The organism is Hymenobacter qilianensis (genome assembly GCF_014638675.1).
GTDB classification, from domain to species: Bacteria; Bacteroidota; Bacteroidia; order Cytophagales; family Hymenobacteraceae; genus Hymenobacter; species Hymenobacter qilianensis.
Genome location: NZ_BMFN01000003.1, coordinates 461,373 through 576,715, shown reverse-complemented (window position 1 = coordinate 576,715; position 115,343 = coordinate 461,373). Strand labels below are relative to the sequence as shown.

At 55.6% G+C, this 115,343-nt stretch carries 84 protein-coding genes and 1 pseudogene (2 of these 85 cut by a window edge); 42 read left to right on the top strand and 43 right to left on the bottom strand.

The window, feature by feature from the left end:
- The 3 genes from IEW06_RS16840 to IEW06_RS16830 form a co-directional block, all read left to right on the top strand.
- Positions 1–524, top strand: the 3' portion of a protein-coding gene (locus tag IEW06_RS16840) for a diacylglycerol/lipid kinase family protein (RefSeq protein WP_187734295.1). Its footprint begins 355 nt before the window's first position; the window shows 524 of its 879 coding nt (coding positions 356–879); its start codon lies beyond the left edge, outside the window; it ends in the stop codon at positions 522–524.
- A 114-nt stretch (positions 525–638) separates the two neighbouring features.
- Positions 639–986, top strand: coding sequence for a translation initiation factor (locus tag IEW06_RS16835; protein ID WP_187309189.1), 348 nt, complete (start codon positions 639–641; stop codon positions 984–986).
- A gap of 36 nt (positions 987–1,022) precedes the next feature.
- Positions 1,023–1,427: a DUF1622 domain-containing protein gene (locus IEW06_RS16830; protein ID WP_187731666.1), complete on the top strand. Its 405-nt coding sequence runs from the start codon at positions 1,023–1,025 to the stop codon at positions 1,425–1,427.
- Between the two features lie 27 nt (positions 1,428–1,454).
- On the opposite strand, the gene kdsB is transcribed toward IEW06_RS16830, so the two are convergent.
- A complete protein-coding gene (gene kdsB, locus IEW06_RS16825) occupies positions 1,455–2,207 on the bottom strand; it encodes a 3-deoxy-manno-octulosonate cytidylyltransferase (protein ID WP_373285383.1) in 753 nt (250 codons plus the stop codon).
- A 285-nt stretch (positions 2,208–2,492) separates the two neighbouring features.
- Between kdsB and IEW06_RS16820 the strand changes: the two genes are divergently transcribed.
- Both IEW06_RS16820 and IEW06_RS16815 read left to right on the top strand, forming a co-directional pair.
- Positions 2,493–3,509 (top strand): LysM peptidoglycan-binding domain-containing protein, encoded by a 1,017-nt coding sequence (locus IEW06_RS16820; RefSeq protein WP_187731667.1) that lies wholly within the window; start codon positions 2,493–2,495, stop codon positions 3,507–3,509.
- 110 nt (positions 3,510–3,619) lie between these two features.
- Positions 3,620–4,378 (top strand): TIGR02757 family protein, encoded by a 759-nt coding sequence (locus tag IEW06_RS16815; RefSeq protein WP_187731668.1) that lies wholly within the window; start codon positions 3,620–3,622, stop codon positions 4,376–4,378.
- Positions 4,379–4,400: 22 nt separating this feature from the next.
- Here IEW06_RS16815 and IEW06_RS16810 read toward each other — a convergent pair whose 3' ends face one another.
- From IEW06_RS16810 to IEW06_RS16770, 9 genes are all read right to left on the bottom strand, one after another.
- Positions 4,401–5,594, bottom strand: coding sequence for a metal-dependent hydrolase family protein (locus IEW06_RS16810; protein WP_223284484.1), 1,194 nt, complete (start codon positions 5,592–5,594; stop codon positions 4,401–4,403).
- 391 nt (positions 5,595–5,985) lie between these two features.
- Positions 5,986–8,238 carry a S46 family peptidase gene (locus tag IEW06_RS16805; protein WP_188548622.1) on the bottom strand — a complete coding sequence of 751 codons (2,253 nt, stop codon included), beginning with the start codon at positions 8,236–8,238 and terminating at the stop codon, positions 5,986–5,988.
- 171 nt (positions 8,239–8,409) lie between these two features.
- Positions 8,410–8,919 (bottom strand): YkvA family protein, encoded by a 510-nt coding sequence (locus IEW06_RS21020; RefSeq protein ID WP_187731670.1) that lies wholly within the window; start codon positions 8,917–8,919, stop codon positions 8,410–8,412.
- 299 nt (positions 8,920–9,218) lie between these two features.
- On the bottom strand, positions 9,219–12,296 hold the full coding sequence (locus IEW06_RS16795; RefSeq protein WP_187731671.1) for a T9SS type A sorting domain-containing protein: 3,078 nt from the start codon (positions 12,294–12,296) through the stop codon (positions 9,219–9,221).
- Between the two features lie 203 nt (positions 12,297–12,499).
- Entirely contained in the window at positions 12,500–13,687 is a 1,188-nt protein-coding gene (locus tag IEW06_RS16790) for a hypothetical protein (RefSeq protein ID WP_187731672.1), read from the bottom strand.
- 123 nt (positions 13,688–13,810) lie between these two features.
- Complete coding sequence (locus IEW06_RS16785; RefSeq protein ID WP_187731673.1) at positions 13,811–14,644, bottom strand: type 1 glutamine amidotransferase; 834 nt, start codon at positions 14,642–14,644, stop codon at positions 13,811–13,813.
- A gap of 149 nt (positions 14,645–14,793) precedes the next feature.
- On the bottom strand, positions 14,794–15,897 hold the full coding sequence (locus tag IEW06_RS16780; protein ID WP_187731674.1) for a carboxylate-amine ligase: 1,104 nt from the start codon (positions 15,895–15,897) through the stop codon (positions 14,794–14,796).
- Between the two features lie 91 nt (positions 15,898–15,988).
- Complete coding sequence (locus IEW06_RS16775; RefSeq protein ID WP_187731675.1) at positions 15,989–17,086, bottom strand: ATP-grasp domain-containing protein; 1,098 nt, start codon at positions 17,084–17,086, stop codon at positions 15,989–15,991.
- Positions 17,087–17,174: 88 nt separating this feature from the next.
- On the bottom strand, positions 17,175–17,879 hold the full coding sequence (locus tag IEW06_RS16770; protein ID WP_223284485.1) for an esterase family protein: 705 nt from the start codon (positions 17,877–17,879) through the stop codon (positions 17,175–17,177).
- 138 nt (positions 17,880–18,017) lie between these two features.
- Between IEW06_RS16770 and IEW06_RS20945 the strand changes: the two genes are divergently transcribed.
- Positions 18,018–19,520: an alpha/beta hydrolase-fold protein gene (locus tag IEW06_RS20945; RefSeq protein ID WP_308422034.1), complete on the top strand. Its 1,503-nt coding sequence runs from the start codon at positions 18,018–18,020 to the stop codon at positions 19,518–19,520.
- A 371-nt stretch (positions 19,521–19,891) separates the two neighbouring features.
- Here the strand turns inward: IEW06_RS20945 and IEW06_RS16760 are convergent, their stop codons facing one another.
- From IEW06_RS16760 to IEW06_RS16750, 3 genes are all read right to left on the bottom strand, one after another.
- Positions 19,892–20,512 (bottom strand): AlbA family DNA-binding domain-containing protein, encoded by a 621-nt coding sequence (locus IEW06_RS16760; protein WP_187731676.1) that lies wholly within the window; start codon positions 20,510–20,512, stop codon positions 19,892–19,894.
- Positions 20,513–20,598: 86 nt separating this feature from the next.
- Positions 20,599–21,483 carry an SDR family NAD(P)-dependent oxidoreductase gene (locus IEW06_RS16755; protein ID WP_188548621.1) on the bottom strand — a complete coding sequence of 295 codons (885 nt, stop codon included), beginning with the start codon at positions 21,481–21,483 and terminating at the stop codon, positions 20,599–20,601.
- Between the two features lie 369 nt (positions 21,484–21,852).
- A complete protein-coding gene (locus IEW06_RS16750; protein WP_133272501.1) occupies positions 21,853–22,284 on the bottom strand; it encodes a DUF3127 domain-containing protein in 432 nt (143 codons plus the stop codon).
- A gap of 199 nt (positions 22,285–22,483) precedes the next feature.
- Between IEW06_RS16750 and IEW06_RS16745 the strand changes: the two genes are divergently transcribed.
- Positions 22,484–23,434, top strand: a complete 951-nt coding sequence (locus IEW06_RS16745) for an isoaspartyl peptidase/L-asparaginase family protein (RefSeq protein WP_187731678.1) — start codon at positions 22,484–22,486, stop codon at positions 23,432–23,434.
- A gap of 125 nt (positions 23,435–23,559) precedes the next feature.
- Here the strand turns inward: IEW06_RS16745 and IEW06_RS16740 are convergent, their stop codons facing one another.
- Together IEW06_RS16740 and IEW06_RS16735 are read right to left on the bottom strand one after the other, a co-directional pair.
- The gene (locus IEW06_RS16740) at positions 23,560–24,480 is read right to left on the bottom strand and encodes a cyanophycinase (protein ID WP_187731679.1); all 921 of its coding nucleotides are present in this window, start codon (positions 24,478–24,480) and stop codon (positions 23,560–23,562) included.
- Positions 24,481–24,646: 166 nt separating this feature from the next.
- Positions 24,647–26,461, bottom strand: coding sequence for a M1 family metallopeptidase (locus tag IEW06_RS16735; RefSeq protein WP_187731680.1), 1,815 nt, complete (start codon positions 26,459–26,461; stop codon positions 24,647–24,649).
- Positions 26,462–26,742: 281 nt separating this feature from the next.
- Between IEW06_RS16735 and IEW06_RS16730 the strand changes: the two genes are divergently transcribed.
- From IEW06_RS16730 to IEW06_RS16720, 3 genes are all read left to right on the top strand, one after another.
- On the top strand, positions 26,743–28,500 hold the full coding sequence (locus tag IEW06_RS16730) for a L,D-transpeptidase family protein (protein WP_188548620.1): 1,758 nt from the start codon (positions 26,743–26,745) through the stop codon (positions 28,498–28,500).
- A gap of 367 nt (positions 28,501–28,867) precedes the next feature.
- Entirely contained in the window at positions 28,868–29,524 is a 657-nt protein-coding gene (locus tag IEW06_RS16725) for a helix-turn-helix domain-containing protein (protein ID WP_187731683.1), read from the top strand.
- An 832-nt stretch (positions 29,525–30,356) separates the two neighbouring features.
- Positions 30,357–30,536: a hypothetical protein gene (locus IEW06_RS16720; RefSeq protein WP_188548619.1), complete on the top strand. Its 180-nt coding sequence runs from the start codon at positions 30,357–30,359 to the stop codon at positions 30,534–30,536.
- A 138-nt stretch (positions 30,537–30,674) separates the two neighbouring features.
- Here the strand turns inward: IEW06_RS16720 and IEW06_RS16715 are convergent, their stop codons facing one another.
- Entirely contained in the window at positions 30,675–31,178 is a 504-nt protein-coding gene (locus IEW06_RS16715) for a hypothetical protein (RefSeq protein ID WP_187731685.1), read from the bottom strand.
- Positions 31,179–31,310: 132 nt separating this feature from the next.
- Positions 31,311–32,723: a DEAD/DEAH box helicase gene (locus IEW06_RS16710; protein ID WP_188548618.1), complete on the bottom strand. Its 1,413-nt coding sequence runs from the start codon at positions 32,721–32,723 to the stop codon at positions 31,311–31,313.
- A gap of 216 nt (positions 32,724–32,939) precedes the next feature.
- Here IEW06_RS16710 and IEW06_RS16705 point away from each other — a divergent pair, with 216 nt between their 5' ends.
- On the top strand, positions 32,940–33,464 hold the full coding sequence (locus IEW06_RS16705; protein WP_187731687.1) for an NUDIX domain-containing protein: 525 nt from the start codon (positions 32,940–32,942) through the stop codon (positions 33,462–33,464).
- Positions 33,465–33,578: 114 nt separating this feature from the next.
- Here IEW06_RS16705 and IEW06_RS16700 read toward each other — a convergent pair whose 3' ends face one another.
- A complete protein-coding gene (locus IEW06_RS16700) occupies positions 33,579–34,163 on the bottom strand; it encodes a hypothetical protein (protein ID WP_187731688.1) in 585 nt (194 codons plus the stop codon).
- A gap of 359 nt (positions 34,164–34,522) precedes the next feature.
- Here IEW06_RS16700 and IEW06_RS16695 point away from each other — a divergent pair, with 359 nt between their 5' ends.
- Together IEW06_RS16695 and IEW06_RS16690 are read left to right on the top strand one after the other, a co-directional pair.
- The gene (locus IEW06_RS16695; RefSeq protein WP_187731689.1) at positions 34,523–35,521 is read left to right on the top strand and encodes a glycosyltransferase family protein; all 999 of its coding nucleotides are present in this window, start codon (positions 34,523–34,525) and stop codon (positions 35,519–35,521) included.
- Positions 35,522–35,757: 236 nt separating this feature from the next.
- A complete protein-coding gene (locus tag IEW06_RS16690) occupies positions 35,758–38,577 on the top strand; it encodes a PAS domain-containing protein (RefSeq protein ID WP_188548617.1) in 2,820 nt (939 codons plus the stop codon).
- A 21-nt stretch (positions 38,578–38,598) separates the two neighbouring features.
- Here the strand turns inward: IEW06_RS16690 and IEW06_RS16685 are convergent, their stop codons facing one another.
- Positions 38,599–39,198 (bottom strand): hypothetical protein, encoded by a 600-nt coding sequence (locus tag IEW06_RS16685; RefSeq protein ID WP_187731691.1) that lies wholly within the window; start codon positions 39,196–39,198, stop codon positions 38,599–38,601.
- A gap of 408 nt (positions 39,199–39,606) precedes the next feature.
- On the opposite strand from IEW06_RS16685, the gene IEW06_RS16680 reads away from it, so the two are divergent.
- Together IEW06_RS16680 and IEW06_RS20775 are read left to right on the top strand one after the other, a co-directional pair.
- Positions 39,607–41,013 (top strand): GH1 family beta-glucosidase, encoded by a 1,407-nt coding sequence (locus tag IEW06_RS16680; protein WP_188548616.1) that lies wholly within the window; start codon positions 39,607–39,609, stop codon positions 41,011–41,013.
- 303 nt (positions 41,014–41,316) lie between these two features.
- Positions 41,317–42,864, top strand: coding sequence for a 3' terminal RNA ribose 2'-O-methyltransferase Hen1 (locus IEW06_RS20775; RefSeq protein WP_223284486.1), 1,548 nt, complete (start codon positions 41,317–41,319; stop codon positions 42,862–42,864).
- Between the two features lie 18 nt (positions 42,865–42,882).
- On the opposite strand, the gene IEW06_RS16670 is transcribed toward IEW06_RS20775, so the two are convergent.
- The 3 genes from IEW06_RS16670 to IEW06_RS16660 all read right to left on the bottom strand — a co-directional run bounded on the left by IEW06_RS16670 (position 42,883) and on the right by IEW06_RS16660 (position 46,974).
- Positions 42,883–43,452 (bottom strand): hypothetical protein, encoded by a 570-nt coding sequence (locus IEW06_RS16670; protein WP_187731692.1) that lies wholly within the window; start codon positions 43,450–43,452, stop codon positions 42,883–42,885.
- Positions 43,453–43,496: 44 nt separating this feature from the next.
- Positions 43,497–45,434, bottom strand: coding sequence for a glycoside hydrolase family 97 protein (locus tag IEW06_RS16665; protein WP_187731693.1), 1,938 nt, complete (start codon positions 45,432–45,434; stop codon positions 43,497–43,499).
- A gap of 103 nt (positions 45,435–45,537) precedes the next feature.
- Positions 45,538–46,974, bottom strand: coding sequence for a putative sensor domain DACNV-containing protein (locus tag IEW06_RS16660; protein WP_229743153.1), 1,437 nt, complete (start codon positions 46,972–46,974; stop codon positions 45,538–45,540).
- Positions 46,975–47,011: 37 nt separating this feature from the next.
- Here IEW06_RS16660 and IEW06_RS16655 point away from each other — a divergent pair, with 37 nt between their 5' ends.
- Entirely contained in the window at positions 47,012–49,771 is a 2,760-nt protein-coding gene (locus IEW06_RS16655; RefSeq protein WP_187731695.1) for a polynucleotide kinase-phosphatase, read from the top strand.
- 666 nt (positions 49,772–50,437) lie between these two features.
- On the opposite strand, the gene IEW06_RS16650 is transcribed toward IEW06_RS16655, so the two are convergent.
- The gene (locus tag IEW06_RS16650; protein ID WP_187731696.1) at positions 50,438–52,144 is read right to left on the bottom strand and encodes a M28 family metallopeptidase; all 1,707 of its coding nucleotides are present in this window, start codon (positions 52,142–52,144) and stop codon (positions 50,438–50,440) included.
- Between the two features lie 393 nt (positions 52,145–52,537).
- Positions 52,538–53,779, bottom strand: a complete 1,242-nt coding sequence (locus IEW06_RS16645; RefSeq protein ID WP_188548614.1) for a BamA/TamA family outer membrane protein — start codon at positions 53,777–53,779, stop codon at positions 52,538–52,540.
- Between the two features lie 577 nt (positions 53,780–54,356).
- Between IEW06_RS16645 and IEW06_RS16640 the strand changes: the two genes are divergently transcribed.
- Positions 54,357–60,353: a carboxypeptidase-like regulatory domain-containing protein gene (locus IEW06_RS16640; protein ID WP_188548613.1), complete on the top strand. Its 5,997-nt coding sequence runs from the start codon at positions 54,357–54,359 to the stop codon at positions 60,351–60,353.
- A 135-nt stretch (positions 60,354–60,488) separates the two neighbouring features.
- Here the strand turns inward: IEW06_RS16640 and IEW06_RS16635 are convergent, their stop codons facing one another.
- From IEW06_RS16635 to IEW06_RS16610, 6 genes are all read right to left on the bottom strand, one after another.
- Positions 60,489–61,151, bottom strand: a complete 663-nt coding sequence (locus IEW06_RS16635; protein WP_187731701.1) for an alpha/beta hydrolase — start codon at positions 61,149–61,151, stop codon at positions 60,489–60,491.
- Between the two features lie 2 nt (positions 61,152–61,153).
- Positions 61,154–62,089 (bottom strand): ring-cleaving dioxygenase, encoded by a 936-nt coding sequence (locus tag IEW06_RS16630; RefSeq protein WP_187731702.1) that lies wholly within the window; start codon positions 62,087–62,089, stop codon positions 61,154–61,156.
- Between the two features lie 307 nt (positions 62,090–62,396).
- Positions 62,397–64,157 (bottom strand): RICIN domain-containing protein, encoded by a 1,761-nt coding sequence (locus IEW06_RS20870; protein WP_187731703.1) that lies wholly within the window; start codon positions 64,155–64,157, stop codon positions 62,397–62,399.
- A gap of 1,142 nt (positions 64,158–65,299) precedes the next feature.
- Positions 65,300–67,669, bottom strand: coding sequence for a glycoside hydrolase family 127 protein (locus IEW06_RS16620; RefSeq protein ID WP_188548612.1), 2,370 nt, complete (start codon positions 67,667–67,669; stop codon positions 65,300–65,302).
- Positions 67,670–67,839: 170 nt separating this feature from the next.
- A complete protein-coding gene (locus tag IEW06_RS16615; RefSeq protein ID WP_187731704.1) occupies positions 67,840–70,284 on the bottom strand; it encodes a TonB-dependent receptor in 2,445 nt (814 codons plus the stop codon).
- A gap of 112 nt (positions 70,285–70,396) precedes the next feature.
- Positions 70,397–71,728: an NAD(P)/FAD-dependent oxidoreductase gene (locus IEW06_RS16610; protein ID WP_188548611.1), complete on the bottom strand. Its 1,332-nt coding sequence runs from the start codon at positions 71,726–71,728 to the stop codon at positions 70,397–70,399.
- Between the two features lie 261 nt (positions 71,729–71,989).
- Here IEW06_RS16610 and IEW06_RS16605 point away from each other — a divergent pair, with 261 nt between their 5' ends.
- The 10 genes from IEW06_RS16605 (at position 71,990) to IEW06_RS16560 (ending at position 86,044) form a co-directional block, all read left to right on the top strand.
- Entirely contained in the window at positions 71,990–73,462 is a 1,473-nt protein-coding gene (locus IEW06_RS16605; RefSeq protein WP_229743152.1) for a CoA-acylating methylmalonate-semialdehyde dehydrogenase, read from the top strand.
- 204 nt (positions 73,463–73,666) lie between these two features.
- Positions 73,667–75,019 (top strand): aminotransferase class III-fold pyridoxal phosphate-dependent enzyme, encoded by a 1,353-nt coding sequence (locus tag IEW06_RS16600; protein WP_188548610.1) that lies wholly within the window; start codon positions 73,667–73,669, stop codon positions 75,017–75,019.
- Positions 75,020–75,216: 197 nt separating this feature from the next.
- Positions 75,217–76,593: a dihydropyrimidinase gene (hydA, locus tag IEW06_RS16595; RefSeq protein WP_188548609.1), complete on the top strand. Its 1,377-nt coding sequence runs from the start codon at positions 75,217–75,219 to the stop codon at positions 76,591–76,593.
- A gap of 273 nt (positions 76,594–76,866) precedes the next feature.
- A complete protein-coding gene (locus tag IEW06_RS16590; protein ID WP_223284489.1) occupies positions 76,867–77,724 on the top strand; it encodes a nitrilase-related carbon-nitrogen hydrolase in 858 nt (285 codons plus the stop codon).
- Between the two features lie 236 nt (positions 77,725–77,960).
- Positions 77,961–79,289 (top strand): FAD-dependent oxidoreductase, encoded by a 1,329-nt coding sequence (locus IEW06_RS16585; RefSeq protein WP_187731706.1) that lies wholly within the window; start codon positions 77,961–77,963, stop codon positions 79,287–79,289.
- A 93-nt stretch (positions 79,290–79,382) separates the two neighbouring features.
- Positions 79,383–80,783 (top strand): NAD-dependent dihydropyrimidine dehydrogenase subunit PreA, encoded by a 1,401-nt coding sequence (gene preA, locus IEW06_RS16580; protein WP_187731707.1) that lies wholly within the window; start codon positions 79,383–79,385, stop codon positions 80,781–80,783.
- Between the two features lie 74 nt (positions 80,784–80,857).
- Positions 80,858–82,381: an NCS1 family nucleobase:cation symporter-1 gene (locus tag IEW06_RS16575; protein ID WP_188548608.1), complete on the top strand. Its 1,524-nt coding sequence runs from the start codon at positions 80,858–80,860 to the stop codon at positions 82,379–82,381.
- A gap of 144 nt (positions 82,382–82,525) precedes the next feature.
- Positions 82,526–83,341, top strand: coding sequence for an alpha/beta fold hydrolase (locus tag IEW06_RS16570; RefSeq protein WP_187731708.1), 816 nt, complete (start codon positions 82,526–82,528; stop codon positions 83,339–83,341).
- On the top strand, positions 83,338–84,504 hold the full coding sequence (locus tag IEW06_RS16565; protein ID WP_187731709.1) for a PAS domain-containing sensor histidine kinase: 1,167 nt from the start codon (positions 83,338–83,340) through the stop codon (positions 84,502–84,504). The genes IEW06_RS16570 and IEW06_RS16565 overlap by 4 nt, the downstream gene beginning before the upstream one ends.
- A gap of 103 nt (positions 84,505–84,607) precedes the next feature.
- The gene (locus IEW06_RS16560; RefSeq protein WP_188548607.1) at positions 84,608–86,044 is read left to right on the top strand and encodes an amidohydrolase family protein; all 1,437 of its coding nucleotides are present in this window, start codon (positions 84,608–84,610) and stop codon (positions 86,042–86,044) included.
- 71 nt (positions 86,045–86,115) lie between these two features.
- Here the strand turns inward: IEW06_RS16560 and IEW06_RS16555 are convergent, their stop codons facing one another.
- The 3 genes from IEW06_RS16555 to IEW06_RS16545 all read right to left on the bottom strand — a co-directional run bounded on the left by IEW06_RS16555 (position 86,116) and on the right by IEW06_RS16545 (position 88,626).
- A complete protein-coding gene (locus tag IEW06_RS16555) occupies positions 86,116–86,832 on the bottom strand; it encodes a GAF domain-containing protein (protein ID WP_187731712.1) in 717 nt (238 codons plus the stop codon).
- Positions 86,833–86,906: 74 nt separating this feature from the next.
- Entirely contained in the window at positions 86,907–87,752 is an 846-nt protein-coding gene (locus IEW06_RS16550; protein ID WP_188548606.1) for a class I SAM-dependent methyltransferase, read from the bottom strand.
- 580 nt (positions 87,753–88,332) lie between these two features.
- Positions 88,333–88,626 (bottom strand): hypothetical protein, encoded by a 294-nt coding sequence (locus IEW06_RS16545; RefSeq protein WP_187731713.1) that lies wholly within the window; start codon positions 88,624–88,626, stop codon positions 88,333–88,335.
- A gap of 412 nt (positions 88,627–89,038) precedes the next feature.
- Here IEW06_RS16545 and IEW06_RS16540 point away from each other — a divergent pair, with 412 nt between their 5' ends.
- The 3 genes from IEW06_RS16540 to IEW06_RS16530 all read left to right on the top strand — a co-directional run bounded on the left by IEW06_RS16540 (position 89,039) and on the right by IEW06_RS16530 (position 91,439).
- A complete protein-coding gene (locus IEW06_RS16540; RefSeq protein ID WP_187731714.1) occupies positions 89,039–89,305 on the top strand; it encodes an ArsR/SmtB family transcription factor in 267 nt (88 codons plus the stop codon).
- Between the two features lie 227 nt (positions 89,306–89,532).
- Positions 89,533–90,327, top strand: coding sequence for an NADPH-dependent F420 reductase (locus IEW06_RS16535; protein WP_187731715.1), 795 nt, complete (start codon positions 89,533–89,535; stop codon positions 90,325–90,327).
- A gap of 65 nt (positions 90,328–90,392) precedes the next feature.
- Positions 90,393–91,439 (top strand): LLM class flavin-dependent oxidoreductase, encoded by a 1,047-nt coding sequence (locus tag IEW06_RS16530; RefSeq protein ID WP_187731716.1) that lies wholly within the window; start codon positions 90,393–90,395, stop codon positions 91,437–91,439.
- A 283-nt stretch (positions 91,440–91,722) separates the two neighbouring features.
- Here the strand turns inward: IEW06_RS16530 and IEW06_RS16525 are convergent, their stop codons facing one another.
- The gene (locus IEW06_RS16525) at positions 91,723–92,433 is read right to left on the bottom strand and encodes a pirin family protein (protein ID WP_187731717.1); all 711 of its coding nucleotides are present in this window, start codon (positions 92,431–92,433) and stop codon (positions 91,723–91,725) included.
- Positions 92,430–93,014 carry a nitroreductase family protein gene (locus tag IEW06_RS16520; RefSeq protein WP_229743151.1) on the bottom strand — a complete coding sequence of 195 codons (585 nt, stop codon included), beginning with the start codon at positions 93,012–93,014 and terminating at the stop codon, positions 92,430–92,432. The genes IEW06_RS16525 and IEW06_RS16520 overlap by 4 nt, the downstream gene beginning before the upstream one ends.
- A 460-nt stretch (positions 93,015–93,474) precedes the next feature.
- On the opposite strand from IEW06_RS16520, the gene IEW06_RS16515 reads away from it, so the two are divergent.
- The 6 genes from IEW06_RS16515 (at position 93,475) to IEW06_RS16490 (ending at position 98,583) form a co-directional block, all read left to right on the top strand.
- Positions 93,475–94,491, top strand: coding sequence for a 2-hydroxyacid dehydrogenase (locus tag IEW06_RS16515; RefSeq protein WP_188548605.1), 1,017 nt, complete (start codon positions 93,475–93,477; stop codon positions 94,489–94,491).
- A gap of 139 nt (positions 94,492–94,630) precedes the next feature.
- Positions 94,631–95,503 carry a universal stress protein gene (locus tag IEW06_RS16510; protein WP_188548604.1) on the top strand — a complete coding sequence of 291 codons (873 nt, stop codon included), beginning with the start codon at positions 94,631–94,633 and terminating at the stop codon, positions 95,501–95,503.
- A gap of 81 nt (positions 95,504–95,584) precedes the next feature.
- On the top strand, positions 95,585–96,340 hold the full coding sequence (locus IEW06_RS16505) for an MlaE family ABC transporter permease (protein WP_187731719.1): 756 nt from the start codon (positions 95,585–95,587) through the stop codon (positions 96,338–96,340).
- A gap of 48 nt (positions 96,341–96,388) precedes the next feature.
- On the top strand, positions 96,389–96,727 hold the full coding sequence (locus IEW06_RS16500; RefSeq protein WP_187731720.1) for a hypothetical protein: 339 nt from the start codon (positions 96,389–96,391) through the stop codon (positions 96,725–96,727).
- 28 nt (positions 96,728–96,755) lie between these two features.
- Positions 96,756–97,532, top strand: a complete 777-nt coding sequence (locus IEW06_RS16495; RefSeq protein ID WP_187731721.1) for an ABC transporter ATP-binding protein — start codon at positions 96,756–96,758, stop codon at positions 97,530–97,532.
- Between the two features lie 79 nt (positions 97,533–97,611).
- A complete protein-coding gene (locus IEW06_RS16490) occupies positions 97,612–98,583 on the top strand; it encodes an MlaD family protein (RefSeq protein WP_187731722.1) in 972 nt (323 codons plus the stop codon).
- A gap of 56 nt (positions 98,584–98,639) precedes the next feature.
- Here IEW06_RS16490 and IEW06_RS16485 read toward each other — a convergent pair whose 3' ends face one another.
- The gene (locus tag IEW06_RS16485) at positions 98,640–100,148 is read right to left on the bottom strand and encodes a L,D-transpeptidase scaffold domain-containing protein (protein ID WP_187731723.1); all 1,509 of its coding nucleotides are present in this window, start codon (positions 100,146–100,148) and stop codon (positions 98,640–98,642) included.
- A gap of 59 nt (positions 100,149–100,207) precedes the next feature.
- The gene (locus tag IEW06_RS16480; protein ID WP_187731724.1) at positions 100,208–101,032 is read right to left on the bottom strand and encodes a universal stress protein; all 825 of its coding nucleotides are present in this window, start codon (positions 101,030–101,032) and stop codon (positions 100,208–100,210) included.
- Positions 101,033–101,504: 472 nt separating this feature from the next.
- Here IEW06_RS16480 and IEW06_RS16475 point away from each other — a divergent pair, with 472 nt between their 5' ends.
- Together IEW06_RS16475 and IEW06_RS16470 are read left to right on the top strand one after the other, a co-directional pair.
- Positions 101,505–102,323, top strand: coding sequence for a universal stress protein (locus tag IEW06_RS16475; RefSeq protein ID WP_187731725.1), 819 nt, complete (start codon positions 101,505–101,507; stop codon positions 102,321–102,323).
- Between the two features lie 54 nt (positions 102,324–102,377).
- The gene (locus tag IEW06_RS16470; RefSeq protein WP_188548603.1) at positions 102,378–103,292 is read left to right on the top strand and encodes a bestrophin family protein; all 915 of its coding nucleotides are present in this window, start codon (positions 102,378–102,380) and stop codon (positions 103,290–103,292) included.
- 368 nt (positions 103,293–103,660) lie between these two features.
- Here the strand turns inward: IEW06_RS16470 and IEW06_RS16465 are convergent, their stop codons facing one another.
- The 4 genes and pseudogenes from IEW06_RS16465 to IEW06_RS16455 all read right to left on the bottom strand — a co-directional run bounded on the left by IEW06_RS16465 (position 103,661) and on the right by IEW06_RS16455 (position 106,530).
- On the bottom strand, positions 103,661–104,305 hold the full coding sequence (locus tag IEW06_RS16465; protein ID WP_187731727.1) for a hypothetical protein: 645 nt from the start codon (positions 104,303–104,305) through the stop codon (positions 103,661–103,663).
- Positions 104,306–104,521: 216 nt separating this feature from the next.
- Positions 104,522–105,688 (bottom strand): phage integrase SAM-like domain-containing protein, encoded by a 1,167-nt coding sequence (locus IEW06_RS16460; RefSeq protein WP_187731728.1) that lies wholly within the window; start codon positions 105,686–105,688, stop codon positions 104,522–104,524.
- 30 nt (positions 105,689–105,718) lie between these two features.
- Positions 105,719–105,946 (bottom strand): annotated as a pseudogene (locus IEW06_RS21015) (Arm DNA-binding domain-containing protein); the annotation flags it as partial.
- Between the two features lie 86 nt (positions 105,947–106,032).
- Positions 106,033–106,530, bottom strand: a complete 498-nt coding sequence (locus tag IEW06_RS16455) for a hypothetical protein (protein ID WP_187731729.1) — start codon at positions 106,528–106,530, stop codon at positions 106,033–106,035.
- A gap of 472 nt (positions 106,531–107,002) precedes the next feature.
- Between IEW06_RS16455 and IEW06_RS16450 the strand changes: the two genes are divergently transcribed.
- The 4 genes from IEW06_RS16450 to IEW06_RS16435 all read left to right on the top strand — a co-directional run bounded on the left by IEW06_RS16450 (position 107,003) and on the right by IEW06_RS16435 (position 111,084).
- Entirely contained in the window at positions 107,003–107,419 is a 417-nt protein-coding gene (locus IEW06_RS16450; RefSeq protein WP_187731730.1) for a helix-turn-helix domain-containing protein, read from the top strand.
- A 502-nt stretch (positions 107,420–107,921) separates the two neighbouring features.
- The gene (locus IEW06_RS16445) at positions 107,922–109,073 is read left to right on the top strand and encodes a hypothetical protein (protein ID WP_187731731.1); all 1,152 of its coding nucleotides are present in this window, start codon (positions 107,922–107,924) and stop codon (positions 109,071–109,073) included.
- A gap of 425 nt (positions 109,074–109,498) precedes the next feature.
- Entirely contained in the window at positions 109,499–110,206 is a 708-nt protein-coding gene (locus tag IEW06_RS16440) for a hypothetical protein (RefSeq protein WP_187731732.1), read from the top strand.
- Between the two features lie 281 nt (positions 110,207–110,487).
- On the top strand, positions 110,488–111,084 hold the full coding sequence (locus IEW06_RS16435; RefSeq protein ID WP_187731733.1) for a recombinase family protein: 597 nt from the start codon (positions 110,488–110,490) through the stop codon (positions 111,082–111,084).
- A 143-nt stretch (positions 111,085–111,227) separates the two neighbouring features.
- Here the strand turns inward: IEW06_RS16435 and IEW06_RS16430 are convergent, their stop codons facing one another.
- Both IEW06_RS16430 and IEW06_RS16425 read right to left on the bottom strand, forming a co-directional pair.
- Entirely contained in the window at positions 111,228–113,510 is a 2,283-nt protein-coding gene (locus tag IEW06_RS16430; RefSeq protein WP_188548602.1) for a GmrSD restriction endonuclease domain-containing protein, read from the bottom strand.
- A protein-coding gene (locus IEW06_RS16425; RefSeq protein ID WP_187731736.1) for a DUF262 domain-containing protein crosses the window boundary here: on the bottom strand, positions 113,507–115,343 show its 3' portion. The gene runs 131 nt beyond the window's last position; 1,837 of the gene's 1,968 nt are visible here — the last part of the coding sequence; the start codon falls outside the window, past its right edge — the gene reads right to left on this strand; its stop codon occupies positions 113,507–113,509. The genes IEW06_RS16430 and IEW06_RS16425 overlap by 4 nt, the downstream gene beginning before the upstream one ends.

The window sequence follows — 115,343 nt, the reverse complement described above, 5'->3', positions numbered from 1 at the left end:
AGTTTCAGCGTATGGATGTGGGGCGCATCAATGGGCGTCCGTTCTTCTGCACGGCAGGGCTGGGGTTTGATGCCCACGTGAGCAAGTGCTTCGCCACGGCTGGTACTCGCGGCCTAGGTACTTATGTGCGCGTGGCGCTTCGTGAATACCGGACTTTTCAGCCCAAGCCTATAACGGTCACGCTCAACAACCGCACGCTGACCACCGATTGCTACGTGCTGGCTTTTGCCAATGCCGGGCAGTACGGCAACAACGCCTACATTGCCCCCCGCGCCGATATTCGCGACGGCCTGCTTGACGTGTGCCTGATTGATGCGCTACCGCTACGCCGAGCCGTGCGCGTGGCTCTTGGCCTGGCCCTAGGCGATTTGCCCCAGTCGGGAGCGGCAGTATATCATACCTCGCGGCACGTACTGGTAGAGGCCGTCGCGCCTATAGGCTTTCACGTAGATGGCGACTATGCGGGCGAAGCCACTAGCTTTGAAATAGAATTGCTGCCTCTAGCTTTGGAGGTAGCCGTATAGTTTAGATGGCTGAATGGGTGAGAGTTAAATAGCTTATTGCTCTGGCAACTCGTTGAACGATCAGCCATTTAACCCTCACCCATTCAGCCATTTAGCATTCAACCATTTAAAAGCATGAAAGCCGACAAAAACCGCCGCAGCCGCGAAGGCGTGGTGTACTCCACCAACTCCGACTTTTCCTACCAGCACGCCGACGAAGAATCGGTGGTAACCCTGCCGCCCCAGCAACAAAACCTGCGCGTGCACCTCGACCGCAAAAGCGGAGGCAAGCAAGTGACGCTCATCACCGGCTTCGTGGGCCAGGATGCGGACCTGCAAACCTTGGCTAAGCTGCTCAAAACCAAATGCGGAGTGGGCGGCAACGCCAAAGAAGGCGACATCCTTATCCAGGGCGATTTCCGCGATAAAGTGATGGGCGTACTGCTAGATCAGGGCTATAAAGCGAAGAAGTCTGGTGGTTAGAATAGTAGCAATAGCGAAGTCACTTTATTCACCTCAATGGAATCTGTTAACCCACGTGAATTAGCCGAAAGCGGCATTATAAACGCCGTACAGTGGCTTAAGCTGGGTGTCGAAACTATTGGGGCGTTCATTATTGCCCTTGGCATACTGGTGGCGGCCTGGTTGCTGATAAAAGCCTTGATACAGCGTCGTACGGCCAACTTTACGGCCATTCGCCTGACGCTGGCCCGCTACCTGGCCCTGGCGCTGGAGTTTCAATTGGGCGCTGATATACTATCCACGGCTATTGCCCCGAGTTGGGAGCAAATTGGGCAGCTAGGCGCCATTGCCGTCATCCGAACGGGCCTCAACTATTTCTTGACCAAGGAAATGCAGGCGGAAGAACGTCAGAGCGCCGAACAAGCCGTGACGGAGCGAGCCCACCAGCCTCCCGGCACCTAGCAAGCGCGAAAAAGGGCTGGGGGGCTTTTATGCGGTCATTTTCAATAACTTCCTGGCCCGCTCCACATCCTCAGGCGTATCGATGCCGATGGTTTCCAGCTCCGTTTCCGCGGTCAGAATGCGAAAGCCGTTCTCCAGCCACCGCAGCTGCTCCAGACTTTCGGCCTGCTCCAGCGAGGAGGGCGGCAGTTTGGTAATAGCGGCCAGCACATCGGGCCGGTAGGCATACAGGCCGATGTGGCGTAGGTAGCGATGGTGTGCAAGCCATTGAACTGATTCATATTGGCGTTGATAGGGCAGGGGATGACGACTGAAATACATTGCGTAGCCCTGGGAATCAAGCACCACTTTGGGCAGATGCGGACTGAATAACTCGTCCTCGCTGAGCACTGGCTTGACTAATGTGGCAAGCTGGGGGGCTTTTTCACCCTCAAAAAGCGCTACGAGAGCATTGATTTGCGCGGGGTGAATAAAGGGCTCGTCGCCTTGAATATTGATGATACAATCGGCAGTTACGCCGAGCTGCTGGTAGGCATCGAACACGCGGTCAGTGCCGCTGGGGTGGTCGGGGTCAGTGAGCACTGCCTCGCCCCCGAAACCGTGCACGTGCTCTAGAATGCGCTCATCATCCGTGGCTACCACCACCCGGCTCAGACTAGACAGCCGCGCCTGCTCCACGACTCGTTGAATCATGGATTTGCCCCCCAGATCAACCAACGGCTTGCCGGGCAAGCGAGTGGAGGCGTAGCGGGCGGGAATAATACCAATGGCGTGGATCATAAAAAGGAGTTTGCGAAAGCTGGATACAAGCTGGGGGGCTTTTTGCAAAGAACAGCGAAAGCCCTGAGTTGCCCGTTGCTTATATGCGGAATGTGGCGTGGTAGGCCAATAAATGAAGCCCGACCACGTTAGGTATAAGTGGCTTATCGGGCATCGTTGAATCATTCAGAAATGGCCTTTTTGGGACTCAGCTGGGATTATTTTTTATCTTTCGGCGCTTTTAGATTTCCCCCTAAGCTGCCCCACCCTGAATTTGGGGCCACTCGTTTTTCGCGAACTGCTCGTATGACCCGTTTTCTGTTGCTGCTGCCTGCGTTTGTTCTCGCTGGTTTTGCCGCCACCGCCGCGCCCCGGCCCATTCTCCCGCCCGATTCCATTGGGGTTGAATACCGTAATAATAAAATGCTCATCAAGCACCGTGTGGTGGCTGGTGAAACCCTTTATGGCCTCTCGCGGCGCTATTCGGTGCCCGTCGAGCAAATTGTGGAAACCAATTCTTCGCTCAAAGGTGCCCTCGTAACGGGACAGATAGTGTTGGTGCCACGCACACGGGTAGTGCTCACAACGCCCGCGCCAACAAGCCCCGCCGCCCGACCATCAGCGCCCGCTAATACCGTTGCCGCCGCCCGCTCTCTGCCCACCGACGACAACGGAAACCGCGTGTACACGGTGCAAAAAGGCCAGACGCTCTACGCCGTGGCACGCCTGTTTCAGCTTGCTCCCGCTGACCTTGCACGCTTTAACGGCCTGCCTGCCACTACGGGCGTAAAGGTCGGACAGCGCCTGATTATCGTGCCGGCAGGCGCGAAGGCGGCCGCAACGGCAACAGCGTCGGCTACTCCTTCCCCTGCACCCGTAGAAACGCCCGCTGCTTCCGCGCCCACCTCCACACCAGCACCTGCCCCGCCAAAGCCAGTTGTGACGGCCCCGGTGCCCGCCCGAACGGCTCCTGTCGCTGCTAATACAAAAGATTCTGTGCGTACGCCGGCCCAGGAAGCGGAGGAGCGCGCCCCCGAGCGGGCTAGTGAAATCGTGCGTAGAGTAACCGAAAGCGGGCTAGCTACCAGAATTGAAGGCACGGGCACCGATAAGTATCTGGCCTTGCACAAAACAGCCGCTGTGGGTACCATTATGCAGGTGCGCAATATCATGAATGGGCAGTCGGTATACGTCCGCGTCATTGGGCAATTGCCTGATACCGGCGAAAACAGCAACATTCTGGTGCGCCTATCACCCCGCGCCGTGCAGCGTCTGTCCACGCCCGACAACCGCTTCCGCGTCGAAACTTCTTACGTGCCGTAGGGGAAGAGCTAGGAGGTATAAGCTGGAGATTGGTCGCCAGTATTCTTTCTGGCTCCTGACTCCTACCACCTAGCTCCCAGCTTCTACCTCCTAGCTCCTAACTCCTTCATTTGAATCACGCTCAGCTCCGGGAGTTTCTCGACGACCACCACGACCGCTACAACCGGCCGGCCTTCATAGCCAACGACCCGATTAGTATTCCGCACCGGTTTTCGCAGCGACAGGACGTGGAAATAAGCGGACTTTTTGCGGCTCTGTTAGCCTGGGGGCGTCGCCCGACCATCATCAGCAAGTGCCACGAGCTCATGCGACGCATGGACGATGCGCCCTACCAGTTCATTACCCAGCACTCCGATGAAGATTTGAAGAAGCTGTTGGGATTCTGCCACCGCACCTTCTGCGACACCGATCTGCTGTATTTCGTGCATTGGCTGCGCTGGTATTATGCCAGCCACGATACGTTGGAAGACGCTTTTTTGCAGGGTAACACTCAGCGCCAGCGTCTCGAAAACTTTCACACACTGTTCTTTAGCTTGCCCGATGCTCCCCAGCGGACCCGCAAGCATGTGGCAACGCCGGCTCGCGGCTCGGCCTGCAAACGGGTGAATATGTACCTGCGCTGGCTGGTGCGCCGCGACGACCGCGGCGTAGACTTCGGCCTTTGGACGCGCCTGCCCATGACCGATCTGGTCTGCCCGTGCGATGTGCACGTGGAGCGCGTTGCCCGCCGCCTGGGCCTGCTTACGCGCCGCTTAGTCGATTGGTCAGCAGCCGAAGAGCTGACCGCGCATCTGCGCGATTTTGCCCCCCACGACCCCGTAAGGTACGATTTTGCCTTGTTTGGGCTAGGCGTGGAGGAAAAGCTGTAAGCATCGGCCTCGCTCACATCTTTTATGGCTGGGCGTACAGCACGCCGCCTTTCATCACCAACTTTACCTGTCGCAGGGCCGCCACATCGCGGGTGGGGTCTCCGGCTACCGCTACCAGGTCGGCAAGCAAGCCGGGGCGGACGCTGCCGCGGTCGGCGAGATGAAAAATGCGGGCGTTGCCGCTGGTAGCCGCGCGCAATACCTCCAGCGGCTGCAGGCCATGATCCTGCACCAGCTGTTCCATTTCGCGCACATTGTCGCCGTGCGTGAATACGCCCACATCACCGCCTATCACTAACTCGACCCCGGCCTTGCGGGCTGCCTGCATGCTGGTACGCTTTTGCTGCACGCGTTCGGGTAGGGGCGAAGTGCCTCTGCGCCAGCCCTGATATTGGGAAATGGCGTCGCCGGCGGCGACCGTTGGGCAGAGAGCTACACCGCGCTGCTTCATCAGTTTAAATATTTCCGGCGTGCCATTATCGCCGTGCTCAATGGTTTCAACGCCGGCTAGTGTGGCCCGCCGCATACCTTCGGGCGTGCTGGCGTGGGCCACTACCGGGCGGCCCGCAGCTCGCGCTGTTTGCACAATCAGGTTCAGCTCGTCCTGCGAAAATGTAGGTCGGGAAGGCTCGCCCTGTCCCCAGCGATAATCGGCGTACACTTTGATGATGTCGGCGCCTTTCCCGATTTGCTCGCGTACGGCCCGCACAATACCGTCTACGCCATCGGCTTCCTGCGCACCCTGGGGGGCATTTACATCCACGGAAAGCTTGGGACCGTAGCTACCGGTGGCTACCAGCGCCAGCGTGGCCACAAGTAGGCGTGGGCCGGGTATAATGCCTTGGTTAATAGCTTGTTTTAAGCCCACATCGGCGTAGCCGGCACCCTCGCTGCCTAGGTCGCGGGCGGTGGTGAAGCCGGACAGCAGCGTTTGCCGGGCGTGGGCAGTAGCGCGGGCCACCCGCAGCGCCTGCGACTCCAGTAGCACTTGGTCATTCCAACTCGTCTCATTATAAGGGTGAAGCAGCATGTGCGAATGCCCCTCAATCAGGCCCGGCAGCAGCGTAAGTCCCGGCAGCTCCAGCGTGCGTGCCCCAGCCGGCGCTGCGACCTGGGCGGCCGGACCAGCGGCCGTAATCTTGTCGCCGCTTACCACTACCACCCAGCCCGAATGCAGGTTCTCCCCATCGAAAACCGCCGCCGGACGCAGCAGCATAGTAACAGCCGACGCAGCTGATGAAGCTTGAGCCAAAACCGCAACAGACCGGCTTACCAAAAATGCAAACAGCAAAAAAACTATACAGCTAAGTGAAGCACTATTCATAGAGAAGAGAGAAAAACGACACAAAGCCAATGGCTGGAACCAGCTTAAAAAGTAAGCTGTGGCTATCAATCGAAAGTAAGGCCAATTAGCTTAGAAAAGGCGCCTGACTAGAAAAGCTACACTCTTCATTGGTTATCTCCTTTAATTCAATCCACTAGCTCGTCTTACAGAGCGGAGCATCTAGCGTGCTGATGGATGGTCGATTAGTAATCCCACTACTGCGAGCGAGATGCTTCGCTGTGCTCTGCATGACACTGATTTTCAACAGGCGAATCAGGAACCATTACTTGGTCTTCTTCAATCGTTTAGTTTTCTTCTTGGCCTTCATCTCAGATGGTGCGGCAACAGGCCCGCTTACAAGCGTCATCTCATTTACTAAGTGCTTAGCCCCGGCATATTTATCGACCACGAACAACATGTAGCGCACATCGAGGGTGATATTGCGGACGCGGTCGGGGTCAAACATGATGTCGCTCATGGTCCCTTCCCAGTTACGGTCGAAGTTGACCCCAATCAGCTCGCCCCGGCCATTGATAACCGGTGAGCCAGAATTGCCCCCCGTCGTGTGATTTGTGGCAATAAAGGCCACCGGCACCGTGCCATTTACGGCATAAGGGCCATAGTCTTTCTTCCGGTACAAATCGGTAAGGCGGGCCGGGACTTCGAAATCCGGATTGGCAGAGTCAGCTTTGGCCATGAGGCCATCCAGGGTAGTATAATAGGCATAGCGCACGCCGTCAGCGGGCTCATAGCCAGCTACTTGGCCGTAAGCCACCCGCAAGGTAGAGTTGGCATCGGGGTAAAACTTGCGGTCCGTCTGCATTTGCCGTAACCCCGCCAGATACGTGCGGGAAAGCACGGCTACGTTGTCGGTGGCAATAGTATAGGGCGGCAAAATATTCGCGCGGTAGTTTGTAACGATAGCATTAACAAGCTGATAGGCTGGGTCATTCAATAACGCGCGGGCGTTTCCCTGAGCTACTTCATCGAGCACTGCGTAGGCATCCGCCTGGGTAGTAAGGCGTGATTTTGCATACAGCGTGGAGGCATAGTTGGCCCAGCCCGTGGGGCCGGGATATTGTTTGCGTAGTGCCTTCACGTAGTCGGGAAGCAGAGCGGTGGGAGTGCCGTCCGCGTAGAGGGCAAGTAAGGCCGCCGCCACTTTTTGATCAGTTGGTTTATTGTAATTTCTGAAGAAGCCCACGGCTCCTTTCTTAAGCTTTTCTACTGCGGCAGTAATGTCGGCGGCGGGCGTTTTGGCTGCGGCCATGTCGCCTAAAGCGCTGAGGCTATTAGCGTAAAGCAGTAGTTCCACGCCCATGGCAGCTTCGGTTACGTAGTCGCGGGCCACGGTTAGGTCGCGGAGGCTATTATAGTTTTTCTCGAATTCGGGAAGCAGCGCACCGTAAGTGGCCTTGCGGGCAGCGTCGCTGGTGTTGGCCCACTGCGTAAAACGAGCTTCCTGCTCGCGCTTGCGGGCCACGGCATCCAGCTTTTTAAGGCCCCGATTTTCGCCTATCCACTTTTTCCAGTAGTTGGCTAAGCTGGCATATTTGGCCGCGTACTGAATGCGCACTTTATCCGAAGCCTTCATATCCTGATCCAGAATGTGAAGCTTGGCATCGCGCACCTTGATTTTGGCGGGGTTGGAAAGCGAATACAACTCATCGACGCCCCAGGAAGTCAGGTATTCATTGGTCCGGCCCGGAAAACCGAAAACCAGGGTGAAGTCGCCGGGCTTGACGCCGTTTAGGGAAATAGCCAGGTGATGGCGCGGCTTAAATGGTTTGTTGTCAGGTGAATAGGTGGCTGGCTTGTTGTCAGGCCCGGCATAGATACGGAACAGCGAGAAGTCGCCGGTGTGGCGGGGCCACATCCAGTTATCGGTGTCGCCGCCAAACTTGCCGATGGCCGAAGGCGGTGCACCCACCAGGCGCACATCCTGGAAAACCTCCGTGACGAACATATAATACTCGTTGCCATTGAAGAAGGGTCGCACAAATGCCTGATAATGCGTGCCTTGTACGGCGGCCTGCGCCACGCGCTGCCCGTTCTGCTGCACCAGCCGCTCGCGCTCAGCCTCCCCAAGACCAGTGGCCGGCACGCCGGCTAATACCTGGCTGGTTACATCCTCCATGCGCACGATAAACGTAGCTGTCAGGCCCGGATTGGGCAATTCCTGGTCGCGGCTCATGGCCCAGTAGCCCTTGGTGAGGTAGTCTTTCTCAACGGAGGAGTGGCTTTGAATCTGGCTGTAGCCGCAGTGATGGTTGGTGAGCAAAAGGCCCTGGTCGGAGATAATCTCGCCCGTGCAGCCACCACCAAACTGCACTACGGCGTCCTTCAAGCTGCCTTGATTGACGCTGTAAATTTGCTCTACTGTAAGCTGAAGGCCTTTTTTCTGCATATCCGCCTCGTTTAGCTGCTTGAGCAGCATTGGCAGCCACATGCCCTCATCGGCACGGGCGGGGGGCAAAAAGGAGAGTAGCGTGAGGCTCAGCAGAACCAGACGGGCAGCAAATCGGCGTGTAGACATCGGCAAGGAATGGCGAAAGAGTATTGTAGGCGTGTTTGGAGCGCTTTTTCAGCTAAGTAAGTTTGAAAACCAGCCTATTAATTCGTTTGGGGGCAATTCGCACGCAAGAGTCAGCCCTCCGCTGGCCGCCACTCAGGACGACCAGCGGAGGGCTGCAACAAGTGTAAGATACTAAGAGTGACCTAGTTCAGCTACGGCAGGCTGCGACTTATCGGCAACAGCAGGCGCGGAAGGAAGACCGATAACACCATTGTTGGGCGCCGCCGATTTGCTTTCCCAAGCCTGAAAGCGAGCAATCTCACCCTGAAACTTGCCGATAAACCAGCTAATCAGACTCAGATCATCCAGAAAACCGACTACAGGGATAAAATCGGGCACCAGGTCGATGGGCGACAGCACATACAGGAGCACGGCGAGGCCGGAGATGATAGTCGTCGTTTCGATTTGCCGATACGAGCCGCTGACAAAGGCACCTATTAAGCGAATCAGCGTGCGTGCCATATCAATGACCTGTTGTATGGGCCCCTTTTTACTGTCTTTTGCGTCGAGCTTGGAAGCTACTTCGCGCAGGATGAGTGCAACGCGGAACGGCCGTCCCAGCAGTTTGCTGGCCCGGCCCAGGAATACGTTGAAAAGTGCGTTTTTTGAAATGGCGAGGCCTTTTTCGTACAGTGAGGACATGAGCAATATGTTAAGTAAGGGGTTGGTAAAATGGGTACGGTTGAGAACGGGCTGGCGTTGTAGAAGTCTTGCTCGATAGATAATTTTTGAGCGCAAGTTGATGCCTGCAATAGGTTGTCACGATCAAAATGAAGCGCTATAACAGTCTGGGGGGCTTTTTTAGGGTAGCAGATCTCAAACCGGGGCTTCCGCTTTCTTCACCTTAAGAAAAAAGCCCCCCAGACAACCCCTAGAACAAAGAAGGTCCCACTTACCAAGTAGGACCTTCTTTATTGGGTTGAAACCTGTCAGACGTTCGTCTATTGTTTCACAAACCGCTTTACATAGGTCTGGCCCGGACTTGTAATGCGTAGAATATACACGCCCTCACTGAGGCTAGATAGTTGCTGATTAAGCCGTTGGTTGACTTGCTCCAAAGAGCCCGCCGCCTGTGCCACGGCCCGGCCATCGGCGCTCATTACCTGCATACGCACCTGCTGTCCGGCGGCAGCTGGCAGGCGCAGCTGCACCTTACTGGTAGCCGGATTCGGATAAATATCCAGCTGAGCATTAGCCTTTTGTGCACTGCTGCTGGCCGTTACGTAGCCAAAAGCAAAGCGCGTCAATACAGGATAATGGTCAGAAGTGGTGTTGGCGTAGTTGGGAATTAGGGCCGCCAGATCGGTGCGGAGCTGAGCCGTAGAAGGCAGGTAAAAAGTATTCAGCTCGCTGGACACCACAACGTGGTCGATAACGTCGCCAAAATCGACGGTGGAGCGCTGGCCTGTCTGGCTCAAAGGCAAGGTGAGCGCTGTGTAGTTGGCCACGTCGGTGGTGAAGGCGCTGAACGATGTAGCGGTGGTGTTCACGCCGGAGGCCACGGTCTGGTCGAGGTCATCATTGAAGTCGCCCAGAATAATAACGTTGCCGCTGCCGAAGCGCGTGTCCAGCTCTGCTTTCAGCGCATCGGCTCCCACCTTACGACGGTCGTAGGCCTCCTGAGCATCCGCAACGGAGGTGTTTTCGTTGGCTTTGGCGTGAATAAGCACAAAGTTTATGCGCTTCGTCTGGCCGTTGATAGTTATATCAGCCTCCATTAAATAAGGAAAGCGTCCCGAAGACCAAGCGTTATACTGGGGGCAAGTAGTGGCGTTATTGGGGCAGCGCAACAGTCCGGAGAACGTAGGATTGCTCACGACACCCGTGCGATACACAAAAACCAGCTTCTGGGCCGAAGCATAGTCGGGGTCGTTGTTGTCGGGGGCATTTGAACCGAATTCTGCCACCTTATACTTAAAGCTGCCGGGCAGCTGGCGCACCACCGCACCCAAGCGGGCCGTGTCCACTACTTCCGTCAGCCCATATACATCAGCATTCAGGTTTGTCAGAATAGTCTGTACGTTGGTCTGCTGCAAGTCATCATTGGCAGGTGCCTGCGCTGTAGAGCCAAACCACTCAATATTCCAGTTGGCTACGTCCAGCGTGTTGTCTGGCGCGTACGTATTGCCTGATACGGCTACAGTTACATTGGAGGCGCCTGTGGTACTGGCTGTTAAGGTAGAAGTATAGGAGCGCGCCGTCAGTGTAGGCGTGAAGCGCACGGTTAGGGTGGTGGAAGTGAAATTGGCCTCCTCTACGGTGTAAGTCAGGGAATTAGAAAAGGCAGTAGTGCCGTTTTTGGAGAGCTGGAAGGCTGGGTCAGATGATGTAATGGTTACGGGGCCCGTCAGGTTGCGGAAGGTAGCAGTGAGCGTTTGTTGGGCCGACGCGTTAATTGCCTGATAGCCAAAGGCCAGACTAGCGGGGTTGAGCAGCAAAACCGGGGCGGCTGGTGCATTGGCGTTTTGCAGGCGCAAATCATCCAACGTCCAACGGGCGGCTCCCAACTCCGGGCCACTGGTGTATACAAAAGCTATGTAAACGTTGGGCGCTTTAAAGCGAGTAAGGTCGATATCAGGCGTTAGCGTCCAGACATCGGAGCCACTGCCGGGGAAGTCAGCGTTCAGGTCGGTCCAGGTGACGCCGGCGGCGGTTGGGCTGCCCGTTCCCGAGTAGTTGGTCGAAACCCGCAGCCGCAGCGCCGCACCCGAGAAAGCCACCCGGCTCCAGAACGAGAAAATAGGAAACTGAAAGGTGCTCAAGTCAAAGGCCGGCGAAATCAACCAATCCTCATTGGGTACACTAGCACCCGAAGCAAAACCATTGATCTGTAGTCCATTAGGTGCAGAAGCGCGGTTGGTGGGGTCGTTGCCTGCGCGGCCAAAGGTGGTGCAGCCCCAGGTTTGCGGGCCCGTCACGCTGACGGCCGTCCAGGTATCGAAGCTGGTAGAGCCGCTGGGGCACACGTCAAACGAAAACAGGTTGTTGTTTGGATCGATGCCCGTACCAGAAACGGCTACACTCTTGGCTTCCGCCCCGGTGCTGGTATGCGTGATGGCCCCGCTGGTAGCGCCGCCTGTGGTGGGAGTAAAGCGCACATACACCGTTTGGGCCGTAGCCAACTCAGCGGGCGTAAAAGTGAGCGTAGAAGTGAAGACAGCGGCGGGAGCGTTGCTTTTGGATAAAGCAAAACCAGCTGGGGCCGTGGCTGTTACGTCGGCTGTCAGGCTGCTGCCGGTGATGGTATAGGACTTGAGCGCCGAGTTGGTGTTAATAGCTTGGCGGTCGAAGGCCAGACTGGCTGGGGTTACACTCAGCAGGGGCGAAGGGGTGCCCGCGTTGAACGACAAAGAAAAGTCGTCAATGGCCATTCCGTCATCGGCGCCGGCGGCATTGAAATCGGTCCAGCGAATCCAGAAAGTGGCGTTCGGAGCGATGTTCAGGTTGCTGATGGTGGCCGTGAGCGTAGCCGTATGAATAGGAGTAGCTACCCCGCCACCAATAACAGTTGCGCTGGGCGGATTGCTGTAGTCGAGCGCATCCACATCCAGCCAGCCATCGGTGGTAGTGAGCGAAGTGGCAGACGTACTGTATTGAAAATCAAGTCGGTCGGAGCGGGCAGTGCCGCCAACGCGCCAGGTTTCGCCCTGATACGTCAGGGTGAGGCTAGTGATGGTAGCGCTGGTATTGTTGGTGAAAGAAGCTCCCAGCGTAGGTGTCACGCTACCGCTAAGTAAGCCCCCCAGCGCCCGGTCCGTCGACCCATCGGCTCCGTAGCTATATGTATTGCCGCTATTCAGAGCGCCATTATTGGCCGTATAGGTAGTATTTGCTGCCGTTCCCACCTCCGCGAAATCCCAGCCAGTGGGAAGCGTAGTTTTCTCATTTGTGCCGGTAGCAGGCAGCAAATCAAAGTTTTGGGTGTAGGGGCTGGTGGTGAGGGGCGCCTGTGCCCATGCACCGGCCCCGTGCGCGAGTAGAAGGCAGCAAAGCAGCCGAAAAAGTAGAGTCTGTTTCATGAGACAGGTGTTTGGTGACGGATAAACAATCTACGTTCTTGTATTAAGAATAGATATTATTTTTATACTACAAATTCGCCCCGATTTCTGACGCTAAACTTCTCCTCAAACCTCTCCGCGAAACAATTCCTTTGGGCCCACAAACGAAAAAAGCCCCCTGGGGGGCTTTTTTAGCTAACAACCTGTGAATGAAGTGAACAGACTCATTCGAACAGGCACACTGTGCCGCCCACCCAATCTTTATTTTTATTAAAATCAACCCCAATCATTTCGCCCCGACTCAGGCGACCCAGATTGGTGAGCAAGAGCGGCCGTGGCGCCTGCTCCGGCCAGCCATACAGCATCCTGATTTCGCATTTCACCAGCCCGTCCGGCGACTGCACCACGGGCTCGTACTGCACTTTGCGTTGCAGCAGGTAGTTCTGCTTATCCGTAATGGCATCAAGGTCGGCAGCGGTTATGTGCAGGCGCACGCCGCTGCCGGCAAAGGAAAATAGCGGCTTAAGGACATAATTTTCCAGATCAGCGGGATAGGTAGTCAGCGTGTGCAGGAAGTGGCTTTCGGGCACAAACGGACTGTGCAGCAAGGGCATAGTGTACTTGCTGATGCGGAAAAACCAGTTCGGGTGCCCCACCCACGTAACGTCCACATCGTCGGTGAGCTGAAACTCCGTTTTCAGATCGGGGTGCTGATCCAATTCGTCGAAAATCAGGCGGTTATAAATGCGCTTGATAGGAACATGACGGCCTTCTTTCTCATAGTACAGCTGCCGTCCTTGCTTGCGAACCTTGGTCAGGCAAACAACCTCAATCCCCAAAGCCCGGCGCGTCAGCTCGAAGTCGAGACGGGTTTTCTGCTTTTCCGGAAATAGCTCCAGTAAGATCACCTGCTCCGGATTTTCATCGGCTACAATCAGCTGCCGCAAATGCTCGATGTAAGCGGCGCTCCCACCCGGCTGAAACACATGCGAAACCGAATCGGGCACCGGAAAATGCTCCCGAAACACCCGCGGCAGAAAGTCCTGAAACGCATAAAGCGATGGAAAGCCCTGTAGCTCAATTAGCTGAGGCTCCAGGTCGCCTTGCGCATTGCGGCAAACGGCAAAGTCAATTGCCAGGAAAGAAGTGTGCTCGTTTTCATTGGGCACGCGCTGGCGAGGCGGCACAGCCTGCTCGGTAAGCGATTTGAAATTGGGAGCCGTAAGCACATCAATGATGCTTTCGCCGGCGCTGATGAGCTTATCCCGCAGGGCAGCAGGTACAAAAATGGGCGTTTCAGCAATTCGGAAATCCGGCAGGCCAGGCAACTCACGCTCAATGGCTTCGAGCATTTCCTGGTAGCGCGATACGCTAAAGGCTTGGTTGTACGCTTGGCGGATTTCGGGAATCATAGCTAAGGAATAGAAGCGGAGTGGAAAGTAAAGGTTGGGCAAGTGTACGCAAAATAAAGAACGTCAGGCTCCACCTGCATGGCGCCTGACGTTCATTTAACTAAATGCCTGTGCTGATGCTTGCTATGCTGGTTGCAATGTAGCCTCAGGCGCTGATAGCGCGGTAATAGCTTCGCGTAGAAATGTGGGCACCACCACTGACTCCGTTAATTCGATGGTGCCAGGGTCCTGAAGCAGGCGCACCATATCGTTGTACTTGTCTTCGCCATGTTCCTGCACAATCTGCTGGCGCTTCGCATCGGTCAGGAAGTATCGCAGCATGCCTTCGCCATCAGCCTCCGGATGAAACTGAGTGCCAACTATTTGAGGCGTAAACCGGATGGCCATGATGGCCCGCTCCAATGGTACGTGTGGGCGTTCTTTTTCTAGGCACAATACCTTGATGCCCAGGTCTGCCATGTGGTTAGCATCAGGCTCAATTACCTGATAGTCGCGCGAATCGACGGCGTAGAACGGGGCCGGCAATGACGCAAACAAGGAGTCGTTATTGCCATCGCTTGTTTTGGTGATAGGAAAAATGCCAAACGAAGTGGACTTGCGCTTACTTAGCGTGCCAACACCTAAGTGCCGGCTTACCAATTGGAAGGAGTGGCAAATGAGCAGTAAGTGCTTTTTGCGTACATGAATGCTGTTCCAAGCAAAAATGCTGTCAATCAGCGCGAAATAGGGCTGCTCCCAAGCCTCATCGGAAGGAAGCGGGCTGCCCGGACCTCCCGACGAGATGTAAATATCGTAGTCCAACGTCGGCAACTCACTATTGGCCCGGACGTTAAAAATGTCGAAATACAAAGCCGCACCATCAGACTGAGCCTGACGAATTAACCGCAAAATACAACGCATGCCTTCGTTAGGCCGGTTGTCGTACATATCTAAAATGGCAATCTTCAAAAACTTCATGCAACGGTGCTTACTACAGAGAATCAGCCAATTATTGGAAAAAATTAGACCTCAGCAGTTGCCCAATGGGTCTGTGAGGTCTACACTCATTGGCAAGATACAACGCAGTTGTCTGTCAGTACGTTTTTATCCAATTATCATAACAAAAATCAAAGACCGAAACTGGTTTCCGCGACAATAAAGTCAACTACCTGCTTCAGGTCGCCTGTCTGACGGAATACGGCCAGCTGACGGTCGGCGCCGGTGCCCATTTCCAGCATTTTCAGCACGTACTCTACTTCCTGGCGGCTACCCAAATCATCTACCACATCATCCACAAAATCAAGCAGTTCGAGGATGAGCGTGCGGGTCGGAATCTCTTCCTGCTTGCCAAAGTCAATCATTTTGCCGGCAATGCCGTAGCGGGCGGCCCGCCACTTATTCTCATTGATGAGCGCCTTACGGTACTGCCGAAAGCTTAAGTTGCTGATTCTGAGCTTGTAAATTTTGGCTACCAATGCCTGCATCACAGCTGCCAGCGCAATGGCTTCATCGGCGCGCAGCATCATGTCGCAGACGCGGTACTCGATGGTGTTGAAGAACGGATGGAGGCGCAAATCCCACCATATTTTCTTGCCATTATCAATGCAGCCCGTTTTTACCAGCAAGGCAATGTACTCATCATACTCGCTGGCGCTGGCGAAGTGCTCCGGAATGCCCGTGCGCGGAAACCGCTCGAACACCTTGGTTCTGAACGACTTGTAGCCCGTTTCGCGACCTTCCCAAAAAGGTGAGTTGGTTGATAAAGCGAAAATGTGCGGCAAGAAATACCGCAGCGAGTTCATCATGTACACGCCCAGTTCGCGGGTTTCGAGGCCCACGTGCACGTGCATACCAAATACAAGGTTGGAGCGGGCGGCATCCTGCAGCTCCTCCACAATCTTGTCGTAGCGTACGTCAGCGGTGATGGGCTGATCTTGCCAGCGCGAAAACGGGTGCGTGCCCGCGGCGGCAATCTTCAGCCCAACCTTATCGGCCAGCTCAATCACCTGCTGGCGCAGATGAATCACCTGATGGCGTGCTTCCTCGATATTCTGGCAAATAGTAGTGCCCACCTCGACCACCGACTGGTGCATCTCGGCCTTCACCTGCTCCTGCAGAATCATTTGGCCCCCTTCCACAATCTGCGACATGTGAGAGCGCAAATCGCGGGTTTCCGGATCAATCGTTTGAAATTCTTCCTCTATTCCGAGCGTAAAAACAGGCTTAGCCATAACGTTACTTACTTATCAATGGGAAGAGATGCCGCGAAAAGTGCTGGGGGGCTTTTTCTACTTTAATTCCTTAGAAAAAGCCCCCCAGATACTATTCCTGAGCTTTTTTAGCTTTGGGGGCTGCGGCCTTGGGAGCGGCTGCCTTCTTAGGAGCGGCCGCGGCCTTTGGCGCCGCAGCTTTTGCAGCGGTTGGCTTTTTAGCAGCCACCGTTTTGCCGGCCGGAATCGAATCCTGGAAACCGTTCTGAGCCGAACGTTGCACGAACGTGCCCCAGGTTAGGTTGTCGCGGCCGGGCTGGTAGGCGCGGGCCTTCTCGATGGCAAGGTTGGCGGCGGCTTCCACTACCCACTCAAAATTCTGCTGACCTACGGAGTTCACGTCAGCATCAGGAGCAGGGTTGCCAAAGTCAATGGCGATTGGAATACCGTCGCGCACGGCAAATTCTACGGTGTTGAAATCGTAGCCCAAGCCTTTGTTGAGGCGCAGTACATAATCTTTAATGGTAGCCAGAAGCTTTTCGCCGGCCGGGCCGGTGGTTTTCATCTGGGTGGCGTAGCGCTGATGAAACTCGTTGCGGGGCTCGTAAGGCATGATGAGCACCTCTTTGCCGCCGATGCAGTAGCAGCGGAAATAATCGTCGAACTCAATGGCTTCCTGAAGCAGCATTACCAGTTGGCCGGTTTCGGCGTAGGCGCGGAAAAACTCTTCGGGGTTGTGGAGCTTATACACGCTTTTCCAGCCGCCGCCGGAGTGAGGCTTCATAAAGGCTGGAAACCCGATTTTCTCGAAAGCCATGTCCCAATCCATCATTCGCAGATTGCGAAACGACCGTTCGCTGGTGTCGTCGGGGCGCTCTTTGGAGGGCAGCAGTAGGGTACGCGGCACGGGCACGCCAAGCTGCACAGCCAGGGCATTGTTGAAAAACTTCTCGTCGGCGCTCCACCAAAAAGGGTTGTTGATGACGGCGGTGCCGGTCAGAGCCGCGTTTTTGAGGTAGGCCCGATAAAAAGGGACATCCTGGGAAATGCGGTCGATGATGACGGCGTAGTCGGTGGGTACGTTCTGCTCGACCTGGTCGATGGAGACAAACTCGGCGGTGAATTCGCCGCCGGCTTTTTCATTTACCCGATCGACAAAAGCCTGCGGGAACGTGTTTTCCTGGCCAAAGAGGATTCCGATTTTTTTCATGGTGTAGAGGTTAAAGACTTAGGGAGGTGTTCAATATGAAAGGGCGTAGGGCAAAGCCCGACGCTGTGAACGGGCTTGGGGGGCTTTTTTACATCTGGGACAAGTAGTGCGGAAACATTTCGCGCCAGATGGGCCAGTCGTGGCTGCCGTTGGGCCGGATGTCGAGCCAGTGCCGGATGCCCTTGTTGTGCAGAATGCCCGACATTTCCTCGTTGCCGGGGCGGCAGAAGTCGTGCTCCGCAGTGCCGAGCACGATATTCATCTGATGAAAATGCTCGTTCTGGGCATCGGGCATGTACTGTGGCGGATTGTTGTAGTACACGTCTTCGTCGTAGTGCCCATCCAGAAAGCGCCGCATATCGAAAGCAGCGCCCATCGTAAATAGATAAGCTACCTGCTCGGGGTGGCGGAAGGCGAAGTTGAGGGCGTGAAAGCCGCCGAAGCTGCATCCGGCTACGCCAATCTTATCGACGTGGCACTCCTGCTGAAGCGCGGGCACGAATTCCTGGCTAAGGAAACGGTCGTAGCGGTTGTGGTTTTGGACCCGCTCACCGGGGTGCAGGTGCTTGCCATACCAGCTGTCGTGGTCACGGCTATCGAGGCAAAAAAGCTTGATTTTGCCCGACTCAATAAACCAGCGTACCGATTCGACCAGCAGAAAATCCTTGGCTTCGTAATAGCGTCCGCCCGAGGTGGGGAAAATGACGATAGGGTACCCGTGCGTACCAAAAACCAGCATTTCGATGGCATGGCCAAGATGCTGGGAGTGAAAGGTGCGGTATTCTTCGTGCAAAATGGTCAGGACTTAGAGGGAGAGGAGAGTTGGAGAAAAGTAATGAAATATTTCATTGCACCATGTAAGCATGAGCTAAGAACCGGAAAAAGGTACCTTGCAAGCCTAACATAGCGTCCGCCGATTTAGCTTTTAGTAATGAATCAGTCACTTTTTTCGCCTTCCCAAGCCGCCACCGTACAAATAGTACGCGACGAAACGCTCAGTTCAGCTTCTTTAGAGCGTACGGTGCGGCTGGATGTGGTGTTGCCGCCGGCCTTCGATCCTGCCGGGCACGGGCCTTATCCGGTTTTGTATCTGAACGATGGCCAGGATTTGCGGCGCCTGCGCCTAAAAGCCACCCTCGATGCGCTGTATCAGCAGCAGGCGCTGCGGCCGTTCGTGCTGATTGCCATTCACGCCGGCGACCGCATGCACGAATACGGCACCGCCGGCCGCCCCGATTACCTGGAGCGCGGCAACAAAGCGCACCTCTACACCGATTTTGTGCTGGAAGAATTGCTGCCCTATGTGCAGCAGAAATACCACGTGACCTCCGACCCGGAGCAATCCGTTTTTGCGGGGTTTTCCTTAGGCGGGCTCATGGCTTTCGACCTGGTGTGGCGCAACCCGGACGCGTTTGCGTGGGTGGGCGTTTTTTCCGGCTCATTCTGGTGGCGGCGCAAAGCCTTTGACGATGGCTACATCGATGCCGACCGCATCATGCATGCGCTCGTGCGCTCGGGCCAGCCGCATCCCAGCCACCGCTTCTGGCTCCAAACCGGTACGCTGGACGAGACTAACGACCGTAACAAGAACGGCATCATCGACTCCATTGAAGATACGCTGGACCTGCTGGCGGAACTGACTCGGCAGGGTGTTCCCGATGAGCATATTCGCTACGTAGAAGTGGCTGGCGGCCGCCACAACCAGGAAACCTGGGGCCGCATTATGCCCGACTTTCTGCGCTGGGCCTTCGGCAAAACACCATCCCGGCCCTCCGATGCCTGGCTGCCCGCCGGCGCTCTGCCTTCCAAGCGGAACTGGGGCAGCTCTCAGCGTCTGAACCGGCAGCGGCGGCTGGCACCCAAAAAAGCCCCCCAGACCGCTGAAACCCCAGTGCCAGCGGAGTCAGTTGTAATTAAGCAGCCCATCAGCGGCGAATATCCCGCGTATTACGAAAACTACCTCCGGCACGTACCCGACAGCATCGATCCGGTGGAGCTGCTGGAAAAACAAGGCGCCCACGTTCGGGCTTTGCTAGGCGCCCTCACCGATGAGCAGGCGCTGCTGGCATACGCCCCCGAAAAGTGGACCATTAAGGAGATGATTCTGCACATACTGGACTCAGAGCGCATTTTTGCCTACCGCGCCCTGTGCATTGCTCGCGGCGACCAGCAGTCGTTGCCGGGCTTTGATGAAAACGCCTACGCCCAGGCTTCGGAAGCCAACACCCGCCCGCTGGCAGATTTGCTGGCCGAGCACGCCGCCGTGCGCGCCAGTACCGTAGCGCTGTACCGGTCATTTGCCCCCCACATCCTCGACAAGGTGGGTATGGCCAACGAGCACCCCATCAGTGTGCGGGCGCTGGTGCATGTGGTGCCGGGCCATGAAGCGCATCATTTAACAATTTTACATGAACGGTATTTGCCGTTATTGTAGCTTTAAAGCGCACAACACAAGCGAAGCTGCCTGCGTTAATACGTCCACCTCTCACCTTCATCTGTTCTAGTCATGGCTAAAGCACAAGACGCCCGCAAAGAGAAAAAGAAAGAGCCGACCAAGACGGCCAAAGAAAAGAAAGCCGCCAAGGACGAAAAGAAAAAATCGCGCGAGAGCAGCAGCGAACTGTAAGCTGCTTACGCCCGAAAAAGCCCCCCAAGTGTCAATTGGGGGGCTTTTTTGTGTTCGCCTAAATCAGGCGGTCATGCAGAGCGCAGCGAAGCATCTCGCTCTCGGTCGTCTGATTACTAATTCTACTAAACACGCGAGATGCTTCGCTTCGCTCTGCATGACTGCCTTTTATAATCACTTTATAACGTATAATACACTTCCTTCTGCTTGTCGTGATGGCGCAGATAACCGTGCAGAACGAGCTTGATGAGGGTGCGGTAGGCGCGGCGCTGTCCTACATTGATGAGTTTTTGGTATTGGGCCAGCGTGATGCGCGGATTGGTGCGCAGGTAATCGAGCACGGCCAGCTCATCTTTGTTCAGCGGGATTTTCTCGAAGGTTGGCTCTTCGCGTTGCAGCACTTTTTCGGTGAGGCTGCTGGTTTGCACGCTCTGGTCGCGCACGCGCACGTAGCCGCGCCAGTCGCCCTCGGCCACTTGAGCGCGGTGGGGCTTGTGGGCGCTTTCGCGCACCGTCACGATGAGTACTGTCCGGTTGTCTTCTTCTACTTCTTTGAACGTGAGCAGGATAGGCGGATCTACGTAATGGGTGGCCGCCTCGCGCAGCACATGTATTTCCTCCGCGGCATCGCGCACGCCCACAATTCGCCCGTCATCATCGACGCCGACCAGCACGTAGCCACCGCGCGTGTTGGCCAGGGAAGCCAGGGTGCGCGAAATGCGCGTCGGGTGCGTGGTCTTTTTTTTAAATTCCACCTGCTCCCCTTCGCCTTCCCGAATCAACTCCTGTAGCGTAGGCATGGGCTATGCACTAATGTTGAACTAAAAACTTGCCCTGAAGAGCCAGCTAAGAAAATCAAACGTGCTGATAATTAACTACTTATCTGTTATTCCACGCCCGTTTCCTCCTGCGAGAGGCGCCAGAGGCGGGCAGATTCGGGGCGGCTCTGGGAGCGGCCGGAGGCACGGCTGGGTTTGCGGTTTTTGAAATACTTGCCGCTAACTCCTTCCACCTCAGGCGAAGAGGCCAGGTAGATGCTGGTTTGGGCGCCTTTCTCGGGGCTGATCATAAATGGCCGGGCGGCCCACCACATGGCTTTCATCAAGGGTGAACTTCCAGGATGGACCAAGCCCGTATCTACCATGCCGGGGTGCAGGCAGTTGGCCGTTACCTTCGTGAGGTCTAGGCGGTGAGCTAACTCGCTCGTGAACATGATGTTGGCTAGCTTGGAGTCGCAGTAAGCCGTGAACGAGCTGTATTTTTCGCGCGCATTGCGGGCTTCGGCCGAAGTCTCTATCTCACCCAGCCAGTGCGCTTCGGAGGCTACGGTAAGAATACGCGCTTTCGGAGCTTCCAGCAGCTGCGGCAACAGCAGATTGGTCAGCGCAAATACGGCCAGATGATTTGTGGCCCAGCTCAGCTCGTGGCCTTCTTCGGTGATGGTAAGCGGGCCCGGAAATATGCCGGCGTTATTCACCAGAATATCAAGCTGATCGAAGCGGCGGCTTACTTCCTCGGCCAGGGTGCGCACGTTGGCCAGCAACGACAGGTCGCAGAGCAGCAAATCGAGCTGAGCGTCGGCACCGATGGCTTCGCGGATGGCCGTGCGGGCTTGCTCGCCGCGCTCCGGGTTGCGGCACACCATTATTACGCGGGCGCCGCGCCGTGCCAGCTCGCGAGCCGTTATCAGCCCGATGCCGCCGGAAGCGCCAGTAATGAGGGCCGTTTTACCGCGCAGGGGAGGAGAATTTGATTCAGAGGACGCGGTCATCAGAAAAAAACAAAATCAGTAGTGGGGGGCAAAAATTGAGGTAACGTACGCTTTAGAAGGGCAGACGTTGAAAAACAGGCAGTGGTTAGGCAGTAAACGGCTTTTCAAGATGAAAAAGTGTCTTTGATCAAAAAGGCATGCGATAAGTAATGAAAGCAAAAAAGAACGTCATGCAGAGCGCAGCGAAGCATCTCGCGTGCTGATGTGAGGTTAGTAACCCAAATCAACACGCGAGATGCTTCGCTCCGCTCTGCATGACTCAAGACCATCATCTGAAACAAAATCTAAGTAAAAAAGCCCCCCAGCCGAAAAAAACAATGCCGCCCTCGGTAGAAGGCGGCATTGAGAAGATTTCGCAAAGCAGAGCGCTTAGAAAGGAAGATCGTTGTCGTCGTCGCCGGCGATAGGAGCGGCGGGCTGAGCGCGAAGGTTCGGGTTTTGGTTCTGAGCGGGGGCCGCAGCGCGGGGAGCCGCTTGCTGCTGATTGCCATAGTTGCCGCCAGCAGCGGGAGCACCGCCACCTGCACCAGCTTCGATGCGCCAGGCTTCCAGGTTAGTGAAGTACAGCATCTGGCCGTTTTTGTTGAAGCCGCGGCCACGCAGATTAAACGTCACTTTTACCTCGTCGCCGATTTTGAAAGGATCTATCAGGGCTGTCTTATCCTGCACCAATTGGAACTTGATATGCTCGGGGTACTGGCCCTCCTGGACTTCCAGCACGAACTCGCGCTTGCGGAATTTTTCACTCACCTGCTGTTCGTCGAAAATCTCGTGCAGGCGGCCGGTAGCGTCGTAAGCCATAAAAAAGGAATAGTTGAAATGATGAAAATGGGAAGTCAAACGTACGAAAAAAAACCCGTTTCGGTTAATAAAACGGGTCGAACTCCGGTCCGTTGAATGCGTACCTAGTAGGACCAGGAACACCCGAAACTGGTTCCCGAAGCTACCCAGGGTTTGTCTATATTTTGCGCTTTCAGGCGTATCCACCCATTTCTTGCTTATGAAATCCACCTTTGCACTGGCCATACACGGCGGGGCCGGCACCATCTCCCGCGACCAAATGACCCCCGAAAAGGAGCAGGCCTACCACGCCGCGCTCCGGCAGGTGCTCGAAGCGGGCCACGACGTATTGCGCCAGGGCGGCGCCGCCCTCGATGCAGTAGAAGCGTCGGTGCGTGTGCTCGAAGATTCACCTTTGTTTAACGCTGGGCGAGGAGCCGTATTCACCCATGATGGTCGCCACGAAATGGATGCGGCCATCATGGACGGGCGAGACCGAAGCGCAGGCGCCGTGGCAGGCGTGCGCAATCTGCAAAACCCGATCAGCGTAGCTCGCATGGTGATGGAAAAGTCGGACCACGTGCTGCTGGCCTGGCCGGGTGCGGAGGATTTTGCCCGCGAGCACAACCTGCCCACCCAGCCCGACGAGTACTTTTTCACCCAGCATCGCCACGACCAATTGCAGGAAGCGCTGGAGTCGGGGGGAATTCAGCTTGACCACAGCGAATCGAAAAAAGCCCCCCAGCCCAAGAAAATGGGAACCGTGGGTGCGGTGGCCCGCGACCAGCACGGCAACCTGGCCGCGGCCACCAGCACCGGCGGCATGACCAACAAGCGCTACTCCCGCATCGGCGACTCGCCCATTATTGGGGCCGGCACCTTCGCCGACAACCGAACCTGCGCTATTTCCTGCACTGGCTCGGGCGAATACTTTATGCGTGCCGTAGCTGCCTACGATGTAGCCTGCCTCATAGAATACCGTGGCCTGAGCTTAGCCGAAGCCTGCCGCATCGTGGTGCACGATAAGCTAGAGCCAGTAGGGGGCGAAGGTGGATTGATAGCGGTAGATGGCGCCGGTAATCTAGCGCTGCCCTTCAATTCAAGTGGCATGTATAGAGGCACCATCACTTCCGAAAGCCCACTTTTCACCGCTATTTATGAGGATAAATAGCTGCATTCAGACTGCGACATATATATAAGGAGTGGTACGCTGACCTTAGATATCGAGCTTTGTCAATTAAAAAGGCCGCGCTTCCTTGGAAGCGCGGCCTTTTTAGTGAAGAAACAAGAAGTATTCTACCTCACCTGCGACTCAGGCTTGGGCGAAGCTATGGGGGGCAAAACTGCCTTACTTGGGTAGAACTTGCGCTCCTCTATATTATACACGTTGCCTTTGATGAGCACATGCAGCACCATGTTTTCGATGGAAAGGGCTGCGCCTTTCTTCGCTAGGCTGGCGTTGTTATGCTCCAAGTTGTGCCCGTCCATAATCACGACCAGGTTGGAGCCGATGGTTTCAATCAGATTGCCCTCCGTGATAAGTATACCGGTGTCCTCACCCAAACCGATACCGATGAGCTTGGGGTATAGGGCAACGGCCTCAATGAGCCGGCCGAAGCGGCCGCGCTTCACGAAATGAGAGTCAATGACAACTTTAGGCATCAGGGCGAGGCCCGTACCCATTTTGACGGCACCTTTCATTAGGGCATCGGGCACGCTGCCGCCCCGAATCATGACTTTTGACATGGCCATGGCCCCGGCGCTAGTGCCGGCGATGATAAAATTGGGGTGGTTGTGGTAGCGCTCCGTAAGCACACGCAGAAACTCGGTGTTGCCGAACATTTCGGTCAGCCGCGACTGATTGCCCCCGCTAAACATGATAATGTCGGCGTCGCGCAGGCGGTCCAGGTGCTCAGGCCGGTCAGTATCCTCGGGCACCCGGATATCAAACACCCCCACGTTCAAGCAATTGAGCATGGCAAAGGAAGCCACATAAATGCGGGCTACCTCTTCCGGAATCATGGAGGCAGTGGTAACAACCTCAATGCGCGGGTCGGCTTTCCCCGATTCGGTTACAATGCGTTTCAGAATACCTAACTCAAAGAAGTTGAGGTAATATTTCTTCTTGGTGCGGGGGTTGGGGTAAGTGCCTTTATCTTCATTGCCACCGATGGCAATCAGTTTACCGAGAGGTTTTAGATTTTCCAATACCAACATTCTATACTAGTTCAACACAAAAAACAACAGAGCAGTCAGCTCCAAATTCAAGCAAGCTTCGGGCCATGCGTGGCCTAGGGTAGCTCCCCTGGCAGAGCGGGTAACTGGTCGCTTAACAACTCAACAACTCAAATCTCTTACTTTCGGCCCTTTTTCTTCTTCAGATTTAGGCCGGGCGGCCCAGTAGCGCATCAAATGTGCTGGTAGCTACGGCGTGATAGTTGGGCCGGGCGCGGGCATAGATTGCCTGGGCGCGGGCCAGCCCATCGGGGAGGGCCAGAAGCGCTTTATAAAGAGGAGTTAAAAACTTACGTCGGCCTACACGCAGCAAAAAACGCTGGGTAGCTTCCTCGGCCGGCAGATGGCCGGTTGCCAAAGCAACCGGCAGCCAGGCAGTCAGAATTTCGGCGTTGCCGGATTGGGTGAGCGCGAAGGCCGCATCCAACTCTGAAATTTGCCCCCTGGACAAATCCGTAGGCAGCCCCTGTATAAAGTACACCCACTCATGCGTGCTCCACTCCGACACCACCAGGTCGGCGGCCGGCGTGCCACGTTCCCACTGCCGCCGCGCGGCATCAACCGCCGCGAAGCGCTCGGATGTTACGGCCGGGGCCCCGCTCGGAATACCGGACCCGTTGATCCAGGCGTCGAGCTGCAGCTTTTCTTCGAGGCCGGGCTCCCGATCCAGGAGCTCACGGCGCAGGTAAGCCACAAAGGAAACCGTGTCCATGCTCTGAAAACTGTGCTGCGCGAAGTACTCCTTAATAAAGGCGTCGAGGCGGGAGCGACCTATAAGGCTCTCCAGGGTGAGGAGGAGGTAATTGCCTTTTTCGTACGCAATATCATTAAGGCCATCATCTGGGTCGCGGCCGGCAAGGTTGAGGTAGAGGTGGGTGTCGGGGCTTTGGGGGCCAATTTCCTCTATGGTATGGAGCAACGACTTATAACCCAGCATCTGAAGCATAGCGGCGTAGGCGGGGCCATATAGCTTCTCCATTATCCGCCGCTCAAAATAGACCGTGAAGCCTTCATTTAGCCAGAAATCATTCCACGTTGCATTTGTAACCAGGTTGCCCGACCAGGAGTGAGCAAGCTCATGCGCTATTAAGCTGGTCAGGCTACGGTCGCCGGTGATTACGGTAGGTGTTACAAATGTTAATCTTAAGTTTTCCATTCCACCAAAAGGAAAGCTGGGGGGCAAAACCAACAAATCGTATTGTTCCCAGCGGTAAGGTCCGTACAAGCCCTCGGCTGTTGCTACCATTTTTTCCAGGTCTCGGAATTCCGAGGCAGCCGCTGGCAAGCTTACAGGTTCGGCATAAATGCCAGTGCGGGCACTGATGGGAGTGTAGCTTAGGTCGCCCACAGCCAGCGCCATGAGATACGCAGGAATGGGCTGCGTCATCCGAAAGTGGTACTCGCCCTGCGGGTCCTTTGCCTGCGGATTCTCGGCGCTCATCAGCGCCAGCAGATGGGCCGGCACCCGCACCCAGGCATTGTAAGTGAAGCGCACGCCGGGCGAGTCTTGGCAGGGAAGCCAGGTGCGCGCCAGAATTGCCTGCGACTGGGTAAACAAAAATGGCTGCTCCCGGCCGGCGGTTTGGATAGGAGGCAGCCACTGCAAAGCGGCTGCCTCGGGTGAGGTCTGATACCGAATGGTGACAGCCGTAGTCGCCGGCTTCACGGCTATGCGCAAGGCCTGACCCAGCACCTCGTCGGGGGCTCCCAACTCGTAGGTGGTAGCCGGACCATCAGGGCCGTCGAGCAAGACGGACTCTATCAGAAGGTCGCGGGCATCCAGATAAATATCGGGGGCACCGCCGGGGTTGCTAAACTGCCACGTGGCCTGACCCGTGAGTGCCTGCGCCGTAAAGTCAACGCTTAGCTCAAGGGTTAGGTGATGAACCCGGGCTTCGGCAGGGCGGGCGTAGCTGTGCGGATCGGGGCTGGGGAAAGAAGCAGGAGCAGAGGAAGTGGGCATTGGCAAAATCCAAAAAGTGCGATTTAATCTTTTCCTCAAAAAGGAGGGCGAGGAAAGTAAAGGTAGCCAAAACCCTCGCTGGGGAGCAGCAACGCAGTATACAAGTGTGGAAGCAAAACATGTATATTGCCAACCGAGGCGTATTCGTAACCCTGCGGAAACTTCGCGGGGCCGAATGCAGTAGAACGCCCAAGCCGCCACCAGGGACCTATCTTAGGTTCAGGTTTGTTGAGGAGGTTGCTTGGTACTATTTGCGTTTTCTGTCGCTTCTTTATTTACATATGAAATCTCTCTTTCGCTTTTCTTTTCTCTCCACCTTCATGGTTTGGCTGCTGGGCCTTGCGGTGCTTGCCACGTCCTCATCATGCAGCCAGGATCAGAAGGATCAAATTAAAGATGCTCTCCCCGGTGCGCTCACTAAAGCAGGTGGCCCTCAGCCCAAGCTGGACAGCACCTACGTAATTCGACAGATGAGCGCTGAGCCTGCTTTCAAGGAGCACATCGATTGGGGCAAAAAGTTTTATAAGGAGCGGGACTACCGCCTGGGCTGGTTCCGAAACCATGAGCTGGTGCCGCAGGCCAAAACAATGCTTGGGGTGCTGGAAAAAGCCGCCGATGAAGGCCTGAATCCTAAAGACTACAAAATCAAGGACTTCGATAAGCTTTTTGCCGATCTGGAGGCAGTGCAATCCGATTCGACCAAGCGCAATGCCTTGGAAAAGGAGATTGATGTAGCCTTATCGAGCACGTATTTCAACTGGGCCTCCGATTTTTATCGGGGGACGGTAAGCCCGCGCGAAGTCAAGAATATAGATTGGCGCGTAAAACGTAACAAGATCAAGCTGCACAAGGCCCTGATGACGATCCTTCAGGAGCGGGAAAGCACCTATCCTTACTACGAATTTGAGCCACTGCACCCGGAGTATAATGCCCTGAAAAAGGCCTTGGCTGACTACCGGGCGTTGCAGCGCAATGGCGGCTGGCCTATCATTCCGGCTGGCACCAAGTTGAAACCAGGGAGTTCATCGCCGGCCGTTGCGCAGTTGCGGCAGCGTCTGCTGGGGGGCAAAGCTGAGCCTGAAGTGACGCCGGTGCAGCCCGTAAATAACAACGGCGCCGCTGCTGCACCGACCGCTAATACGAGTCCGGCCGCTGTCTATGAAGGCGAGTTGGTAGATGCCGTGAAGGCCTTTCAAACGCAAAATGGCCTCAAGCCCGACGGCGTAGTTGGAGGAGAAACCTTGCGTCTTCTCAATGTGCCGCTGGCCGATCGCATCGATCAGATCATGCTGAACATGGAGCGCTGGCGCTGGATTCCCAAACGATTTGAACCAGATTATTTACTGGTTAATATTCCCGATTATAAGCTTCACGTTATTGAGGACAACAAGGAAGTGTTCAATATGCGTGTGATTGTGGGCAAGACTTTGAACGCCACGCCGGTGTTCAGCGACAAGCTGGAATACGTGGTTTTGTCGCCTTACTGGAACGTGCCCATGAGCATCATCCAGAAAGAATTGGCTCCTAAACTGGCCAACGATCCTAGCTACCTAGACCATCTGGATATGGAAGTGGTGAAGGGATACGGAGCCAAAGCAGTGCCCGTCGATCCCGGTTCTATTGACTGGACCAACGTGAACGAGAAGACGTTTAAGTATACACTGCGTCGTCGTCCGGGCCCTAAAAACGATTTGGGTGAGGTGAAATTTATCTTCCCGAACTCCGACGATATCTACCTCCACGACACTCCCAACGATGAGTTGTTTAACCAAACCAAGCGTGGCTTTAGTCATGGTTGTGTGCGGGTAGAGGAGCCCATCAAGCTGGCGGAATATCTGCTTCGCAACAAGCCCGGCTGGGACCGGCAGACTATCACGGATACCATACAGGCCCGCAAAGAGAAGTACATAACACTAAACGAAAAGCTGCCCGTGTATTTGGTTTACTTCACAGCGTGGGTAGATGAAGGTGGGAGCGTGCATTTCCGCGACGACATCTATGGGCATGATAAGGTGCTAGCTCAGCAGTACTTCAACTAAGGATTTCGTACTTAGGCTGTATCTTCTTCGAGTGTATTAGATAAGGTTCTTAGCCAAAAAAGCCCCCCGCGACTTAGCGTTCGTGGGGGGCTTTTTGCTGCTGTAAATTTTAAGATCTGCCTCTTTGACCATCCTTTACCTGCTCCTGATGAATCTGTGTGGATAACAGCAAAATCAGCTTACAGTAGGCGCACGTAATTCTATATGAGTTTATATTTGACATTTGTAAACAGCTGTACTATTATTTACTGTTGTTAACATACGTAACGCAATGAGCATGTATAGTTTATAAATGTAACTAGTATCGTGATGCACCAATGATTCCTTCATACTCGTACATTTGTAAATCATTAGTCCAGCACATATTATGGTTGAGCGCATCCGGCAGATTTTACAGACCCGACAGTTGAGTCCTACTCAATTTGCCGATGCGCTGGGCCTGGCGCGTCCTATTATAAGCCATGTGCTTAGTGGGCGCAATAAGCCAAGCCTTGAGGTTGTCCAGAAAATAATCGCAGCCTTTCCAGACATATCATTGCCGTGGCTCCTGAGTGGGCAAGGCCCCATGATGGCTTCTGTTGCTTCTCAACCTGCTACCCTAGCTCCAGCCGCCCTAGAAAGCACCGCAATACCCGTTAGCCCAGGTCCAACAGCGGCTAAGCCACGCCCTAAACGCACGGCAGCACATGCCCAAGAAGCCACTGTGCCCGTTGCTACGGCCGCCCCGCCTGCACAGCCAGCATCATCTACTCCTGCCCCGCCGGCTCCAGTGTACGCCGCTCCTGCGCCCGAAAGCATGGAGGCGCCTCGGCCAGCTTCACCGGAGGTGGCCACTCAGCCTGCACTTGCTCCATCAGCGGCTGTTGCTGCGCCGCAAAACGCCCCCCAGGCACCTGCTACCCCGGCGCCCGCTTCCCCCGATTTGCTGTCAGCTTTCGCGGAGCCAGGCAAAACGATTCGCCGCATCGTGATCTTTTATCATGATGGCACCTTTTCTGCATACCAGCCGGAAATGCCCGGTTAGGGTATTGCTCTTGCCTGCTTAAGGTAGCCAAACTACTTAACCAACTCCCGGCGTATATCCCTCTGAAACCGCCTGCGTGAGGCGTTTTCAGATACGTATATAGCCCTGTTTTTTAGCCCTACAAGACACAAATATTTAAAATGCTGTATAAGGGGTATGCAGCCTTTTATACCAACCGAAGTACAATCAGGTCTGACCTGTTTTTATGGGTTTTTGGGCTGTGCGTAAAAGGTGATTTATCCATAGGATACGCATGAAAATTATGTCTGTATCAATAAGGATAATCATAGTTGAAAGCAGGTATATGATATAGATATTGTTTTGCAGATATTTTAATCATATATACCGAATAATCAGATGTTTACAGCAATTTTATCAAAGTAATACTAGTAGTATTCGTGTGCTGTTTTGGAGGCTGTGAGTTTATTGCTTGATTGCAAAAGAAGGGCTATAATTAATTGGTTGTCATTGCTGCGCTGATTTTAAGAGATTACTAAGCCTTTTGACATGGTTAATTCATGTTAAAAGTGAAAGTGACAGGAGGGTGGCAGGGCGCTAAAGGCTTTAGTACTAGCTCTTGAATGTGCCGCGAGTTTGAACGCATAGTGAGACCATCTATCAGGCCTGCCTACACGGCTTTTTTATCGGTCTTAATATGCTCGCTCTTTCGTCTTAGTTTTCAAATGTTATCTGGCGGAAGGGTGTGGGCAGGTGCATTGCTACCTCACTTGGTATATGGGATTAGCCATACATAACTTGTTGCGTTCTCAAAGCTGCTTTTTCGTTTAGCATAGCAGTTGGGAGTTTTGACGGGGGTGCTTACCTTTGGCGCATGAAAAAATTCCGTCTGCTTCTGCTGTTTGCTTCCTGCGCCTCGATCCTCATGACGACGTCTTGCTCAGTGCCCCCAAACGCTGAGGAAGATCCCAACGCCGATGCGGCCTACAAGCGTGCCCACCGCACGGAGATGTACCGCAAGGCACAGAGCAGCGAACCTTCCATTCAACAGTAGTTACTTCAAGGCCGGCCGCTATACTGGCCCGGCGTAGTAGATAGACCTCAGAATATAACACAGAAGCCCCACCCGACTTATGTCAGGTGGGGCTTCTGCATTGCTAGTCAGTTTGCCTATGAGAGTTAGCCCTTGTTATTAGTCGACCAACACCGTTGCTAGTTGCTCGGTGGTGGGAACCGGAGCGGGCTGGGGGGCAAAATCGGGGAGGCTGATGTCGGCTAGTAAAGAGTTTTCCAACAAGTCGGCCCAAGTGCGCAGGTAGAGTACAACGTCGTCGCGCTGATTGTGGCGGAGAGCATTGCGACGCTCAAAGGGAATTGCCGCCCGAATGGTAGGGTCGGCGAGGCGTTCGAGGTGCGTCAGATCTTCGCGCGAGAAGCCTAAAGCCAGCATTTCGTCAATGGTTTGATCGATGGGCAGGCCGCTGGTGGGGCAATAGTCGATTAGTTGGCGCTCCCAATCGCCGTAGCGCTGCATGGCGCGGGCGTGAATCTCAGCTTTCGTGAGGCGCGTGACAGTTTGGGCAAGGTGGCCGCAGTTGCAGCTGCCCATGTGGCCCCATTGATAAGGAGCCTGAGTAGCGAGGCGCTGAGCCGTGTCGCGCAGGGCCTGAATAACGGGAAGAGTGCTCTTAGCCATAAAAGGGTAGATCGGGTTGAGACAAGTACTGGACGACTTCCAAGAATATAAGGCTAAAGAACACCGTTTTGTTTCACAAAAAAGCGGGGCCGACTACTTGTCGGCCCCGCTTAGTGTTAGCTTGCTGAGTGGCTATCGGCCATTTCCGCCGCTGCCGTAGCGACGACGATTTTGCCCCCCACCACTGCTACCGCTGCTCGTGCGCTCGCCACCGGCGGGCCGGGGGGAAGAAGAGCGCGGACCAGCGGCCTGGCGTCCTTGACCACCGCGGCTCGCTGACTCAGCGCCAGCACGGGCTGGGCGTCCACCGCCGCCACCCTCGCGGCCGGGCCGCGCTGGGCGACCAGCCGGGCCCTTCGGACGCGGAATGGATTCGCGACCGTTTAGCAGCACGGGCGCAATAGCCGTGGAGCGGAAAGGGTGCGTAGCCACGTCGATCTGGCGGCGGATCAGCTTCTGAATGTCCTGAAGGTAAGCGCGCTCTTCGTCTTCGCAGAAGGAAAGGGCAATACCATTGGCTCCGGCCCGGCCCGTGCGACCAATGCGGTGCACGTAGGTTTCGGGCTCGTTGGGGATTTCGTAATTAATAACGTGCGTCAGCTCATCCACATCAATGCCGCGGGCGGCAATGTCGGTGGCGACCAGCACGCGGATGCTGCCAGCCTTGAAGTTGGACAAAGCGCGCTGCCGGTGATTCTGGGACTTGTTGCCGTGAATAGCTTCGGCGGCAATGTCGGCCTTCACCAACGTTTTTACCACTTTATCAGCGCCGTGCTTGGTGCGCGTAAATACGAGTACCCGGCGGATATTCTTGTCAGAAAGCAAATGCTCCAGCAAGTCGGCTTTATCGTGCTTATCAACCATGTACACGGCTTGGGCCACCGTATCGGCCGTGCTTGACACGGGCGTAACGGCCACCTTCACCGGGTTTGGCTTCAGAATCGTGCTGGCCAACTCCTGAATAGGACCAGGCATAGTAGCCGAGAAAAACAACGTCTGGCGAGCGGTCGGCAGCTTGGGCAGAACACGCTTGATATCGTTGATAAAGCCCATATCCAGCATGCGGTCGGCCTCGTCGAGCACGAATACTTCCACGTGGCGCAGGTCCACGAAGCCTTGGTTCATCAAGTCGAGCAGACGACCGGGCGTAGCAATGAGCACTTCCACGCCGCGACGCAGGGCGTTGGTTTGGGGCAATTGGCCTACGCCACCAAAAATAACGGTGTGGCGCAGCGGCAAGTGGCGACCGTAAGCCGCGAAGCTTTCGCCAATCTGTATGGCCAGCTCGCGGGTAGGTGTAAGCACCAGGCAGCGAATGCGCGAGTGCGACACGTGCGCTACTTTGGCCGTCTGGGTCAGAATTTGAAGAATCGGAACAGTAAAGGCAGCGGTTTTGCCGGTGCCCGTTTGGGCAACGCCCAGCAAATCGTGGCCTTCCAGCACCTGCGGAATGGCTTGCTGCTGGATAGGGGTGGGCGTGGTGTAGCCTTCCTCGTGCAAGGCACGGAGGATAGGATCAATCAGATTGAGTTCGTCGAATGACATTGAAAAAGATAAAAGGAGCCACCCCTAACTAGTACAGCAGGCGGCAGCCGACAAGAAACGCGGCTTCAGAAACCGGTCGAAAAAGAGAAAAAGCCCCCAGCGTTGCCGGGAGCGTAAGCGGATTGCGGCGGTTGAACGTATAACCAGAGCCAGGCGCCGCGCCTGGTTCAGTTATTTCCGATAAAATCCAACGTTTTTACGCCAAGCTTACGCCCTATGAACATAAAGGACCGGAAAATCCTCTACAAAGGCTTTTACAAACTTAGTGAACTCACGGTGCAGGATGGCCCCGAGGAGTACCAGCGCATCCGGTTCGAGCCCGGTGAGGCCGTAGCGGCCTTGGTGCTGGATACCACCCGCCAACGTTATCTACTGGTCCGTCAGTTCCGTGTAGGTGCCGAGGCCGACGTATTAGAGCTGCCAGCCGGCATGCTCGACAAGGAAGGGGAAAGCCCGGAAGAGGCGCTGCGTCGTGAGATCAAAGAAGAATTAGGGTACAAAGTTGATCATTTAGAACAAATAATCCAGATGTATCCATCTCCGGGGGCCAATGCGGAGCGCATTACCATCTATTATGCGGAGGTAAGCCAGCAAATCGCCCCCGGCGGCGGTGAGGCCAGCGAGGGCGAAAAGTTGACGGCGGAAGAATTTAGCTGGGAAGAGCTGATTGCCGAACCCCTGCAAGATGCCAAAACCATTATAGCCGTGCAGTGGGCCCAATTGCGGAAGGCAAAAGGATAAGAACGTAGTGAACGTCAGGCAGAGCGGCAGCGAAGCATCTCGCGTGTTTTGCAGGATTAGTAATCCAGTGTCAGCACGCGAGATGCTTCGCTGCCGCTCTGCCTGACGTTTAAATTAACCCTGCGGATCTACCACGTACTCGAAGTTCTGCTGGAGCTTGGAGTCGGTGATGATAACGGTGAGGGGCTGTGGCGTTTCGGTTTTAACAAATGGAATAGTCCGCTCGCTCTTGTAGAGGTCACGGTTCCAGAAGCGGCCATTACCAGCGGCTGGGGTTTGGCTGAATACTTCTTCCCCGGCTTTATTCTTGGCCGTGATGGTAAGCAGGCTAGGGTCGGCGTTCTGAGCACCACGCCGATACATGGTTACCACCAAGTTGCCACCGGCGGGCAGGCTGTTGAAACGGCGCTGATATGTCGTGTCGGCCCAGTTATTCATCTTGCGCAGGGCGTTGATTTCGGTCAGCAGCTCCTCGTAGGGGCGATAAGCCAGGCGCGTGGCGGTGCCAGCGGCTTCGGAGTCTTCGCCCGTATTCTTAGTCACGTTGGAGATATAAGCGCAGTCTTTATCCTTTTGGGGAATCATATAGCGCTGTTTGCGCTCTTCCTTCTCCTTTTCTTTGTCCTTGGACTTTTGGCTTTTTTGGGCCGTAGCAGCAAAGGATGATACGAGGCAGCAGAGGAGTAAAAGTTTTTTCATGGAAATAAGTAAGAAGGAAAAATGAGCCTGCGCTGTAGCGCGATAAAAGCAGGAGTGGAGTGCCGCCCCAAGCTGAAGCTTGACGGCATAGCCGCGCCATAGCAAAAAGCATGACAAACCTATTATAACGGGGTAACGCTGGGGTCATGGGCCGCCCTGATCTTTGCGGCGGGTCTGCTTCGGCCGATCAGGTGACTGGCGCTCCGGAAGCGGCGCTGGTCGTAGAAATCAGGATTGGAAAGTAGACTTAATGTTGCTTTATAAAGCCCGATCTACATATAACCCAAATAAATGCCGAAATAGCACGGAGCTTGCTACCTCAACAGTTGCTCTATTATTTCACGTTTAATCTCATTCTCTTGCCCCGTATTCTTTACGCCATTCAAGGCACCGGCAACGGCCACCTGAGCCGGGCCCGCGATATTATTCCGCTGCTTCAGGAGCGCGCCTCCCACCTCGATGTGCTCGTGAGCGGTCCGCCGGCCGACCTGGCCTTGCCCTTTCCGGTGCAGTATCAGTTTCACGGCATGGGCTTCGTGTTTGGAAAAAGTGGCGGTATCAGCTTTACCAAAACATTTGGACAAGTAAATGCTCCCGCTTTCGTGCGCGAGATGCGGCAGTTGCCGGTAGAGCAGTACGATCTGGTTATCAACGACTTCGAGCCGGTGTCGGCGTGGGCGTGCCGGTTGCGCCATGTGCCGTGCATTTCCCTGAGCCATCAGAGCGCTGTGCTGACCAAAAATGCCCCCCGGCCCAAGCGTCCCGACGTGGTTGGCCGTATGGTGCTACGCCACTACGCCCCCGCCACGGCTCACTACGGCTTTCACTTCGAGCGCTACGATGAAGGCACGTACACGCCCGTCATCCGGGGGCAGGTGCGCGCCCTGACTCCTGCCAATGAGGAGCACTACACAGTGTATCTGCCGGCATACGACGAGGCAACGCTGGTGGCGCGCCTGCGCTACCTCAGCCGTACCACGCGCTGGGAGGTATTCAGCAAGCACAGCCAAAAGGAAGCGGAGTACGGCAATGTGCGCGTACGCCCCGTAAGCGGCGCGGCCTTCACCGATAGCCTCGCCCGTAGCGCCGGTGTGCTGTGCGGGGCCGGTTTCGAGACGCCCGCCGAGGCACTCTTTCTGGGCAAGAAGCTGGCTGTGGTGCCCATGAAAAACCAGTATGAGCAGGCGTGCAACGCCGCCGCGCTGGCCAGGATGGGCGTGCCTGTAGTGAAAGGACTCAAAGACAAGCACCTCGATGGCCTCGACCAATGGCTGCAGTTTGGTGAGCCCATTCCCGTAAACTATCCCGACGAAACCGCTGCTGTGCTGGACAAGCTGCTGCGCGAACACTTAAAATAAGCGCTGGGGGGCTTTTTCAGGAGGCGAGTGTTACATCTGCTGCTTATATAACTTCCTGATTCTTGTAGCTGGTTAAGATAATAAGCTTAAAAAAAGTGTTCAGAACTTCGCCCTAAGCTGAGAAGTCTGAGCACTTTTTTGGTTTATGCTCCTTACAGCGCTGTTATCTTAGCTCTCCAGCTTGCGCTGTTCGTGCGGGCCCCTATGCCCGTCGCCTTTGTTTTCTCTGCCACAAAATGCTCCATTCTGACACTGTCCCGAACTCACTTATGCCTGGTCTGCATGACCTGCAGCCGCTGGATGAGGTGCTACGGGGCGTGCTCGATGTATCGCTTACCGGGCTGATTATTTATCGTCCGGTATACGATGCGGATGGCAGCGGCAGCGTCGTTGATTTTGCTTTTGCGTACGTGAACCCTGCCGCCCAGCGCATGCTGAGCCTGCCTGAGCAGCCCGCCCTGACGCACTTGCAGCACTGGCCGCGAAGTCAGGCATATGGCACGTTCGCCCTCCATCTCCACGCGTTCGAGTCCGGGGAGCCTGGGCAGCAAGATGTGCAGTACCAGGCCGATGGCTACCAAAATTACTACCGCCTGGCCGTCCGCCGCTCGGGCCAGAGCTTACTGGTAAGCCTGAGCGATACGCCCGACCAACCCCGCACCCTCATAGAAGTAGCTCAGGCCCAAGCCGAAGTTCAACGGCAAGGGCAGCAGCTGCAACGGCTGTTTATGGAAGCGCCCGCTGCCATCTGCATTCTCTCGGGGCCTGACTTTGTATTTGAGCTGGTAAACCCCGGCTACCAGCGTCTGTTGCCGGGGCGGCAGCTGCTGGGGCTGCCCTTTGTGGAGGCGGTGCCCGAGCTAGCCAATCATTCGTCGGTGGAGGTGTTCCGTCAAATTTATCAGACAGGCGTAACACACGAAGAGCTTGGCATCCTCGTTCCCGTTGCCAGGCCCGATGGGGTGCTGGAGGACCGTTATTTCAACTACATTCAACAGGCCCGCCGCAATGAGCGCGGACAGATTGACGGCATACTCGTGTTTGCCTTTGAGGTAACCGAGCAGTTTTGTGCCCGTCAGCAGGCCGAAGCACTCCAGTCGGAGCTGCGGGCGGGTGCCGAGCGCCAGGCCCAAGCCAGCAAAGCCATCTATCAGATATTCGAGCACACCCCGGCTGCCATCTGCATTCATCGCGGGCCCGAGCATCGCTACGAGTATGTCAACGCCGCCTATCAGGCTTTCTTCCCCGACCGCCAGCTGCTTGGTCTCTCCGTAGCCGAAGCATTGCCTGAAACCGTAGAGGCGGGCGTTGTGGACTTGCTGGATAACGTTTACCATACCGGAGAAACCTACTTCGGTGAGGAGTTGCCCTTGCTGATTGCCCAGCCCGATGGCCGTCCGCCCAAGCAGATGTACTTCACTTTTACCTACCAGGCTTACCGCGAAAACGGCGAGATTGTGGGCATCTCCACCTTCGCCTACAATGTGGCCGACCAGGTACTGGCCCGCCAGCGGCGCGAGGCCCAGCAGCGGCAGCTGGATCAGCTATTCATGCAAGCGCCCACACCCATCGTCATTCTCGACGGGCCTGAGCTGGTGTATCAGTTGGTAAACCCTGCTTACCAGCAAATTTTTCCCGGCCGCGACCTGCTCGACAAGCCTCTGCTGGAAGCCTTGCCTGAGCTGGCCGATACGTCCATTCCCGGCATATTAAAGCAAGTCTACCAAACGGGAGAAACCTATGTGGCGCACGAGTTGCCCCTGATGCTGGCCCGCTACCGAGATGCCCCGATGGAGGAGATTTACTGGAGCTTTACCTTTCAGGCCCGACACAACGGGCAGGGGGCCATTGATGGGATATTCGTGTTTGCTCAGGACGTAACGGCGCAGGTGCTGGCCCGGCGCATGGTGGAAGAGAGGGAAGAGTCCTTTCGCCTGATGGCCGACAACGCGCCGGCTATGCTCTGGGTGACTGATCCCGAAGGATATTGTACTTACCTCAACCAGCCCTGGTATACCTTCACCGGCCAAACTACCGCCGAGGCCCTGGGCATGGGCTGGGTGGGAGCCATTCATCCCGAGGATGCCGCCGCTGCGGGCACTGCCTTTGTAGAGGCAAACGCCAACCGCGCCCCTTACCATAAGCTCTTCCGGCTGCGGCGCCACGACGGCGTGTATCGCTGGGTAACCGACAGCGGATTGCCCCATTTTAGTGAAGCCGGCGAGTTTGAGGGCATGGTGGGCACGGTGATCGATGTGCACGAGCAGAAGCTGGCCGAGCTGGCGTTGCAGCGCCTGACCAAAAAGCTGCGCACCTCCCGCGACAAAGCCCAGGCCCTGAACGCGGAGCTGCAAACCGCCAACGACCAACTCACCCGCATCAACGTCGACCTGGACAACTTTATTTACACGGCCTCCCACGACCTGAAAGCGCCTATTACCAACATCGAGGGCCTGGTAAGTGTGTTATCGGGAGAGTTGCCCACGAAAGACCGGTCGGGCGAAGTAGACTACATTCTGGAGCTGATGCAGGGCGCAGTGGACCGCTTCAAATCCACCATCAATCACCTAACTGACGTTTCGAAGCTGCAAAAGGAGCATGGGCAGGCCGTTAGTCAGGTGATGCTGGCGGAAGTAGTGGAAGATGTGCGCTTGGATCTGGCTCCTTTGCTTCAGGAAGCCGATGCGCAGTTGAAAGTGGATGTGCTGCGTTGTCCGGTGGTTGCTTTTTCGGAGAAAAACCTGCGCTCCGTGGTTTATAACCTGCTCAGCAACGCCCTCAAATACCGCCATCCCGACCGCCCGGCGCAGGTAAGCCTGCACTGCCACGAAGAAGATGCGCACGTGGTGATGAAAGTACAGGACAACGGCCTAGGCATTGATTTGACGCGTGAGCGTCAGCTGTTTCAGATGTTTCAGCGCTTCCACACGCACGTGGAAGGCTCGGGCGTGGGCTTGTATATGGTCAAGAAGATGGTGGAGAATGCGGGGGGCAAAATTGAGGTGGAAAGCGAAGTAGGAGTGGGCTCTACCTTCACGGTTTACTTCAAGCGCTAAAAGCCAACTTGCTGTCTGGCTTTAAAAGCGGGTTTTGGTCGTGAAGCCTTTGCCGTTTGTGATGGATACCTGCTTGAAGCCGAGCTCGGTCAGCTCGCTGCGCACCTGCTCGAGCACGAAATCCTTGTTGTCTTCATTGAATGCGGGCGAGGAAAGGGTAATATTCTCGGCCTGAGCACCCGAGACGCGGGCCCGGACGTTCAGCTCATCCGAGATAGCGTCTTCGGGCAATTCCTGGGCATAGTATTTCTTGAACTCGTCGGGCAGCTGGTCGGCGTGGGCGCGGCGGGCGGCTATGGCTATCCGGTTTTCGGCGGCTCGCTGCTTGGCGGCCGCTATTTCAGCCGGGGAAGGCTGGGGAGGAGCGGGGGGCGTGGGGGGCAAAACTGGCTCCTCAGCCAGCTCCTTTTCAGCGGGCACCTCCTTTTCGTCTGGGGCGGCAGCAGAGCTTTGCGCCAGCAGGACGGCGGCCACCGAATCCTGCATTCTGGCCCGCCGGGCTACCGCTGCCGCCGATTCGGTCCGGCGGGCGCTCACTGCCCGGCTGGTGGGCTGAGGAATGCGGGCAGGAGTTGCCCGCTGGAGTCGACCAATGAAAAATGCCGCAACAAATGCGAGCATACAAAGTCCTAGGATTCCTAAAAGGACATTTTTACTCATAGCCGGGAAGTTAAATGGCGCATAAACAGCCGATTTTACTTTTCATGTCCAGTAGTAAGGCTCAACCCAAATCTGCGACTTTAACTCATGGAAGGTAAGCGAGTGCGCTGCTTTTGTACCAACCGACCAGTGTTTTTGTGGCTGCAAACCATGCTAACAGAAGCCTTCAATAATGCACGCCTCGCTGATTACCTCAGTTTATAGAGTACAGAAAACCCTGTGGTAACGCTGAAAGTTGCTTTTCAATGAAAGCCACAGCTTGATCTTCTTGCCCCGCTTACCCGTATGCGTAGCCAAAAATAAGCAGATCAGGCTAGTCACTTCTCCTGATTCGAGCGTCGGTGCCTGCTGTCCTTAGTTACTGTCTGAATGCCTGCTTCTGCCGCTGCCTTGTCGGCCGCTTTCTTTCCCGAAAATGCCCCCCAGACCTATTCGCGCGCCGATTTTGGCCCTGATTTCCGGTGGGGCGTGGCGGCCGCGGCCTATCAGACCGAAGGCGCCTGGGACGCCGATGGCAAAGGGCCCAGCATCTGGGATGACTTCGTGCGGCGTCCCAAAAAAATTCGGGGCAACACCCACGCCCGGACAGCCACCGATTTCTACCACCGCTGGCCCACCGATCTGGATTTGATGCGGCATCTCCACATCCCCAACTTTCGGTTCTCGGTGGCGTGGTCGCGGGTGCTGCCCAGCGGTACGGGCGAGCTGAATACCAATGGGTTGGATTTTTATGACCGTTTGGTAGATGGCTGTCTGGAGCGCGGCATCACGCCCTGGCCTACGCTCTACCACTGGGATTTGCCCGCCGCCCTCCAGCAGCGCGGGGGGTGGACCAACCGCAGCATCGTGGGCTGGTTTGCCGATTATGCCCAGCACGTAGCCGCCCGCCTCGGCGACCGGGTGCAGCACTGGATGGTGCTGAATGAGCCGATGGTTTTTACGGGTGCCGGCCACATGATCGGCATTCACGCGCCCGGCGGCCGGGGGCTGGGGGGCTTTTTGTCGAGCACGCACCACGCCGCTTTGGCCCAGGCCGAAGGCGGACGGGCCCTGCGCGCCACACTCCCCGCCACCGCCCAGATTGGCACCACGTTTTCCTGCTCCTACCTCACGCCCTGGCGGCCCGCCCTGCTGCGCGACCAGCGCGCCACCGCTCGCGCCAATGCCATTCTCAACCGCCTGTTCGTGGAGCCAGCCCTCGGCCTGGGCTACCCGGTAACCGAAGCGCCCGTGCTCGGCTGGCTCAGCCGCTACATGAAACCCGGCGACGAGCAGCGCCTGCCCTTTGCCTTCGACTTCTGGGGCATCCAGAACTATACCCGCGAAGTGGTGCGCCATTCGCCCTATATACCGCTGGTGTGGGCCAAGCTGGTAGGCGCCGCCGAGCGCGGCGTGCCCCACACTACGATGGGCTGGGAGGTGTATCCCGAAAGCATCTATCACATGCTCAAGCAGTTCAGCGGCTACAAAAATGCCCCCCGCTTGCTCATTACCGAAAATGGCGCCGCCTTCCCCGACGAGCTCATCAACGGCCGCGTGCCCGACGCCGCCCGGCAAGCCTTTCTGCGCGCCTGCATAGCCCAGGTGCTGCGCGCCCAGCGCGAGGGCGTGCCCGTAGATGGCTATTTCGCCTGGTCGTTCACCGATAACTTCGAGTGGGCCGAGGGCTACCACCAACGCTTCGGCCTGGTCCGCGTGGACTACGACACCCAGCAGCGCACCATCAAAGACTCCGGCCACTGGTATGGCGACTTGCTGGGGGGCAAAACGGTATGAGTTGAGCTCTCTGACTCTGGCCTAAGGTAGCAGCAGAATACCCCTGAGAAGAGATTATGGCCTCTCGCTATTTGCTTTGCGGAATATAAGTGTGATAGTATAATGTGTTGACTATTAATTTATAAACAAATGTTTAATGGATGTTTTACTCAAATGTATATACAAATTGTTGTTAAGAATCCGCTCTGTATTCCCCTTGATTTCAGCCCTCCTGAAACCGGATTATCGATGACAGCCGGCTAGCGGTCTTGCCCCGGCCAAGTGTATCTTGGGGGGCATTTTGTGCCGGTTTAGCTTCTCCTTATGCTGCTCACTATTACTACCACTCACCAGCCCGCCACCGATCTGGGCTACCTGCTACACAAGAATCCGGCGCGCCTGCAATCGGTGGACATTGCCTACGGGCAGGCCCACATCTTTTATCCCGAAGCCACTGCGGAGCGGTGCACGGCTGCTCTACTGCTCGACATAGATCCGGTGGCGCTGGTGCGCAACCACCGCGGCTGGGCCGGCGAAGGCTTTGCTCTGGAGCAATACGTGAATGATAGGCCCTATGCTGCTTCCTCTTTTATGAGCACGGCCCTGGTTAAAGCCTTCAACACGGCCATGAACGGCACCTGCAAAGACCGCCCCGACCTGCCCGACACGCTTCTGCCCCTAGAAGCCACCGTAGCCGCCCTGCCTGCCGCCAACGCCAGCCAGCTCCAACGCCTTTTTGCCCCCCTGGGCTACGAAATCGAAACGGAAGCCCACCCGCTCGACCCCACCGTGCCGCAGTGGGGCGACAGCCGCTACTTCACGCTCCGCCTGCGCCACCCGGCCCTGCGTCTGCGCGATTTGCTGAGCCACCTCTACGTGCTCATCTCCGTCCTCGACAACGATAAGCACTACTACATCGGGCAGGCCGAGGCCGACAAACTCCTGCACCGCGGCGCCGACTGGCTGCCCCAGCACCCCGACCGCGAATTTATCACGCGCCGCTACCTGCGAAATCTGCGCGAGTATGTGGACCCCACGCTTGAACGGCTGCTGGCAGGGGAGGTTGACCTTACGATTACGACGGCCTCACCCCCTAGCCCCCTCTCCCAAAGAGAGGGGGAACTAGATTCTAGTATTTCTAGCTCTAGTTTAACTTCTGGCCTATCTGATCTAGAATTAGCTTTAAAAGCTAGTCCCCCCTCTCCTTGGGACTCTGCGCTTAAAGCAGATGCGGGGCTAGGGGGTGAGGCCGTCGTTGAACAAGCCGAGAAGCAAAGCCTCCACGACCACCGCCTCGACCGCGTAGCCGAAGAAATCCGACGCCTCGGAGCCAAGCGCGTGCTCGACTTGGGCTGCGGCGAAGGCAAGCTGGTACGTCGGCTGCTTAAAATTCCGCACGTGGAGCACATTCTGGGCATGGACGTGTCGCACCGCGAGCTGCAACGCGCCCACGAGCGCCTGCACATCCTAGAAATGCCCCCCAAGCAGCGCGAGCGACTCACGCTGGTGCAAGGCTCCCTGCTCTACCACGACCCGCGCCTCAGCGGCTACGACGCGGCGGCCGTCGTCGAAGTCATCGAGCACCTCGACGAAAACCGGCTGGCGGCGTTTGAGCAGGTGGTATTCGCCCGCGCCCGCCCTGGCGCCGTGCTCGTCACCACGCCCAACGCCGACTACAACCAGCGTTACGAAACCCTATCTGCCGGGGAGTTCCGTCACCAAGACCACCGCTTCGAGTGGACGCGGGCGCAGTTCGCGGCTTGGGCGGCGGGAGTTGCTGAGCGCCACGGCTACCGCGTGCGCGTGGAACCGCTAGGGCCGGAGGCGGAAGAAGTAGGGGCGCCTTCGCAGTTGGCGGTGTTTGAGCGGTAAATAATTTTTTACATGGAATTATGATGTTCCGTTAACTTGTAGATCAGACAGCTTATTTTTAGTAAGGTTAACATTGACTTCCCAATAATAACTTCCACCATCAAATACTGTTGAATAATCAGAATCGTATTTAAGTCTTGTATCTAGTGAGCCTCTTATCTTGTCAACAAGAGTATATTCATCCCAATGAAAATTGATATGTATTATCTTGTCTCCCTTTTTATTAACGAATCCTACATACTGTCTAAAATATTTATTTAAATTTTTATGAATTATCGGATTATCATCTGATTGATTCATGCGACTCCTATTTACGAACTGTAGTTTTCTTGATAAGATATATTCTGCCTCTTGTAACTCCTCTAATGTTGGTGTAAACCTTTTTAGAGAATCAATATCTGATACATGTAATAAAGTAAAAGGATATTTATAAGTGAAAATAGTTCCTCTGAAATTGTTACTCTTCACGCCTAATAGTGTAGTCTTACTAGTATCAAAAACTTCTATTGTTATTTTGTGATTAATTAATCTTGGTTTACAAGATGAAAATAAAAACAGTATGACCAGGGTTAAATGCTCGATTCTCATTATATAGATTTTTACTATTGAGTTGACTGCATAATAAGCTGCTCTCAATTCAACTCCAGCACAAATCCGCCGCGCGCCTTTACCGGCAGTGTGAGCGCCGTGCCCGTAAAGCTGCGGGTGCTGAAGTCGCGGTTGGTGGTGCCGTCGGTGATGAGGGTGCCGCCTTTGGTAGCGCCCAGCTTGGATAGGTCGAGGGTGATGGTGCGGTCGGTGGGGGTGCCGTTGATGCCGGCCACGTACCATTTGTTGTTGGCTTTGCGGGCCACCACGGCGTACTCGCCGGGAAAACCGTCCAGAAACTTCACGTCGTCCCAGCTGGGGGGCAAATTCCGCATAAAGTTCACCACGTAGGGCGGCTGCTTTTGCATGCCTTCCGGCACTTCCACGTAGTGCTGAATGCCCGATTGAAACAGCACCGAAAGCGCCAGCTCGAAGCCGTTGGTGGTAAGGCGGTTAACCTTTGGGATTTCGGAAAAGCAGACGGGCGTAAAATCCATGGGGCCCACGGCGTTGCGAGTGAAGGGCAGCATCGCGCAGTGCGTGGACTGATCATCGGCATCGGCCTGGGCGAAGGTCAGAAACTCGAAGCCGCGGACAGCTTCCATAGTCATCAGGTGGGGATAGGTGCGTGTCCAGCCGCGGGGGATGGTAGTGCCGTGAAAGTTCACCAACAGCTTAGCCTGGGCCGCATCGTCCAAGAGGTCCTGGTAGTAGCCCATCATCGACTGCCCGTCGCCGCCGAAGAAGTCGATTTTCACACCTTTGATACCCATTTGCTGCAAGCGGGCAAACTCCTTTTTGCGCGTTGCCGGGTCAAAAAGCACGTTTATGGGCGTCTGGGGGGCTTTATTCCAACTGCCGTTGGAGTTGTACCAAAGCAGCAGGTCCACGTTTTTGGTGCGGGCATAGGTGGCCAGCTCCGTCATTTTATCGTACCCGATTTGCTTGTCCCACAGGGCATCAATCAGGCAGTAGCGCCACTTCATGTCGGCCGCGTAATCGACGAAGCGCTTCTGCACATCATACACCGTGGCCTCGTCCTTCAGCAAAGCCCAGCTCCAGGAGGCCTTGCCCGGCTGGATAAAGGCGGTATCCTTGATTTTAGCGGGCGCACTCACGTCGGTCGTCAGCGTCGACTCGACGATAGTGCCCAGCGTGGAACCCACCACCAGCACGCGCCACGGCGTGCTCCACGGCAGCGTCGACTCGGGCGCGGTGCTCGCCGTGGGCGTGGTGCCTTCGCGCTCCTGGGCAAAGGCGATGCTGTACTCGCCGTCGGGCGAAAGATGGGCCAGGTGGGTGCCCCCATAGCTGCGGTCCATGCCCGCTTCCGTCAGCAACACCCAGTGCCCGGCCGCCTGAAACAGCGCCGGAAACGACCAGCCTTGCCCCAAACTCGATGGGGTGCCGGCCGCCAAGCCCAGCTTGTATTTTTCCTCGTAAGAAGGCTGGGTATTCGACCAGCCCGTTTGGGCTACCGCGTGCGGATGCAGCCAGCCTTTGGCTGCGGCTGGCAGCTTAAAAGTGGTCTTTTCGGCCAGAATCCGCTGTTTCTCCTTGGATTTGCCCCCCAGCGCATACCGAAATGCTACCCCGTCGTTCGACACCTGAAACACCACGCTGAGCGTGCGCCCTTGGCTGCCCAAAAACGCAATTTCGCGCCGATTGGCCTGGTAGCGGCAGGCCGAGCGCTTGTCATTGGTGAGGGTGTAGCTGTCGGAAACGGGAGTGGTTTTGCCCGCGCTGCTCAGCTTGAGATTCTGAGTTAAGTCAGCATCGGCCAGCTGCAAACCCAGGCGGGAAGGTCCGATCAGCTTCGTTTGTCGATAAGCCACCGAATACGTGGGCACGCCCTGGTCTGTGACGCTGACCGTGACTTGCACCGCGCCGTCGGGGCTGGTCACGAGAATGGGCTCGGGTGGGCCGGCCTGGGCCAGTATAGTTGTCAGGAATAGCACGAAACACAAGGAGGCTTTCAGCATAAATGCAAACAGATAGGGGAGGCAGAATGATAGCGCGCGGGCGTACCCGCCGGGCTAAGGTAAGGCGCCTTTACTGTCTGTTCAGCATACGCAGCATTTTGCCTCATCCTTCCCGGTGCACAATTGTGCTGGGCTGGGTCAGCTGTTTGCCAAGGTCGCTTTTAATATGAAGCGGCCTGCTTATTTTATCGCTTTTAATAAATTGTTGGACTTTGATATTTTCCCAGATAATTAATTTGTCCTCTACTCTCGTAATGGCGCGAATATCCCCGTCCTGAGAAATAACAAAGCCCAAGCTGCCATTATTATTCCAGCAGTAAGAAAACATAGAGCAGTGCCGGGTGCCAAATTGATTAGAACTTACGGCCGTTATTTTGTCGTCGCTCACCGTGGCGCTTTTGGCCACATACACATACGGCGGCATGGGCTTAGACCGAATAACGGTGCCGAAACCTTTAACTTTTAAATCAGTGGTGAGCACGACTAAGCCATCAATACAGGAAAGGGAAGAAATAAACCGGATAGCGCCTTTTATTTCATCACTCGTCTCATTTTTTTGCGCTTCTGATACGTTTTCGCTTACGTACAACGATACCGGAAGTAAATTTTTCTCATCTCTTGAGAACTGATCGGCTATGGCATTTGAGTATTTATAATGCGAGATATTTAGCTGAATATAATTTACAATTGCCTTAAATAATCGGTCGTATGATAGTTCGTGCTTCACAATTAAACCGGCTTTTTTATAGGGTGTCATCAAAAAAGCCCCCCCGTGATGATAATTCTGGCTTTTAAGTAGAATGCGAGATAATGATTGAATAATAGATGTTTCTATGTACTCGTCCCAGTCCTTGGGATCTTCATCTTTATAATATTTATTAATATAACTCCGTATGGCCTTTTTGTAAGGCTCAGAAAACGACTTTAATATTTTATTGACGGTTCCTTTTCTGAAAACATCGACATAATTACTGATCAGCGTATTCTGTTTTAAGGTGGCAATCAGCTCATAATCGAGCATTACATGAATGCTTCCGATGTCGGATATGGAAGTCTGGAAAAAACCAGGCTGCTCGGAGCCTGACTCGGTTTCGTAGTTGAGAAAGTCTTGGTAGTGAACCGCTTGGTCAATCATTCCCCAGATATACAGCTCATTATTGGCGTCGTAGTACACGGCCAGCGACGAGCTCCAGGGGTCGGCTGCTTTCGACAGCTTCACGATGTTCTTGACGGTGAAGGGAATGCGCTTGCGGAAGTGGATATAATTCCAGCGGTCGGCCACGATGCGTTCCGGCGGGCTGGGGTCGGGGTCTGCAGGGTCGATAAAGGTGACCGTGACCTTAATCAGCTGGCCTTCTTCTGTTTTGAGGCTGGTAAAAAACAGGTTTTCGAACAGATGAGTTAATATGCTCTCGCTGGGCTGCGGATAATTCGTCTTCGCTAGCTTCTTGTATACAAGCCTGGCCAAATCATGATAAGTGGAGTTTAAATGTGCCATCGTATCGTGCCGAATAAGCCAGAAACCCGTTAACGTTGCCAAGTAAGCTATTCCTTAAATATACGCCCGCTTTTTCCTTATGGCTCTGACTACCCTAAAACTTCCCGAACTCTCGCTGGTCCTGCTCATGGGTACGTCGGGGGCGGGGAAGAGTACGTTTGCGCGTCGCCTGTTTCGGGCCACCGAAATTGTGTCTTCTGACTACTGCCGGGCGCTGGTAGCCGACGATGAAAACGACCAGTCGGCCACGCCCGACGCGTTTGCCTTGCTCCAATACCTGGTGGGTGTGCGCCTGAAGCGCGGCCTGCTGACGGTAGTTGATGCAACCAACGTGCAGCCCGAAGCCCGCAAAGTGCTCGTGCAGCTGGCCCGCGACTACCACGTGCTGCCCACCGCCATTATCCTCGACGTGCCCGACCGCGTAGCCGAGGACCGCAACCAAAACCGTCCCGAGCGGCGCCACATGCCCCGCCACGTGGTGCCTCAGCAGCGCCAGCAGCTGCGCCGCAGCCTCAAAACGCTCAAGCAGGAAGGCTTCCGGCATATTTTCCATCTGCACGGGCCCGAGGAAATAAACGCCGTGCAAGTCATCCAGCGTGACCCGCTTTACAGCAACCGCAAGCACGAAACTGGCCCCTTCGACATCATTGGCGACGTGCACGGCTGCTACGACGAGCTGGTGCAGCTGCTCGGTAAGCTGGGCTATGCGGTGGAAGAGGAGCCGGTAGTGGATGTGCGCGATTTAGGCGTGCGGGTGACGCGCCGCGCTGAGGTGGCAGGTGGTAGAGACGCAATATCTTGCGTCTCGTCGTTGAACGACTCGTTGCAGAACAAATCAGATCAAGTCATCCAACCTAACAACATCAGCAACGACGAGACGCAAAATATTGCGTCTCTACAACCGTACAAAGGAGCAGCCGAGCGCCGGGTTATATTTCTAGGCGACCTAGTAGACCGTGGCCCAGCTTCGCCGCAGGTACTGCGCCTCGTCATGCGCATGGTGCAGGATGGCTTAGCCTTATGCGTGCCCGGCAACCACGATATTAAGCTGCTGCGGCATCTGGGGGGCAAAAATGTGAATGTGCAGCACGGTTTCGCCGAAACGCTGGAGCAACTCGCTGCCGAATCAGATACGTTCAAGAGCCAGGTGCGGCAGTTTCTGGATGGGCTGGTGAGTCACTATGTGTTGGATGACGGCCGCCTGGTGGTGGCTCACGCGGGCATGCGCGAAGACATGCAGGGCCGCGGTTCGGGCGCCGTGCGGGCGTTTGCTTTGTTCGGAGAAACGACCGGCGAGATAGACGAATTCGGCTTGCCCGTACGCTACAACTGGGCCTCTGAGTATCGGGGCCGGGCCATGGTGGTGTACGGCCACACGCCCGTGCCTGAAGCCGAGTGGCTGAATAACACTATTGACATTGATACGGGCTGCGTGTTTGGCGGTCAGCTTACGGCCCTGCGCTACCCCGAGCGGGAACTGGTAGCCGTGCCCGCGGCCCGCGTGTACTGCGAGCCGGTGCGCCCGCTGAACTACCGCGCGCTTCAGCTCTTGGAGGCCACCCAAACCGACCTCTCCGCCCAACAGCAGCACGACGACCTGCTCGACATCCGCGACGTGACCGGCAAGCAAATCATTCGGCCGCGCCTGCTGCCTTCGGTTACCATTCGGGAGGAAAACGCCATTGCGGCCCTTGAGGTGATGAGCCGGTTTGCTCTTAATCCCAAGTGGCTGCTGTATTTGCCCCCCACCATGTCGCCCACCGAAACCTCGCCGCTGCCCGACCTGCTGGAGCATCCCGCCGAGGCCTTCGACTACTTCCGCCGCCAGGGTGTAGAGCGCGTGGTGTGCGAGGAAAAGCACATGGGCAGCCGCGTAGTGGTAGTATTGGCCCGCGACGAGGACATCGCGCGCCGCCGCTTCGGCATAGTAGGCGAGGGGCCGGGCAAATGCTACACCCGCACCGGCCGCAACTTCTTCACTGACCCAACTCTGGAAGCCGCCTTCCTCACCCGCCTGCAAGACGCCCTGCTGGGGGGTAATTTTTGGGAGAAATTCCAAACGGACTGGCTCTGCCTCGATGCCGAGCTGCTGCCGTGGTCGGCCAAGGCGCAGGAACTGATCAAGAACCAGTACGCCGCTGTAGCCGCTGCCGCTGACGCGGCCCTGCCCTTGGCCGAAGCCACGCTAACCCAAGCCGCTACCCGCGGCCTCGACGGCGTGGAAGCCCTGCTGGCCCGCACCTCGGCCCGCCACACCGCCGCCACCCACTACGCCGAAGCCTACCGCCGCTACTGCTGGCCAGTCGAAAGTCTGGGCGATTTGCGCCTGGCTCCCTTCCACCTGCTGGCTACCGAGGGCCGCACCTACTTCGATAAAGACCACGCCTGGCACATGGAAACTCTGCGCGCCCTCAGCCTCCAGGACCCCGGCCTGCTCCGCGCCACCACCTACCACGTAGTAAATCTGCAAGACCCCGCCGCCGTAGAAGCCGCCACCCAGTGGTGGACCGACCTCACCGAAGCCGGCGGCGAAGGCATGGTCGTGAAGCCCTACGATTTTATTCCTGCCACCAAAAAAGGCATCCTCCAGCCCGCCCTCAAGTGCCGCGGCCGCGAGTATCTGCGCATCATCTACGGCCCCGACTACCTGCTGCCCGGCAACCTGGAGCGCCTGAAGGAGCGGGCCGTAAAAGCCAAGCGCAATCTGGCTCTGCGCGAGTTTGCCCTCGGCGTGGAAGGCCTGGAACGCTTCGTAGCCGGCGCCCCGCTGCGGGAGGTGCACCAGTGTGTGTTTGGTGTGTTGGCGTTGGAAAGTGAGGCTGTAGACCCGCGGCTTTAATTCAGCACGGTCATACTTGCTTGCGGCGTTGGTGTGGCCCGACTGCAATTGAATTATAGAACTAACCGTGTAGGATTTATTGTAAATAAATCCTGTCTCGTATTACAAACGCCGTATCAGTTCCTTTGTGGGTAGAAGTATAATCAATCTTAAAAGCACACCGCCAGATCAAAGATTGATTGTGTGTATACTGAGTATTCGGCTTTGGTTGGATGGTAAAATAACAAGTATCGAACTTTAATTCTGATTGAATTACCACTATATCAGGATCGTCTTCAAGTTGGAAATTAGTATGTAGGTAACTACTGATTCCGTTTCTCTTCGCTATTCTATAAAATGCATCAGAACCCATATATACTTTCCTTCTGTAGGGTTTCTGCTCAGCTATTGAAATGGTGTCTGGATTAGAGCCATAGAGACGAGGGCTTTCAAGATGGATAAACTCGTGGACTTTATCGTCTGAAGACTTTTCTATAATAGGGCTATCTATCGGCTCTTCCCTAGACTTATCGGAGCATGATGTTACTATAGCTAAAACGATAGTTGAGGCTACAAATGAAAATGGTTTGATCATGTTTGCTGCTCTTCGAAAGTGACTTTGACGTTGGTGGCTTAGCTGGATAATTTCATCAGTTGCTGAAGTTGCAATGCTGTTGGCTGACGATTTTACTGCCCACTCATACTCTTATCACGCGCTCCTTTAAACTCCGAACCAGCTTTCCACTGTGGAAAGGTCGTTTCACTAGCCAAGCGCTGACCTACGCGGAAGTAGAGCTGGGCGTCCTGAGTGATGCCGGATAGGTCCCATTTGGGGTCGAACTGGTCGGCGGGCTTGTGGTACATGTTAGTGGTGTAGTTCTGGCGCTGCTCAGAGATGTATTCCTTGCCGCGGGTGCGGCTCTCGAAGCCACCGCTGGCGTAGAGCGAGGGCACGCCCACGTGGGCGAAGCTGAAGTGGTCGGAGCGGTAGAACATGCCGGTTTCGGGTGTCTGGTCGGGGAGGATATAGCGGTCCTGCTCCTTGGCGGCGGCGCGGGCGTACTCCTCCAACTCTGATTGGCCGTAGCCAATGACGGTGAGGTCCTTCATCTTGCCGTAGGGCCAGAGCATGTCCATGTTCAGGTCGGCCACGGTCTTGTTGAGCGGAAACACCGGGTGCTGGGCGTAGTAAGCCGAGCCCAGCAGGCCCTGCTCTTCGCCCGTCACGGCCAGGAACACGATGCTACGGGCAGGCTTCTGGGGGGCTTTTTGGAAGGCTTCGGCAATGCTCAGCAGGGCAGCCAGACCAGTGCCGTCGTCCACGGCGCCGTTGTAGATGGAGTCGCCGGCAATAGCTTTGCCTACGCCAAAGTGGTCCCAGTGAGCCGAGTAGATGATATACTCATTGGGGCGGGTAGTGCCGGGTATCACCGCCAGCACGTTGCGACTGGTCTGACGGCGCAGCTTGTTCTGGATGCTGGCCGTGACGGTGAGGCCCGCAAGCGGGCGAGGCCGGAAGCCTTTCTGATTGGCAGCGGCGTAAAGTTGGTCGTAGTTCTGGCCGGCGGCCTGGAAGAGTCGCTTGGCCGCATCGAGCGTCAGCCAGCCTTCGATGGCGCACTTGCTGGCGCCTTTGTCAGGGGTTTGGGCGCGCAGCTTGGGGCTGATGGCCCCGCTCAGCACCACCGACCAGGGGTAAGCGGCCGGCTTGGTGTCGTGCACGATGAGTACGCCAGCGGCGCCTTGGCGGGCGGCTTCCTCGTATTTGTAAGTCCAGCGGCCGTAATAAGTCATGGCCTTGCCCTTAAACAAGGTGGTGTCGGTGCCCGCGTTGCCGGGGTCGTTTACCAGTACTACTACCGTTTTGCCTTTCACATCGAGGCCGGCGTAGTCGTTCCAGCCGTACTCGGGTGCCACCACGCCGTAGCCGGCAAATACCAGCGGCGAATTGGTAACGGCCACCTGGGGCTGCTCGCGCTGTGTGAAGGCTACAAAATCGGTCTTGTATTGCAGATTCAGGCTTTTACCGTTGCCCTTGATCTGCATGGTCGCGGCCGGGGTGCCGGTTATTTCTACCAGCGGCACAGATTGAAAGTAGCCGCCATCCGGGCCAGGCTTGAGACCGAGCTGCTTGAATTGGTCCGCGAGGTACTTAGTGCTGCGCTCCTCGCCCACGGTAAACGGCTTGCGGCCCATCATCTCATCCGATGACACTGCCTGCAAGTACTTGCTGATGCTAGCCGAACTGATGGTATCTGTAGAAGCAGCGGTTTCGGTAGCGGAAGCTGCTGGCTGGGTTGCTTCCGTGGTGTTGGAGCTGGATTGCGACTGGCAGCCGGCCAGGGCCAGGCCTAGCAGCCCGGCCGCGGCAACAGAACGAGTAGTGTGTAGCATGTGAGTATAATGCGTTATGGCTCGGTGACAAGTGTCGTAGCTGAAATATGGAAGTAATATTTAGCTACTCAATAGTAGCGGATATTTTGCTTATTCAATTCTCATCCACGACCGAAGAAATTGCCCTCATGAACAACTTCATGTAAGTAGGCCCAACCGGGAGTTTCTGCTACAAATCCGCCGGGGCGAGTTTGAGTATGAGACGCTAGTAGCGGAAGCCGAGGCGCTGGTGACGCGGGTAGAAGCTGCGTTTGCCGCCTCTACTTTGCCGGAGGCGCCAAACAGACAAGCCGCTGAGCAACTGCTGATTCGGGTGCGACGGGAGTTTTACGCGGCAGCAAGCGGGTAAGGGCAGCCCAGCCCCAAGCAGCTAGCCCAGCACTAGCGACCGGCTTAAAATGCCTCCGCCACGTTGATATAGAAATTGCCCCCCGCGTCGCCGAAGGCCGCGTCGAAGCGCAAGTTCAGGTTTTCGGCCTTCACAAGCTTGAAGCGCAGGCCCGCGCCCGCGGCCGGATGCAGGCCATTGAAATCGAAATCGCGCAGGCGCGAGGCCACCCTGCCGGCGCTGACGAAGCCCACCACTCCAAAGCGGCTGGTGAGCGGCAGGCGATATTCAACCTGGGCGGCGGCGTAGTTGCGGTCGAGGTAGCGCCCTTCGTAGTAGCCGCGCATCAGCCCACCGCCCCCCAAGGCCCCGTGTTCCAGCAGCGGCACGTTGCCGCCAGTCAGGTAACCGAACACCTGATAGGCCAGCACGTGCTGGCGGTTACCCGCAATCTGAAAATACTGCCGCACGTCGATTTTGGTCAGCTCATAGCGAAATTGCCCCCCGAGTTGTTGGCCGTACCAGCCGTGGGTGATTTCGGCTAATATACCCCGCTGGGCATTCAGCACGTTGTCGCGCGTGTCGTAGGTCAGGGCCGTTTCCAAGCCCGTGCTCACGGCGCCGAGCGCGCCGGTTTCTCGCGGCTGGCCGGCGGCGTCGAGCAGGAGGCTTTGCGGAGCCAACTGCACGTCGCTCGTCCGCACGTGGCGCACGCCGCCGCCCACAAACAGCTTTCCCACGATCCGCCGCAATAGTAGCGGCTCAATTACCGTGTAGCGGTAGTCGTAAATCTCCTCGTTGGAGCTGGGCGTGTTGTTGCCCACGCCGTAGAAGAGCTGCGGAAAGCTGGAATGCCGCAGGTTGCCGCGCAGCAGGTAGTTTTCGTGGTTGAAAAAAACCGTGTAACCCGAATACAGGATGTACTGCTTATTGAGCGTGTACTGAAACGACACCGGAATGTTGGAGGTCCGGGTATCGGTACTGGCGCCTCTGGGCTTGAAGAGAAATTTGGCCCCCAGGCCCGCGCCCCAGCTGGTTTCGGGGGCATAGGAGATGATGGGGGCCAGCACCAGCCGGGTTGGGTAGGCGCCGCGCTGCGCCACCGCCTGCCGGTTGATGTCGAACTCGAACACATCGAGCACGCGGTCGAGAAACGAGCGGCTGGTATCAGCCGGGGCTGTCTGTCCGCCCGCCGTGCTGCTGCGTAGCGAGTCGGCCGGTAGCTGCTGGGCCGCCGCCGGAAAAGTGGCTAGTGTGCTTCCGGCTGCCAGCAAAACCGCCAGGAGTGCGCCCCCATATACTTTCATATATCTAGTTAACCTGATTTACCACGAAGGTAGGGTGAAGGGAAATTCAGAGCCGAGCTTGGCTTGCAACGCTGGCTACCATCGGGGGGCGAACTGCGGGGTCTGGTCAAGGCAGAAGCCGCCAAGCTGGACCAAGCTAATTTTTCCGGGGATAACCAAGCGGCGTTTTTCTGCCTTACGGATAAACTGAACTGTGTAGTCGGAACAGCAGTGAATAAGCTACACGGCCGCCCGGTGCGCTCTGGCCAACGTGCCTCACCTCCCCGACGTAGCGGTAGCTGAGGCCCTGGTAACGCAAGTGTAAGCGGCCTTTGCCTCCCTTTGCCGGAGGCGCCCAACAAACAAGCCGCCGAGCAGCGGCTGACTTAAGTGCGGCGGGAGTTTTATGCGGGAGTAAGCCGGTAGCCAAGTGGCCTAGTGGTGTCACGACTTTTTCGGTCGTGGTACCACTCAGATGTTTCTGAAAATAATTTTCGCGGCGCGTGTGGAAAAAAGCCCCCCAGGGCATCATCCTCCCGTCGGCCGGCGGATAGCTTGGGCCCGACCAGTTTTCTGGCCTTTCCAACCTGCCTCGCCTATGCCCCGACACCTACGCCTCGTCTTTGTATTGCTGTATTTGTTGAGCTGGCAGGTGGCCGCGGCCCAGCAGCGCCTGGCTCAGGGCCGGCAGCGCAGCTACTACACCAAAGTCTTCCGCCTCACCGACGCTAAAACGCTGCTGCTGTACCAGAAAGGTTTGAGCGCGGCCAAGGCCAGCTTTTTCATCCAGCCTGTCGACTCATTTCCGACGGACAGCCTCCGCCAGTGGCGTCGTCCGCTGCCAGTGGGCTACTACCTGGTGGCCCACACCGAGGGGCCGCGCCTGGTGTACTGGCTGCGCTCCGTGACTGACCGCGAGGTAGTGGTGCTGGACAATCAGGTGGATCTGGCTCTGGTGGTGCGCGATACGACCGGCCAGTTGCTCGACGGCCGGGCCCAGGTGCGTATAGGCGGGCGCGAAGTGCCATTTGATGCCGCTACGCAGAGCTTCCGCAAGGCGCGGGGCGGGCGCGGCGGCATTGTGGCCGTCACGCAGGGTGGGCGCACGACCTATCATCTGCTCACCCGAACGTTTCCCTCCAAAATGCCCTTCACGGCCCGCAGCGTAGCTAATCGGGTGGTGTTTGGGTTTCCGCTGGGATACCTCACGGGCCCCGTACGCAACTTTGTGCGCGGCCTCCGGCACTTCAGCTACACGACTACTGGGCTGGTGGGCTTGGTGCGGTCGGTGTTTAGCGAAGACGTGCGCGAGGAGCGTCAAAATCAGCGCGAGCAGCGGCGAGAGCAGACCTGGACGCACTACCTGGTATTTAGCAAGCCCCGCTACCGGCCCCAGGGCGACACCCTGCGGCTGAAGGCGCGGGTGACCCGGCGCGACGGCGGCCGGCTCTGCACCGCTCCGCTCACGCTGTGGCTCACCAATAATGGTAAGGATAGAAAGATAGCCGTGCTCCGCGCAGAGCGGCCTGGTTCTTACGTCTTTGAGTTGCCGCTGACCGATACGCTGGGCCTGCAAAGCAGCCGCCCCGTGTACGTGCGCCTCGACAATTCTCATGATGTGACCCTGGCCAGCGGGGAGTTTCAGCTGGAAGATTATGAGCTGAAAAACACCCGCTACACCCTGCGCGTGGCCGAAACCGAGCAGCGCCGGGGCACGCCCCAGGCTTTGTTTCTGCGCGGCACCGATGCCAATGAGTTGAACCTGCTGGATGCGCGGGTGCAGGTGGCGGTGGTGCCCACGCAGGTTACGCGCCTGGCCTCGCCCGTGGTGTTTGTGCCCGACACGCTCTGGACGTATGCTCAATCCCTTGATCCTGTTGGCGAAACCCGCCTGAATTTGCCCCCCAGTCAGCTGCCCGCCGCCGAGTTGCGCTACCGCGTAGAAGCCACCTTCCTCAACTCCGACAACGAGCGCCACGCCGAGCAGGCCCAGGTTACCTACCGCCTCGACCCCGGTCAGCTGACCGTGCAGCTCCACAACGACTCCGTGCAGCTGCGCTTTCAGCAAGCCGGCAAAAATGCCCCCCAGACCGCCACGCTGGAGATTTGGCCCCCGGATTCCGTTCTACAGAAACCTCTGTTTCGCGGCCCCGTGCAGCTGCCGCTGGATTTGCCGGTGCTGCCCCAGGCCGCCCGTTATGTGCTGCGCGATGCCGCCGGCCGCACCGCCGAGCTGCGCCTGACGCCCGCCAACGCCGCCCTGTCCCTGCGCTCCGACCGCACCCACGACTCTATTTTTGTAGAAATGGAAAATCCCCACCGACTGGCGTTCTGGTACTTCGTGTATCGGGGTAATGAGCTGGTGCGCCGGGGCTATGGCCGGGAGCTGAAAATGGCCGAGCGGGCCAGCAGTCCCGAGCCGTGGTTTGCCTCGGTGCAGTACGAGTGGGGCGGGGAGATGCGCACCGATGAATACAGTATCCCATTGAATCAAAGCCAGTTGCAGGTTCGCGCCGAGCAGCCTGCCGTGGCCTATCCTGGCCAGCGCATCCGCCTGACGTACCACGTTACCGATGGCGCGGGCGCGCCGGTGCCCAATGCCGACCTCACTTCCTATGCCTACACCAGCAAGTTCCGGCAGCCCGAGGCCCCCGAGCTGCCCAGCATTGAGCCACCTACGGTGGGCCGAAGGGCCGGGCGGCGGTTTCGGCTGGCGGAGCAGTTTGACAACAAACCCGAGCAAACCAGCCAGCAACTACTCGATTGGGCGCAGTGGCGCAGGCAGTTGGGGCTCGATTCGCTGGTGTTTTATCAATTTCTGTATCCTGATTTCGGCGTATTTGGCGAATACCGCCCCGCGCCGGGCGGCATCACGCAGGTGGCACCCTTTGTAGTCGATTCGGGCCGAGTGCAGCCGGCGGCAGCCGTATATCTGGATGGTGTGCCGATTTACATTCGCGCCATCAACCACACCGAGCCCTACGCCCTGGTAGCCGACAGTGGCTACCACACCCTGGCCGTTCGCACCGCTACTCGCCTCATCACTTTGCGCGGCGTGTACCTGCGGCCCCTGCACAAGCTCACCGTCAGCCTCGACCTGAACTACCCGCGCCCCGATATGACGGTGGAAGAGCGCCCCGCCACTTTCACTCCCCTTGAGCAAACCGAGCTGAACCGACGTTTGCTGCCCGTGAGCGTCACCAATTTGCCCCCCGGCGTGTTGCCCACGCTCCGGCAAGGTGCCCGTTTGCAGGTACTTACGTATCAGCATCGTTCCCAGCAGGACTATCGAAATGCGGTGTGGATGGGCGGGCCGTTTCGGGCCGACTCGGTGCTGTACCGGGAGGGGAGCGGGCTGCGGCAGAAATTTCTGTTTGAGCCTGCTTACCGCTACGCCTTCGCGCCGGGTCTGCTCAAGCAAACCAGCACACCGCCCTATCGCTTCGAGGGCCTGACTCGCTACAGCTCCGCCGATTCGCTGCCGTTGCGCGGCTTTGCCTACACCGAAGCCGCCGTGCGCAAGCTCCAGGAGCAGCTCAGCTTCCAGCCAACCACCCGCGCCTGGACCTTCGTGCAGCTCGATGACACCGTGCAGACCCGCGCCGGGCAGGGCCGCCTGGTGCTGTGGGCGCCACCTACGAATGCTGATATGAAACCGCAAACGCCCGTGCCCGCTGTTTTATACACCTTAATTACCCAGCAGAGCCAGCCAAAGTTTGGTCGGCTGTTGCGTGGGCTAATGCCTGTACAAGGCCTGAAGCCCGGCAAATACCGCGTGGCCGTGCTGCTGGCCGACAGCACCTGTCTGGTGCCCGCCGATGTAAACGTCCGGGCCGGCGGTACTACCTACGTGCAGCTTCAGCACTCGCATCGGCAGCCAAAAGGTCCTGCGAGCCAGCGTGTGAGGCGTTTTATTGAGATGCGCACCATCCGTTCGACGGCGGCGACTGAACAGCCGGCCGTGCGCACCTACCAAATCCGGGAAACGACGGCGGCGGAGCGGCGGGGATGGCCGCTGGTGCGGGGGCGGGTGCTCGATAAAAGTTCGGGCGAAGGTCTGCCGGGCGTCACGGTGCTGGTAAAAGGCACCAGCGTAGGAGTGTCCAGCAACGCCGATGGCAGCTTTGAGCTAAACGTGCCCTACGGTGGTACACTGGTTTTCTCTTTTATTGGCTACCTCACAGTGGAGCGCGTGGTGATTGGGCGGGAGCTGGAGGTCAGCTTAAGCGCTGATACCAAGCAGCTTTCGGAGGTGGTTGTGACAGGTTTAGGTAGCCAAAGTCTACAGGGCCGAGTGGCTGGAGTAACTATAACCAACAGTGCATCAGGTGTAAGCAGCAATATCATCAGGATTCGAGGCAACGCTAGCTTATCCATGACAAACCAACCGCTCTACATCGTGGATGGAGTGCCTTTCAATGGCCGGGTGGAAGATATCGACCCCGCTTCCATTCTTTCTACTACCGTACTCAAGGGCGCGCAAGCCGAGGCAATCTATGGCGCTAAAGCCGCGGGTGGAGTAGTTATCATCAAAACCAAAGCCACCAAAACGCCCCGTTCCCTAACCGACCCCACGGCCCCAGCCGACGCCGACAACACCCAACCCGACGGCCGCGACCCGCGCCTAGCCCTGCGCCGCCGCTTCTCCGACGTAGGCTGGTGGCGCCCCAACCTGCTCACCGATGCCCGCGGCCAAGCCACCACCGAAGCCATCCTGCCCGACGACGTAACCGGCTGGGACACCTTCGTACTAGGCTCCGATAACCACGGCCGCACCGGCAGCGCCACCGCCAGCCTGCGCTCCTTCAAAGGCCTGCTTGGCGAGCTGGCCGTGCCCCGCTTCCTGGTGGCCGGCGACAAGGCCCAGGTGCTAGGCAAAACCCTCAACTACCTCCCCGACACGGCCCAGGTCACGACAACCTTCCGGGTGGGCGCCACCGTGGCCCGCACCGCGCGCCATCAGGTTATCACGTCGGCCCTGGATACGCTTACCGTCACGGCGCCCGCCAAGGCTGATTCCCTGCAAGTTACCTTCAGCCTGCAAAAGCCGGATGGCTACGCCGATGGCGAAGTGCGCACCGTGCCCGTGCTGCCAGCCGGTACCCGCGAGCGGGTCGGCACCTTCGCCGTGCTCACCGCTGCCGATACTACTTTGCAATTGACTTTCGACCCCAAGCTGGGCGAAACCACCGTTCGTCTGGAAAGCGACCTGCTGCCCTTGTTGCTGGAGGAAATTCGCCACGTGCAGCAGTACGCCTACCTCTGCAACGAGCAGGCGGCCTCCAAACTCAAAGCCCTGTTGCTGGAACAGCGCATCCGCGAGTTTCTGCAACAGCCTTTCACCCACGCCAAGGACGTAAACCAGCTGATTCGGCGGCTGCGGCAGGGACAGCAGAAGCCGGGCCTGTGGGGCACCTGGCCGACTTCGCCCATCAGCGCCTGGGCCACGCTGCACGTGCTGGAAGCGCTGTTAGAGGCTGAAAAACAAGGCTACAAAGTGCAGCTCGACCGCAACGACGTGCAGATCTATCTGCTTAAGCAGCTGGACCTGAGCTTTGCCGAAAAACGAAATGCAGCCTTCGTGGGGGGCTTTTTTGGCACGCCCGACGACCGGTTGCGCCTCTTGCAGATTCTGCACCGCCTGGGCGTCCAAACCGACTACGCCACCTACATCATCCGCCTGGAGCGCGGCCGGCAGCAACTGGATACGTATCTGGCGCTCACGAATCTGCGTCAGGAGCTGAAGCTGCCATATCAGCTGGATAGTCTGCGGCGCCACCGCTTTACCACCCAGCTCGGGGGGGCTTTTTATGAGGATGCCCTGCGGGCGAGTGCTTACTACCGTTATCTGCTGAATAGAAGAATAGGAACTACCCTGCTGGCCTACCGCGTGCTGCGGGCCGCCGGTGGGGGAGGGGAGGAGCTGGCGCGTATCCGCACGTTTCTGCTGAATCAGCGGCGCGTGGGGCACTGGGCCAGCACCTACGAGGCCGCCCAGATTCTGGAAACCATCGGCCCCGACTTGTTTGCGCCCGGTCGGGCTACGGTGGCGCGGGTGCAACTCAGCGGCGCGCTCCAGCAGGAAGTGACGCAATTTCCATTTGAGGCCAAAATGCCCCCCAGCGCCGGTTTGCTCACGTTGCGCAAGGAAGGGTTGCTGCCTGTGTACGCTACCGCCTACCAAACTTTCCAGAACCCCCAGCCCGCCGCCGTGGCCGCGCCCTTCCGCGTGACGACTACGCTAGCCGGGCAAACAGGCGCTCAGGTGAAGCTCAAGGCTGGGCAGCCCGCGGAGTTGCTGGTGACGGTAGAGGTGGCCGCCGAAGCGCGCTACGTGCTGCTGGAGGTGCCCATCCCGGCCGGCTGCTCCTACGGCGACAACAAGCCGGGCAATTCCTTCGAGGTGCATCGGGAGTACCTGCGCCACCAAACCGGCATCTTCATCGACGTGCTGCCCGTGGGACGCCATACCTTCCGTATTGCCCTGCAACCGCGCTTTCGGGGTCAATATACCCTGAACCCTGCCCGCGCCGAACTGATGTATTTTCCCACTCGCTTCGGCCGCTCAGCCAGCAAGCAGACCACAATCAACTAGGCATAGACAGTAATCATTACTCTAATAACCATCGGCTCTGAATGAAGAAAGGCCCAGAATTAATTCTGGGCCTTTCTTCATTCAAGGCTTGATAGCAAGCTGTGTATTATGCAGCAAGTCAGAGGTTTGAAAAACTTAAGCACTATGCCAAAAATGCTGCTGATACCAAGCGGCAGCTTGCGCTACATCCTGGGGCGTGAGGTTGTGGCCGGCGGGCGCGTCGTATCGGGTGAGCGCAAAGCCCCGATTGGTAAGCAGGCTCGCGTAGCGCTCCGTGGCCGCGGGGTCAACGGTCGGGTCGCGCTGGCCGGGGGCGAAGAATACGGGCACCGGATTCCGGGGGGCTTTTTGGTCGTCGTTGTTCGCCATGGGAGCGGCGGGTACTTCGCTCAACGGTTGCATGGGACGCAGCAGGGCTGCGCCGGCCAACAGCTCAGGGTAGAGCAGCAAGACGCTGCCAATGAGGTTGGCGCCGTTCGAATAACCCAGCGCCACCAGGTTCTGTAAGTCGAACTCCTTTTGGGGGGCAATTTTGCGCAGGAATTCCACCAGCTCATGCGTCCGGAACCGAACGTCGTCCTCGTCGAACACGCCCATACCCAGGCGGCGAAAGAAGCGTGGCATACCATTCTCCAGCACGTTGCCCCGCACGCTCAGCACGTTGAAGTCGGAGCCGAGCTGGCCCGCAATGGGCAACAGATCCCGCTCGTCGCCGCCGGTGCCGTGGAGCAGCAGCAAGGTTCGGGCGCCTGGCTGCTCGGCAGGGCGGTAGATATAGGTAAGAGGCTGATAGTCCATAACTAGCTGATAACGGGTAGCTGCGCTTCAATCTGGGCCCGGCGGCGTTCGTACTGAGGTGGCAGCAACAAGTGGGTGCCCAGTTCCGCCAGCGACTCGTCGATCATAAAGCCCGGATTGTCGGTGGCAATCTCAAACAAAACGCCCCCCGGCTCGCGGAAATACAGGGAGTGAAAGTACTGCCGGTCTATTTGCTCCGTGATGTTGAGGCCGCGGGCCGCAATCTTTTGGCGGAAGCGCATTTCCGTGGCATCATCGGGCACGCGGAAGGCAATGTGGTGTACTGAGCCGCCAGCTACGTGCCCACGGGCCTCACCGGGTGCTTCCACCAGATCGATGATGGCCGCGCCGGGCACCGCATCCGTGGCGAAGCGGTAGCGGTTTACGTGCTGCTCCATCAGCTTATAGCCGAATACTTCCGTCAGAATCTCGGCCGTGCCCTTAATGTTGGTCAACGTCAGGGTCACGTTATGAAAGCCCTTGGTCGCTACCGCGGCGCTCACCTCCGGCGTCGTCCAGGGCGTGCGCGGATCGGCGTTTTTAGCAACGGTCAGCTCCAGCTTCAGGCCATCCGGGTCGAGAAAGGTGAGGTAAGGCTCACCGAATTTTTCGCTGGGCTTGTTGAACGTCACGTTATGCTGCGCGAAGCGCTTCAGCCAGAAGTCGAAGCTGCCCTCCGGCACTGAGTAGCCAATTTCAGTGGCCTGCCCGGTGCCGCGCCGGCCAGGTGTCATATTCTGCCAGGGGAAAAACGTGAGAATGGTGCCCGCCGAGCCTACCTCATCGCCAAAGTAAAAGTGGTAGGTGCTGGGGTCATCAAAGTTGACGGTCTTCTTCAAAAAGCGCAGCCCCATCACTTTCGCATAGAAGTCATAGTTGCGTTGCGCATTACTGGCAATGGCCGTGATGTGGTGCAGGCCAAGGATCTGATCCGACATAAAACGTGAGATTTAAGAGTGAACAGAGGCTAAACTGACAGAACAAGAAAAAATCTAGCGTTAAAGATAAAATCCTGAAACTTCTACTGATAAGCATACGTAAAATTCATCAGTAGCGTCGCTTATGGGAGTCTGAGGCCTACGGAAAGAATAAAAGTGAACCAGAGAAGTAGTAAGAGTAAAGCTACCGTTAAAGGTTGGTCAGTACCGAAGTTGGACGGAATTATAAGGCAACAAAAAACCCCTCGCTAGGAGGGGCTTTTGTTAAGAAGAACTAAAATGGTAGGAAACGCAGGGAAGAGAGATACTACTTAACTTCTAAGCGCTGTGTGCTGATCTTTCCTTTCTCACCTACGCGCACCTGGTACAGACCATTAGCTAAGCTTTGGATATTCAGACGCTGGGCAAGTGCACCACGCTTCTCTAGAACCGTTTTGCCAGACTGAGCAACGATCTGCACGTAGTCGGTGCCGGCAGGCAGCATTACGTAATCAGCGGCTGGGTTAGGATAGATAGCAAGATCATTCGTGGTTTTAGCAGTTGCAGCGCTGCTAGCAGCAGTTACATTGCTGGTGCTCACGGCGCTCAGAGTAGCGTTAGAGCTGATGCCTGATCCGTCGCGGACTAACACCCAACGCTGAGCGGTTGTGCCGTTATCATCCCACTGCTGCACTTTAGCACCATTGTGAGAGTTGTTGTTATCTACGTCGAGCACTTTGTTGGTGCCTTTGTGCATGAGCTTGAAGCTGCCATCGCCGTTAGAAGTGATAATCCAACGCTGAGCGCTTGAGCCGTTATCATCCCACTGCTGTATTTTAGCGCCATTCTGATCGCTGTTGTTATCTACATCAAGTACTTGACCAGTACCCTTGTGCGTGAGTTTGTAGGTGCCGTCACTCTGAAGGGAAATTACAAAACGCTGAGCGGTAGAACCATTGTCGTCCCAAATCTGCACTTTGGCACCGGCACGGTCGCTGTTGTTGTCTACGTCAAGCACTTTGTTGGAGCCTTTGCCTACAAGCTTGTAGGTGCCACCTGATACAATTGCGCTGCTGCCACCTGGAGTTGGAGTTGGTGCCGGGGCTGGAGCGGGACTTGGAGCAGGTGCCGGAGTTGGCGAACCTGAAGTTGGGCCTACAACTACACCGTTGTTACGGAGTTTGGTTTCCCACATGGTGAATTCAGCCTTCTCCGTGTCGCGAGTGATCAGGAAGGGCAATTCTGTGTTCAAGGAGTAGTTATGAGCATCAGCTGCATCGGGCAGATACTGGTCATTACGCGAATTCCAATTCTTACGATTAACATAGCCTACTACGTTGTTATAAGCTCTGTTATTCTGAAAGATATCGCTGCTTGAACCACTCTTCATAATGTAGATACCTACATTATTTGCAGCTATATATGTACCATCTGCTAAGTAACCCGAGTTGATAATGCGGTTATTGAAGAACTCCATGTCGTGGCCAGCCGAGATACACAAACCTTGAGTACCGGTGCTAACGATCTGGTTATTATACGCCTTCATGTAGCCTGGTGATCTTGCCCAGTCGCCGGTGTTGCCATCACCCATGTTGATGCCGCCGCCACCATAATTAGTCTCGTTAGCCGGATCATTTGGGTAGGCTCCCTGAATGTAGTTGTCGTAGATCAGGATGGGGCTATCGGAAGTTCCGTTAGACATATAGAAGTTGATGTTCTCTTCTACACGGCTTTTATAAGGTTCGTTGATTACCTGATTCCAGGCAATTTCTGCTCCTCTGATCTGAGTTACGCCGTTGAACTGTACAAATTGTACGTACTCTTTACCGCCATTGCGATAACGGCCATCGATATTGCTAGCCTTATTGTATTTGATTTTAACCGTTTCCTGGTCAGAATGATTACCTGTGTAACCAGCTAAGTAAATACCTGAGGTGTGGTCGAGGTAGTTATGCTCTAGACGAACATTTTTAAAATTTGTCGCGTCGAAGAAGCGGCCATATCGTGTGTTGTCTTGGCTAGGCGTCAGACCGTAACCATTCACATTACGAACCGTTACATTGCTGCCAGGGGTATGGGAACGAATCAAAATGCCCCGGCTACGAATATTCGCATTTTCAATAACCACCGGCTCAGTAGTTTCAACACTAACCGCAGGTGTATTTGAGTCGTGGCTCTCCCAGTTGCCGGAATAAGTACCGCCTCTGGTAATACGTAGAGGGCCTTGATAATCTTGGGCGATGCTGGTGTGGGCAGCGCCAGTGAGGAGGAGAAGCAGCCAGGAAAACAGTGTCCAATGTGATGTTACTCGGCGTGCTGGAACGGGGGTAAGGTGTCGGATGTGCATTCGCAGAAAGGGTTGAAAGAATAAAAGTGAACAATCCAGAGTGAACAATACTGACCAGTTTGTGTGGGAGTCTACTGGTTTATAAGTGGCAATATTACTGGATAAAGTCGAACCCGAAGCATTAGAACAAAAAGTTGCACATAGTGGAAACACCATAAACCCTGCTGTGCAGCTAAGCAGGAAAAGCAACAAACGATATAGCAAAAACGCCCCCCAGAGCATTCTGGGGGGCGTTTTTGCTATATTATGTAAAGTAGATCCTACTTCTTTATTACAAATAAACCGTCTTAAAATGCCTCATTATTGTACGCAGTGACATTATAAGGTTCACAGTATAGGCAATAGATTATATTGAAATACGGCGTGAAAAAATTGGACAGTAAATCCGGGAGAAAGATAATTTTAGATAGAAGGCTGTATCCATAGAATCAGGCTGTCAACAATAACACTCGCAAGCATTTTCATGAAGGCTACAGCGCCTGAACTTGGTGCTTACTGTTGAGGTTCCGTACTACCCAATTTTGAAAAGGAGCGACCTAGCTCAATTATCACTTATTAATCTTATCTGCATGCATAATAAATGAACTTTATGAAGCTCGTATTTGGTTGTATTGTAAAAATTATATTCGCCATAAAGTTTATGGTGTTTAAAAATGAGATATTATATATATATTTTATGAAATAGTAGGTATATACATGAGTTTGCGAGAGAATGAAAAAGTCTTGCTTCAATGTTTATTCTGACCTGTATTATTAAAGTAGCTGAGCTGAACAATGCGTCATAGCGCACTGCTCAGCTCAGCTACTTTAGCTGCAAATTCATTGCAGTGTGAACTACGTGAGCCAACCAAGTTGGCTGTAATGAGCTACCCAGCTAGAGTTAGCTATTCTGCTTTCAGTAAGCGCACATAATACACGCTCCCTGCCGTAGAGCCGTTATTTGCCTGGAATTTGACTGTGAGAACTTCCGGCGCAGAAGCCAGCACTTGAGGCGGGAGCTTGTAGTCCACCTCGATGAACTTTTCGCCGCCGAGGCCTTGCAAATTTTCCTGCTTAAGCAGTTTGCCATTGACGAGAATGTCAAACCGGCGGTCTTTGTCTTTGCCGTAAAACGTGACGCGCAAGGTGCGTGCGGCATTTCCAGGGTTTTTGAGATTGTAGCTAAACCAGCCTTTGGCCTGACGCCAATGCCGGTCCTTGAATACACCGGTGTCGGTTTGCTCACCCTCAAAGCCATGATCCGACTCGGGCTGCTGCTCGCCGGGCGCCACCTGATCGAGCGTACGGGCTTCCAGGGCCATCTTTTCCGCTTCTTTTAGCTGTAGGGCTTGTTTGCGTGCGACCAGTTCGGCGGGCGTGGCTACCGGCCAATAAACCATGTAGCGCGCATCGTGTATCCGGAAAAAGGGAATCAGCTCTACTTTCCGATAGCGGTCAGAATCGATAAGCGAGGCGGCGCTGAAGGTGAGCGGCTTGCCGGCCACGGGCTTTATATCGGCTACCAGGTTCTGAGGACTCGATGTAACCAGCACGGGAGCCTCGTCAAGCGGGTAGGCAGGGCCGCTGGCAATATGGCCCATACGGCTGCCATCGGCCAGTAAACCGGGCATATCCGTGGTATCGGTAATGGCGGCCAGCACAATAGGGCCGTGTACGAAGGATACCCAGGGCGATTTGTCAGGCAGAAATTCGGCCTTGGTTTCCATGGGCAAGGCCACGCTCACCACGTCGCCCGACTTCCACTTGCGCTCGATGGTCAGATAGCCGGGGGCTGAGGTTTCGTATTTGGCAGCACGGCCATTTACGAGCACTTGGCCGTCACCCGGCTTCAGCCAAGTAGGGCGGCGGATATGCAGGGCAAATCGGCGGGCTTTTTTAAGCTGAAGCTTTAAGTTAGAGGTTTCGGCAAAAGGAAAGCGCGTGTCCTGGGTAAGGGTCAGGCCGGCCTCGGGCCAGGTGAGACGGGAGGGAATAAAAAGGTTGACAAACAAGTCCTCTTTATTATGAGCATAAATCAGCTCGCCGTACTTGCCGTGATTTTCAAGGCCTGAGCCCACACAGCACCAAAAGCCATCCTGGGGTTGGGAATACACGCGGTAGTGGCGGGGCCGCATGGGGGTGAAGTACACGAAACCGCCTTTTTCGGGGTGTTGGGAGGAAAGAATGTGGTTGTAGAGCGCCCGCTCGTAGTACTCTATATAAGGAGTGGAGGCGCTGGTGAGGTACAACTGCTTGCTTAGCTTGAGCATGTTGTAGGTGTTGCAGGTTTCGGGGCCCTCCTTGCCTTCCAGCATGGCCGTAAAATTCTGAGCAGGGTGGAAGTGCTCGCTCACGCTGTTGCCGCCAATCGAGACGGTGCGGTGGTCTACTACTGTTTTCCAGAAAAAGGCAGCGGCGTTGCTCCAGGCGGTATCGCCGGATAGCTCGGCTATGCGCTTGTAACCTATCACTTTCGGAATCTGGGTGTTGGCGTGGAGACCGTTCAGCTCATCTTTGCCCCCCAGCAGCGGCTCTAATATGGAGCGGTGCGAAAACCGCCGGGCCAGGGTCAGATACTTTTTGTCGCCGGTGATTTCGGCTACATCAGCCAGCACTTCGTTCATGCCGCCGTGCTCGCTGCGCAGCATATCCTGAATCTGGGCGTCGGTAAGGGAAGCAGTCAGGTCAACGGCCCAGTTGGCGAGCTGCACCAGCATGTCTTTAGCCTTGGTGTTGCCCGCAAACAAATGCGCGTCGCGCAGGCCCGAATAGGTTTTGTGGATGTTGTACCAAGGCACCCACTTATTATTAAGGGAAAAGCTGCCCGCGTTGATGTTGCCCGCTTTTACCTGTTCCCACATTTTTTGCCCCCCAGGCGTGCCGCCGAGGTAGCCATTGCCGTTGCGCTCCTGACACAGCGCCAGCTCATCTACCATATAGGTAAGCCGCCGCCCAACTTCTGCATTGCCTGTAGCGGCGTACATATACGCTAGCGCCGACAGGTAATGTCCGCCAATATGTCCATCCAGGCCCGTATTTTCCCAGTTGCCGTAGCTCGGTGCGCGTGGCGCCAGGCCCGCTTCGCGGCGATAGGGCGCCAGCAGCCGGTCGGGGCTCAGCGCCAGAATGTATTGCAGATCGGTTTGCTGAGCCGCTTGAAAGGGGCTTTCGGTGAGCGTTACCGCCGACAGCGGAAAGCTTTGCAGCGGCGTTTGGGCCTGACCCAGCGTTACGGCTACGAGTAGAAAGCCTATACTTAACCAGCTTGTTTTCATGATATTAGGTAAACAGAAGTTATAATAACTGACACTATACCAGCGACGAGCAGGCAGCACCGCCTGGTCCGCAGCCATCGGCTAAATCTACACAATCGATTGTTATAGTCTTGATCAAATGAAATTTGCCCCCCAGCACATAAAACAAGCACTGGGGGTCTAACTCAATTTTAGAATTCCAGAATAAAGCCGATGGTTGGCGTCAGGTTGGGGCTGTCATCCTGTAGTAGGATGGGGAAAGCGTTGGTGCCGTCAGGACGAACAGGTTGGCCGTCGGTGGTCAGGAAGTCTGTGTTGTCGGGAGTGCGCTGGAAGCTGTATGTTGGCAAGCCGGGCGTTTTGAGCAAAAAAGCGTTCTGCAAATCCAAAAACAGGTCGATGCTGGTGCGGCGCCAGTTGAATTTCTTATCGAGGCGGAAGTCGAACTGCTGGAAGCTGTCCAGGCGTAAAGTGTTGAGGCGGGAATAGTCGAGCACGCCTCTGCCCACGGCGAAGTAAGTAGCCTGGGAGGCTTCCAGATCAAAGGGCGTGTAGGGCGAGCCGCCCGCAAAACGGTATTTAAAGCCCATCTCCCAGCCCTTATTAAACTTGCGCCCTAGCAGGCCAGAGGCCAGAAAGCGCGTATCCCAGGCCGAGGGCTTATACTGCCCATCGATGCCCGAAAACTCTGAGCGGAAGGCAGTAAACGAAGCCACGGCGAATATTTTGCGGGTTAGCTTCTGCTGAAAAAACAGCTCGGCTCCGTAGGCGCGGCCTTTGCCCGTGCTTTGAATAGCTTCGTTGCCGAGGGCCGCAAAATCGCCCCCCAGGTTGGCCAGCGAGATACCATCGCGGACGGATACGGGATAGTGGCTGTATTTTTTATAAAAGCCTTCCAGGGTAAAACGCGAGGCGGCGGTGGGCAAAAACTCCAGGCCGGCCACGTAATGATCGGAGCGTATGTAGCGGGCATTCTGGTTGACCAAGGTGCCGGCCTCATCCCGAAAGCCCAGAATAGTGGAGGGCGGAATCTTGTAGTAGCGACCCACGGAGGCGTTGAGATTCCAGCGCTGCGCCAGCGCATAAGAGGCCGATACCCGCGGCGAGAGCGTGCGCAGCAGGTTGGCGCCGCCCGTCGTAAAGGAGTTTCCGTCGGCGCGCAGGCCCGCCGACAAGGTCAGCCGATCATCAGGGAGCAGGGTGCGGGTGAGCTGCCCAAACGCGCCAAAGCGGGCAAAGTCGATGGCCGTCTGGAAGCGCACATCTACCTGCGGCGACACCAGCTGGCCTTGCGCATCGCGCACTTCGCGCCGCACCCGGCTGAAAAAGCGACTGTCGTACTGCACGTATTGCCCCACGGCCCCGAACGCGTACTGCCACCGGCCTACGGCCTTGTTTACATCGAGGCGCAGCTTGTTTTCGGTTTCGCCGGAGCGCGTGAGCAGCACCCGCCGCGACTCTTCGGTGGTGGTGCGGTCTTCAAACTGGTCGAGTTTATTGTCGAGCTGGGTGCGGCTCAGAGCTACGTTCAGAAAGCCGTCGGGCAGGAGGTGGCGCAGCGAAAGGCCCACCGTGTAGTTCCACTGGTCTATGGTGGGCGTGGAGCGCAGGGTGTACTCCTTATCAGGACTGGATTTGCGCGGCACGGCCAGCTCGAAGTGGTCGATGGCGCCGAGACCGAGCGTAGTAAGCGTGGTTTTGGGGGAAAGCTTGGTTGTTACTTTATACTGAAAATCCCAGTAGTTGGGCCGGATAGGCAGGTCAATGGCTTTAAACAGCAGCTGCAAGTAGGAGCGCCGGGCCGAAGCCAGAAAGGTGGTGTTTTTGGCCAGCGGGCCTTCCAGGGTGCCGGCTACTTCGGTGCCACTCAGCCGCACATTGCCCTGCACGCGGTCGGGGTTGCCGTCGCGCTGCCGGAATTGCAGCACCGACGACAGGGCATTGTCGTAGCGAGCCTCAAATGCTGACGAACTGAGCGTTACGTCCTCAATAAACGACACGTTCAGAATACCGGTGGGCCCCCCGCCGGAGCCCTGGGTCTGGAAGTGGTTGATAACGGGCACCTCAATGCCGTCGAGGTAATATACGTTTTCGTTGGGCGCACCGCCCCGAATGATAATGTCGTTGCGAAAGCCGGAGGTGCCGCCCGTGCCGCCTCCGCCCACACCGGGCAGGGTCTGAATCACTTTGGAGATGTCAAAATTGCCCCCCGGATTGCTTTTTATCTCCTCCGTATTAATGCGCTGCACCGAGAGGGGCGTTTCGGCCGTGGCCACCCGGATGGCGCGGCTGCCCACTACTTCTACTTCCGCTAGCTGCTGGGTGTTGCTGGTCAGTTCCAGATTGATGATGGAGGCGTTGCCGGAGGTGATTACTACGTTGGCCCTCAGCAGCATATCGTAGCCAAGGAGGGAAGCGCGCACGTTGTAGCTACCAACGGGAATATCGGTGAGGCGGTAGCGGCCTTCCGCATCTGAGGCGACCCCCAGCGTGGTGCCTTCCAGCAATACGGTCACGCCGGGCAATGTTTCCTGGGTTTTGCGGTCGCGCACGGTACCCGTCAGTACTCCCGTCGATTGGGCTAGGGCAGAATAGGTAGCCAGCAGCAACAGCAGGAGAGAGTAAAATCTGAGCATTACCAGCTAGTGATGAGGTATTGGGTGGATGATCCTACCAACCCCCAGCTAGCCGGGATGTTTACTACGTGGCTACTGCTGCGCTTACACTCACTCTGTTTTGATGTTTTACTTACGTAATTGCCTTGTCCTGAGTGTCTTCCACGGGCGGCAGAACTTTGCGGGTGCCTATAATATAGCGCAGGCCTTTATCGTAGCTGAAATAGCTGTAAGCCCAGTTGAGCAGCACGATCAGGCGGTTGCGGAAGCTGACCAGCGAGACAACGTGCACGAAGCCCCAGGCCAGCCAGGCAATAAAGCCCCCCAGCCGCAAATCGCGGCCGAAAAGCTTAATGTCGGCCACGGCGTGGTTGCGGCCGATGGTGGCCATGCTGCCCTTGTCGTCGTAGCGAAAGGGCTGCATGGGTTCGTTCTTGAGTTGGCGCTCCAGGTTCTGGCCCAGCAAGCGCCCTTGCTGCAAAGCCGGCTGCGCTACCATCGGGTGACCTTCGGGATACAGCTCGCTGCGCATGGCGGCAATGTCGCCGAGGGCAAAAATGTTATCGTAGCCCGCTACCTGATTAAACTCATTGACGGCGTACCGATTGCCGGGCAGCAGACAGTCCTCGCGCAGCCCTTTTATCGGGCTCCCCGTCACGCCCGCCGCCCAAATAAGCGTGCGGGTAATCAGCTTCTCGCCGGTATTCAGCGTCACGGTATAGCCGTCGTAGGATTTTACGCGCCGGTCGAGCCACACCTGTACGCCAAAATGCTTCAGGTATTCCAGCGACTTCTGCGACGCTTCTGCCGACATGCCTTTTAATAAGGCCGGGCCGCTTTGCACCAAGTGAATATCCATTTCCTTGAAATTCAGCTCCCGATAGTCGCGCGGAAATACGTGGGCGCGCAGCTCGCTTAGGGCGCCGGCAATTTCAACGCCCGTAGGCCCGCCGCCCACAATCACGAAGTCCAGCAGGCTGTTGATTTTTTCCATGTCGCCGAGCTGTAGGGCCTGCTCGAAGTTGGAAAGCACGGTGTTGCGCAGCTCGATGGCATCGGCCACGCTTTTCAGTGTGATGGCGTGCCGCTGCATCTGCTCATCGCCGAAGAAGTTGGCCGTGGCCCCGGTGGCAAGCACCAAGAAGTCGTAGCGAATGCGGCCGATAGACGTTTCGAGCAGATGTTGTTCAGTATCAACGCAAATAGCCTCGGCCAGGCGGAAGTAAAAGTTGTCTTGCCCATCCAGAATCTTGCGAAACGGCGACACAATTGAGTCGGCCGCCAAGCTGGCGGTGGCCACCTGGTAGAGCAGGGGCTGAAAGGCATGGTAGTTCTGCTTGTCAATAAGCACCACTTGCATTGGGGCGTTGCGAAGCGCCCGCGCCAGCTCCAGGCCGGCAAAACCGCCCCCCACAATTACCACCCGGGGCTGATTGATGTCCTCTATTTTGGCAAGGGTTTCCATATTGTAAAAGGGGGACTGAAGTAAGGCGTTAGCTGAGCTTGTCGGCGCTTAGGTTCAAGTATAGCTGGCTGAAATACGCGAAACGGGCGAAGATGGGGGTGTGGTTGCTCAGTCATTGGGAAATGTTACGCTTTAAAAAAGCCCCCCAGTCTCATTTGCTTGCCTTTAGCTGTGCCCGTTCAGCTTCTTCGGCGCCTATGCTGGCAGAGTTGCTTTTGTGCCGCAAACTCTTTACTTGCAGTAGATTAAACCCACCCTGCCATGGAAGTCGACGTTCTGAAGTACCCCGCGGTGCGCAACTATATCGCCGGACAATTTGTAGCGGACGCCAGCGCCCGCACCCTCGAAGTTTTCAGCCCCATCAGCGGCGCGGTAATCTCGACGGTACCCCTGAGCAGGATGGATGCCCTGAACCAAGCGGTGGAAGCGGCGCGGGGGGCTTTTCCGGCCTGGTCGGCGATGCCAATCAAGGAGCGGGTCCAGATTTTCTACCGCTATAAAACTTTGCTGGAAAAGCACTTGACGGAGCTGACGGCCCTGGTGCGCGAGGAAAACGGCAAGACGACGGACGAGGCGCGGGCCGAAGTCGAAAAAGCCATCGAGCTGACGGAATTCGCCTGCTCCTTGCCCCAACTAGTAGCCGGCGAGATGATGGAAGTAAGCGCGGGCGTGGAGTGCCGCGTGGACCGCAAGCCCCTGGGTGTGGTGGCCTCCATCGCGCCGTTCAACTTCCCGAATATGGTTCCGCACTGGACGGTGCCGAACGCTATTGCCTTGGGTAACTGCATGATTCTGAAGCCCTCGGAGCAAGTGCCCATCAGCGCCGGCCGCATCGCCGAGTTGCTAAAGGAAGCCGGTTTGCCCGATGGCGTGCTCAACATCGTGCACGGCGACAAGGAGATTGTGGAGGCCATCTGCGACCATCCCGATATTAAAGCGGTGTCGTTTGTGGGCTCCACCAAGATTGCCAAAGTGGTGTATCAACGCGCTACTTCTAATCTGAAACGCTGCGTGGCCCTGGGCGGGGCCAAAAACCATCTGCTTGTGCTGCCCGATGCCCACGTGGACATGACTGCTTCCAATGTGGCGGCTTCAATGTCGGGTTGCGCCGGGCAGCGCTGCATGGCTGGCTCCGCGATGGTAGCTGTGGGTGCCGTGGAGCCCATTATTTCCCGCTTGGTGGAAGAAGCCCGCAAGATTGTACCGGGTAAGAACCTAGGCTCGGTAATCAGCCGCCAAGCCAAGGAGCGAATTGAGCGCTACATCACTGAGGCGGAGCAAGCTGGCGCCCATATCCTGCTGGATGGCCGCAACGCCGTAGTCGCCGGCAATGAAGATGGCTACTATGTAGGTCCCACAGTTATTGACCATGTAACGCCCGATATGGCCATTGCGCGGGAGGAAGTATTCGGCCCGGTGCTGGCCATCATTCGGGCCCACGATTTGGATGAAGCCCTTGCCATTGAAAACGCGTCTAACTATGGTAATGCCGCGTCGGTGTTTACGCAAAGTGGGGGGCTAGCCCGCTATGTGATGGAAAACGCCTCGGCCGGCATGATCGGGGTCAACATCGGGGTACCCGTGCCGCGGGAGCCGTTCTCCTTCGGGGGCTGGAATGAGTCGAAGTTCGGCGCCTGCGACATTACCGGCAAAAGCTCCATCGAGTTCTGGACCCAGCTTAAGAAGGTGACCACCAAGTGGAACCCTGAGTCGCGCACGAACTGGATGAGTTAGAAACCTAATCGATAAAGGCCGTCATGCAGAGCGGCAGCGAAGCATCTCGCATGCTGATGTTGCCAAAGTAACCGTCATGCTTGATCTGGCGTCCGCTGGTCGAAGCATCTCTGCCGCTTCGTTGAGTTTACTATTACAGTAAAGTTCCATCGGCAAGCGGACGCCAGATCAAGCATGACCAAAAACAAATAAACCTACCCCACCATGGAAACCCTCACCCACGATAAGCAGCAGATCCTACAAGATAACCTTGACTACACGCTTTTCTCTTGGTCGAAGCAGGCGGGGCTGAACCCGATAAATGCTGAGCGGGCCGAGGGGGTATATGTGTACGACCGTGATGGGAAGCGCTACATTGATTTTTCCTCCCAGCTGATGAACGTGAACATCGGCCACGGCAATCAGAAAGTGACGGAGGCGGTGGCCGCGCAGATGCAGGAGCTGAGCTACGTGTATCCGGGCATGATTACCAAAACCCGCGGCGACTTAGGGCGGAGGCTGGCCGAAATAACGCCCCCCAACCTGACCAAGGCCTTTTTCACCTTAGGCGGAGCGGAGTCTATTGAGAATGCCATTAAGCTGGCACGCATATACACCGGCCGCCACAAAATCGTAACCCTTTATTTGTCTTTTCACGGTGCTTCGTACGGCGCCATCAGTGCCGGCGGCGATCCGCGCAAGCTGGCCGTGGACAGCCAGGCTATGCCGGGCGTGGTGCACGTGGAAAACCCTTATTTCTACCGCTGCCCCTGGTACAGCACCACGCCCGAAGAGTGCGCCGAGCGGGCAGCGGCCCACATGGAACGGGTTATTCAATATGAGGGGCCGGGCAACGTAGCCGCCATTCTGATGGAAGGCGAATCGGGGACATCAGGCTGCATAAAATATCCCCCAACGTATTGGCAGCGGGTGCGCAGCATCTGCGACAAGTACGGCATCCTGCTCATTGCCGACGAGGTAATGAGCGGATTTGGCCGCACCGGCAAATGGTTCGGTTCTGACCACCACGGAGTGAAAGTGGATATGATGGCCATGGCCAAAGGCATCACGGCCGGGTACCTGCCCCTAGGGGCCGTGATGGTGGACGAAAAGATTGCCGCTTCCTTCAATGACAAGCCCTTGCCTCTTGGCCTGACTTATTCGGCTCATCCCGTGTCGTGCGCGGCGGCCGTCGCGGTGCTCGACATTTACGAGGAGGAAAACATGGTGGAGAACGCGGCCAAAATGGGGCGCTACCTGGACGCCCGCATCTGTGATTTGATGGGAGAGCACCCCAGCATCGGCGACTGGCGCAACACGGGCCTGCTGGGCTGCCTGGAGCTGGTAAAGAATCGCACCACGAAGGAGCCCATGGCGCCCTGGAACGCCGCGCCCGACCAGATGGAAGTTATGAATCAGGTGGCGGCCAAGATTCGGGAGCTGGGTATGTACACCTTCGTGCGCTGGAATTATATTTTTATCGCGCCGCCGCTAAATATTACTAAAGAGGAAGTGGAAGAAGGATTAGACATTATTTCCCAGGCTATCCGGATTGCCGACCAGCATACCCACGGCTAATAGCGCGTCTGGGGGGCTTTTTTCCTTGCTTTAGAGCCAGTTAAATAGTGCTGTTGAACTCCGGCTGTGGCTGGAGGTTAGGATTTGGTTTGGCTAAAACTTGGGTAAGGGAAAATTTAACCACATATAGCTATTTGAATTTGTAAAGAAAAAATGATAAATTTTTAGTCCCTATCCTCTACACTTTTCCTCTCTGAATGGCGTCTCTGCTCATTAAAAACGGCCGTGTCGTGACGGCTGATTCCGACAGTGTTTGTGATGTGCTTATCGAGGGCGAAACCATCGTCGCTATCGGCCGCAACCTGCCCGATACCGCGGATCAGGTAATCGACGCGGGGGGCAAATTGGTGCTGCCCGGCGGCATCGATCCGCACGTCCACCTCGATATGCCCTTCATGGGCACCTTCAGCAGCGACACCCACGAGACGGGCACCCGCGCCGCCCTGCACGGCGGCACCACCACGGTCATCGACTTTGTGCTTCAGAAACAGGGGCACTCCCTGCGCGAAGCCCTTACGGAGTGGCAGGGGCGGGCCACCGGCAACGCCGTCGGTGACTACTCTTTTCACATGGCCGTGACGGATTTTAATGAGCAGACCAAGGCCGAAATTGCGGAAATGGTGGGTGAGGGCATCACGTCTTTCAAGGTGTTCCTGGCCTATAAAGGCGCGCTCATGATCGATGATGCGCAGTTGGTGGGCCTTATGCAGGAAGTAAAAAAGCACGGCGCCCTAGTAACGGTGCACGCCACCAACGGCGACATGATTGACACGCTTATAGCTCAGCACCGCGCCCAAGGCAAGATGTCGCCGCTGTACCACTATTTGTCCCAACCAGAAGTAACTGAGGCGGAAGCCTCCGGCCGCTTCACTGACATTGCCAATTACACAGGCGTCAATGCCTACATCGTGCACCTGACCTGCGAGGGCGCCCTGAACCAGGTGCGCGAAGCAACCCGCCGCAACCAGCGCGTTTTTGTCGAAACCTGCATTCAGTATCTGCTGCTCGATGCCTCCCTCTACGGTGAGGATTTCGAGGGGGCAAAAGTGGTGATGTCGCCGCCGCTGCGCCAGAAAAAGGACCAGGAAACGCTGTGGGCGGGCATTAATCAAGGCCTAGTGCAAGTAGTGGGCACCGACCACTGTCCTTTTCTGTGGGAGCAAAAGCAAATGGGCCAGCATGACTTTTCCAAAATCCCGAATGGGCACCCCGCCATTGAGCACCGCATGGAACTGCTGTTCTCGGAAGGCGTGAGCAAGGGTCGCATCAGCTTGCAGCGGTACGTAGCCGTGACGGCCACCAACGCGGCCAAAATTTTCGGCATGTTTCCCCGCAAAGGCACGATCAGCATCGGCGCCGACGCCGATTTAATCATCATCGACCCCGAGCGCCAGCACACCATCTCCGCCGCCACCCACCACATGAACGTCGATTACTCGGCCTACGAAGGCTGGGAGCTGACAGGCAAGATTGAAACCGTGGTCTTGCGCGGACAGGTGGCCATCCTCGATGGCCAACCTCAGGTGGAGAAAGGCTACGGGCAGTTCATCAAACGCGGGCCAACGATTTTCTAACTAACTTATACTAAGATGATAAAAGCTAAAGCGGGGGGCTTTTTCCAAGACCGTCATGCAGAGGCGGAGCCGAAGCATCTCGCTCGCGCCATTAGATTACTAACCTTGAGTCAGCACGCGAGATGCTTCGTCGCTGCTTCATGCGCAGAATGCTCTGCATGACAAACGCGAGTTGTTCTACCGCTTTGGCTAACTACCCTTAGCTCCTCCTTCGCTTTTAGCTTCGATACTCTTCCAACTCTCCAACCCTGAATCCCTCAGCTCATGCCACGAATGATTAAATCCGGTCTTATCCAGATGAGTTTGCCCATGACCGAGGGCGAAGGTTCCATTGCGGAAATCAAGGAAGCGATGGTGCAAAAGCATATTCCCTTCATAGAAGAAGCGGGTAAGCAGGGCGTGCAAATCCTGTGTTTGCAGGAGATTTTTAACACGCCTTACTTCTGTCCCGGCCAGGATAATGCCTGGTATGCGTCGGCGGAAGCGGTGCCGGGCCCCACGACGGAACGCATGGCGGAGTACGCCAAGAAGTACAACATGGTCATCATCGTGCCGGTGTATGAAAAGGAGGCCGCGGGCTTTTTGTATAACACGGCCGCCGTCATTGATGCCGATGGCACTTACCTGGGCAAGTACCGCAAGAACCATATCCCGCACACCTCGGGCTTCTGGGAGAAGTATTTTTTCAAGCCCGGCAACCTCGGCTACCCCGTTTTTCAAACCAAATACGCCAAGATCGGCGTCTACATCTGCTATGACCGGCACTTCCCTGATGGCGCCCGTGTGCTGGGGTTGAGCGGAGCCGAAATCGTATATAATCCTTCAGCTACGGTGGCGGGCCTCTCGCAGTATCTGTGGAAACTGGAGCAGCCGGCGCACGCCGCTGCCAATGGCTACTTTATGGGCTGCATCAACCGCGTAGGGGAGGAAAAGCCCTGGAATCTGGGCAAGTTCTATGGCTCGTCTTACTTCGTGGACCCCAGGGGGCAAATTTTCGCCCAAGCCTCCGAGGATAAAGATGAGTTGTTGGTAGCAGAGTTTGACCTCGACATGATTGAGGAGGTGCGCGCCACCTGGCAGTTCTTCCGCGACCGTCGCCCCGAAACCTACGAGAAGCTGGTGGAGCTGTAGGCTGCTGAGCGCCTTTATTTGGCTATCATATCTTTTTCCCTGTCATCTTTCGTCTGTCATCCTGAGCTTGCGAAGGACCTTATCACGCCAGAACGCCTAGTGTAACAACGACTCGTTCTCATCCCATAAGGTCCTTCCTTCGTCAGGATGACAGACGGAGGGAAGGATGGCCAATGGGTGACAGTAGTAAGATGATGAACAAACGAATAAGACCTTTCTAACTGATTGCCAGCCCAATGGCCGAGTATTTGCCCCCCACTTCCGAACAGGAGTTTCACGCGAACTTCGCCCAGCTTAAGCCCCGGATGAATAATACGGAGGCGCTGTACGAAAGCTCGCGCTGCCTGTTTTGCTTCGATGCGCCCTGCATAAAAGCCTGCCCCACGGGTATTGATATTCCGCAGTTTATCCGGCAGATCAATACGGGGAACGTGACTGGAGCCGCCCGTACTATTTACGAGGCCAACTACTTCGGCAACGCCTGCGGTAAGGTGTGCCCCACAGAGGTGCTATGCGAAGGGGCCTGCGTGTACAACTTGCAGGATGTGAAGCCGATAGAGATTGGCCGCCTGCAAAGTTTTGCTACGCGCCAAGTAGTTGAGAGCCACAAGTACCTTTTTGAACCGGGGCAGCCGAACGGCCGCAAGGTGGTCATTATCGGGGCGGGTCCGGCCGGCATTTCCTGCGCTTGTGAACTGCGGGCCCTGGGCTATGAGGTGGACATATTTGAAGCCAAAAGCCAACCCTCGGGCCTCACGGTGCACGGCGTAGCGCCCTACAAAATCACCAACGAGGAAGTGCTGGCCGAGATGGACTATCTCCAGGCTCAGTTTGGCTACCGGGTTCAATATAATTCGCCCATCTGCTCGCGGCCCGATTTGTTGGCGCTCGAAGAAGCTTACGATGCCATCTTTTTGGGCATTGGCCTGGGCAAAACCAACGCCTTGCTGCTGCCGGGTGAGGAGCGCGAAAACTGCGTGGGGGCCGTGGAGTTTATCGAGCAGCTTCGGCGTGAGCACCACCAGATACTGGTGGGCCGCAAGGTGATTGTGCTGGGCGGCGGCAACACCGCTATGGACGCGGCCTCCGAATCGGCGCGCCTGGGTGCGGAAGACGTGATTCTGGCTTACCGGCGCGGCAAAGATGATATGGGCGCCTACGAGTTTGAGTACGATTTGGCCAAGAGTGTGGGCGTAAAGGGCCTGTTCAATGTGGCCCCAGTCGAGATTGTGGGCAATGGCCGGGTAGCGGGCGTCCGGTTTATTCGCACGGCCACCGTGGATGGGCAAGTGCAGGCCCTGCCCGGCAGCGAGTTCGTGGAGCCCTGCGACATGGTGATCAAAGCCACCGGCCAAGCCAAACAAACGTCTTTTCTGAGCTTAATTCCTGGGTTGCAGCTCGATGGCAAAGGCCGGATTGTAGCTGATGCACACACGTATCAAACCACGAACCCCCAATACTTTACCTCCGGTGATGCCCTGAATGGCGGTGCGGAAGTAGTAAATGCTGCCGCTGAAGCCAAGGTGGCGGCTCGCGGCATTCACCACTACCTGTCGGCTAGGTAAAAAGCCCCCAACGTGTAGGCGGCGCTAGTGAAGCACTATAACTAAGTACCCAACGAGTGAGCGCTCAATGGCGCTCTTACAATTGACTCTTCCATGCCGGACCTCTCCATAAATTTCGCCGGAATTAAGTCGCCAAATCCTTTCTGGCTGGCCTCGGCGCCGCCTACCAACTCAGGCTACCAGGTAATGAAGGCCTTTGATGCCGGCTGGGGTGGGGCGGTCTGGAAAACGCTGGGCGTGCCGGTCGTGAACGTATCGAGCCGCTACGGCGGGGTTAATTACCGCGACAAGCGCTTGGTCGGGTTCAACAACATTGAGCTGATTTCGGACCGGCCACTGATCGATAACCTGCGGGAGATTGAGGAAGTGAAAAAGCATTTTCCCCACCACGCCGTCATTGCCTCTCTCATGGTGCAGAGCCGGGAAGAATGGCACCAGATTATGCGCGACGTGACCAGCGCCGGCGCCGACGGGGTGGAGCTTAACTTTGGCTGCCCCCACGGTATGTGCGAGCGGGGCATGGGCTCGGCGGTAGGGCAGGAGCCGGACGTGCTGCGCACCATCGTGGAATGGGTGATGGAAGTAGCTCAGATTCCGGTCATTGTGAAGCTCACGCCCAACATTACCGATATCACGGAGCCCGCCCGGGCCGCCCGCTTAGGCGGGGCCGACGCCATTTCCCTGATCAATACCATTCAGAGCATCGTGGGGGTTGATCTTGACCAGTTTGCGCCGTACCCCATTGTGGATGGCAAGGGCACGAACGGCGGCTACTGCGGCCCGGCCGTGAAGCCCATTGCCCTGAACATGGTGAAAAACTGCGCCCAGGATCCGTACGTGCAGCTGCCCATCTCCGGCATCGGCGGGATTGAGAACTGGCGCGATGCCGTGGAGCATATATTGCTGGGAGCCAGCTCAGTGCAGGTGTGCACGGCCGCCATGCACTTCGGCTTCGGCATCATCCGCGAGATGACGGCAGGGCTGGAGCAGTACATGACGGAGAAGGGCTTCCACACCATTTATGACATGGTCGGGAAGGCGCTGCCCAACGTGAAGCACTGGGAAGACCTCAACCTGAAGTACAAGGTTACGGCTAACATTCACGAAGATAAGTGCATCGGCTGCCAGCTCTGCTACACGGCTTGTGAAGACGGGGCCCACCAAGCCATTGGCCTGCGTGAAGGCACCCGCGTACCCGAAATCATTGAGGAAAACTGCGTAGGCTGCAATCTGTGCTCGTTGGTGTGCCCCGTTGAAAACTGCATCACCATGGAGCGCACCGACGATGGCACCGAACACCTGACCTGGAAGGAGCGCACCCTGGCCGGCACCATCCCGACCGACTTCAACGACGAGCGGGCCGGCGGCCTGCATCATTGGGTGCCCGAACCCACCGCCGCCCTTGGAAAAGAAAAGCACAAAACCCTGCCTGGCAAGGCCCGCCAACTGGGAACGCCAGCTTCAGTAGTGAATGATCTGGTAAGGAAAGAGTGACCTTACTTGCTGCTGGAGAAAGCGCGGTGTATATATAAGTAATTCAGTTATTTATACGAGTAAATTGTTTTCAAATGGAAACGACCCAGCAGCTACCAAAAAGCCCCCCAGCGCCCGGCCTGACCAGTGAAGACCTGGCCCCCGTTGCCCTGGGGGAGCGCACCTGGAATACCTGGAATTACGCCGCGCTCTGGATCAGCATGAGCCTGTGCATTCCGACGTACATGCTGGCTAGCTCCCTTATTGAGGGCGGCATGAACTGGTGGCAGGCTATCCTGACTATCTTTCTGGGTAACAGCATTGTGCTGGCCCCGATGATTCTGAACGGGCGGGCCGGCGCTACCTATGGCATTCCGTTTCCAGTGTTTGCGCGGGTGAGTTTTGGGGTGCGGGGGGCAAATATTCCGGCTATGCTGCGCGCCATTATTGCCTGCGGGTGGTTTGGCATCCAAACCTGGATAGGAGGATACGCGCTGTATCAAATGGCCAAGCTGTGGGTGCCGGCGCTGGCTACGCTGCAGGCCGTTTTCCCCGCTTCGTGGTCTTTGGAGACGGGGCCGGCGCTGCTGTTTCTGCTGTTTTGGCTGCTGAATATGGTCGTGGTGCACCGCGGGGTAGACAGCATCCGCAAGCTGCTCGTGTTCAAGGCGTTCTTCCTGCCTTTCGCGGCGCTGGCTCTGCTGTTCTGGGCCATACAGGCGGGCAATGGACTGGGGCCGATATTGGCACAGCCTTCTAAATTCAGCTCGTCGGCGGAGTTTTGGGCTTTCTTTTTTCCGTCGCTGACGGGCATGGTGGGATTTTGGGCCACGCTGTCGCTTAATATCCCGGACTTTACGCGCTACGCCAAAAGCCAGCGGGCCCAGGTGGTGGGCCAGGCGCTGGGCCTGCCGCTGCCCATGACGCTTTTCGCTTTCATTGGGGTGGTGGTTACCTCGGCCACCTTTATTATTTACGGCCAAACCATCTGGGACCCGGTGGTGCTGGCGGGCCGGTTTGAGAGCAAGCTGCTGGTGAGCATCGCGATGGTGGCGGTGGCGCTTTCCACGCTGGCTACCAACATTGCGGCCAACATTGTGAGTCCGGCCAACGACTTTGCCAACCTGTCGCCGGCCCGGATCAGCTTCAAAACGGGCGGCTACATCACCGGCATCATCGGCATCCTGATCTTTCCCTGGAAGCTGATTGCCGATCCTTCGGGCTACATTTTCACCTGGCTGGTGGGCTACTCGGCGCTGCTGGGGCCTATTGGCGGTATCATGATTGCCGATTATTATTTTATCCGCAAGCAGCTGCTGCACCTGCCCGACCTCTATCAGTACGATGGGCGCTATGCTTACCAGAGTGGTTTCAACGTGAAAGCCCTGCTGGCGCTTCTGGGGGGCATTTTGCCGAACATTCCCGGCTTTCTTACCATCATTGGCCTGCTGCCCAAGGGCGCGGTGTGGCCCTGGCTGGTGGCCGTGTACGACTACGCGTGGTTTGTGGGATTCTTTATTTCGGCCGGCTCCTACCTGCTGCTCATGAGCGGGCAGAAGCAGCCGGTAGTGCAGGCGCCAACCCAACCGCAAGGCGAGTTTCAGGTAAGCTCCATCTAAAAGCGCGTGGCGGGTGGCTTTGCCCCAAAAACGGAATTTGTAAGACCCTCTGCTGGAGGTTGCTGACTGCGTCGTCTACCTTTGCGGCTCGGGTTGCGGTATCAAGATGGTGCCGGGCTCGTATAACCGGCTAGATTCGCAGCTATGGACGTCTTGAAGCGCAATAATGTAAGGATAAGTGGGGCCGGTTCGCAGGCCATGGTTTTTGTGCACGGCTTTGGCTGCAACCAGCGCATGTGGCGGCTGGTAGCTCCGGCTTTCGAGGCGCACTACCAGGTGATACTGCTTGATTTGGTAGGCGCCGGGCAGTCAGATCTGACGGCTTACGACCCCGCTCGCTACAGCAGCTTAGCCGCTCACGCGGAGGATATCCGAGAAGTACTGCGGACGCTGAATCTGTCGGATGTCGTGTTTGTGGGCCACTCCGTGAGTGCCATGATCGGGGTGCTGGCCGCCATTCAGGAGCCGGCATTGTTTTCCCGACTGGTGCTGGTGGCGCCCTCGCCGCGCTACCTCAACGATGCCGGCTATACCGGCGGCTTTGAGGCCACGGACATTGAGGAGCTGCTGGAAACCATGGACAACAACTACCTGGGCTGGTCGGCGGCCATCACGCCCATGATTATGGGCCATGCCGACCGGCCTGTGCTGACGGAGGAGCTTAACAACAGCTTTTGCAACACCGACCCGACCATTGCCCGGCACTTTGCCCGGGTCACTTTCCTGTCCGATAATCGCGCTGATCTGTCCTTGGTGCGCACCCCAACGCTGATTTTGCAGTGTGCCTACGATGCGCTGGCCCCGTTGGCCGTGGGGGGCTTTTTGCACCAGCATATACCCCACAGCCAGCTCGTGGTGCTGGATACCTCGGGCCATTGTCCGCATTTGAGTGCCCCAGAAGCTACTATCAAAGCTATCAAGGCGTATCTAGAACCGGTAACTAGCGTATCCAGCCTATGAGTGAGGCTGACGAAAAGCCATTGCCCGAACTTGATCTGCGGCTGACGGAAGAAAATCCGGATGACCTCTACGAGCACGCGCCCTGCGGCTACTGTTCCTGCCTGCCCGATGGCACGCTGGTAAAGGTAAATCAGACGATGCTGGAGTGGCTGGGATACGCGCGTGAGGAGCTGGTGGCCCGTTTGTGCCTGCAGCAGCTATTTACGGTGGGTGGGCGCCTGCACTACGAAATGCACTGTGCGCCCCTGCTCATTTTGCAGGGTCAGGTACGGGAAATAAGCTACTCGCTGCGCCGCAAGGACGGTTCCGTTCTGCCCGTGCTGATGAATGCGGTGCTGCGCCGCGATACCGAAGGCAACCCGCTGCTCATTCGCGTTACGCTGTTCGATATCACCGACCGGCGCAAGTTTGAGCAGGAGCTGGTGCGGGCAAAAGAGGAGGCCGAAAAGCAGCAGGAGCTGCTGCAGCGCCAGAATGAGCAGCTCACCCGCATCAATGCCGACCTGGACGGCTTCGTGTACACTGCCTCCCACGACCTCAAGCAGCCCATCCATAATATGGCCGGACTGCTGGCCGAGTTCAAGGCCATTGCCACCTTCCATGACCCCGAAGCCGACAAGATGATCGGCATGTTTGATCAGGCTTTGCAGCAAATTCTGAAAACTATTGAAGGCCTGACGGAGGTAGTGCAGCGGCCCCGGGAGCTGGAGCAGGCCGCTACCGAGGCGGTAGACTTGCTGCCCTTCACCGAGGAAATTGTACGCAGCTTGCAGCCCCGGGAGGTAAAGGAGGTATTTACGCTTGATTTTTCGGCCGTGCCCACCTTGCGCATTGCCCGTACCGCCCTGCAAAGTATTCTCTACAATCTCCTCAGCAACGCGCTCAAGTATGCCGACCCAAGCCGCCCGCCCCGTATTCGGGTAAGCACAAGGCTCGAAAACGAAGTGCCCGTATTAAGCGTGCAGGACAACGGGCGCGGAATTAACATTGAACGCCACAGGAGCCAGCTCTTTCAGCTTTTCCGGCGCTTTCACCCCGAGGTGGAGGGCGTAGGTATCGGGCTGTATCTGGTAAACCGACTGGTGGCGCAGGCTGGGGGGCAAATTGAGGTTGAAAGCGAGGTGGGGAAGGGCACTACGTTTCATCTGTATCTGCCGCAGTAGGTAGCGGGAGCGGCTTTTTAGCGCTACTTTAGGGTTGAGAGGCGGGCACCCCCAACGGGTCGCTTGTATCGTATACTCGTGCATTTCACGCCAACTTTCTTTTATGGCTTTTTCTACTCGTTGGCATCTGGTGCTGAGCGCTCTTCTCCTGCTAGGTTCCTTTGTGCCCGGCTTTGCCCAGCAGTTTACTCCGCAAGTGCAGGAGTTCATCAAAGTGCAGGAGCCGTCCGTGGCCCTGGTCGATGCCAAAATCATTGACGGAACGGGTCGGCCGGCGCTGCTGCACCAAACTGTATTGCTCAAGCAGGGCCGGATCGTGCAGGTGGGGCCGGTGAAAAAGGTGAAAGTGCCCGCCGACGCGAAGGTGATCAACTGCGCGGGCAAAACGCTGATTCCCGGCCTGGTGATGCTGCACGAGCACCTGTACTACACCATGCCGATGGGGGGCTTTTTCAACATCGCCCAGATGCCGTATTCCTTTCCGCGCCTGTACCTGGCCGGCGGTGCTACCACCATCCGCACGGCGGGCAGCATTGAGCCCCAAACCGATCTGGCCATCAAGCGCCTGATCGGGGAGGGCAAGCTCATCGGTCCCGACATGGACGTGACGGCGCCCTACATGGAAGAGCCGAGCCTGGATATTCCGGCCCTGAACACCATCAATGGGCCCGAGGATGCAGCCGCAAGCACGAAATTCTGGGCCGATAAAGGCTGCACTTCCTTTAAGATGTACATGCACGCCACCCGCGCCGACCTCAAGGCCGTGGTGGAGCAAGCCCACCAGCGCAAGCTCAAGGTAACGGGCCATCTGGCCTCCATCACATACCGGGAAGCCGCCGAAATCGGCATCGACAACCTTGAGCACGGCTTTATGGCCAGCTCTGACTTCATGCCCAACAAAGCCCCCGACGTGGCCGACTACCCAGCGTCCCGCCAGGCGCTGCTGCGGTTGCCGGTGAACAGTCCGGAGATGAAAAGTCTGATCAGTTTTTTGGTCAGTAAGCGTGTGGCTCTTACCTCCACCTTGCCTGTGTTTGAGCCATATACGGGCCGCGAAGTAGTGCTGGGCGGCGGGATGGAAGCCCTGATTCCGCAACTACAGGAGCGAGAGCAGGCCACCTGGCAGCAAAACCAGAATAAGGATACAGCCAGCCTGCGCCTGTTCAAGAAAGAAATGGTGTGGGAAAAGCAGTTCTACGACGCTGGGGGGCTTTTAGTATCCGGCACCGATCCCACGGGCGCGGGCCGCACGATTGCGGGCTATTCCAACCGCCGCCAGCTGGAGCTGCTCGTGGAGGGCGGCTTTACGCCGGTTCAGGCCATCAAAATCAGCACCCTGAACGGCGCAATCTATCTGGGGCGCGAGAAAGAAATTGGCACCATTGAGGCAGGCAAACAAGCCGATCTGATCTTGATCAATGGCGACCCGGAAAAGGATATTCAGCAGGTGCGCCGCATGGAAATCGTGTTCAAGAAAGGCGTGGGCTTCGATTCAGCCAAGCTATTCGAGACGATGAAAGGCAAAGTAGGCCTGAACTAACAGGCTGGAAAAGCTATCTGGGGGGCAAATTTCGCCATCAACGCACCCAGCCGAAAACGCGGGCGGCGTAGCTACTCCTGGTATTGGTACTGATCGAGCAGCTCGTGCAGGTCGGGCAGGCGGCGCTCAAACTGCGCCAGCAGCGCCGGTGGTACGGGCACGGTGGTGCCGTAGCGCGTGAGCAGGTAGCGCACCAGCGCCCGCAGTGCCTGCACCTCTTCCTGCAACTGCATCCGCACCATCTTCCAGCGCGTTTCGCCATCCGGCTGGGTGCGGCACACCTGCCTTACAGCCACCGTATGACTCACCACGGCCGCCAGTTTTTCCAGCATGCGCTGCTCATCTTCACTGAAAACTCTGGGTTGCCGATCTATAATACACAGAGCACCAATGGGTTGGCGGTCGGGCATGCGCAGGGGAGCTGCTGCGTAAAACCGGAGCTGGTTGGTGCGGGCCGCCTGCGCCGCCTGCGACGTAATCAGCGGACTCTGTTCTTGTTCCACATCCTGATACACCACGGCTTTTTCGTTGAGAATAGCCGTAGAGCACAAAGCTTCCTTCCGGGGCTGCTTTTCATTGCCCGGCATGCCATGGTTGGCTTTATAAAATACCTGCTCTTCGTCTACGAGGGCAATCAGCGAAATGGGCAGGCTGAAAATGCGGGCCGTAAGGGCCACCAGCTCATCAAAAACCGTTTCGCGGAGTGCCGGCAGCAAGTCGTAGGAGCGCAGGGTGCTTAGCCGGGCGGCTTCGTCCTCGGGGAGTAGCCAAGAAGGAACTTCAGACATGAAACAGCCGGCGTTAGGTAAGCAGAGATAGAGGTGTAAGCGAAGGTAAGGCACCTTCGGCAAAGTGCAATTTTCTATTTTTCGCCTGTCACGACCACAGCTCCGTAATCAAGCGCCGCCTTCTTATCAGGATATTTCTGATCTACCAGCTCAAATACCTGCTGTTTAATCTTTTCGGTGGTGGCCTCATCCGCTTTGCTTAGGGCCGCCACTACTGGTGCCGCCACTTCGTTTATAAAACTCCAGTAGCGCTCGTTGTTGCCGCAGGCTAGCTTGCCGGTTATCTCCTTTTCCGACACGTTGTTAAATCCAGCCTGCCGAAACAGACCTGCCAGAAAGCCCGGGCTGCCGCACCGAAACATGCCCGGCGCACCATGCGCAGGAGCGGGCAGACTTATATTCTGCTGGATGGTGCCCATAATGGCCGTTACCCACACGTTTTTGTCGGGTACGCCCCACACGGCGGCGGCAATTTTGCCCCCCGGCTTCAGTACGCGCCGCATTTCGGTAGCGGCCAGCAGCATATCCGGGAAAAACATAAATCCGAAGCGGCAGCTCACGGCATCGAAAGTAGCATCATCAAACGGCAGCTCACTGACATCGCACACCACTGTTTCAAAGTTGCTGATTCCCTTTTGGCGGGCCTTATCGCAGGCTACTTCCAGCATGCCTTCCGCCAGATCAGTGATAACCACTTTCCCGCGACTGGCCAGGCCGGCAATAGTTAGTCCGGGCTCCCCGGTGCCAGCCGCAATATCCAGCACCGTGTCGGTTGGCTGTATTTGCAGGGCCTGAATAATCTCATCGCCCATGGGCTTTAGCCAGTTCATGGTAAAGTCGTCCCACTTGCGCCAGCCCGGCGAAAACTTATTCCACGTTGCCTTTTGCTGCTCTCGGATCTGTTCCAGTTGCGTATCCATAGCGTTATCCTGTTAAGTGAAGTGGATATGTTGTTCGCGGGAAGGAAACAATGATGGTGGCGCGGGCTGGTATGGGTGGGTAGGGTGGAAGCTCTTGAAGATGAATGCGTAATAAGCGGTAGTGAGAAAGCGCCGTTTGCCTCACACCCGGCCTAATCTAATATAGCAGTTTTTACATTCTTATTTCAACGCTCCATTCTGAATCAACAAAGCCGTTTACAAGCAGCGCCAAAGCGGTATAGATATGCAACACCTTGCGTCTAGCCGCGCGCGTCGTACCCCTCCGTTTGCCATACTAGGGTTATATCTTTTTAAGGAAATACTTGGCAATGTGTTTGCTATCGCGCTCCTCAAATAATATAACTGCCTTGGTATATGAAAAACCAATACGATCCGAGTACCGGGGAGCTTATTGTAGAAGCCAAAAAAGACATAGCAGTGACTATGTGCCTGTTTTTGAGCTCCTGCCTGACAATAATGTGCTGGGTATAAGCAGCATGCTGCCTGGGGGGGCAAAGTACAACAGGCTCCCTAGCATAAGGCAAGAGTAGTAGCGCCCTGGTGAAGCGGATGGTGGCGGTTACGCGGTTTGGTATTCTTCCATTACCTCCGCAAGCTCAATCTCTTCAAAAGGCGGTACCGGGGCAAAGCGAGACTCATGGAAGTTGGCCTCCGGAAAGCCCGGCGCTACGTCGGCATTATTGATCTCGAGCAGCGTAATACCGTAGCCCCGATGTGTATCGTACACGCCGCGCACGGTATAGATAGGGCCCCGCTTGGGCGTCTGAATATTAGGGTTTTGCACCAGCAGCAAGGTAAAGTCATCGTTGGTGCAGATAACCTGCTGGCCCGGATGGAATAATGGCGGCTTCATGCTGCAAATATAAGCTAGGCTGTTCTGTTAGGGCTAAAGTCTTGTTCCAGCGGAATTTAGTAGCTGGCTAGAAGCGATAAGACAATTTAGCGCGCTACTACACATCCATCCCCAACTACAAGAAATTCCTACTTGGAGGTTACTATGTATAAGACCGTCAACACCCGTTGGGTCGATTAGTCGGCAAGTAGACCTGGTCTGAGGTGAAAGCGAAATACCATTTCGGGTCATGTTGAGTTGGTTGAAGCATGGCGCTCATTTGAAAAAAGTCCACTTTGTAGTTTGACTACCAACCGCTGCCCCCCTCAGCTGGGCAAATAAGTAAGGAAGCGCAGAAAACTTTCGGCTGACTAGCGCTGTTGAATACATCAGCGCATGCGCATGCGTAAAAATATGGCAACTTGCCCCGGTAATGGATACCAATTCTCTCGTCAAACTAGCCAAAGCCCTCAGTGACCCGACTCGGCTGCGAATCCTGCAGGAAATCGCCAAGGGGACGAACAAGGGGTGCGCGGACTTATTTGAATTCGTACCTATCAGTCAGCCATCCATGTCGCAGCACCTTAAGATATTGGTCGAATCAGGCTTGGTCGATTCGCACAAAGAAGGCCGTAATAAGCACTTGGCCATCAACCCAGCCAAACGGCGAGAACTCGAGAGCTTCCTGCAACTGCTGTAGGAATAATAAGATGGTATCCCGCTAGCCCGCCGCATGCACTGGCGGGCTTTTTAGTCATTTTAAACATAAGTAATTGCTTAAGTGTTTATTAATGGTGTTGCCCTTCCGCGGCATGTTCTTTTCCCCGCACGAGCACCGGGGGCTGCCCTACCAGAAGGGTTTTCCAGCGCACCAAGCAGCCCCTGCGGCCTTAACAAACGGATATTTATACTTCTCTTTTTACTCCCATGAAAATCGGAATCATTGGCATCGGCTTCGTCGGTGCCCCCCTGGCCAAGTACCTGGTCGCCGCCGGCCACCAAGTAAAAGTGACCAACACGCGCCCACCCGAAGAACTGGCCCGCATGGCACAGGAGCTTAGCGCCACCCCCGCCACCCAGCAAGAGGTAGCGGAGGACGTTGACGTTTTGGTTTCTAGCCTCAACTTCAACGTGCTGGCCGCCTTGCCCCAGGAACTCAAAGACCTGTTCCGATCTTTGCCCGCCGACGTCATCGTGGCGGATACCGGCAACTACATCCCTTTCCGGGACGGCCGTATTGAGGCCCTGGAGCAGGGCCAGGTCGAGGGCATGTGGGTGGCCGAGCAGCTGGGCCGCCCCGTCACCAAGTTCCTCAATAACCTGCTGGCCGAGACGATTGCCCGCGGCGGCACGCCCCCCGGTACCCCCGGCCGCATTGCCCTGGCCCTGGCCGGCGACGACGCGCGGGCAAAACAGGTGCTGACCACCCTCGGCAACGACCTGGGCTTCGACGCGGTGGACGCTGGCAGCCTGGCCGACTCGTGGCGGCAGCAGCCCGGCACGCCGGCCTACTGCACCGAGCTCACCGCCCCGGAACTGACCAAGGCTCTGGCACTGGCCGACAAAGACGTGTCGGCCTTGGAGCGCGAGCGTGTCTTTACAGAGATCTACCAACTGCCGGAGACTGAACGCACGCACAAAGCCATCGTAGCTATCGAGCGCTCGGTACTGCATAACGCCCAGCAGCGCCCGGGTTCCTATGCCCGTCATCATGCGCGATGATCATGCCTCACTCCACTTTCAGCGGCCATCTAGACAGGATAGCCGCTGCATTACTACCAAAAACCATGTCCCTATCCGTCAACAGCACCCGTCGCGAGCAGAAGCCGCCGGTTGCCTATTCCATGCTGGAGCTGGCCATCGTGTCGCAAGGCACCACGCTGCAACAGACCCTGCATCACGCGCTGACCCTGGCCCAGGCTGCCGAAGAGCACGGCTATAAACGCTTCTGGCTGGCCGAGCACCACAACTCCGCTAATGTGGGCAGCAGCGCTACGTCGCTGCTCATCGGGTACGTGGCCGAAAACACGGCCACCATCCGGGTGGGCTCGGGGGGCATTATGCTGCCCAACCACTCGCCACTGATTGTCGCCGAGCAGTTCGGCACCCTGGCGCAGCTCTACCCCGGCCGCATCGACCTGGGGCTGGGCCGGGCGGCGGGCACCGATACGCAAACCGCGCAGGCCATCCGCTCGGATTTTATGCAGGCGGCCCAGTCGTTTCCCCGCGAAGTCGGCAAAATCCAGACGTATTTCTCGCCCGCCAACCGGCAGGCGGCCGTGCGGGCGCCCGTGGCCGAGGGCACCGACGTGCCCCTCTACATCTTGGGCTCCAGCACCGACAGCGCGCACCTAGCGGCCAAGCTGGGCCTGCCCTACGCCTTTGCCAGCCACTTTGCCTCCAATCACTTGCTCAACGCGCTGCGGATTTACCGTGCAGAGTTTACGCCGTCGGAGGCACTCCCGCAGCCCTACGTTATCGTGGCCCTCAATGCCTTCGTGGCCGATACCGACGCGGAGGCCCAGCAGTTGTTTACGAGCCTCATCCGCATGTTTGTGGGGATGCTGACCGGCGATACGAAAGCACCCGTCCAGCCGCCTACGCCCATGACCGATGAGCTGCAGGAAATGTGGCAGCACCCTTCGGTGCAGCAAATGCTGAAGTACTCCTTTGTGGGCAGCAAGCAAACTGTAAAGCACCAGCTACAGGCCTTCCTGGCCGAAACGGGCGCGGATGAACTCATCACCGCCTCGACCATGTACGCCCTGGATGACCGAATCAAATCGGCTCGACTATTTGCCGAAATTATGCGGGAGCTAAATCAAGAGAGCTAGAAAGTGTCCATAGGGGGAGTCGCTTGGGGCCTAGATACGCGGCTGAACGACGCGCAAGGGGCGAGGGTGCTACCGCGTTGCTGCCGGGTAAGAATAACGGTCCTAGAAGATCTTTTATGTAAGCTTGTCAAGAAAATCGGCTGTCTCCAATATATAAAAGTATGGTATCCATTCTCAAATTCTCCAGAGCCTGAACCCTTCTTCAACAACCTAATCCAAAAACAAAAAAAGCCGGCGGTAACAAACCGCCGGCTTTTTTCTGTAATAGACTGTCAATTATAACTTAATGATTTATAGGCGCTTCAATCAGTAAAAAGCGCGTATCCGTAGCGCACTCCAAGCTAACGTGGTCCGTTTCCCAGATGCCCATGCTGTCCCGAGCCTGAAGGGTCTGGCCAGCCAGCGTGATGCTGCCGCTGATGACAAACAGAAACAGGGCTTTATTCAGCGGATTGAAACGGTAATCCACCGTTTGGGGCTCCTCGTAGTAGCCCAGGGAGAGTTTGGCGTTCTGGTTTATCCAGCAATGCGCCTGTCCTTCCTCGTTGCTGACAATCGTAGTCAGCTGGTTTTTCCGCTTGGCCTCCGGAAACTGCCGACGCTGGTAGCGGGGGGCAATATTCTGTAGCTTCGGCTCTATCCAGATTTGCAGGAAGTTTACCTCGTCATCGCCCACGTTGTGCTCCTCGTGGCGCATACCGGTGCCAGCACTCATGATCTGCACCCAGTCCTGATGCACTACTTCGGTGTAGCCCAGGGTGTCTTTGTGGTTCATGCTCCCGGCCAGCATCACGGAGATGATCTCCATATTAGTGTGCGGATGAATGCCGAAGCCGTTGCCGGGCTGCACGAAGTCGTCGTTGAACACGCGCAACAGGCCAAAGCCATTGCGCTCGGGGTTGGCGTAGCTGCTAAAGCTAAACGTGAAGTTGCTTTTCAGCCAGCCAATGTCTTTGCGGCCCCGCTCGTCGGACCTGGTGATGCTGGTTTTCATACCGTTACGGGCAACTGGTGGGCAAATACAAACTCGTCGAGCGGCTTGCGCTGGCGGGGGGCATTTTCGCGGCTGCGAAGGGGTTCGTCCAGCTGTTCGGCCGGGCCGGCATAGCCCAGGGCCAAAAAGATCACGGGCTCTAGGTTTTCGGGCAAATCAAACTGCTCGCGGGTGCGGTCCAGATCGAAGCCTCCCATGGCATGCACCGACAGGCCGAGGGCGGTAGCTTCGAGCGTAAGCGTGGCATTGGCGGCGCCCACGTCGTGCTGCGCGGTACGGTTTAGGTGGCCATTATCGTAGTGCGTTTTTACCAAAGAAAGGATGAGCACAGGGGCATGTTTGGCCCAGGCCTGGTTGGCGGGCACCAGGCACTCCAACAAGCGGTTAAAGGCTTCCGGGTCCGACTGATCGGCGTAGATATAGCGCCAGGGTTGCTCATTCATGGCGCTAAAAGCCCACGAAGCAGCTTCAAATACGCGGCTAAGTTCTCCGGCGCTTACTTGCTGGGTGCTAAAGGAGCGGGGACTCCAGCGTTGCCGAATCATGTCGCTGACGGGGTAAGTAGTGGGGGCGGTTCGCATGATCAATGTTCGAGTAGTAAAATGGAGAGGATCAGAAACGGGTCCGATCTGGGTACAAACGCTATCTCAGGGCCAGCATCCACCAACAAATCGCGGACTCTTGCGCAGTATGCCTGGATTGCTGAATTGTTAAAGCGAATACAAATGTATATACATTTAATGTACATACATAGTTTCAAGCAATATTTATTCAGCCAAGCGTATATATCTCCGACGTACAAAAGAACTTCCGATCAGGGTCAGGGGCCGCGAAACCTGCGCGAAGCCGGCCGGGCGGTGTACGGCGCGGCCTGCGTTTCCCTCCGGAATTATTACCGCTGGGGGGCTTTTAGTTGTATATTTAGTAAATGCAATACGATGCTGACCCCGTCCGTCAGGGCACTGAGTAGTCGCCTTGTATGCGTTGGGGGGCTGATAACATACGCGCAGACCTCCCGCTTTTACTCCTTATCCATTTCGCATGAACATCACGTTTTTTAGCTCTAAGCCTTACGATCAGCAGTTTTTCAACGAAGCCAACGCGGAGTTCGGTCACCAGCTCCGGTTTCTGGAAGTGCCACTGAACGCCCAAACGGCCGTGCTGGCCCAGGGTGCCGGGGTTGTGTGCGTATTTGTGAACGATGTGGTGAGTGAGCCAGTGCTGCACCAACTGGCCGACAACGGCGTGCGGTTGGTAGCCCTGCGGTGCGCGGGCTATAACAACGTGGACCTCAAAGCGGCAGCAGCCCTGAGTTTGCCCGTAGTACGGGTGCCGGCCTACTCGCCCTACGCCGTGGCTGAGCACACGCTGGCGATGATTCTGACGCTCAACCGGCACACGCACCGCGCCTACAACCGTGTGCGGGAAGGCAACTTCGCCCTGACGGGTCTGATGGGCTTCGATTTGCACGGCAGCACCGTGGGCCTTATCGGGCTGGGCACTATTGGCATAGTCACGGCCCGTATTCTGAAGGGTTTTGGGTGTCGGGTGCTGGGCTATGATATCAGGCCAACCGCGGAATGCCAGGAGATAGGAGTGGAGCTTACCGACCTCGATACCCTCTACGCGCAGTCCGACATCATTTCACTGCACTGCCCGCTCACGCCCCAAACCCATCATCTGATCAACGAGGAGTCTATTGCGAAGATGAAAAGCGGGGTAATGCTCATTAACACCAGCCGGGGGGCAATTATTGATGCACGGGCCGTTATCAAGGGGCTTAAATCGGAGAAGATTAAATACCTAGGACTGGATGTGTACGAAGAAGAAGGCGACCTATTCTTTGAAGACCTCTCAGGCAAGGTTATTCAGGACGACGTATTTATGCGCCTGCTCTCTTTCAATAATGTGCTCATCACTGGCCATCAAGCCTTTTTTACCACCAACGCCCTCAACGGTATTGCCCATATCACCCTGCAAAATATCACCGACTTCGAGCAAGGAAAGAGCCTGGTAAATGCCGTGCCTTTCGAAAAAAGCCCCCCAATGACCGTTTAGCGACCAGCCAGACGGTTCTGATTTCTGCTGAAAAAAGTGATAAGAGTCATCTTGAAAAATGCCATTTGTCATTGCTAAACCGCGCCACATCCAGGAGCTTTAAACGCAGTGTTTTCGGTCAACTCTTTCCGTCTCCGCCATGGAACCTTCCTTTCTGGTACTCACCGATTTGTCCCCCAGGTCGCAGCGGGCTGTTTATCTGACGGCGCTTCTGGCGGCCGCCGCCAATGGTCAGGTAATCCTGCTGCATATGGAGAATATGCCGACGCTCGAACCTGAGTTGGGCTTGGTTACCATTCCGGAGCAGTATTACCGGCAAGAGCGCCGCGATACGCTGGACGCGCTGGCAGCGCTGGCCCGGCACCTGCCTGCCCCAGCCATTGTGGAGAGTGAAGCCGGGAATCTGCACGATGTGTTGGGGGAGCTAATCGGCCGGTGGCAGCCTCAGCTGCTCGTGATGGGTCTGGCCGCGGAGCATGATTTGCTCGATGAGATGCTGATGAACCAGGCTCTGCCCGCGCTGCGGCAGACTGGCCTGCCGCTCCTGCTGGTTCCGGAAGAAACTGATGTTGCCCAGGACCCCGTGCTGCCGCTGCCCCGGCTGGTGGCCGTGGCCGCCGATGGCGAAGCCTTTGAGCTAGCCGACTCTTCCCTGGCATTTCGGTCGGTGCTGGAGAGCTGGTCGGCGCAGTATTCCATTGTGCATATCGTAACGCCCCAAGACCCCTCCGATGGCGGCATCAGCAAGGCGGAGGCCGCTGTGCGCCAGAGCGGGCTGCTGCCCGCTGAGGTCAAGTGCACTACCTATCAAATTCGTTCGCAGCCGCGCAGCAAAGGCATTGTGCAGGCTGCCCTTGATATTCAGGCCGATATGGTGGTGATTCTGGCCCGGCCGCGCACCTTGCTGACCAGCATTTTCAACCTGGGAGTGTCGGCCGAAGTCGTGCGTATCAGTACGGTGCCCGTGTTGCTGCTGCCCACCACAGACCGCCCCAAATCCGCGCTCGAGTAGATTAAGTGCTGGATGAAGCTGCTGAAGCCCGCTGGGGGCTTCCGGTCATGCTACCTTGGTTTTACTGACTAACGCAATGTGATGAACAGTACGATCCTTGCCGAAACAGGGGCCATTACAAACTTCGCCTGGCGGTTTTTTCGTCATGGCTTTCGGCCCCGCTACGAGGTGCAGGAGCTGCTGTATCAGTGCTACGTTGTTGGGTATCAGTCGCTGCCGCTGGTAGGCATTACAGGATTTATCATGGGTATAGTGCTCACCCTGCAAAGCCGGCCCACCATGGCGCAGTTTGGGGCTGAGTCCTGGATTCCGACCATGGTGGGGCTGACCATTGTCCGCGAAATGGGCCCCATTATCACGGCGTTGATCTTTGCCGGCAAAATCGGCTCCAGCATCGGGGCCGAGCTGGGCTCGATGCGCGTGACTGAGCAGATTGACGCCATGGAAGTAGCTGGTACCAACCCGTTTAAGTACCTGGTGGTCACACGTGTGCTGGCCACCACGCTCATGCTACCGATACTCACCCTGCTCGCCGACGCCATTGCCCTGTACGCAGCCTATATCGGCATCAATCTGAAAGGTGTCACCACGCTGGCCCTGTTTACCAACAATATCATCTCTACACTGACCTTCGGCGATGTAGTGCCCGCGGTAATCAAAACCTTCTTTTTTGGCTTTGCCGTCGGTATAATCGGCTGCTACAAAGGCTACAACGCCAACAAGGGAACGGAGGGCGTGGGGCGGGCGGCCAACTCGGCGGTAGTCGTCTCGTCGCTCGTCATTTTTCTGCTCGATTTGCTGGCCGTTCAGATAACCAGCGCCCTGGGTCTCAACTGAGCCAGAGGTAGCCCTTTAGGTATTGTTATCACGCTTGTTATCAAGGCCATGAATAAACATCTGGCACTGAGTCTCATAAAAGGGCTGCACACGCTGATATGGCTGTTTTTCAACGTCGTTATTTTTTACTTGCTCTACGCGGCCATTACCGGCCGGCTGAACCACTGGCTTTGGCTGGGCTACGGCCTAATAGCGCTGGAAGGGCTGGTACTCCTGGGATTCAACTTCTTCTGTCCGCTGACGATATTGGCCCGGCAATACTCCGAATCGGCGGCCGATAATTTCGATATTTACCTGCCTAACTGGCTGGCCAAAAACACCAAACTCATCTATACTTCTCTGGTGCTGATTAGTGCCATGATAACAGCGTACCAGCTACTCAAATAGCTAATTGAACTCTTGTTCTTGTATTCCCATGCTTCCTGATTCTGCCCCATTGTCAGCTGCTACTGCCACCTCGCCTGCCGAGGAGGTGCTCACGGTGGAGCACGTGAGCAAGTCGTTTGGCGACAACCACGTGCTGCAGGATTTTTCGCTTACCCTGCACCGGGGCGAGAATCTGGTGGTGCTGGGCAAGTCGGGCTCTGGTAAGTCAGTGCTTATTAAGTGTATTATTGGCTTGCTGCCCGTTGATGCGGGCCGCATTACCGTGCTGGGTCAGGAGGTGGGTGCTCTGGGCCACGATGAGCTGGACCAGCTGCGAACCAAAGTGGGGTTTCTCTTCCAAAGCAACGCCCTCTACGACTCCATGACAGTGCGCGAAAACCTGCTTTTCCCTCTCCGACGCCACTGGATGGCCGACCGGCGGGGGCAGGAGGAAAGTATGGTGATGCAGGCGCTCGACGACGTGGGGCTGGTCGAAACAATCGATAAGATGCCGGCCGAGCTATCGGGTGGGCAGCGCAAGCGCATTGCTCTGGCCCGCACCCTCATCATTCCGCCCGAAATTATTCTGTACGACGAGCCCACCACGGGCCTCGACCCGATAACGGCGCGTGAAATTTCCCAGCTCATCCGCGAGGTGCAGCAGAAATACACGACCTCCTCCATCATCATCTCGCACGATATGAATTGTGTGCGCCTCACCGCCGACAGGGTAGCTCTTTTGGTGGAGGGGCGCTGCTACGCCGAGGGCACGTTTCAGGAACTGCAGCAGCTGGACGATCCAATTGTGCGCGAGTTTTTCGTCTGACGCATCCCGTTAAAAAAGCCCCCCAGCTATTAAAATCAGGTATTCAAGGCTCCCGTTTTATCATTAACCGTTAAGTAAGATGCCGCAAGCTACCGCCAGTAATAATATTCGCCTGGGCTTATTTGTGGCTGTGGGAGTGGGCTGCCTGATGGCGGTTCTGTTTCTGCTGGGGCGCAAGCAGAACCTGTTTGGGTCGTCGCTGGAGGTGATGGCCGATTTTCGTAATGTATCGGGTCTGCTGATCGGCAACAACGTGCGGTTGGCCGGCATCGACGTTGGCACCGTGCGCCGCATCCATATTCAGAACGACAGCACGGTGCGAGTAATTATGCACCTGAACCGCGATGTGCAGCCTTTTGTAAAGAAGAATGCTGTGGCTTCCATTGGTACCGATGGCTTGGTGGGGAATACGATTGTGAACCTGACTGCCGTGGCTGCGCCCGCTCCGCCCATTGAGCCCGGCGACGTGTTGCTTACTAAAAAGCCCCTGGCCGTGGCCGATATGCTCAGCACACTCGACGTGTCGAACAAAAACCTGGTGGGCATTACGCAGGATCTGCGCCAGATTACGAGCAAACTCAATAGCAGCAAGGCCCTCTGGCAGATTTTGGACGACCAGCAATTGGCTGAAAATCTGGGCGCATCGCTACGCCGCGCTGCCAGCGCGACGGCCGCTTTGCAGGCTTCCGCCGTCGATCTGCAGAATATCACCAACGACGTGCGCCAAGGACGCGGCCCGGCAGGTTACCTGCTTACCGACACAGCCTTCGCCGGCCGGATGCGCTATACCACGCGCCAGCTCGCCAACTCCTCCGACACGCTAGCCGCAACGATGGCATCTCTTAAACAGCAGGTGCAAACCAGCGGTGGTCCCCTCAATACCTTGCTGGTTGATACCGCTATGAGCCAGCAGCTGCGCCGAACACTGCAAAACGTGGAAAATGGAACCGAGGGCTTCAACCAAAGCATGGAAGCTTTGCAGCACAATTTCCTGCTGCGTGGCTACTTTCGCCGTCAGCAAAAGAAACAAGCCCAAGCCGCCACGCCTTAGAAACGGTTGGATGTAGTTTAGTCACTACCCGAACAAGGTTGAAAAAGTAGGAAGCTTTACTCAATCGGGGCTGTTGGTAAGCGCGGGCTGCGCTGGGGGGCAAATAGTTGTCGCCGTAAAGCTTCGTCGCGGCTGTATATATCGGGGTAGAACTTGAGCTCGCCCGCCACAACGGCGCACGTAGCGTAACGCACATAAAAGGGCATCGGGCGCCGAAGTGTAATGGTGCGCGGCTTGGGGGCGGCTTCGCATTCAGCTTCCGAAGGTAGTGCTACGCTGCTGCTGTCGGGGCCGAGCAGATAGGCGGCCAGTTGCATTGGGCGCTCCGTGCGCAGGCAGCCGTGCCCCAAGGCTCTGTTGGCCAACTCAAAGTCGCTGGTTTCGGAGGTGGCGTGCAGATACACGGAATAGGGGTTGGCAAAGCGAAAGATGATGTTGCCCAGCGTATTGCCGCACCCCGGATTCTGCCGAATACTATAAGGAAAGTTCTTGGCGGTCACGTGTTGCCACTTCACCGTAGCCGGATCTACGCGGCGGCCTTTGGCATCGTAGAGGGAGTAGTTGTTTTCGGCCAAAAAATCGTGCTCTGACGGATATTTGGCGTTTTCCTGCAGGTAAGGCAGTATTTCAGTGGTGGCAATACTGTGAGGCACGTGCCACTCCGGCGCCACCGTAAAGGAAGTCAGCCGGCTGCTAAGCGTGGGAGTGGGGCTTTCGGAGCGGCCCACCACGAGGCGGTGGGTTTGGCGTACACGGCCATTGTCCACTACTTCCATAGCGTAGGCGGCCAGGTTTATCAGCACGTAAGTCGAATCGGGAATGGCATCCCAGCGCCAGCGCTCCAGGGTGAGGGCTATCTGCTCCGCTCGTCGTTGCCGCGCAATAGAATCAGGGCCTTTGGGGTGCTGCCGCCACCGGACCAGTGCCTGTTGGAGCTGCTGGTACTCGCGGTGGCGGGGCTGGCAACTCAGCAGCGCCGCCGCAAAGTCGGGCGCTTCGAGGGCGCGGCTTACCCATGCAACCGGGTCAAACGGCCCTTCCACCTTTTCCAAGGGCGACGGTACAAAGGCGTGTAGCCGTCCCCGGCGCAGGTGCTTGGCAAACTGCACCAAGCCATCGGTGAGCAACACCTCAAAGCGAGCCTGCTGAGCTTGCTTGCGCACAACGGACGTGGGCCAGGTCAGCGAATCGGTGAGGGCTACTAGGGCCGGCGCATGATAGGCGCTGGGCTGCAAGCCATAGTCTTCGGCCCCGGCCAGAAACGCCAGGGCAGCGCGACCAGTGGCATTAGGCTGCTGGCTGGTGCTCCAGGCCGGCACAAAACGGCGCTTTGTGTAAAAACTGCGGGCTTCTTTTGGGTCAATTGCGGGCTGCTGATGCTGAGCCCACGCTGCTTTAGGCCGTAGCAGACCCTGAATGCGGGCGGCTAGCGCTTTCGGTGCGGTTTGGCTGACCTCCGCACTGGTATTATTGCCCCCGGTATACGCGTTCGGAGCTGGAGCTGCCCGCAGGGAGGGCGGCATCGTGAGCAGCAAGGCCAGAAACCAGCGCCGGTATATATGCATAGTCAGGGTTAGGGATGAAGCCGATAGGTAGGAGTTGGCCGAAAACTGCTGGCCTACCCTTATTTAGTAGTAGGCAACACCAGCACGGGCACCGGGCTGCGGCGCAGGATCTGGGCCGTGATACTGCGGTGAAAAAGCCCCCCAAGGAAGGTGTGCGGCCGCGCCAGCATCACGATAAGCTGGGCCTTCAGCTCCGATGCGGCGTGCAGAATGCCGTCGGCCGGCGCTTCTTCGCACACCTCGTACAGGCTATTACTGGTAAGCCTACCGAATAATCCCGTGCGTTGCACCGAAGCCAGCCCCACTTCCGCCTGCGAAGGACCAGATCCGGAGGTGACGTGCACCACCGTGGTTGTAGGCTGCAGCGCCTCAAACAGCTCACCTAATTCAAGCGAAGGCGCGCTTAGCGTAAAAGGATGCGCATCGGTGGCTACCACGATACGCTGGGGCAGCTCCGTTTCGTGGTAGCTCTCAGGCACCAGCAGCAGAGGATGATGCGCATCCTGCAGGATGGGAAGCGCACGGTTGCCCACCAGTCGGTCCAGCACATTATCGGGCTCTTCCCGCCCCAGTGCCAGCAGCAAAGGGTGGTGTTGCTGCACCACGTTGGCTAATGCCGTACTTAGCACATCAACAACTACTTCGGTATCGGTCGGAACAGGCAACGTGCTGGCCCGCTGTACCATATTCGTCATGATTTCCTGGCGGCTGGTCACCAGAATAGGCGCCGCTACCATCGATACCTCCGGTTCGAGCACCGGGTCCAGAAAAACATGCAGCAGCACCAGGCGCCCATCCAAGCGTTGGGCGAGTCGGGTGGTATACGTCAGCGCCGCCTCAGCGGAGCGCGACAAATCGGTCATAACTACGAATGTCGGTTGCATAGCCAATAGGTTTGCTTGAGCGAAGAAAGTGGAGCAGAGCAGGAGTTGACCAGGAGTTGACTGTTATTTAAAGATCGGCAATTTATTCTGCCTGTAAAATGATGATCGTCAAGGGAATAAATGACTTATCTCACGTTAGTAGAATGCTGTTTTTTGCCGGGGTTTTCCTTGTCTTTTCCTTCTGGTTTTTCCTCGTATTGCACAGCCTTAAGTGATAATTACCCTGGGTTACCAGTCAAAAAATCGCCTATATACTGATGTATATACATTAATTTTTTTTAATAAAAGCCTCCTGCTATATAACTCAATGACCAGACAATCAATTATTTACACCAAGTCACAGACACATATTGTTCGCTACGGTTGAGCTTTAACGTCCTTATAATTTCTTCTTAATATCACTTTAATAGGAGCGTTTTTGCTTTGTCTGGATTCTGGGAGGCCAGTCTAGCAACAAACCAAGAACACCTATATGAAAAAAATAGTAATTCCTACCGAGCTGACACTGTACTCCCTGAATCTGGTTAAGCACGCACTCACTCTGCTAAAAGGGGAAACCTGCGAGATTATCCTGTTGCACCATACGCCTTTACCCGACTCTATTACCGAGCTGCTGCTATTGCCGCGTGAGGCTGATAAAGCTCGCGAGCCCGATGCAGAGTTTAAGAAGGCCCTGGAGCGGCTGAAAAAATCCTACGCCCTTGAGATACATAGTATTCGCGTAGTTCATCTCTGCTGCGATACTTCCCTGACGATCAAGAATTTCGTCATCGACAATCAGATTGATCTGATAATGAGTCCCGTATCGCTGACGAACCCATCGGAGGCAATGCGTCATTTCAGCAGTCTGGTGCAGGATATTCCCTTTCCGGTTCTATACATCCCCGAGTTTTTTGAAACCACTCAGTTCCGCAAAATTGCCTTTGTGCTGGATGCGGAAGTCCGTACGAATACCCTGCCCGACAAAGCGCTGGTGGACCTGCTGTGCCGGAAGGATTACCACGTTACGTTCCTGCTGGTGTTTGCTCCCGGCACCAGCACGGTCAAGCTGAAGCAGGCGCTGGATGAGCTATATGCGGCCCCCGTGCTGCAGGGCGTCGAGTTTGCCGTGCACCTGCAGCAGCAGCGCGACCTGACGACCGGCGTGGTTTCCTTTATCGAAGAGTTTGAAGTAGACCTGGTCGTTACCTGCAAAAAGCGAAGCATGCTCGACTACCTGCGCGTAGGGCGCAGCCGCAGCGTCCGTGATAAAGCCATCAACACGAAAGTGCCTTGCCTTTCGGTCGCGTAGCGAGCGCCAATCCTTGCCCATGCATTTTTGCTAACGCTTAGTAACGAGCATTTTATGTTATTAAAGACCAAAATCCCGCTTAGCTACGTCTTTGGGAAAATACAGAAGGAAGTTCTGTTTGTATTCGTCTACGCCACGTTAATCGCGGTAGAAGATCATTTTTTTCATGTCATGTCGCTCACCTTGCCGCTGAGCGTTCCCATGGTGCTCGGCACGGTGCTTTCGCTGCTGCTGGCATTTAAGTCGAACCAGGCCTACGACCGGTGGTGGGAGGCTCGCATTGTGTGGGGGGCAATTGTGAACGACTCACGCTCCCTGATCCGCCAGGTGCTCTGCTTCACCGACGCGCCCTACGCTCCGCAGGAAGTCCACGCCTGGGTGGAGCGCTTCACAAACCGGCAAATTGCCTGGAGCTACAGCCTCGGCATGGCCCTGCGCGGTAAGATGGATGTAGAGAAAATCCGCCGCTATCTGGAGCCCGAGGAACTTGCTTTTATCACTAAACACGATAACATTCCCAACGCGTTGCTGGAGTTGCATGCCCGGGATCTGCGCTACGCCTTGAACGAGGGCTGGGTGAACAGCTACCAGCAGGTAGAACTCGATGCCACCCTAACCCGGCTGACCGATTCTATGGGCAAGTGTGAGCGGATAAAAAACACCGTTTTTCCGGTGACTTACACGCTGTACACTCACTTCTCCCTGTTCTTTTTTGTGATGTTGCTGCCCTTTGCTCTGCTGGAGATATTCGGCGTGCTGGAGGTATTGATGGTGGTAGCCATCTCATCCTCGTTTTTCCTGATCGAGAAGATGGCTATTCACCTGCAGGACCCCTTCGAAGGCAAGCCCACCGATACTCCCGTGACGGCCATTGCCCGCACCATTGAGGTGAACCTGAAGCAGATGATTGGCGACAAAAATCTGCCGAAGGAAAATGCCCCCCAGGCTGATGCGTACTATGTAATGTGAGTGAGAGGCTACAAAGTGCGCTTCTCAAGCCCGCTTTCAGCCTGTACTTTTGCCCCCACACGCCGTCAGATCATTATTCCGACGGCGCCGCTATGGACTAATGAATTAGTCTGCGAATTACGGGGCAAACAGAAAAGCCATGCTTACATTTCATCCGACAGGGTAAGGCTTCACGCCCGGAGAAGGAGTCCAAACCGCCAAAGCCGGAGAAGTGCAGGCCATTCGACACCCCGGACCGTAGGGCTATAAATGAGCAGATACGCGCTTCAATTGAACCAATGGACGACTACTTAGTTGTTAACGCCCTGCGGCCCGTAAAAAGGCTTAAAATCGTTTTTCCGATAGAGCACAACGCCCGGGGCGTTGTGCTAAAACTTATAGATCGAGCAGAGCTTGCCTATATCTGGATTTGAAATTAACACTGGTTCTATTGTAGAGCCTACTTCTTTTGGAGGCATAACAAGTCTAACCTCACGTTGATGTATATGACGTGGTTCCTTCATCCAATAGTTATCTAAGCTGTCCCTCGTAACTATTCGGCCCTCATAAATGCAGGATTTATGCAAATAGAGGCCATGAATGAGCTTCTTGCTATACATCATTTCTTCCGCAATAAGCGTGTGGAATTTATGGTTGTCCGCTATCTCTACACAGGTGTCAGCGCCGAACGATTTCATCACGTCCTTATTCGGCTCCTTCGTGGTACAATAAATATATACATCAGGATAATTCCTGTCGTTGTGAACGTAGTTATCCTGAATAATGACTTTGCTGAAAGTCGTGCCTTCAGAAAAGAAAACAGGGAAAACACCCGCCGGAATATCCTTGCTTGAAACATTAGCTCCTGTAAAATCAGGTAATCGTCTTTCAACTGTTAGTACTCCTTCTCCAGAATCCCCAACCTCAATATTTTCGTCTTTTCTGTAGCTGTATATTGTTCCTACTCTGATAGTGCCCGAATCAAGCATTGCGCCTGCAAACTGCGAACTGATGTATTTATAGATTTTGGGCATAACCAGTTGTTAGATTATAAAAGATAAGATTGAATCTGTCCCCGCTGGTGTCCTCCGCAAAGAAAAAACCCCTATAAGTACTTGACTTATAGGGGTTTATCTCGCATTGCTGCGGTCCGGACGGGACTTTATGATGATTAGCGGAGCTTGAAGCTGCCTGCTAATATTGCCTCTACGCGCGAATAGGATAGTTTTAAACTTCTACATTAAGCTGGTTTAAGCGACCTTATGCAGTTTCGTGCCACTGTTTTCTGCCACTGTGCGTGCTGTTTTACGAAAGGTTTCAATGAGTTCTAACTCCACCACACCAAGGTAGCGGTTGAAGCTGGACTCGGTGCGGTGGCCAGTAGCCTGCATAACCTGAGCGCGTGGCACTCCCTGGCTAATCTTGAGGGTAACGAAGGTTTTGCGACCCACTTTGCTCGTGAGCTTGAAGCGGGTGAATCCAGCTAGCCGCTGTACATGCGGCAGATAGTCGGAGAGACCGTTCACTACTGGTAAGCAGGTGGGCAGGCCCAGCGGGGCATATTTCTCCACTAGGGCCACGGGTTTAAACACGTCGTCGTCGAAGTAAGGAATGAAGCATTCCTTGCGCGTTTTGGTTGCACGTAGGCGCACTAGATCACCGTTTGCCTGAACCTGGCGTGGGCTGAGCTTGTCGGCATCTGAAATGCGCAGCCCAAAATAGCAGCACTCAAGTAGCTTATCGCGCGCCCACTCTAACATGCGTAGCCGCTCGGCTACGCGATGCGGGTCGGCCTGACTGAGACGCATGGCTTTCTTGGTGTCAGCCTGGGCCCGTAACGCTGGGTTTAAACTCTCAAAATGTTCTTGCACGTAGGCGCGGGCCGCCTCTGTGCGGAAGTCCACGGCAGCCAGGCGCAGCAACTCTTCCTGGGTAAGGGCATCGGCTCCAATGTATTGGTCGGGTGCCTCAAATTTGCGGTATTTACGATTAACCGGTAACTCATGGTCTTCAGCCCAGGCTAGAAAGGACTTGATGTGGCGCATGTGCTTGCCGAAGGTATTGACAGATGTACCCCACTCACCCTTATAGAAAAACTCACTGAACCTGCTGTACCAAGCGTGGTCGACTCCTTGAAATGTCAGAAGCTCCCCAGTCTGGTCGGTAAAGTCCGCCAGTACAGCCCTACTGTTGGCAAGGCTGTCTAGATAGGACTTACTTAGTCCCTTGCCTGTTTGGTTAGAGGTTTTGCGAGTTTGCTCACCCAACCATTGGTCATAATAGTCAAGCAGACTAGGCGGAGCTAATTCCACTTCAGGCAGCGGCAGCACCTCATGACTCTCCGCCTGCGCTTCTTCACCGATAGTGAGCAGAGCGTAGCGTCGGGCTATTTCTGCGCCCATCTGCGCTTTGTCCAAAGATAATCTGGATTCGGCTGTGGCTTTATAGGCTGCCTGCGCTGCCTGTGTATAGTAGTCTAAAACTAAATTGATCTCGGCTGCAAAGTTTCCAGTAGCGGGCTTTACTTCCTCTCGCTTACGGTTCCAATGACGTGGCTCACACTTCTCCCCTGAGCCTTTGCGCAACCGCTGGCCATCCCAGCAGAAAGTCACTTGAATAGGGGCAAAGCCTTTTTTTGTTAAGAGGTCAAGCCGAAGTTGGCGGGTGATTTCCATTAAATCACTGAACAAATATTATTCGATTTATAAGTACTCCTATATAAGATGCAGATTCTTTGAGTAGACACAGGTCTAGCGAATCCTCATTTCTGGTTGTTTTGCTCCAAAAGCAATTGAATAGTACGCTGTTTATCTGCTAGTTGCCTAGTAAGCAGGGCAATTATCTCGTTGGCCACCTCCAAATCCTTAGCACACTCTGTTTGTAATGAAGGTTGAGTAATCGGCTGTAATCCTGTGTCTTTTTTGAATTCGTCTGTGTCTGGTGAGTCTGAGACAGATGCTTCGTTTTGAACTCTGCTTGCACTTGTAATTTGAAGTACTCCCCTGCCGCCAAATCCTTTCGCCTTATACTCAGGTGTCCTTAATTGCTTATTGAGTATGTCCCATACAGTAGCTGGAACCGATTGAATACCAGTGCGTACTCTGCTTATAAGATTTTCATGGATGCCCAGCTGCCGACACATTGCTCTGTCGGACTTGATGTTGAAAGCTGATTTAACTTCATCTATTATTAGTAGGAAGTGCTTGTCCCACTCTGTTCTTTCAGCTAGGCTAGCGCTTTTTTTGCTTATTTTTTTCAATTGATTTACAACAAGTTAAGGCGAGATAATTAATATTGTGTCTAAATTTAACGCGTTGACGTGTCGAAAATTGAGATTCCTGTAGTATGTTTGTTATGCATCTCGGAAAAACCCCTAAAAGTAGACACAATTAGCTTACGAGGTGCTAAAACCGACTAAACATATGATGACTGAGAAGCAAAAGTTTTACAGGTTGTTCTCAGAGGTATGTGAGTTACTTCCTACTGGAGCCATCAATTCTGCCATAACCGCAGGCTATAATGCTAATGCTGTGCATCTGATACACGTGCGTCAGGGGCGTACAATCAATCTTCCTCATTTGGTGGCCTTAATACAATATGGGTTGCCTGAATTTAATATTCCTGTGGACCTATTGCCAGAAATAGACTTGCAGCGGGGAGGAGTTAAATGATTCTGCATCAATTTTTATCTCTCCAAATTTAATGGACGTCCTCAACGCAAAGCTGCACACATGAAACGCGACGATTTAGCCACCGTTGGTTACATGGATGAATGCTTTCGCATCATGTTGGCTCACATCGCTGCTATAGCAAAAGGTCCAGCAAAACTAGAGTCAGTTGCAGCTGAGTTGCTGACTATTGAAGATGTAATGGAGCGGCTGCAGGTTAGCCGAAGCACTGTACAACGATGGGTCAAGACTGGAAAGGTCATCAAAGTTGGAAGTAAGCGACAGCAGCTCAAATTGCCCACTTTGTGGTTTACGCCTTCGGAGCCTAGAATACCGTGGCCAGCATTGCTGGCATTTGGGCGGGGCGAATCTTATGATCTTGGCCAGTTACCCGCACCTCCGCTGCCGAAATCAATCAAGGATGTCAGCCAACAAGAACCTATGCGCATGGCCTCTCGAGAGGCATTAAAATTAGTGTAGCGACAGCTTAAGGCTGGTTCCTCTAAACGCGGCGACTAAAATTTTAATGACCCTGGGGTCAAGACGGGCGAAGTGCGCATAAGCTATTCTATAGCTGAACAGGACATTTCAACCCTATTAAATAGAAAATTATCCGAGTCCATCGAGGGCGCCTGCCAAAGCGGGAAGTCTGGCATCGAAGCCAGTCGGATAGCGGAGGACCTGCAACTGCAGTCCGGTACGTGAGGCCGCCCTGGGAAGACCCGCCCTAACTGTCTCCGTGCCATTTCACTAACCTTAACCTATTTCCATGCTTCCAACAGTAGTATCCCTTCGGGATTCCCGACTCAGACTCCACTTAAAAGTCATGCGACAAAATCAGGAGCAACAGACCCGTACGCATACCCGTGTTGGGTCGGATGGCCAGACAAAAACGGTGACCACGCGACCTAAGGTTCTCTGTGACGGCGCTAAGACTACCTGTCTGCTTTTGCTACAACGAGCCCGAGTACAGACCATTCGTATGCTGGCCACCCCACTGCATTGGGGTCAATTTATCGCAACAGATACTAATGAGTTGCCCGACGTTCCCCCCATAGAAGTTAACGGTCGTGAACTGTCGGAAAAGCGCGGTCTCACTGACAGAGCCTTGCGCAACCACATAGCACAGCTTATAAAGTCAGGTGCGATTGTGAGAAAGAAATTTCGTGGTACTCGTGCAAGCTTTCACGTGTGGATGAATCCCGAACTAATATGGGAAACACCTTTTAAAGGGGCAGGAACGGCAAAACTGGCTGACGCATGTAGCACTCAAACCCTCCCTATTTCTACTCCCAACGGTAAAAAAGTTCCGGATACTGAGGTTCTAGAAACACTTGAAACTCTTAAAATAGAAATAACCAATGTTGATAAGTTAGGAGTTGCCTTACCAACTAAAGTCGAGTCAAGAAACCCCTTACTGGAAACGGAGGCCCGCAACGGCAGGGCAACTAAACGAAAAAAAAATGGGGCAGGGGGCGCGCCGGTAACGGGCACGAATGAACTTCAACCAGTAGGTGAATTCATTCATGATCAAGTCCTGCTAAAGAAGATGAAGCTCGTCACTGAGTTCTGGGAGGCTGCTAAAGCCTTAGTTTATCCAAGTCATAGATGGAGCCCAAAGCAGGAGCGTCAGGCAAAGAACGCTATTTGGAGTGGTGTCTATCATAGTTTTAATAACTATGATAAGTGCGACTGGAAGGCCATTCAACTCGCTTTGCTGCAGCGGCTGCAATTAGTTCGAAACCACCTGCAACTGCATCCCGACCGGTATGCACCATTGCCTTATAGCCAGCACAAACCGGGTTCTGGATACTTTGATGCAGAAAATGTGCGCGGCTTTCGTGGAACGGAGGCTTGGCTCAAGAAAGTGAACAAACGCAAGCATAGTCTCAAAGTAGTGCGTGCTCTTCGCCTCGCTATCACTGAGGTAAGCCAACGCAATACTATTGACAGAACATCTGGAATCCAGATAAGAACGCATGAGCGGGTGCACACCTTATCCACGGTTCAACTCATCAGGTACCACGAAGGAATACTTATAGGGTTGGGAAATGCCAAAGCCTTAGACTGCTTCTATGCAAAAGTGGCCAATAGAGTATCCAAATCAACATTTAAAACTATTTCCCCACGATGAACTCGCTGAATACATCACATCCCATTCCCCCTAAACGCACAGGGCTAACGAAGTGCTGGATAGTTTGGAATAACGGATGGAAAAAAACCTACCAATCCTACGATACGAGTGGCCGCTATGAGGTAGATGACCCGCGCGAATATGGTATTCGAGGATTAAAGAAGTTGGTCGCAAAGTGGGGCGATTCTGTTGCCCAGGCCATTATTTACGATAATAAAACGGGCCAGAAAATCGAATCATTTAACCGAGGAGTATGGATTCATAACGGAGAATAATAACAACCCTAAATGATGTAGCTGATGTGCTTTCACAAGGCTACTAACCGGTTGTAACCAGTTATAACCGGATAAGTTAATCGTAACTAAATGTGAATAAAGTTCTTAACGCCAATACCGTTCTAAACGGTTACACTACTAATTAATCTCATGCAACTACAGGAACGCGAGTGCCCTCAATGTGGCGACCCATTTACTGGCCGGGCCGACAAAAAATTCTGTTCGGATGCCTGCAAGGCTCAATATCGCCGCGATAATTTGGACGGTAAATCTGTAAATGATGAGGAAGATAAAGATGAGGAGTGGGATGCAGAAAACGATGATTGGGATGAAGATGAGGAGGAAGGAAATGTGGAATCAAACATGCCCTTGTACGGGAAGGTAAATCTTTCTGAAAGTTCACCATCATCAATAACTCGGTTGGAACAAGCCAACGAAGAAGAACGCAAGCGGCAATTTCACGCTTTAGAGGTAATTCGGCTCAAGCAGCTTAGGATTGAAGCACAGCTTAAGCAAGAAGCAGCGGAGGAAGCTGAAGAGGAGGCTGAGAAGATAAGAACCTTGCATAGCCTTTACAGTACTCTGATTAAGAAATGCCTCAAGCTGGACGGACAGGAGCTTGATGAAGAAGACTTGGAAACGTGGATAGATGAACTCGATGAGGCTAGTGAGAAGTACCTGTCCCATCCAGGCTTACGTGAGCCCGATAACAAGGCCCATAAGCGGCTAAAAGACTTATACTGGTTGCGAGATACTTTTAGTGACTTGCTAACCGAATTTCATGAGGAGGGTGAACCAGTATTTCTGGAACTGCCTCCCAAACGCAAGGCGCGTTTTCGAACCAATCGCATTGCTTGAATTCTCTACTGAGCATCAATGCTGTACGTATGGTCTTGAGTTGTTACTGCCAGAATTAGAAAAGGGTGATTTCTCATTTTGGTAGTAACAACTCAAACCAACTCTTATCCTAAGAATTGCGCTTTTAGATGTCTCATAAAACGAGCGATTTCTTAAGACAACCTGACGGCCTGTTAGGCCTTGCAAAATATTCTAAACAAGCTGGAGCATATTCTTAAGTTCCTGTCTCAATAAACAAAGTCTCACAGTAAAGGCATGTGCTGACTTTCTAAGATTTGGTTATGATTTTTGGCTACGCTCGGGTTTCTACCCAAGAACAGGAATTACACTTGCAACTCGATGCACTTCGGTCTTATGGATGCACACAGGTAGTGGAAGAAAAAGCTTCGGCCGCGAAGGACAGGCCAGCACTACGTAGTCTGGTTGAACAACTGCGCTCAGGGGATACGCTTGTGGTATGGAAATTAGACCGGCTAGGACGCTCGCTAAAGAACCTTGTCGAGCTGGTTACTGGCTTTCAGGAAAAGCAAATTCAATTTATAAGCTTGCAAGACCATTTGGATACAACTTCGGCACAAGGGCGGTTGATGTTTAATCTATTTGCCTCACTCGCTGAGTTCGAGCGCGACCTAACGCGTGAGCGAACGAATGCGGGTCTGGCTGCGGCACGGGCGCGAGGACGCCAAGGGGGACGACCACCAGGGCTAAGTAAAGAAGCACGGAGCAAAGCGGAAGCGGCCAAGACCCTTTACCTGCGTAGGGATAATAGGGTAGAGGATATTGCCAAATTGCTAGGGGTTAGTCGGGCGACTGTTTACAGGTATTTAGATTTGATGGGCGTTTCAATGGGTAGTGATAAGGTTACTATACAGCATTGATAAACATATTTATGTTGGCTTAAACCAACCAGTTTGTGCGGCTAATGAAGGCAGTCTAGATACAGCACATATTACAAATATGCGCCGGCTCTTTTCACCCAATTGACATTTGAAGGTCAAAATCAACTTCTTCAAGCTGTATTTTATATCGGAAGTTGGGAAATGTTGATTAGGTCCGCTTCAAGTGCCACCTTAGCACCCACTTCTTCTAATCGGGCATCCAAAAATTGTCGGTAAGAAAGAGCTTGTGGATTGTGTTTTTTAAAAAGCTCGTACGCCCAAGGTAAAAGAGCTTTGACCTTGTAATTGGCGGAAGTCATACGATTACTAACATTCCAAAATCGGAGGGTTTGTTCATCAAAGATTGCTTGGTCTTCCGGCAGGGAATAATCGCGCCCTTCAATGTAATCAGGATAGAAATACCCTATTTGTGCACCTTTCAGCCACAACGAGATATTATCTGTTTCTGGCTCTAAGGATTGGAAATAATCGAAGAGCAGAGCCAGTAAACGCAGCTGGTTATCGAAGCTAGAATCCACTAGTAGTTTCGCAGTGGTTTTCGTTTCGTAGTACTTTCGTTTGTTATGCTCGTAGTAAGTAGCCACGTCTACATCCTGGTGCAGGAAGTCCAAGAAGAAAGCCTGGAAACCTCCTCCCGTAGTGCGAATGATGTTCGGCCAAGCGCCATAATTATACTGCTCATAGAGATAGCTTTCCCGGTCTTGTACAGTGCAGTTTCCCCACAGTAAGAGCAAGGACTGTAGTGTGCGCCTGTTTGATAAGCGGTTCAATCCCAAGGCAAAATAGCGCTGGTGGACGCGTTGCACATTCTGCAGGTTTGTCGTGGCTAAGGAATCGCCTATAAATAAGTGACCGACCTGGCCCTGATTGTAGGCATCATCTTCCAGCTGACCGAGCAAGTGTTCCATCTCTGGGCGGTCAGCTCCCGCCAGTTGGTACAGCATAAGCTTTTGCTTTTCTTCCGCCGGTAACAAAGCCAAGGATATACGCCGGCTGATCGCAATGTCAATCAAGCCTGTGATATCGCCTGTTTCCGTTTTCCCCAACTCTTGCGCTAACAAAGTGGCTTCGGCGCAGAAATCAGCTAATGGCTGAAGGCCCGCTTGCCCTACTCGGTCCAGCCGTTGCACATTATAGAAATAGCGCGCAACCCGCGTCAGGTGTTCCCACTTATCGTCTTGCTGCTTGATTCGTTCCATGCAGTACGCAAGGACGGGGAGTAGCCGGAAAAGCTCTCTGGTGCCTAGCCTAGCCGATTCCAAAGGGCCAGTTTGCGCCAGCCAAGAGAATGGGAGGAGCCCATTGGGCACCAGCCCTACGGTCTTGCTATTAGGCAGCGGAAACAGCAAACGCAGCACTTCCATAAGCCGGGCCGCGTTTTGCAGCGTAAAGCCCGTTGGCAGCTCCCGCGGAGTATCCTTAATCTGCAACGCTTGGCTAATCAGATCAGCAGCCCCCTGCTGCTCGTTCGCGATTGCAGGAGCGATAATCCGCAACCAGCGAAAGAACTCATTAAATCCCTGATCCGCATTGAGATTTTGGCCGCGGTGTTTCCAAAAAAAGTCTTGCCACTGCTCGAGTTGTAATCCCCAGGATTGCTTCAGTTCGGGGTTTGATTCCGTGGCTAGGAGCAGGGCCCGCTGATTTTCACCGGTGGACGTAATAAGCCCGGTAGAATTCAGGGACAAATACAAGTCTTCCCCCCGGGCACGATCTCCGGTATCGAAGTACCAAAAACGCACGTAGTGCTGCAGAAAATGATAGTTCGGACCTTCTTGCTGAGGTTGACTCATTAAGTAGGTATAATTGTCAAGAATGTGCGCAATGGTAGGATCCTGCTCGTAGGCTCGCAAGTACCAGTATTGCTGCTTAATGGCTTCTTTAATTGCAATCCCTCCGATAGCCTGATCGGAGGGGGAGGCTTCCAGGACAAAGGGGACAAACCGTTGCAAAAAGTCGTGCGTGGCCGCCCGTACCCGATAGTCTAGTCGTATTTTTCCAGTCGCCGACAGATAGTTCGTCTGAAAGCTGTCTTGCTTATTTTCCTGTACGGCGCGAGCCAGCAGCAGCAAATAGAGAGAGAGCAGCCGCTGTTGACCATCAATCAAAAAGGCCTTCCCCGTATAAGCAGAGTCGTGGTAAGCATAAATGAAGCCCATGTGGTGGCTGTAGCGTTGGCGCCGGTGATGCTCCAGAAAGGAGTCCACGACCGCTGGTAAAGCATCAGTACCGCTGACCTGTAGGTCCGGCTGGCGTTGCGCTTTGGCGAAAGTTGCCCGCAAAGAACCCAGCAGCTTGTCCAGCTGAGGTATGCTCCACACGTAGTCCCGCTGAATTTCGGGCACTAGAAACTGATCCGTTTCAGTAGACGTGAAAAGGTGATGTAGTGTAAAGCCTGTTGTCATGCAGTAGGGGTGAGAGAAGGCGTCGAAAATTCCTGCACCAGTCGCGCGAGTTGCTGGTCGAGGTAAGTGGCATGCGCACGGATGTCGGCCTTCGTCCAGTCGAAGGGTGAGGTCGATTCTGATAAAATCAGTTTACTGAAAACGCTAAAGGTATGGGGCGCCACAAAGCTGCCCTGGCGTACTCGCTGCATGAGGCGTCGGCGCTTTTCAGCGAAAGGCGCGTTGCTTACACTGGAGTTGTCACCGGAGGTGAGCAGGGCAAGATTACCCAAGCTGTGCAACAATTGATTATCCGCACGCAAGTATTGTTGCAGCTTCTGTGTTTCTTCTTCTGACCAAGTCTCCTGCATTAACAACTCCACAATGGCCGGGTCAGCCGGCTGCGAATCCTGGGCGGCGAGGGCGAGGAGGGACTCGCGTGTCCCCACCGGGGCTTGCTCTTCAGCCCAGGCAGGATGTTGTGGGTAAATGTGTTCAAGGCTCCACTTTTCAGCGCTAAACCGGGCGAAGTCAAAGGGATAGCTATCGGCTTTTTCATCGTCGTTCCCTTTGCTTCTTTCTGGAAAGACGTTCAGTAACAGCAGCAAATCGAATGCTTTCTCCGAACCTGCATCGTAAGAAAGGGCGGCTAGGTCACTTTTTAAGCACGATAATTTGCCGATTTCTTGCCGCAAGAAAGTACGAGGACCGCCGGCGAGCAGTTGTTCTTCGGCCGTTATGCGCTCCATTAACTCGCCTTTTTTCTCGTATCGCTTGCTGGCCTGCAGCGCGCCCAATTGGTTGTGAATGTCTGGAGTATTGAACCAATCGTGAAGCAGCCCACTCAAGAGTTGCAGCTCGATGAAGCAATCCTCAGCGGTGGGGGCCTGCGCTCCGAAGCTAAGCAGGTACTCAAAAAATTCATAGAGCGCAAAACCAGGGCCTGCTGCCGCGTCACGGTGTGGAACCAGGGAGCGAACGGCGGGGAAAGGAGCCGCTTTTCGCAGGGCCACTAGGCGTAGTAATTGCCATAGGGCATGTTCCGTTTTCAAGCCGTACAGCACCCGTACCCCGGGCAGCTGTAACCAACGAGCTATTTCGTCCCACTGGCGGCCTTGGGACGCGCGGAGCTCCTGCACCTGCTGAAAGGAAGAAGAGACGCTCCGGCTGGCCCGGGTCAGTAAGAGCCCCTTGACCAGTTCGGTGTCCGTTAAAGGCACGCGGTTGCTATTCAAATCGCTGAATACGTCCTCGCTGCTGATCTCTTCTTCAATTACGTTGGCAATCAACCGGCAGGAGTCAGCAACGTACAGCCCAAAGGCCGCCGCCTTAGGCCGCCGCTGCTCATCCTGCAAAAAGCTGCTAATCTTATGGGCCGCTTTGTATAGGTAGAAAATGTCCTGCTGGTCGCAGTCAAAGCTCGTAACGTTGAAGCTAGCTTCTAGAAACGCTTCCCATGAGGGCGCCTCTAAAAGTTTATGAATATTACCTTGATACACAAACTCTTCTAGAAAGTGGTCCCGAACAGCGTACTCTAATTTGCCGGCTGCTGATCCCGATGACGGGCCTGAATTTTCAATAAAAGCAAATCCAGCTCCGGCTCCATCTCCAAGGGTTTGCCGCAAAACAGCAAAAAATAAGCTCAGGGTAGTAAGGCGCTGTTGCCCGTCGATAACCTCTAGGGCCGTCCGACCCTTTGACATCAGGGCGGGTTTGAGTGTCAAAAATTGCAGGTAGTAATCGATCGGAATCCCGTCCCGGCGAGGTGCCTCAAAAGCCCGCCACAAGTCGGCCAACAACTTGTCTACCTGGCCAACTGGTGGCCCCCCCAGCTGGTTAGAGACGGGGGCAGCT

Bases quoted from the DNA above. Each gene is read 5' to 3' on its own strand.
- IEW06_RS16835 (WP_187309189.1), top strand. From the start codon at position 639: ATGAAAGCCGACAAAAACCGCCGCAGCCGCGAAGGCGTGGTGTACTCC.
- IEW06_RS16830 (WP_187731666.1), top strand. From the start codon at position 1,023: ATGGAATCTGTTAACCCACGTGAATTAGCCGAAAGCGGCATTATAAAC.
- kdsB (WP_373285383.1), bottom strand. From the start codon at position 2,207: ATGATCCACGCCATTGGTATTATTCCCGCCCGCTACGCCTCCACTCGC.
- IEW06_RS16820 (WP_187731667.1), top strand. From the start codon at position 2,493: ATGACCCGTTTTCTGTTGCTGCTGCCTGCGTTTGTTCTCGCTGGTTTT.
- IEW06_RS16810 (WP_223284484.1), bottom strand. From the start codon at position 5,594: ATGCTGCTGCGTCCGGCGGCGGTTTTCGATGGGGAGAACCTGCATTCG.
- IEW06_RS16805 (WP_188548622.1), bottom strand. From the start codon at position 8,238: ATGTCTACACGCCGATTTGCTGCCCGTCTGGTTCTGCTGAGCCTCACG.
- IEW06_RS21020 (WP_187731670.1), bottom strand. From the start codon at position 8,919: ATGTCCTCACTGTACGAAAAAGGCCTCGCCATTTCAAAAAACGCACTT.
- IEW06_RS16795 (WP_187731671.1), bottom strand. From the start codon at position 12,296: ATGAAACAGACTCTACTTTTTCGGCTGCTTTGCTGCCTTCTACTCGCG.
- IEW06_RS16790 (WP_187731672.1), bottom strand. From the start codon at position 13,687: ATGATTCCCGAAATCCGCCAAGCGTACAACCAAGCCTTTAGCGTATCG.
- IEW06_RS16785 (WP_187731673.1), bottom strand. From the start codon at position 14,644: ATGAAGTTTTTGAAGATTGCCATTTTAGATATGTACGACAACCGGCCT.
- IEW06_RS16780 (WP_187731674.1), bottom strand. From the start codon at position 15,897: ATGGCTAAGCCTGTTTTTACGCTCGGAATAGAGGAAGAATTTCAAACG.
- IEW06_RS16775 (WP_187731675.1), bottom strand. From the start codon at position 17,086: ATGAAAAAAATCGGAATCCTCTTTGGCCAGGAAAACACGTTCCCGCAG.
- IEW06_RS20945 (WP_308422034.1), top strand. From the start codon at position 18,018: ATGAATCAGTCACTTTTTTCGCCTTCCCAAGCCGCCACCGTACAAATA.
- IEW06_RS16760 (WP_187731676.1), bottom strand. From the start codon at position 20,512: ATGCCTACGCTACAGGAGTTGATTCGGGAAGGCGAAGGGGAGCAGGTG.
- IEW06_RS16755 (WP_188548621.1), bottom strand. From the start codon at position 21,483: ATGACCGCGTCCTCTGAATCAAATTCTCCTCCCCTGCGCGGTAAAACG.
- IEW06_RS16750 (WP_133272501.1), bottom strand. From the start codon at position 22,284: ATGGCTTACGACGCTACCGGCCGCCTGCACGAGATTTTCGACGAACAG.
- IEW06_RS16745 (WP_187731678.1), top strand. From the start codon at position 22,484: ATGAAATCCACCTTTGCACTGGCCATACACGGCGGGGCCGGCACCATC.
- IEW06_RS16740 (WP_187731679.1), bottom strand. From the start codon at position 24,480: ATGTTGGTATTGGAAAATCTAAAACCTCTCGGTAAACTGATTGCCATC.
- IEW06_RS16735 (WP_187731680.1), bottom strand. From the start codon at position 26,461: ATGCCCACTTCCTCTGCTCCTGCTTCTTTCCCCAGCCCCGATCCGCAC.
- IEW06_RS16730 (WP_188548620.1), top strand. From the start codon at position 26,743: ATGAAATCTCTCTTTCGCTTTTCTTTTCTCTCCACCTTCATGGTTTGG.
- IEW06_RS16725 (WP_187731683.1), top strand. From the start codon at position 28,868: ATGGTTGAGCGCATCCGGCAGATTTTACAGACCCGACAGTTGAGTCCT.
- IEW06_RS16720 (WP_188548619.1), top strand. From the start codon at position 30,357: ATGAAAAAATTCCGTCTGCTTCTGCTGTTTGCTTCCTGCGCCTCGATC.
- IEW06_RS16715 (WP_187731685.1), bottom strand. From the start codon at position 31,178: ATGGCTAAGAGCACTCTTCCCGTTATTCAGGCCCTGCGCGACACGGCT.
- IEW06_RS16710 (WP_188548618.1), bottom strand. From the start codon at position 32,723: ATGTCATTCGACGAACTCAATCTGATTGATCCTATCCTCCGTGCCTTG.
- IEW06_RS16705 (WP_187731687.1), top strand. From the start codon at position 32,940: ATGAACATAAAGGACCGGAAAATCCTCTACAAAGGCTTTTACAAACTT.
- IEW06_RS16700 (WP_187731688.1), bottom strand. From the start codon at position 34,163: ATGAAAAAACTTTTACTCCTCTGCTGCCTCGTATCATCCTTTGCTGCT.
- IEW06_RS16690 (WP_188548617.1), top strand. From the start codon at position 35,758: ATGCTCCATTCTGACACTGTCCCGAACTCACTTATGCCTGGTCTGCAT.
- IEW06_RS16685 (WP_187731691.1), bottom strand. From the start codon at position 39,198: ATGCTCGCATTTGTTGCGGCATTTTTCATTGGTCGACTCCAGCGGGCA.
- IEW06_RS16680 (WP_188548616.1), top strand. From the start codon at position 39,607: ATGCCTGCTTCTGCCGCTGCCTTGTCGGCCGCTTTCTTTCCCGAAAAT.
- IEW06_RS20775 (WP_223284486.1), top strand. From the start codon at position 41,317: ATGCTGCTCACTATTACTACCACTCACCAGCCCGCCACCGATCTGGGC.
- IEW06_RS16670 (WP_187731692.1), bottom strand. From the start codon at position 43,452: ATGAGAATCGAGCATTTAACCCTGGTCATACTGTTTTTATTTTCATCT.
- IEW06_RS16665 (WP_187731693.1), bottom strand. From the start codon at position 45,434: ATGCTGAAAGCCTCCTTGTGTTTCGTGCTATTCCTGACAACTATACTG.
- IEW06_RS16655 (WP_187731695.1), top strand. From the start codon at position 47,012: ATGGCTCTGACTACCCTAAAACTTCCCGAACTCTCGCTGGTCCTGCTC.
- IEW06_RS16650 (WP_187731696.1), bottom strand. From the start codon at position 52,144: ATGCTACACACTACTCGTTCTGTTGCCGCGGCCGGGCTGCTAGGCCTG.
- IEW06_RS16645 (WP_188548614.1), bottom strand. From the start codon at position 53,779: ATGAAAGTATATGGGGGCGCACTCCTGGCGGTTTTGCTGGCAGCCGGA.
- IEW06_RS16640 (WP_188548613.1), top strand. From the start codon at position 54,357: ATGCCCCGACACCTACGCCTCGTCTTTGTATTGCTGTATTTGTTGAGC.
- IEW06_RS16635 (WP_187731701.1), bottom strand. From the start codon at position 61,151: ATGGACTATCAGCCTCTTACCTATATCTACCGCCCTGCCGAGCAGCCA.
- IEW06_RS16630 (WP_187731702.1), bottom strand. From the start codon at position 62,089: ATGTCGGATCAGATCCTTGGCCTGCACCACATCACGGCCATTGCCAGT.
- IEW06_RS16620 (WP_188548612.1), bottom strand. From the start codon at position 67,669: ATGAAAACAAGCTGGTTAAGTATAGGCTTTCTACTCGTAGCCGTAACG.
- IEW06_RS16615 (WP_187731704.1), bottom strand. From the start codon at position 70,284: ATGCTCAGATTTTACTCTCTCCTGCTGTTGCTGCTGGCTACCTATTCT.
- IEW06_RS16610 (WP_188548611.1), bottom strand. From the start codon at position 71,728: ATGGAAACCCTTGCCAAAATAGAGGACATCAATCAGCCCCGGGTGGTA.
- IEW06_RS16605 (WP_229743152.1), top strand. From the start codon at position 71,990: ATGGAAGTCGACGTTCTGAAGTACCCCGCGGTGCGCAACTATATCGCC.
- IEW06_RS16600 (WP_188548610.1), top strand. From the start codon at position 73,667: ATGGAAACCCTCACCCACGATAAGCAGCAGATCCTACAAGATAACCTT.
- hydA (WP_188548609.1), top strand. From the start codon at position 75,217: ATGGCGTCTCTGCTCATTAAAAACGGCCGTGTCGTGACGGCTGATTCC.
- IEW06_RS16590 (WP_223284489.1), top strand. From the start codon at position 76,867: ATGATTAAATCCGGTCTTATCCAGATGAGTTTGCCCATGACCGAGGGC.
- IEW06_RS16585 (WP_187731706.1), top strand. From the start codon at position 77,961: ATGGCCGAGTATTTGCCCCCCACTTCCGAACAGGAGTTTCACGCGAAC.
- preA (WP_187731707.1), top strand. From the start codon at position 79,383: ATGCCGGACCTCTCCATAAATTTCGCCGGAATTAAGTCGCCAAATCCT.
- IEW06_RS16575 (WP_188548608.1), top strand. From the start codon at position 80,858: ATGGAAACGACCCAGCAGCTACCAAAAAGCCCCCCAGCGCCCGGCCTG.
- IEW06_RS16570 (WP_187731708.1), top strand. From the start codon at position 82,526: ATGGACGTCTTGAAGCGCAATAATGTAAGGATAAGTGGGGCCGGTTCG.
- IEW06_RS16565 (WP_187731709.1), top strand. From the start codon at position 83,338: ATGAGTGAGGCTGACGAAAAGCCATTGCCCGAACTTGATCTGCGGCTG.
- IEW06_RS16560 (WP_188548607.1), top strand. From the start codon at position 84,608: ATGGCTTTTTCTACTCGTTGGCATCTGGTGCTGAGCGCTCTTCTCCTG.
- IEW06_RS16555 (WP_187731712.1), bottom strand. From the start codon at position 86,832: ATGTCTGAAGTTCCTTCTTGGCTACTCCCCGAGGACGAAGCCGCCCGG.
- IEW06_RS16550 (WP_188548606.1), bottom strand. From the start codon at position 87,752: ATGGATACGCAACTGGAACAGATCCGAGAGCAGCAAAAGGCAACGTGG.
- IEW06_RS16545 (WP_187731713.1), bottom strand. From the start codon at position 88,626: ATGAAGCCGCCATTATTCCATCCGGGCCAGCAGGTTATCTGCACCAAC.
- IEW06_RS16540 (WP_187731714.1), top strand. From the start codon at position 89,039: ATGGATACCAATTCTCTCGTCAAACTAGCCAAAGCCCTCAGTGACCCG.
- IEW06_RS16535 (WP_187731715.1), top strand. From the start codon at position 89,533: ATGAAAATCGGAATCATTGGCATCGGCTTCGTCGGTGCCCCCCTGGCC.
- IEW06_RS16530 (WP_187731716.1), top strand. From the start codon at position 90,393: ATGTCCCTATCCGTCAACAGCACCCGTCGCGAGCAGAAGCCGCCGGTT.
- IEW06_RS16525 (WP_187731717.1), bottom strand. From the start codon at position 92,433: ATGAAAACCAGCATCACCAGGTCCGACGAGCGGGGCCGCAAAGACATT.
- IEW06_RS16520 (WP_229743151.1), bottom strand. From the start codon at position 93,014: ATGCGAACCGCCCCCACTACTTACCCCGTCAGCGACATGATTCGGCAA.
- IEW06_RS16515 (WP_188548605.1), top strand. From the start codon at position 93,475: ATGAACATCACGTTTTTTAGCTCTAAGCCTTACGATCAGCAGTTTTTC.
- IEW06_RS16510 (WP_188548604.1), top strand. From the start codon at position 94,631: ATGGAACCTTCCTTTCTGGTACTCACCGATTTGTCCCCCAGGTCGCAG.
- IEW06_RS16505 (WP_187731719.1), top strand. From the start codon at position 95,585: ATGAACAGTACGATCCTTGCCGAAACAGGGGCCATTACAAACTTCGCC.
- IEW06_RS16500 (WP_187731720.1), top strand. From the start codon at position 96,389: ATGAATAAACATCTGGCACTGAGTCTCATAAAAGGGCTGCACACGCTG.
- IEW06_RS16495 (WP_187731721.1), top strand. From the start codon at position 96,756: ATGCTTCCTGATTCTGCCCCATTGTCAGCTGCTACTGCCACCTCGCCT.
- IEW06_RS16490 (WP_187731722.1), top strand. From the start codon at position 97,612: ATGCCGCAAGCTACCGCCAGTAATAATATTCGCCTGGGCTTATTTGTG.
- IEW06_RS16485 (WP_187731723.1), bottom strand. From the start codon at position 100,148: ATGCATATATACCGGCGCTGGTTTCTGGCCTTGCTGCTCACGATGCCG.
- IEW06_RS16480 (WP_187731724.1), bottom strand. From the start codon at position 101,032: ATGCAACCGACATTCGTAGTTATGACCGATTTGTCGCGCTCCGCTGAG.
- IEW06_RS16475 (WP_187731725.1), top strand. From the start codon at position 101,505: ATGAAAAAAATAGTAATTCCTACCGAGCTGACACTGTACTCCCTGAAT.
- IEW06_RS16470 (WP_188548603.1), top strand. From the start codon at position 102,378: ATGTTATTAAAGACCAAAATCCCGCTTAGCTACGTCTTTGGGAAAATA.
- IEW06_RS16465 (WP_187731727.1), bottom strand. From the start codon at position 104,305: ATGCCCAAAATCTATAAATACATCAGTTCGCAGTTTGCAGGCGCAATG.
- IEW06_RS16450 (WP_187731730.1), top strand. From the start codon at position 107,003: ATGAAACGCGACGATTTAGCCACCGTTGGTTACATGGATGAATGCTTT.
- IEW06_RS16445 (WP_187731731.1), top strand. From the start codon at position 107,922: ATGCTGGCCACCCCACTGCATTGGGGTCAATTTATCGCAACAGATACT.
- IEW06_RS16440 (WP_187731732.1), top strand. From the start codon at position 109,499: ATGCAACTACAGGAACGCGAGTGCCCTCAATGTGGCGACCCATTTACT.
- IEW06_RS16435 (WP_187731733.1), top strand. From the start codon at position 110,488: ATGATTTTTGGCTACGCTCGGGTTTCTACCCAAGAACAGGAATTACAC.
- IEW06_RS16430 (WP_188548602.1), bottom strand. From the start codon at position 113,510: ATGACAACAGGCTTTACACTACATCACCTTTTCACGTCTACTGAAACG.